Here is a 115,343-nt window from a genome sequence, read left to right on the forward strand (position 1 = left end):
AAGAGTTAGCATTAAGTGCTGGTGCGCTGTGGGAGTAGGGTTTGTTGGTACGTTAGTGATTTTACGGCCAGGCTTGAGTGTATTTGACACCTATTCGATTATTCCTCTATTAGCTGCCTTATGCTTTGCCGGATATCATGTGGTGACTCGTAAAGTAAGTGCTTTAGGAGATAGCTTTAACACTAATGTGTTATATATGGCGCTGATCGGTTGTTTGGTCACGACGCCGGTTGGTATTTCAGCATGGCGAGAGCCAGCACTCATGGAATGGGGCTGGTTAGCGATTATTTCAGCATTAAGTGTTGCGGCGCAGTTGTTGTTAGTGAAAGCGCTTGAATACGCTCCTGCATCTTTACTACAGCCGTTTAATTACAGTTTGTTGGTGTTTGCGACCTTAATCGGCCTGTTTGCATTTGGTGAGTTTCCCGACACTTGGACCGTTATCGGTGCGTCTGTCATTATTATGAGTGGTCTGTATTCTATTCGCGGACAGCGTAAATAATGTGAACGCCATTCTTCCCAGATAATGCTGCTCGGACCATGGAAAATATTTTTGTCATAATTATTTTCTTTTTCCCCTGATCTAAAGCAATCATTTATAGGATTTAATGGGTGCTCACTGTCATCCAGTGTTCACTTTCTTGTTAAAAGCGTATTTTAAAAACTAACTAGAGCAACACAATTGCTCGGTTTCATGAAAAATATGATAGACAAGGAAGCAACATGAGTTCGAACCCATTTAAAATTGTAGTCATTGGTGGTGGAAACGCTGGTTTAGAGTTGCTTGATCGACTCTTTAAAGCTGAGTTTGTTGAGATTTTAGGTGTGGCGGATACCAATCCTCAGGCACCGGGGATACTGTTAGCAAAAGAGCATAATATCCCTGTAACGACAAATATGAATGATTTGCTAGAAGACAGTTCTCAGATCGACATTTTGATTGATGTAACGGGTATCAAAGAAGTACGAGACTCTTTGCGTCATCACATGCAAGAAAGTGGTAATCATCATACCGTAATCATGCACGAACGTATTTCGGCGCTCTTGATATCTCTGTTTAATGGCATGATGGTACCAACCAAAGCTAGTGATGAATTTTACTAAGCTCAAGCAACTAAGTCCTAGCGTGAATTCTTATTTTACAGCTTGGTCTTATTTCTTACTGTAAATCAGTTAAATGCCGAAGATTTATGGAACCCTCGTCTCACATTTGAGGTTCAGGTGTTCCTCAACCATACTGAAAGTACACTCACCAACCGAATGTGACAGAGCAACACGCTCTGAACGAGGAGGGGTTGAAATGTACCGTAAAATAATGGTTCCAGTGGACTTAGGGCACATAGAAAGACTTGAAAAAGCGTTAAAAACCGCTGCAGATATGGCGAAAACTTACAATATACCGATTTGTTATGTAGGCGTTAATAGTTCAGCGCCTAGTAACGTAGCGCACAGCTCAAACGAGTTTGAGGAAATGATAAAAGTTTTTGCGAGGGAGCAAGCTGAAAAGTACATGTTGGATAATGTCACTGCTGTGGCGTATAGCATCCCGGATCCAACAGTAGATTTGGATGCAACTTTGATCAAAGCGGAGAAAGAGAATGGTGTTGATCTTGTAGTGATGGCATCACATGTGCCTGGCCTTTCAGATCATATCTTTGCCTCTAACGCGGGTTATGTTGCCAAGTATTCAAAAGTGTCTGTTTTAGTTGTTCGTTAGTTACAGTGTACGTTATACATTACAATAAATGCTTATTAAGGGCTTTGGTGGTTTTACCAAAGTCCTTTTTTATTGGAGCAAAAAGTTGACACGAAACTTTACTGCTTACTTGCATTTCTGTGACACCTTTTGAAACAAGATTTAGTTAGCATAAGTGATCATTATAATTTATGACTAAAGGTAGATAATGGCACGTATTATTGAGCAAGCATTGACTTTAGGTGTGATGGGGCTGGTTCTGTTAACCTCGGTATTTTCAGAGTTTAGTTATTGCATGGACGATCCTTTTGAATCAGAAAAGAGAAGTTTGGAATAAGAATTAATTGTGCAATATTTATGTATGTTGTGGGGGCGAATCTAATTATTTAATTTTGATCCGAATTCATTATCTCTTCGTAATACATAATCAAAATGTAATATTTTGTTGATTTATGTTTCTATATTGGTTATTTCTTGATCTCAATGCAGATTAACCAAACCTTTTTTATAGGTTGAAGAGGATCTTATGACGGATAGATATCGTGTTTTGTTGCCTGAGAAGTTTTCTTTTGAGCATTATGAATGGTTTCGTGGCATTTATAATGAGGCGATAATCGCTTGTAAGCCCGTTGAGCTCATCTGTAGCAAAGTGACTTTTTTAGACTCGGCTGCGCTGGGGATGATCGCGTCGTTTCATAAAGGGCTTAAAAGCGTGTCGAACAATGATTTGTTTGTTAGTTCACCTAGCATGTACTGTGATGAACTGTTTCAACTTGCCAATATGTACGGTCGTTACATACATTTACAGCCTGTTTCGTAGGCTGTAAATGTATGCGACTGAGTTCTACCAGCTTGCCTTTACAGAGAAATACAATATTTAACATGATGACCAGTGAAATTTGGCTTAATCAAGGAGAAAGTAACCTAGTATAGTCAGGCTGCCTGATGAAAGGGATATTTCGTCCCGTTTGCGGAGTTGTAGAACATGAAACCTAATAATCGAGAATCTCGACACTGTATTGCCTCGATCACAGAAGCGTTTCTGTCTTCTTCATTAGGTGCTCCCTTGTTTATTCTTGATCCAAGCCAGGATCTAGAAGTCGTTTTTACCAATCCCCCTGCTAGGCGTTACTTTGACTTATCAGACGATCCTTCGTGCCATTGGTTTATCGAAAAGTGGCCTAAGGGTATAAGTGCTCAATGGCGCCAAGCCTTTGTTGAGCAAGTTCGTCGTGAACAGAAGTCATACCAATTGATTCCCGAAGCTATTCAGAAGATCAAAGCGTCTTCCCAAGAAATGTGTTTTATATGGTTTGATGCGCAAGGGGCGTCATTTATCGCCGCGGTGATTTTAAATTCGGACACGCATGTTTTGGGGAATTTTGAGCCCAAGGCGATCCAAAATGCTTTAGAGCTAGGGGATTTCTATCATTCGATTCTGGATAGTTTACATGATTCAATAGGCCTATTTGAATTCGATGATCAAAACTCATTACGTGTGGTGTGGTTAAATGAGCGTGCCATGCGTTATGTGTCACCGAGAACCTCTGTGGAAGGGGAGCTGGTTTCGTGCTTGTTATTTGATTCCATTAAATCTAGCTGGCTTGGTTTAGAGAACACGTTAATAAATTCCACTGAGAGTGTTTCTTGTAGCTTCATGCTGGGACGTGAGGCAAGCGACAACGTTTTTGAGATCTATTTTTATCCAGTCCAGCTGCTGAATAAGAGCAAGAGAAAGCAGTTTATTGCGACTTGGTATAATGTCACCAAACTTTATCAAAAAGAGCGTGCCGAGACGCAGCAGCGACAAGACTTCTACAATTTAGTAGAAAACTCTCCTGATGTCATAGTTCGTTACGATGTGTCAGGTCGACGCACCTATGTCAATCGCAGCTTCGAGCTTTCAACTGGTTTGACGCGTGATAAAGCGATTGGTAAACGGCCATTGGAATATGCAGGGATTGGTGCCAGCGCCGCAAAAATACAAAGCAATGTCCTTAAGGCTGTGACAACCGGTATGCCAGTGACCGAGCGAGTTTTGATTGATGTAAAGGGCCGGGACAACGTCATACATGAGATTCGCTGCATCCCAGAATTTGATAAGCAAGGAACAACCACGGGAGTGTTGTTGGATGCGCGTGACTTTACCGATCAAGAACTAGCCATCCAACAAACCGAAAACAGTGAGCTTAAATTTCGGACATTGGTCGAAAACTCTCCTGATTTTATTAGCCGTTACGACTTAAATTGTCAGTTGTTATATGGCAACCCAGCTCATACCAAATTGTTCGCTTGTCCAATAGAGCAAATGCTTGGACAAACGCCCACACAATTGATCACTTATCTGCATCAACGTTTTGGTCACAGTGCACCGGAAAATGTCTCTATATTAGAAGATACAATCAAAGAAGTTATTTGCACGAAGCTAAGTGGTGAGTGTGAAATTTCTTCGCCAACAGCTCTAGGACAAGTGTTTAGTTATGTCTCAATAACGCCAGAGTTTAATCTTGAGGGGGAGTTAAGTTCTGTGCTCGTGGTCGGCCGAGATTTAACGGAGTTGAAAGCGTTTCAAGAAAAAGTGAACTATCTATCAAAGCATGATCCGCTAACAGGGTTGCCAAATCGAGTGGATTTGCTAGAAAAGGTTAGTTCGCAGTTAAGACAAACATCTTCAAGCTCGTATAAATTTGGTTTGCTGGTGATAGGCGTTGACCACTTTAAGAGCATTAATGACAGCTTCGGTTATGAGTATGGTGATAGTGTCCTAAAAGCGCTCGCTTTGAGACTGCAGACAGTGGTCCCTAAATCTTCATATCTAGCACGCATCGGTGCAGATGAGTTCGGCATTTTAGTGGCGAAAGTCATAGATCGTATAGGCTTTAGTTTCGAGGCGGCAAGAATCCGAGAAGCTTTATCCTTGCCGATTCGCGTCAATGGTCAGGAAATTGTTGTTTCGGTGAGTATTGGTGCGTGTATTTATCCTGATGACGCTCAGGAGATTGAAGATCTAGTGCGTTACGCAGACTCGGCATTATTTGCTGCGAAATCATCTCAGCGTGGCAGTATATGTTTCTACTCAAATGAGTTAACCGAGCGAGCTGTGGAACGCATGGAGATTCGAAGTTCACTACGATCTGCATTAAAAAATAGAGAGTTTTGCGTCTATCTCCAACCCAAAATTTGTCTTAATGATGGCAAAATGATGGGGGCTGAAGCATTGGTGCGCTGGCATCATCCAACTCGTGGATTACTAATGCCTGACCTGTTTATACCGATCGCTGAAGAGCTGAATTTAATCTCAGAAATTGACATGCAAGTGCTTGATGAACTCTGTCGCTACCTACATGTCTGGCAAGCGAAGTTGTTGCCCGAGCAAGGTTTTGCAGTCAACCTTTCTGCTCTTCAGTTTTATCGTGAAGATCTATTGAGCACAATTCAAGAGGTCATGCAGAGACGGCAATGTATACCAGATAACTTGGAATTAGAAATTACCGAAGGGGTGTTACTTGTTCACTGCGAGCATTTGTCGCAGAAAATTCATCATCTAAAGCACTTAGGTTTCACCTTAGTGTTGGATGATTTTGGCACGGGCTACTCGTCATTGAGTTATTTGTCTCGTTACCCAATTGATGTGTTAAAAATTGATCGCTCATTTATAAGAGACATGAATCATTCGTCAGCGAGCCAAGTTTTGGTAAAGACAATTGTCTCGATGGCGCAAAACCTTAACATGAAGGTGGTTGCAGAGGGTGTTGAGGAAACAAAACAAGCTGAGTTGCTGAGTAGCTATGGTGTTAAGTTGGCGCAGGGGTTTTTGTATTCCCGCCCCATTCCAATTGCGCAATTCGCGCAACAGTATGATCTCCCTACACCTAATTAACGAATACTATAAGGTAGCGCTATATGATGCTATTGGCGCTAAAACCTATTTAAACTGAACAATAAGTTAATATTATCATTTTGGTAAATTTCCAACATAACTGGCATAAAAGCCTTTTGTTACTTTGGTTCAGGGCAAAGTGGTGACGAAATGTTGTTACTTTAGTTAAAATTGATGGGTTTTTACATGTATGCCTATTTCCGACTGATTACGCCAGAAACTAGGCCGTTTTAGGAGTCTTCCCATGGCCACCCCGTCACAACACGATCTTCGTAAAGACTTTCGTGCTTTGCTTGAAAGTAATAACTGTTACTACACAGCATCAACATTTGATCCTATGTCTGCACGTATTGCAGAAGACCTTGGCTTTGAGGTGGGTATTCTTGGTGGCTCTGTTGCGTCCTTGCAGGTTCTGGCCGCGCCAGACTTTGCTTTGATTACGCTTAGCGAATTTGTTGAGCAGGCTACGCGCATTGGCCGTGTGGCACGCCTGCCAATCATTGCCGATGCCGATCATGGTTATGGTAATGCGCTTAATGTCATGCGTACTATTACCGAACTTGAACGAGCAGGTGTGGCAGCATTGACGATCGAAGACACCCTTTTGCCTGCGAAATATGGCCACAAATCGACGGATTTGATTCCGTTAGATGAAGCCATAGGTAAAATCGAAGCTGCCTTAGAAGCTCGTATTGACCCAACCATGTCGATCATCGCTCGTACTAATGCCGGTCAGTTAACAACCGAACAAACCATTGAACGTGCTAAAGCTTATGAAGCGGCGGGGGCCGATGGTATTTGCATGGTTGGAGTGAAAGACTTTGAGCACCTAGAAGCCATCAGCGCCCACGTGACAGTTCCTTTGATGCTAGTTGCTTATGGAAACCCTGAATTAAATGACCGTGAGCGTTTAGCGAAAAATGGTGTGCGTATTGTGGTAAACGGCCACGCTGCTTATTTTGCGGCGATCAAAGCGACATATGATTGTTTACGTGAACAGCGTGGTATTGCAGAAGGTAAGTTAAATGCCTCTGAATTATCTGAGCGTTATTCTACTTTAGAAGAAAGTCGCGAATGGGCTCGTAGATTTATGGATGTAAAAGAATAGGTTTAATAAAGTTTATATAAGCTTTCTGTCAGAAAAAAGCCGATTTAATCTTAAATAAAGAAGAAGTCGGCTTTTTATTATTAATAGTGCACGTCCCTGTGCAATGATCCATTATTAACTAGTTTATTAGTTAGTTGCAGCGTCCATTTTATCAGCCGCTTCATCTGCTCCATCCTGTACCGCATCTACGCCATCATCCCAAGCATCATTTACCGCGTCGGCACCATCTTTCATGGCATCAGTCGTTGAGTCGTACGCATCAGCAGCAGCTTCTTTGCCATTTTCTAGCATCTCTTCAGCGCTTTCTTGGCCTTGCTCTAGAAGATTAGAAGCTTTTTCTTTTCCTTGCTCAATACGGAAGTCGAAGCACTGGTCAGAAAATTTTTCACGAATTTGGCTGTCTTCAATCTTTTGAATATTGGTTTGAGTGCAGTTTTCTTCGCTTACATTGGGCATTTTTTCGCTGCAGGCCGTGGTTAAAGCAGCAACAGCTAATAAGCCAGCGATGTATTTTGGTTTGGTCATGTTCATAGTGCTTCCCTCAATTATATTGACTAATTATCTAATGTTTTTGATCTGTTAAATCAGAGTGTCCTTGAGCTCATAACTTAAAAGTAAAGTCTTTTTATTTTTAAGTTAGCCGATCAGAAACGTTGTACTCTTATATTTTCGATCCGTTGATGGTTGTTAATATTAATTTCGATGGGATTATTATCAATTCAAGTTTTTGTAAACATTATTTTTTCGGTACTTCTTTCATTTTGTTTCAACACTAGTAGGCAAATGTAAAGATGCACGAATGGCGGGGGATAGCGCTGAATATAGAGATGAAAAAGCCCTCATAAAAGGGCTTTCTTGGGTCACGTCTTTACACTCTACAAAGTGCGGCGAAATTGATCAACGGCGAGTTTATAGCAATGTAGGGCTAGCTCAGCGTCGTAGCGATCGCCTTCATCGCGCATAAAGGCATGTTGTGCATTGAGTTCATGCCATGTGAAATTGCGCTTAGTATCGATTAGTTGCTGGTAGATTTTCTGGCGGCCTTCAGTGGATACATGCGGGTCTTGTTTACCCCAAACCATGGTAATTTCGCCTTGGATATCACCAGTACGAGTAAAGCTATCATTGCCTTCAATACACGGTAGGGTATTTGAGTGAATATCCGTGGCGTATAAGCAGAAGCTTGATAGGATGCGAGGATTCAAGGCCGCACGAAAAGCCAGATGGCCACCGATACAGACGCCCATGGCGCCAAAGTGGCCGTTGCAGTAGGCTTGCTGTTCAAAAAATTCAATCATCGCCACTGTATCTGAGTCGTGGCTTTCTAAGGTTTTTGTGAATTTGTCGCTATTGCCTTTGTCTTTGCCGGCATCATCATAAGCCAGTACCGTACCGATGGGATTTAGTTCATGAAACACTTCCGGTACTACTACTGAGAAACCATGACCCGCGAGAATTCTTGCGCTACGCTCAATTGGCGCGGTGATCTGAAAAATTTCCGAATAGAAAATGATACATGGAAATTGGCCTTCGCCTTGTGGGCGGTAAACGTTACAACGCATGGTGCCTGTTGCCGTTGAAATATCGACGATTTCAGTTTGGGTAATCATAATATCTCTTTTAAAAACAATGGGGATCAAGCGCTCCATAATAGAGGATCCCCATTCAGATGAGTAGGCATTGCTGGCGCGCTGTACAGCCCAGTTAGTCTTCCGCTACGAGATAGCGGCGTCTAACTTGAAAGTGCTCTGCTAAACGCTGCCAGACTTTAGGCGGAGCGACCCAGATAGGATTCCCTTCAATCAATCCATTGCCTTGTTCGAAATCGTTGCTAAGAGCGCCGGCTTCTTGGCAAATGAGCAGGCCAGCGAGAGCATCCCAGCTGTTTAAATGAGCTTCGTAGTAACCATGAACCTGACCAGATGCCACATGACAGAGCATTAATGCCCCGGCTCCAAAGCGACGGTACTCGATGTTTTCTTGCTCGATTAGGTATTCGATGCTGTGCAGATAATCTGCTAAGGGGCGGCGATTGGATCGACCTAAACCTAACACCACTCGGTCGGGTAAGGGCTCCGTGATGTTTAGAGAATGTCCATTTAAACTCGCACCTTGTCCTTTTTGAGCGACAAATAATTCGTCTCGATCAGGAGCATAGATGATGCCTAATTGCACTTGCTCTGCCTCAACATACGCGACGGAAATACACCAATAATCCATGCCGAGGGTAAAGTTAGTGGTGCCGTCAATTGGGTCAATCACCCAAAGGCCCTGGATACCTGCTTCAATCCCTGTTTCTTCTCCTAGAAAGCCGCTTCTGGGGTATTCCATTTTTAGATAACTCTTTAGCGTCTGTTCGACGAAAATATCTGCTTGGGAAACAAAATCCTGCTCAGACTTCGTGGTTACAGCGAGGCCGTTGTCACGAATGGATTGCGCTTCCTTGCCTGCGTTGATGGCCATTTTGCAAAGCGCTGGCATATCAATGTGCTGAATCATAGACGACCTTATGGAAGTGAAAGAGAACTTTTACGTTCGATTAGTTGAACAGCGATAGGTAGGCTGCACGAGGGTTTATTTGGCAAATGAGTACGACTTTCTAAACAATCCAATGTGCTCTTGCAGAGTGCATCAATATTCTGGTCTAAGGTCGATAACTGGTAGCTCCATTGTTCTGTCTGGGGAGTATTATCAAAGCCAACCAGCTTAAAATTCTGCGGCGCATCGAAACCTTGTTGGCGCATACCATCGAGAAAACCACACGCCAGTTGTGCATTAGCACAGAAGATTCCTTGAGGAATGGGGGGCTGGTTTTCAAGCAACGTAAAAGCGGCTTGCTGCCCGCCTTCATAGCCATCACAAGGTGCTTCGATATTTGTCAGCCGATGATTTAGACCTTGTTCAAGCAAAGCCTGAGAAAAGGCTGCTCCACGTTGTAGTCCAGACCAAGTAGAGCCTTTGTAGTTTAGCCATCCGAAGCTTTTACAGCCTTGTGTTATTAAATGCTCGCACACCAATTGGGCGCCTTGTTGGTTATCGGAATAGACCGCGTCCACTTGGGGAATATCAAGTTGCCGATTAATACCCACCACTGGAATTTTAAACTCTACACATTCCTTCACCAGTGCTTGGGGAGGTTGCCCAGAGGTCACCACGACGCCTGATACACGAAACTGGCTAAAGCGGCGCATGGTATCGGCAAGATCTTGCTCGGTTTGAACTTCGGTAATCAAGGCTTGATAGCCGCGCGCTTGGATCTCACTAATTAACCCTTCCAATAGAGCACTGCGAAACGGATCGCTAATTCGAGCCACGACCACACCAATCAACTGACTGCGTTTGCGGTTTAAACCTTGCGCCAAGAAGTTCACCTGATAGCCCAATTCTTGGGCGGCTTTAATAACTTTGGCTTTGGTTTCAGGGGCGATACTGCCGTTCTCACTCAGGGCTCTAGACACGACAGCACGGGAAACCCCTGCATAATCGGCCACATCTTGAGCGGTTATATTTCTATGTTTGGCGACTTTATTCATTTGAGTTACCGCTGCACTGAACCTGCTCCATGATGGACTTCTCATTGTTCAAATCTATCTGCAGGCCGTCAAAGGATAAAAATAAGTTGCTCTGATGAGCGATGGTGTCAGCTAAGGCCGTCAGCGCCTCGTCATAACAGTGATACAAGCCCAGTGCTGGCAGATCCAGTTGCGCCGCCAAGGCCATACAACTTTGTAGGTCACCGTGGGAAGCATCTTCGGCAAGTGGGGTTGCCACGGCGCATTCTTGAAATGCGATCTCTGCATCTTGCATCAATGCGATGGTGGCGGATGTCGGTCGGCCATCACCACTGTAGAAAACAATGTGATCATCGACTTCGATGCGCAGCGCAAGATTACGCATTTCGTGCTGGGTGGCCGCACTGGCTAATTGCCAATTACGCCATGTCCAGCGTTCAGGAATGTCTAGCCATTCAATGGCAAAACAAATCTCTGTCACCGGGAAGGTCGCTAGAGCCGTGAGTTGCTGCAAAATAGGGCGATGCTCAGCTTGGCAATAAATCGTTAACGGCGCTTGGCGACCAAAGCTTTTCCAACGGTTCAGTAGAACCGGTAACCCCGCACAGTGGTCTGGATGAATGTGAGTGAAGTAAATGACTTCGATCTCATCAATGCCAAAGTTATGTTGCCACAGTGCTCGCGGCACAGTCGGGCCACAATCAATCAGCCAACGTTGCAGCTGTTGATCGCTGACCAGAATAGAAGATGTGTTACGCACCATTGAAAACGCACTGCCACTTCCTAAAACATCGATTCTCATAAGACTCCGACAAATTTTTTGTTTGCTTAATCAAATTGTCACACTGTCACGACAAAGTAGGTTCACATAATGTCGACTCAAGGTTGCATTTTTTTTACAACGCAATGAACACGTGTTCAATGAGTCAAAAAAAAATTCAAAGAATAGGTAAAAGCTAGATGGCACATTTAAGCATCCAACAATTGCAGGTCAGCTATGGGGATAAAACGGTGCTGCACAACATCGACCTGAACATTCAGCAAGGGGAGATGGTTGCACTATTGGGGCCATCTGGTTGTGGTAAAACCACCTTGTTAAATGCTTTATGTGGGTTTGTGCCTGTGGGTTCTGGTTCAATTTTTATGGCGGGTAAGGACATTACTAACCAGCCACCGGAGCAACGTAACATCACCATGGTGTTTCAAAGCTACGCGCTTTGGCCGCATATGACGGTCGCTCAGAATATTGCCTACGGTTTAAAAGTGCGCCGCGTGCCAAAGACTGAAATCGCTGAGCGCATCAAGGAAATGCTAGAGATCGTTAAGCTTTCAGGACTTGAGAATGAAAAAGTCACGCAACTGTCAGGCGGTCAACGTCAGCGTGTCGCGTTAGCAAGAGCCTTAGTGGTGAAGCCAGACATCTTAGTGTTGGATGAACCGCTGTCGAACTTAGATGCTAAGGTGCGCCTCAGTGTGCGTCATGAAATTAAAGCGTTGCAGCAACGCCTTGGTTTTACCTCGGTAATCGTGACCCATGACCAAGAAGAAGCTCTGGTTATGGCCGACCGAGTGGCGGTGCTTAATAATGGCCATATCGAACAAATCGGCACACCCGAAGAGATTTATCAGTCCCCGAAAACACCGTTTGTGGCGGATTTCATGGGCGCAGATAATCGCTTTGTGTACGCCCCTAAAATCACCGGTAAAGCATTCCGATTGTATCTGCCAAAAACGTCTCTGGAACTACATCACTTAATTTACTTTCGAAGTTCTGCGGCCTCTATTTGCAAGGACTTGGATAATCGCAATTTAGACGGTCTAACCCTAACCGGTACCGTCGAACAAAGTGCCTTTCTAGGGCAAAACTATCGCCATAACGTACGTCATGGTGAGCAGCTGATACAGGCTGATTCGCCTGACTGTTGGCCGCTTGATTCTGAAGTATCAGTTCACGTTCCACCCCATGCGCTGTATGTGTATCCACACATGGCGCGCTCTGCTTGATCAAATTTTTAGTCAAACTTACGAGGAAGAAAACATGTTTGCGAAAACTAAGATTGCTGTTTTAGCCGCTGTAGGATTAGCACAACTTTCTGGCGCAGCGTACGCAGAAACCGTGCTGAATGTGGCGACTGCTGGTAGCCAAAATATGGTGGATTACGTTAAAACCTACTTAGCACCAAAGTTTGAAGCCATGCACCCAGATGTGACGGTCAATGTGGTGGGGACAGGCCCTGGCGATGCAGGATCGCATAAAATCCTAGAAAAGCTTTCTGCTCAGCAGCAAAGCGGTATGGAAAACTGGGATTTGGATGTTGCGGTTGTACACCAGAAAATTGGTGGCGAGATGGTGGGGCAGGGACTCTTGGCGCCATACCGCCAAGACATTAACACGGGCAGCATGGTGACTCGTGACACGGCGGACAATGCCTTGGGTACGGACGTAAAAGGCTATGTGATGCCCATGTTTCACAGCCAAACCGCCATTGCTTACAACAGTGATTACATCAGCAATCCACCTTCATCTTATGATGAGCTAGTTCAATGGACGCAAAAACACCCAAAAGCCTTCGGTTACAACGGTATTAAAAATGGCATGTCGGGCGTTAGTTTTGTTGCAGGCTGGATGTATGCCTATGGCACGGATGCAGAGCGTCTTTCAAGCCTGCCCTATGACAAAGGTGTCGAAGCGAACTGGGATAAGGCTTTTGCAGCGCTTAAGTCGTTTAACCAAAACGTGACTTTTACTCCGGGTAACGCGGGTACGTTAGACATGCTTAACCGTGGCGAGATTTTTATGGGGCCAGTTTGGGTAGACATGTTCTACAGCTGGAAAGAGCAGGGCAAGATTCCACCGTCGTTGAAACTGGCATTGATTGCCCCAGGTATGCCAGGACAGCCGATGTACTATGTAACCCCGGCAAAAGCGGCTCAGCCTGAACTGGCGCGTGAGTTTATCGAGTTAGCCACGAGCCCAGCTGTGCAGGCGGAAGGCATTGTCAAACAGTTCAACTGGTACCCAGGTATCGATGCGAAACATGTGAAAAGTGAGCTAGATGAGGCCACTTGGAACAAGTTGTTTGCCGAGATTACGCCAGAAGATCTGGCCCAATACGGTAAAAGCTTCCCAATCGCTCCTTACTTTGATGACATCAAAGAAGGCTATGAGCGTCAGGTGTCTAACTAATAGTTTCTTGTCTTTCAAAAACAATCGTTTGCTACCCTTGCGTAGCAAACGATGCTTTAAATGAGTTCATCATGCGCGCTTCTACCCGCAACATTCTAATGATTGGCCCTGCCGCAGTAATGGTGTTGGCCTTATTTCTGTACCCACTTGGTTTTTCTATCGTCTCGGCCGTAACCCACGATGACTATTCGCTGACGTTGACTCACTTTATCAAAGTGTTTGAACTGTATTCCAAAGATATTCAGTTTACCGTGCTGATTGTCTTAAGTTCCGTGCTGATTTTGGCGCTGCTGTCAATTGCGATATCGGCCATGATCGTTCTCTCGCCGTTTAAGCGTTTAGTCGCGATTCTTAGCATGCTGTATCGCTTGCCGCTGTTTATTCCCTTCATCGTGGCGGCGCAGATGATGCGTACCTTTTTAGCGAAGAATGGTTTAATGAATAACACCATTGTCGCCGCAGGCTTATTGACGCCAATGGATACGGTTTCCTTTCTTGGCTGGACGGGTATCATTATTACCTTTGTGTGGAAGCAGCTGGCGTTTACCACCTTGCTGATCAGCGGTGCCATGGCGGCGTTGGATCAAAGTCAAATTCGTGCAGCACAAAACCTTGGCGCTTCACGCCTTCGCATCTTAATACAAATCATGATTCCGCAAGTGTTGCCCACCATTGGTGTGGCGTTGGTGTTATCCACGGTGACCATTATGTCGGTGCTATCGGTGCCATTAATGATTGGTACTGGCTCGCCAACCATGATTACGGCGGACATGGCTTTTCGCGTGAACTCTTACGGTGATTACCATGTCGCCAATGCCTTAGGCATGATTTCCTACCTGATTTGCGCAGCACTGGCGTGGTTTTATTTGCGCCAAACAATCAAGGAAAAAGGAGCAATGTCATGAGTCGAACAGTAACCATGGAACGTTCTTCGGTGAATGCTATAGGCAGGTTTAAGCTACGTTGGGGCTTCTGGGGACAGACTCTGTTCATTACTTTACTAGCCTTAGCCTTTTTTGGTCCGGTGGTGAACTTATTGCTTTGGACCGTGGCCGAAAGCTGGTTTTTCCCTCATGCGGTGCCAAATGAATGGGGGTTAAAATATTGGGGGCAGGTATTTAACCCCTATAGTGATGTATCAGGCTCTTTGTTTACCAGTGTCATGATTGCCTTAGCATCGGTGATGGTGTGTTTGTTGGTATCGATTCCCGCAGGCTATGCCATGTCGCGTCGTTCGATGCCTTGGCGACTGGCGTTTATGCTGTTATTTCTGTTGCCACAGGCCTTTCCGAATTTAACGGTGTACATGAACATGGCACGAATTTTTTACAGCTGGAATCTCAATGGCACCATCTTAGGGGTGATTCTAGTACATAGCGTGCATGGTTTAATGTATTCGGTGTGGATCAGTGTGGCGGCGTTTTCGGCGATTGATCCTATGTTGTCTCGTGCTTCTCGTAATCTAGGTGCTGGACCGATTTATACCTTTATCCATGTGGTGTTGCCGCAAGCGACGCCGGGGTTAATTGCAGCCAGTATTTTTGTATTTCTAGAATCATTGGATGAATTTACTGGTACTTTCTTCGTTGGTGCTCCGGAGGTAAGTACTTTGCCGTTGTTGTTATACAGCGCCAGTATGGAGGGTAACTATCAGATTTCATCCATTACCGCGTTGATTCTTTTAGTGCCCTCGATAGGATTTATGTTACTGATTAATCGTTTTATGCGTCCAGAAGTGCTATCGAAACTGGGGCAGTAATGGAACATCCTTAGTCTTTGGTGTTGTCTGACACTCTAGCACTTAAGCCATGCTTCATAATCTGTTTCTATACTTATAGACGTAATACTAAGACGTAGGGATTGAGAGAGGTGAAGCATGACAGGTTTGAAAGGATTGGGGTTGAGTGTGCTCGTGGTGGTACTGACGGCATGCGCATCAGGGTCGCATGTACTTACAGGAACGCCCCGTGATGCCATCGAACCCTCTCAAGTCAAAGTTTATTCTCAAGCTCCGAGTCAAGCCTATGACACCATTGCTAGTGTTCAAGCGTCTAGTTCTCAAGGGGTAAGCCAACAGGGCCGTATGGACTCCGCTGTGGAGGAGCTAAAAATCGAAGCAGCAAAGCTTGGGGCAAATGGTGTGATTATCAGTCATTACCCTAATAACAGTGGCGGTGTCTCAACGCAAATCTCGACGGGAATATTTGGCGGTTCCCGGGGGATTTCTACTGGTGTGGGCACGGGGTTTACCATTAATCCCGCGACGGTGAAGGGCACCGCGATATATGTACGTGATGGCTCGCATAGTTCCACTATCCAAGCGCCTCAAGTTCAATAATCTGTACGGCCAGTTGAGTTGCATCATCTTCGTCATGGGTGACTAAAATGGCTGGAATATTGGCTTTTTCAATGGCCTGTTTGACCAACTGGCGCATTTCCTGACGCAAGCTTTTATCCAGCTTACTAAAAGGTTCATCTAAAAGTAGTGCATTTGGCTTGGACAGTAGGGTGCGAAGCAAGGCAAGCCTGGCTTGTTGGCCGCCTGACAACTGTTCAGGGAGACGTTCTTCTAGGCCTTGCAGTCCCACTTCGGCCAAATGTAGTTTGGCCTGTCGATAGCGCTCCGTCTGAGATCCGCCTTTGGGCATGGCAAACATTAGATTTTCCGCGACGGTCATATGAGGAAACAGCAAGGGGTGCTGTTGCAACAATCCCAATTGACGTTGTTCTGGTGCTAACTGCATGAGTTGCAGGCCGTCTAAAGATGCTTGTCCCAAACCTTGCAGCCCGCTGCTAAGGGAGCCAGATAAGTAAGCCAATATACTGGATTTACCCACGCCACTTGGCCCCATTAAAGCAACAATTTCACCGTTATTTACCGAAGCAGAAACCGGTTTTATCAATGCCTGTCGCTTGTGTGCTATCTGCACAGAGGTTAGTTCGAGCAAAATTGTCTCCTTAATGCCAAACGCCCGGTGGTCCAGTAGCGCGGAATCATCGTGGCCAACATAAAACAAATCAAAGGCAAAATGGCTTGTGCCAATGCCAAAACACTGACTAACTTACGATCCCCAGAAGCCGCCCGCGCAACGGCTTCGGTGGTCAGCGTATTAATGCGACCTTCGCCCGCTAATAATGTCGGCAGATATTGTGCTACGCTGACCGAAAAAACGATCGCTAGTGAAGCTGCGATCGGGGCTTTTAACAGTGCCAATTTGATCAAAATAAAGTTGCGAAGTGGTGTGGCTCGTAAACGGTTAGCCTGCTGTAGATACGCTTCGTTAAAGGCTAGATAAGGTGCTTTCAGGGTTAAATACACATAGGGTAGGCTATACAGCACATGAAGCCCTAATACGCTGAACCAGTTGCCGTTCCAATTCAAAAACAGAAGCCCCACTTGAATACCAAACAGTAAGGTCACTTGTGGTAGTAAGACCCAGCTGAACAATATGATGACAGTGCCATCGCTACGTTGGTATTTGCGTTCATGCTCCAGTAATAACAGCGCCAAGATTAAGCCTATCAGGGCGCTACACAACGCCAAGCTGAAGGAAGCAGCGCTCAAGCTCACCAGTCTATCACCAGCGCGAGAGAGATTGTCCAATGTCCAGCTTGCGGGCCAAGTGTCTGGAAAGCGCCAGCGCTGAGCAAAGGCCCAAATAGGCAATACAACTAAGCTAAGTATGGTTAAACAAAGCGTAAAAGCAGCGCCTGTTGCTCCCGTAAGCGTCCAATAACGTAGCCATGATGATCTCCCGCCTGACATAGCATGCAGTTGTCGCCAATGATGGATCGCTCGGTACACAAGTAGCCAGACAAGGATACAAAGCAAAACCATTAACGCTAGCACTAATGCCGCTGCACTGGCTTGCCCCCGCAGTAGAAGCGTTGGATCGTTAAACCAGCGCAGTAAGGTCACTGCCAACGTGGATGGCGTGTTGGGACCAATAATGGTCGCCACATCCACCACCGTCATGTTAAATGCCAGCACCATAAAAATAGGCAGTCGCATTAGACGAAAGACTTGTGGCAAGAGTGTGAAGTGCCAAGCGGTAAGGCGCTCGTAGCCTAAGAGCCTAGCGGCTTGCAGAGTTTTATCAGGTTGTAGTTGCGTTAAAGCGGCTGCCATAGCAAACATTAAATAAGGCATTTCTTTGATGACCAAGGCGATGATCAAAGCTAAGCCATTGGGGTCTTGTACTGTTAACCAATTGGGCGGGCGCTCGAAACCTGTCAGCCAAGGGCTGATGATGCGAACTAACCAACCAGAGGGCGCTAGCAAGAACAGTGCGCCGATCGTGATGCTGGCGTGCGGAATCGATAAAATCGGTGTGATGGCCGCTTGTAACCGAGTAAACCAAGGTTTGTCAAACGATACCATGATAAGGCTGCTGGCAAACCAATAAGCAAATAATGTAGCGAGCAAACCGCTGCCAAGGCTCAGTCTAAGTCCTGACCAAAATTCTGACTGATGAAACAGTTGCTGCCAATGTTGACCATGAAAATCAAGTTGTCCAAGCGCTGGATCATAACCAAAGCTTGGTAGTACAACCCCTATAAGACCCAACAGCAATGGCATACTGATGCCAAGAATAATAAGCCAATATAGGGGGCGTTGAAGCATAGAAAGCATAACTGAGCTGGCGTCGCTTTATTGAGCGTAACGCTTACGCCACTCTGTTTCTAACGCTTCCATCCAAGAACTGTGCGGTTCTGGCAGTGTCGTGCCAAGTTCTTCAAGACTTAACGTAGCGATACCTTTTGGTAGCTCATCAAAAGCCGCTTGTTGCTCTGGTGCTAATTTACGGTAATCCAAAACGGTTAAATCACCCCAAACGGTTGGATTTTGTTTATATGATTGAGCTTCTGGGGAGAGTAAGTAGTTGGCGACTACCTGCGCCCCTGCAGCGGCACTGCTGTTATAAGGTATCGCAACGAAGTGAGTGTTGCCGATGGTGCCTTGACTAAAAACATAAGACCGTACGGTATCCGGTAAATTACCTTGAGCGATTTGCACCGAAGCGGCTGACACATCAAAACTTAGCGCCACATCAATTTCTCTATCGTCGAGTAAGCGCATCATCTCCTCACTGCTTGATGGGAAAACGGCCCCACGTCGCCATGCAACAGGGTGTAGTTCATCAAGGAAAGCCCACAATGGCGCGGTCACTGTCTCAAAATCTACATAGCTAACGGGTTTTAGCAGCACGTCAGGATTGGCAGCTAACTCGTGCAAGGCTTGTTTTAAAAACGTAGAGCCTAAAAATTGCGGCGGCTCGGGGTAGGTAATGCGCCCTGGATGTGCTTTAGCGTAGGACAATAGTTCTCGCATAGAGCGAGGAGGGTTGTCCAACGTATCTGTATCGTACATAAAGATCACTTGCGCCATGCCCCAGGGGGATTCCATGCCATCGACTGGAGTGCCAAAGTCCTGATTTAAACTCTGGCGTGCTTGCGGATTCACGTAAGCTTTGTAATTCGGCAAATCGTTAGCAAAGGGGCCAAATAGCAAGTCGTTTTCTTTCATAGCGCGGAAGTTTTCGCCATTGATCCAAATAAGATCGACTGAGCCATTCTCATCTTTGCCTGCGGTTTTCTCTGCCAATACACGACTAACGGTATTGGCAGTGTCTTGAATGCGAACGTGTTTTAAATGCACTTGGTAGTTTGTTTCAACTTGCTCGGCAACCCATTGAATATAAGAATTTATATTGTCTGCACCGCCCCAAGCATTCCAATATACCGTTTGCCCTTTCGCGTCTTCAACCAGCTGTTCCCAATCACTCAGTGCATCACTTGCCAAGACAAATGGGCTAAGGGTTAAGCTACTTGCCATCAGGCAAGAGGTCGATAAGCGCCACAATGATTTCATCCAAGACTCCTTTTTGATCATGATCATCCATTAGACGTAGGCTAAGGCCTTTTCTTACAAGGATTTATTTTTTATTCGACTGCGCTTTAGCGTACCATGACGCCATGCAAATTTTTGATCTGATTTTATAATACAGATACGTTAGAAAAGGATAGATGAGATCATGAGTTACCAGCTGTATTCTCACACTCTGCCTAGTGCAACACCGGGTACTCAGCGAATTTTAAAAGCTCACCACTTTGGCGAGGCGGGTGCCAGACCCAAGATTTATTTCCAAGCGGGCTTGCATGCTGACGAATGGCCGGGCTTTCTGGTGCTCAATACCTTAATTAAAAAACTCATCAAAGCTGACGAAGAGGGGTTGATTAAGGGCGAGATTATCATAGTACCGGTCTGTAATCCGATTGGTCTTGGGCAGAATTTTCATGGATACATTCCCGGAAGATTTGCGTTCTCGGATGGCGGTGGCAACTTTAATCGTAATTGGCCTCAATTAGGGGCAAAAGTTGAGCGTATTGTGAAAGACAAAATCACTGGCGATGTGGAAGAAAACGTACAGCTGGTGCGAGAGGCCATTCGTGAAGAATTAATGGCTTTGCCCGAACTTACTGAATTGCAGGGCATGCGCAAAACCTTATTAGCATTATCAATGGATGCCGATGAAGTGATCGATTTGCATTGCTCCGGTGAAGCCTGTATGCATGCCTATGTAGCGCAAGAGTTTGAAGAATATTTTACGCCGCTTCTGAGTTTGATGAAGAGCAAAGTTGCCCTGTCCGAACTCGATACAGGGGCATTGTCATTTGATGAGACCAATGTCAGCGTGTGGCGCCACTTAAAAGCGCACTATGCTCATTTAATGCCTTGGGGGTGTCGCTCATTGACCCTTGAGCTACGGGGTGAAAACGATATTTCCCATGAATTGGCAGAGCAAGATGCCAGTGCGCTAATGAAGTATCTGACATACCGCAAAGTGATAAAAGGTAAAGCTCCAAAAATTGATCCGAGCGAGGTCGCGTTTTTCCCATTAGATGCCATGGATTTAGTAAAAGCACCCGTTGCAGGCATTGCCTGTTTCCATAAAGAGTTAGGTGAGTCAGTAGAAGCGGGGGAAGTGATTGGTGAAGTGGTTGATGTGATGGCCGATGATGTTATGCAAAGTGCCTATCCCTTGATCGCTCGTGCGAACGGCGTGTTCTTTGCCCGCTTCCAGCGTCGCTTGGTGGCCTGTGGCGAAAACATTGCCAAGATTGCTGGTCATGAACATTTGGCGTTTCGTGAAATCGGCCATTTATTTGAAGATTAAAACGTCACAGATAGTAGGTGAACGTGTCTGAGTACTCTTATACCGCGGAGCAATCTGCCGTTATTCAACATGATGTTAGCCATCATGCCAAAGTCATTGCCGTCGCGGGTGCTGGGAAAAGTACCACGCTGATAGGCCGCATACAGTATTTACTAGAGCAGGGCGTGGCCGCCGAAAAAATCGGTGTGTTTATGTTCAATAAAAGTGCTCAAGAAGAATTCTCTGCTCGTCTAAGTAAGGCCATGAGTCAATCTGGCAGTGCGCGCATTCCCAATGTTATGACCTTCCACGCCTTCGGTATGCGCCTAGCGCGCCGTTTGGAGCAGCGAAACTTGCTGCCCACTGCCAAGCTGGTGACCGATGAATTCTCAATGATCAAGCTCATTCGCGAGGCTCGCAACCGGTTAATGCGTCAAAGTCTTGAGGTTGAGTTGCACGATGAGCGCGACTGGCTAGAAGACTTTTTGCTATTTGTGGATCAAGTTAAAGCCGCAAGTATCCCTGCATCAGAGGTGTTTGAAGCCGGTAATTGGTCGAAAGAATGTCGTCACTTTGTCGCCTTATATGAGCAATTAGAGAATCTGCGTAAGCAGTCTAATTTGCGTTTCTTTGCGGATCTTTTGGCCGACCCTTTTGCCTTGCTACAGCAATCGAATGCCGAGCAACACCATCTGATTCAAACCTTAGCGCCAGATTATGAATACCTACTGATTGATGAGTTCCAAGATATCAACCCTTGCCAGTATGAGTTACTCAAGGCTTTGTATCGGGAGCGTGCTCGTTGGATGATTGTTGGGGATGTGCAGCAATGTATCTATGAGTGGCGCGGCGCGGCGCCAGAGATCATGGCACAACAATTCGATCAGGATTTTGTCAACGTTAGTACCTATCCGCTGGCGTGCAGTTTTCGTTTTGGTCACAGCATCGGCATGATGGCAACTTGTGTTGTGTCGCAAAACCAAACGGAACAATTGGTGATTGGTCAGGGCGGTACGACGGAAGTAGATTTTGCCCGCTCAGATTTACCCGGTCGCGCTTTATTAGCTGAGCTAAAAAACTGGCATGAACAAGGTGGTGACTTAGAAAGCTGTGCGGTATTGGTGCGCTTGTACAGTGACATGGTGCCGGTGCAATTGGCATTGATGCATAAAGGCGTGCCTTACCAGTTACACGGCGATTCTCCGCTACTGGAAAACCGTCAAATTCGTATGTTAATGGCCTATTTATCGGTTATGGCTGGTGGCTTAAATGACACCAGCTTGTTTTACGATAAAGCCGATGTAGAGTATTTGGTGACGGTTCCCAATGTCACGAATGTTAGCGCTGATCGTATGCGTTTACTGACACAAGCGCGCCAAAGCCCTCATTTGATTCCTGAATTATTGGAACGTATGGCGGATCAAACTGAAGGTTGGAAGGCTAAGAAAATTGCCGATCGGGCGGACTGGCTTCGCAGTTTGACGATGTATAAGAACGATCCCGCTCAGGGGTTACTGCAAACCTTGGATAAGCTTGGTATTTATCGCTACTTTGAACACACCAGCAGCAAAGATATTCAGACCCAAGAAAAAATCGCCACTTGTGAAGCTTTTTTGAGTTATGTACGTGGCATGGCTAGCGATGCGGGAATGATTATTGCACAATTGGTCAAATTGAACGAGCAGGATCAACAGCATACCCATGGTGTGCATTTAATGACGATTCACAAATCAAAAGGGCTAGAATTTGATTTGGTGATGATGTCAGGGCTGCAAGAAGGTCGCTTTCCCTATTATGACGATGATCTAAGTAGCATTGATCGCCAAGCGGCAGCAGAGATGCAGGCCGAGCGGCGACTGTTTTATGTGGCCATGACCCGAGCACGCAAACGTTTGGTGTTTCTAGAAAGCCCCTCTGGCGAAGACGTTCGTCGTCTCAGTAAAGGTGGTTTATTGGCTGGGGCAGCGCGATCTGGTGCTATGAGTCGGTTTGTCTATGAGGCTCAGCCTGTGCCTGTTCAAAAGATGGGGCACCATTGGCACGATAAAGCCGTGTTAGAGCTCAGTGCAGACTTGGATGAGCCTCTTAAAAAGTATCTTGCAGAGCTGGGCGATGATGCGCCAAACGTGAGTTTTAAGCATGACGCTAAAGCGGTCAAAGGTGAGCTTAAAGCCGGTGACAAGGTGCGTCATGAACAATATGGTCAAGGGGTTGTGGTGCGCCAAGAGGCTACTGGAAATCGTATGATTTATGTCGATTTCGCTGAAGAAGGCCTAAAGCGTTTCAATCCAAAACATACGCGGTTAGTTCGGCTAGCCAATCGCAATAACGAAGCATAATCGGAGCTTAAATGGGTATTCCATTAATTGATTATTCAAAACTTACCAGTCCAGACAAAGCGGAGCGCGCCAAAGAAATACAATTTCTGGATACAGCATGTCGTGAAATCGGCTTCTTTTACTTGATTAATACGGATATCGATAAGGCGCTGATTAAGCGTATGATGACTGCCGCGAAGCGTTTTTTTGATGCGCCTCTTGAGGAAAAGCTCAAAATTGATATCAAGAACAGTATCAATCATCGCGGTTATGGGCCGGTAGGTGAAGAGCAGCTTGATGAGGTCAATAAAGCGGATTGGAAAGAAACCTTTGATATGGCCTTAGACCTGCCATCTGATCACCCATTGGCTGTTAAATACCCAAAAATGTACGGGCGTAATCAGAATCCTAGTGACCCTGTAGTGCTGGAAACTCTGCATGATTATTATGTGACAGCATTTGGTGTGGCGCAGCAGTTATTACGAGCCATGGCTGAAGCATTAGATTTAGAGGCGGATTTCTTTGGTCGATGCTTTAAAGACCATGTGACGGTACTGCGCATGATTCATTACCCCCCACGTCCGGCGGATAGTCATGATAATGGTGCAGGTGCTCATACGGACTACGGTTGTGTGACCTTGTTGTTACAAGACGATATTGGCGGCTTAGAAGTGAAACACCGCAATGGAGAGTGGTTGAAGGCTACGCCAATGGAAGGGGCGCTGGTGGTGAACATCGGAGATTTAATGCAACGCTGGACCAATGATGAGTACATCTCAACAGCACACCGTGTGCAAGCCTCAGCCGCTGGTGTCCATCGTTACTCGTTCCCATTCTTTGTTGAGCCAGATTATGAGACCACCGTGGCCTGTGTGCCAACCTGTCAGAGTGCGACTAAGCCTGCGAAATATCAGCCGATTTACAGTGGCGACTGGATTCAGTCCCGCTTTGATGCGACCTATGCTTACCGTGAGAAAGAGACCGCTTAATCACAATTAAAGCTTATATGTAACAAGGCGCCGACATGAAAATGAGCGGCGCCTTGTTGCATATTAAGGCTTTATTGTGCCAGATATCCGCCATCTACTGGGTAATAGGCTCCCGTGCAGAAAGAGGCCGCATCACTGGCAAGGAAAGCAACGAGGTTCGCCACTTCTTCTGGTCTGCCCATGCGTTTCATTGGGTGTTTTTGCGTCAATACATCCAACGTTTCTTGATCAAGAGAACCACCATCCACCATGTTAGTATGAATAAACGCTGGTCCTACTGAGTTAATACGAATACCATGCTCGGCGAACTCTATTGCGGCACTTTTCGTTAAGCCAACAACCGCGTGTTTCGCGGCTACGTATTCAGAGCTCATGGCAAAACCAACTTGGCCTAAAATAGATGCCATATTGATGATGCTGCCAGATTTTGAAGCTTTCATGTATTTTAATGCGGCACGTTGGCAGTAGAACACACCATCAAGGTTCACGCCTGTTACCTTGTGCCATTCGTCGTCACTTAGCTCGGACACATCCTTCATATTGGCACCGATACCGGCATTATTGACAAGAATATCTAAGCGACCAAACTCTTCGACAGTGACACGCATCGCGGCTTCCACGGAAGACGACTCGGTAACATCGACTTCAACCGTTAAGACCTGATCTTCAAACTCTGAAAGGTACTCTTGAGCTTTTTGCAGATCGTCATCGTTTAAATCCCAAATTGCGACTGCTGAACCAGAGCGAACCAGTACTTCGGCACAGGCTAAACCAATCCCCGCAGCGCCGCCTGTCACCACGGCAACTTTGCCAATTAGATCGAAGTTGACCATTGTTGTTCTCCTTAAATAAATGGGAATACTTAGTAAGCTAGTGCAAAATTATGCGCTTCGTGTGAAAAACTTTGTAGGGTTGATAAGTATCTGCAGCCGTATTGACAGATGCTTGAGGTGATTTGAATGGCTGATAAATTCTCAACGCTAGATCTCAAGGGAAAGCTGGTTGCTTTGGTAGTGATCAACACCAACTCTCACCATCTGGCCCGGTTCAACCAAATGCCATTCATGGCCTGATAAATCCAGAGGCTCAGAGCCAACCACGACATGCTCACCAAATTGCTTGTAATACAGGGAAGGAGCGTGATCATCGCTGGAAAAGCGAACTGCCCACATGTCGCGACCATTGGAAAGCATACTCGTGAAGCGTAGCGGCTCTTCAATATTCTTCTCGCGCATCAAATCCAGTATTTGCTGCAAGGTGGTGTTCACCGCTTTCACAGGATTCTCGTCGAGGCCATTGGCTACCATGAGTAAGAAAATAGCCTCAGAATCCGTGCTGCCACGACGATGGCTATACAGGTGTTCAGGAATCCAGCGATCAATTTGCCAGCGTACTTGTTCATACTGACCAATTTGACCGTTGTGCATAAACAACCAGTTTTTGTAGCCAAACGGGTGGCAGTTAGAACGAGCGGTCGAGGTGCCTGTCGAGGCGCGCACATGAGCAAAAAACAAGGGGCTTTTAATGTGTCGAGCAAGGCTTTTTAAATTGCAGTCACTCCAAGCCGGTAGGATCTCATGGTACTGTCCAGGCTCTTCGCGTTCGTCATACCAACCAAGACCAAAACCATCGGCATTAACAGTGACCTCTGATTTTCTGGCACTTAAGCTTTGATGAATTAAAGAATGATCTGGTTCAAACAGCCATTGTTCTAAATATACAGGGCTACCTTGGTAGGCCATCCAGCGACACATATAAACTCCGAAATGGGAAGCAGAGGGAGCAGGTGAAATGACACCTGCTCAAGTAGTTTCGTTTATTACACCTTAAAGTAAGCAATCTTGCCAGTGAGTTGTGATGCTAATGAGGCCAATTCGTCTGAGCGCTTACTAATGGCGTTGATCGAATCATTGGTGCGTTCTGCAATGGTGGTAATGGTGTCTACATTACGGCGGACTTCGGTTGTCACCGCAGCTTGCTCTTCTGCTGTAGCAGAGATGGAATCGTTCATTGCGCGGATTTGAGAAATCGAACTGCTGATGTTGGAGAGTGTAGCGCCTTCTTCGCGGACTTGATTAACCGCACTGTTTGAGCGCTCATGGCTTGCCTTCATAGCATCAACTGCTTGAGTGGTTCCCGCTTGTAACTGTTGAATCATCGTTTCAATCTGTTGAGTCGCATTTTGTGTGTTTTGTGCAAGATGACGTACTTCATCGGCTACAACAGCAAAGCCGCGTCCTTGCTCACCAGCTCGTGCTGCTTCGATTGCAGCGTTTAGCGCGAGAAGATTAGTTTGTTCCGCGATCCCTAAAATGACATTTAAGATGCTATTGATTTCGTCGGTGTTCTTCTTGAGGTCGGTGATGGTATTTGAAGAGGTACTGATCTCACCTGCCAGAGATTCGATCGTGGTGATCGTAGATTGAACAATGCGCATGCTTTCGGCTGCGGCATGCTCCGCAGCATGGGCGGCGTTGCTGGCCTCAGTGGTTGATTCGGATACATGGATTGCAGTGCTTTGAATCTCATGAATAGCATTAGAGATCTGACCTGTTTCAGTGCGCTGCTCACCCACCATTTGTGTCGATTCATCGGTGATGCGGTTCAAGTCGTGGGCGGCTTTTGTGAGGGCATTACTAGAGTGCGCTACATCTTGAATAATATCGCTTAATTTTTCGACTAATTGATCAAAGGCGTTTTCCAATGCGCCGATTTCGTCACTACGACGACTGCCTGATTCGCGGCGTGTCAATGTACCTGAAGCGATTTCTTCTGCGCGTTTCACCACATTACGAAGAGGACGAGCGATGCCGTTGATAATCATCAAGCTGGAAACTAAGCCTATGGCAATCAAAATGCCCGCAAGCCCCATACTTTGATATAAGCCTTGATCCAATTTGTCCGATTGTGAAGCGGCGACTTGTTCATTGTATTGATCGATAGTGCTGATGATTTCTTCCATACTGCTATTAATGGCCATCAGGGTTTCATCGGCACTGCGACGGGCTTTGTTAGCTTGCATAGTTTTAAGCTGGAGCCACCAGTTGTAGGTTTCAGTGCTGGCACCTAGGAACTCAACTTGTTGCGCTTCAAGGGTATTAATCTGCTCGCTTAATGTGTGTAACAAGTCATTGCTTGGAAGAGAGGAGAGGGACGTTTTAACCGCGTCCAAACTAGATTTTAAGTCCGAAGAATAGGTCTGGAAATTGTTTGCTGACTCTTTGATTTGCTCAACGCCATACCCGCCCATTGATTTGGCAATGGAAACTTGGAAAAAGCCCCGTTCAAATTCAACGGTTTGTTTCAGTAGCAATTGTCGTGCTTTCTCTAAGCTTTTGACCAGGCTTAATGTTTGAGAAGAAACCACCTGCAAATCATGGGCGACAGACTTGCTCGTTAAAGAGGAATTTACCGCCGTCGCCAAGATGGCGCAGGTAAATAACAGCACTAAAGAGAGTATTTTCGTTTTAACAGACAGGCTTTTCATAGAGTCACCTTTATAGTCATTTTTGATGTGATGTCGTTTTTGTGCATCACTGTTCCTTGGTAATGCCGTTATCTATCCATACTAGCAATATTAATTCCAGTTTTTCTTTTAAATTCAATGGGTTGTTGTTATTTTAATGGGTGCTATGTGTTGCTTTTTGGTGTTGGTTGGATGATATGCAACTATTTTGGCATCAAGTGGTTATAGGAATTGGCTGGCTGCATGACTGTCATTTAGCTTGGAAACGACGCGGCTAGGGTAGGGTTTTGTTAAATAGATCGGCGACTTGGTTTTATGCAGGAGAGTGCCCACTTTTGGAGATCTAAAGTGGGCAAAAAGAGGGCGTTTATTGCGGATCTGACTCGATCTTAACTTTTCCGTCTTTAACCTCAAAGAAGAAGCAGTCACGGCGATTGGTATGACAGGCGGGGCCTTGTTGATCGACTTGTAAGAGAATGGCGTCGCCATCACAGTCAAACGCCATAGAAACCAAACGTTGGCGATGGCCTGAGCTTTCGCCCTTACGCCAGTAAGTTTGACGCGAGCGGGACCAATAGCACACTTGGCCGGTTTCTAGGGATTCACGAATCGACTTTTCATTCATGTAGGCCAGCATCAGCACTTCTTTCGTATCATGCTGCTGCGCAATGGCTGCAATCAAGCCATCTTGGTCGGTTTTTAAATTAGCCAACACTTTGTCTAAATCCAACTCAGTGCCTTTAGGTGACATTTCAAATGCTTTTAAACTCATTTCTCAACCTTCATTTCTGAAATGGCACCTTTACCGATGCCTTCAAAGGCGTGCACTTCGATGGTGTCGCCGGTATTTTCTTTGGCTAGCTGCTCGGCAATGTGGGCTGACAGTGATTCTACGGTCGTATCACATGGCAACATGTACACTTGCGGGCTGCGAATCGTTAATTCAAACAGTCCTTGATTAGCGGCGTAGCTAAAATGATGGTAGCGCTGCCCCTGTTCTTCAATAATGCCAATTAAATCTTCTTGAGTGCCAAGGTAAATATCCTGCCAGCGAGTAGCCCAATCTTGTTCTAAAGTACGGTCACGCTCACCATTACGGTAAATTTCAATCACCGAGCGATGGCCATGGGCGATTCGTTGGCAATTGCCACCATGCTTTTTGAGGCCATGACTGTACTGGTAATTGGCCTCATCCGTTGCCTCAGGATGGAAACGCACCGACACTGCTTCTAGTTCTGCTGGCAATAGATTCAGAATCTGCTGTTCAACCCATTGGGCGGCATTTTCTGGTGTAATTTCCGCCACTGGTAACTGAGCAATGGCTTGGCTAGGGGCGTTACATTCGAAACGTTGGCCATTATCATGCTGAAATTTAAATGAGACGCGCTCGTTTTCCATTTCAACTAGGCGCGTATTTGGATGATGCGCAGGAATCGCTAAGGTGTGATCTAAATGGGCATCCAGCCATTGTTTAATCATCTTTTTCACAATGCTGAAATCGCACACCATGCTTTCATCGTTTAGCTTCCCTGTTAGCACGATATCGGCTTGCCAGCTTTCCCCCAATACCCCACGCACAGGGCAGAAGTAAGAAAGGTCGACATGGGTTAAGTTCTTAACAAACAGCTTCAACGATATATCCTCAAAAAGTGACAGGCGGCTATGGTACTAAAAGCACACAAGGATACCAACGTCCAACAACAAAAGGTGTCAAATAAAACACAAATCTATAAAGACTCGCTAAGTGACTGAAAAATATAACACATCTGTTGCACTTTCGATTCTGGTGCGTATAATGCTCGCCAAGGTCATCGGGACCTCCTCTATGGTGTCTCCGCTGGTCCCCTCGCAACGATAAACCGTTAACCTGGTCAGGTCCGGAAGGAAGCAGCCACAGCGGTAGACTCGTGTGCCGAGGTGAGGCTGGTGGAGATGCCACCTTAATTCAAAATTCCCTTTTCTATTTTTTTGTTATTCTTAACAACCATTTCGGCTCTATGATCCACTGTTTTCTTTGTTTCTATGGATTGTGAACAGTGCAAAGTCCTTTACCCATTCGTTTAAAAAATGCCCGTAAACTTGCCAATATGACTCAAGAGCAGCTTAGTACCAAGCTGGGTTTTGATCGTTCCCATGGCACAGCTCGTATTAGTCAGTATGAAACAGGCAAGCATGCGCCTGATTATTCTATGGCAAAGCGTATGGCGGATGTGCTTGGGGTTCCGGTTGCGTATTTGTTCTGCGATGATGAAGCCTTAGCTGATATGATTTTGGCGGCGGGGCAACTGATGTAGCTTTATCCATAAAAAGGATCGGAGCGTTGCGCCGTGGCAACACGATATATCGCGCTGCCACGGGATTCCGCGTTAAAGATCTGCGAAGGCATCACGCTTAAATACAATGTCATCGCGATTGATTTGGTGAATATCGCGATGGCCAATGAAGGCCATTGTCAGTTCGGCTTCTTCGTGGAAAATTTGCAGCATTTTAGAGACGCCTGATTTGCCCATGGCGCCTAGTCCATACACCATAGGTCGTCCTACCATGACGCCTTTGGCGCCTAACGCTTTAGCGCGGATAATATCTTGTCCACTGCGAATGCCGCCATCGAGCCAAACTTCTAGTTGATCACCAACCGCTGATACGATTTCGGGTAGGGTGCTGATGGTCGAGCGTGTTCCATCCAGTTGACGGCCTCCATGGTTTGAAACCACGATAGCATCAGCGCCCAGTTTGACACATTCTTTCGCGTCTTCGACTTCCATGATGCCTTTTAAGATTAATGGGCCTTGCCAAATATCGCGGAAGTAGCGAATGTCATCCCAGCTTAGCTTGGTGTCGAAAGAGCCTGCGGTCCATTTCATTAAGTCATTCATGTCTTCAACACCTGTCGCACAGCCTTGGATATTGCCAAATTGACGGTTCTGTGTTTTCAGCATGTCTAGTGCCCAGCGGGGACGACGGGCAATGTCGATAATGTTAGGGATCGTGAGGCGAGGTGGCGCCGTCATGCCGTTGCGGTGGTCCGCATGACGACGCCCAATCATTTGTAGGTCTAATGTAAGCACTAGAGCGGAGCAACCCGCGGCTTTAGCACGATCAATTAGCTTTTTGGTAAACTCGCGGTCTTTTTGCACATACAGTTGAAACCAAAAAGGTTTTTGAGTGTTCGCGGCGACAGTTTCGATGGAGCAAATGCTCATGGTTGAAAGGGTGAAGGGGATGCCGAATTCTTCCGCAGCTTGAGCAGCAAGAATTTCGCCATCCGCATGTTGCATGCCTAACAGTCCTACAGGCGCTAATGCCAAGGGCATTTTAACATCTTGCCCAACCAGCTGACTGCGTAATGAGCGAGGCTCTAGATCGCGAGCGACCCGTTGGCGAAACAGGATTTGGTTAAAATCGGACTTATTCAGAGTTAGCGTTTGTTGTGTCCAAGAACCTGATTCACAGTATCCTTGAAACATTTTAGGTACACGCTTGTGATATAGGCGTTGCAAGTCGCTAAGCTCACAAATAAGGCTCATTTAATACTCCTAGAAATGAATCCAAATGGGGCTTAGAAAAGTACCATAAGTGACTAATAAAACTAACTAATTTGCTCGTGTATAAGACTAAAGTACGTTGTTAAAGAGGCACTGAGAGTAAGAAGCCCTGGAAATGTTATCGTTAGATAATAAATGGCTATGATGAGAGTGTTAAAGGTGCAGGTGTTTAGGAGTTTTTTTTGGTTGTTTTTGGCTATCTATAAAGCTTGTATTCCATTCACATCGGATTCAAAAAGTTACCAATCGTACACAGCTCTCAACAAACATTGTGTAAAGCAAAGTTTAGAATATGGGAATAATGTGTCGCGATGGGAGCTTGAATGTGAGAAAAGTCGTTGCTTTTAAGGTGCTCCTAGTGGCGCTATTTTGCCTATTGCTTTTGGGTTTTAGCTATAGGATATATCAAGAGAACTATTCGAAACTTGCGTTTCAAATTAGAGAATCGCTCAGTTTAGAGGCCAAGGCGCATGCAGATGTTATTAACGCAAGGCTCGACGATTTAAAGGGAGATTTGTCGATTCTACGAGGTGCGCCTCCTATCCAAGGTATTCAGCGAGCGCTGTACAACAATAACCGTGACCCTCACGATTCAAGTACGACAGCTGTATGGCAAAGTCGGCTCAGGTCAGTTCTAGAATCCTATTTGCAGTCAAAGCCTAATATTTCAAAAGTACGATATGTCGCTATCCGCGATGGCTGGAATGAGCTGGTGAGTGTTGAAAGAGAGCAGTCTAGCCCATTTGTCCTGAGCTTAGAGATGCAGCAGCAGTTTGTTGAAAACATATCTGCTTCTGACTCGAATAGTGTGTTTGTCTCAAGGCTTATGAAAACCGTCAAAGGAAAGCGATCTAATCTCTTATTGCTAGGCGCCAAGGTTTTCGATTCCGATGGAGCGCTATTTGGCGTCCTATTAATAGACGTTGAAGTTGATGCCGTTCTTGCACAAATGGTCGCCTCGATTAGCCCTAGCTTGGGCTTATATGTCCTCAGCAGTCGAAGCGGCTTAATGTTTTCAGAAGTTGGTCTGCCGCAACAAAATAATAGTTGGTTCGACGATATAGTGGATCACATAACGAGTTCAATATTTATACGTGGGCGCGTTAGTGTCGTTCTTAATGACTCAGATTATTTGAGTATCGTGCTTATTAAAGATGATCATGATGCAAGATGCCATGCACTTATGGATGCTTTAACATTAGCGGTGGCCGTTTGTGCTGCGGCGTTGATTTCGATGCTCATCGTTATCCTTCAAAGGCGGAATAGTCAGCAGCAAGCTTCATTGATCATTAATGAGTCCAAAAATGCGGCCATCATTAAAAGTAGTCAAGACGCTATTATTGGGACAAACCGAGAAGGTGTGATTAATAGTTGGAATGCCAGTGCTGAAAAGATGTTCGGTTATCTGCCCCACGAGGCAATTGGCAAAAGAAGCATTGATTTAATGTGGTCGCCTAGACACTTAGAAGAAGAGGCTGACATTCACCAGAAACTCCTTAATGGGCAATTAATCAAGCCCTATGAAACGATACGTCGACACAAAAATGGTCAAGACATTACCGTCTTTCTTTCGGCATCGGTAATACGAAACGAACGTAATGTTGTGATTGGTATTTCTGAAATCATTCGCGATATGACGGAGTTAAAAGCCATTGCAAAGGAATTGAGTGAGCTGAATAAAACGTTGCAAATACAGGTTGAAGAGCGGACTCGTGAACTCAAACAATCCTATAGCCTACAAGAGGCCATCTTTACGACAGGCGAGAACTTGATCATTGCCACAGATACAAGTGGTGTTATTACCCATTTTAATCCTGCGGCGGAGAATCTATTAGGCTATTCAAAAGAAGAGGTTATTGGAAAATGTACGCCAATAATTTTCCATGACCAAGAAGAAATTGTTGTCCGTGCAAAAGAGCTCAGTAACGAGTTGAATATGCCTGTGTCAGGATTCGATGTCTTTGTTATTAAAACTCGCTTAGGTCTGAAAAATGATCATGAATGGACTTATATTACTCGACAAGGCGATCGAGTGCCAGTTTACCTTTCTGCATCAGCATTCTATAACGAACAAGGAGACATCACGGGTTATCTCGGGATGATCGCAAATATTTCAGACCTGATACATCAGCAGCAACAATTGGTCGCATTTAAAGATCAGTTAACCAAAGCTTCTGAGATCGCTCATCTTGGTATTTGGAGTTGGGGCCTTGCAGATAATTCAATCTATTGGAACCCCGAAATGTATGGCATTTACGATATGGACATCAGTGAACCTGTACAGCTTGAAAATTGGGTTGCTATGGTTGTCGAAGAAGATCGACAACGTGCATTAGATCACTTTCAGATGCTAATCGACTCTGGATCCGAAGCAGACATTATTTTCGATGTCATTACTGGGGCAGGCAACAGAAAAACAATTCATGCTACGGCGTCACTCGAAAAAAGTAGCTATCAAAATGGAAGGGTGACTGTTATTGGCATCAACCAAGATATCAGTCAGCGTATCAGCTATGAGAACGCTCTAAAAGAAGCGAAAAATGCAGCGGATTTGTCGAACCGTATTAAATCCGAGTTTGTTGCTAATATGAGTCATGAAATTCGCACGCCATTGAATGCTGTTATCGGAACCTTAGAGCTTATGCGACGCACTGAGCTCAATGAAATGCAAAAAGCTTATATAGAACGTTCTGATAAGGCAGCCAAATCTCTATTGGCGATTTTGAATGATATTTTGGACTTTTCGAAAATTGAAGCGGGGCGGTTAGAAGTGGACCCACAGCCGTTTTGCTTAATCGATTTTGTCGACGATTTAACGCAAATTTTAAAGGCTTATAAGGCTGGCAAAGACATCGAATTGATTGTTGATATTGATCCAGCCTTGCCAGCCGAGATGACTCTTGATTCGCTACGTCTTCAGCAAGTTATTTTGAACTTAGTTGGTAATGCATTGAAGTTTACCGCCCAAGGCGAGGTGGTGCTGAGATTTAAAGCGACTGATCATCAGCTGCTATTGATTGAAATAATTGATACTGGTATTGGTATTGAGCAAGCGAAGCAGGAGCATTTATTTAATGCTTTTACACAAGCGCAAGCATCCACAGTTCGTGAATACGGTGGTACAGGGCTCGGCTTAGTAATCAGCAAGCGTTTGGTTGAGCTGATGGAGGGCTCGATGACCTTCCATAGCGAATCGGGTAAAGGGACTGAATTTTATTTATCTATCCCTTTTCAAAGTGAAAGTCTGACATCATTGCATCTTCCCTCTATCTCTTCTAATTCAGCCGTGATTCTTGATTCCAATAGTGTATCGCGTGTGGCAACGCTCCATGCAGTCGAAATGCTTGGATGGGACGCTGTTTTAGCGGCAGATGTCGAAGCGTTTTGGGCCCAGCTACAACGTAAAGCTGATTTTGGCTGCTCCGTTGACATGATACTCATTGATCAGGCGTTTATGCATGGTTTGGATCTGTCCAAGATGTCTATTAATAAGCGTCTTGGCAAAGCACTTTTTAACGGAAAAATTGTTATTTTATCGAGAGAAGAGTATTCAGTTGATCACCTAGGATCTGATATCTTCAATGTGAGCAAGCCTATTACGGCAAAAAGTTTGGCGCAGTTGTGTGCTGAGAATTTTTCGAAGCAAGAAGAGACGGTTTCAGTGAAAGAGAATCAATTGCCCTTAAATGGATTGAAGCTATTGCTAGCAGAGGATAATCTCACCAATCAGCTAATCGCCAAAGAGTTGCTGAAGTCTGAAGGCGCTGAAGTTGTTATTGCGAACAATGGCCAAGAAGCGGTAGAACGGTTCCAGCGTGAGACATTTGATCTCGTTTTAATGGACATTCAAATGCCTGTTATGGATGGTTATGATGCGGCGAAAGCCATTCGCGTTCTTTCCGAAAGTATTCCTATCATTGCGATGACTGCCAACGCCCTAGCATCCGATCGTGCTTTGGCGGAAGCTGCTGGAATGAATGCTCATATAGGTAAGCCTTTTCAGGTTGAGCAACTCGTCGATATGATTTTGCAAAGTGTGCAGGACGATGCTCTACATGCTAAGCACTTGGTGCTTTCTGAACATCAATCTACATCCGGTCGGTTGCAGACGATAAATCAGACCCATGCCTTAACTCGAATGGGGGGCAACCATGGGCTGTATCGTACAATTTTAGAGGCTTTTGTGCGTGAGTCGCTTGAGTTGATGAATCAATTGCCCTGTCAATCGATGAAGCTTGATGGCGACCGAAGTGGTGTGATTAGGTCGGCTCATTCCTTGAAAGGGTCTGCGGGGGCAGTTGGGGCTGAGCAACTGGCGGATGCAGCCAAACAGCTTGAAAGTCAGCTTAAAAGCGGTGATTTAACGGGATACCAAGAAAGTAGGGGGCATATTGAAACACTGTATCAGGAAGCAATAGTTGTCATTAGGGCAATTTTAAATCAAAGTAAAACTGACGTTAGTGAGCATGGCTGTGGAAGTAACCTAGCCACTTGTGAATCCATGGATCAGCTAATTGAATTACTTGAGAGTTCAAATATGCGGGCCATGAGTGTGTACGAATCCATGTTAGCTCAAGCAGGGCCAGATACCATCGCGATGTTGGAAAAAGTGCAGAGCGCTATGCAAGCGCTGGATTTTAAGGCGGTGGCTAAAGAATTAAACAACTATGTGCAAGGGTTGAAGTAATGGAACGGTTTAACTTTGAGATGGCGGATGTGCTGGTGGTCGATGATCAAGCATCGAATATCCAGCTGATCTATCAGGTGTTACATAGTGACTACAATATATACATGGCCCGCTCTGGTGCTGAGGCGTTAGAGCTCATCAAGACCCAGAGGCCAGATATTATTTTGCTAGATGTATACATGCCAGAGCTGTCAGGTTTAGAGCTGTGCCGTATGCTAAAAGGCAATCCTATCTACTGCGATATTCCGATAATTTTCATTACCTCGTTTACCGAACCTGAACAGGAAGTGGAGTGTTGGGAAGCTGGTGGTGTGGATTTTGTTCAAAAGCCGATCAACCAGTTGACGCTATCAAAACGTGTTAAAGCACATTTGACCCTCAAGTTTCAAGCGGATGTTTTAAAGCGCTTAGTGAACCTAGATGGTCTGACAGGGATTTATAATCGTCGCTATTTTGATGAGCAGGGAGCCATATTTTTTTCAAATAGCCAGCAAACAAATGTAGGCTTCAGTGTCGTAATGTTTGATATCGATTATTTTAAAGATTTTAATGATCGCTATGGTCATCTGGTTGGAGATGATTGTTTGAAGAAAGTGTCCTTCTGTATTAATAGGTTGGTGAATGATGATCATAAATTGTTTGCTCGTTATGGCGGGGAAGAGTTTATTTTATTGATTTCAGAAGCCTCTTTACTGGATGTTAAATCCTTGATTGAGTCCATATGTAATGCTGTCGCAGCACTAAAAATCCCTCATGAATCTTCTAAATGCAGTGCTTATGTTACGGTAAGTGCTGGTGCGGTATATTGCGATAATCCAGAAATAGCAAGACTAAACGACTTGGTGGAGCAAAGTGATGTCCAGCTCTACCGAGCTAAAGATGCGGGTCGAAATCAGGTTTTCTTGAAAGAAATTTTAAATCCTTTCTGATGATTTAAAATCTAAGAATTACTTTTCATAAAGTGGTGGCTTAATTGCTCAAGGTTACTATTTAAATCTAGTTATTTATGATGGCCCATGTTAGTTTCGTAAAGCAATAGTCAATGGAATGACTTGCCCTCATATACGTATTTTCTAATACCTTCTCCATTGACTCGCCTTACGAAATAAAAATTTAGTGGCATGCTCATCCAGCACCTCGACTGAAGTTAGGATAGGGAGTTAATAATGGAATATTGGCATCGTTTAAGCTTACGTACACGCTTTTATCTAGTAGTTGCATTGATACTGCTGTCTCAGTTGTTAATTGTCATGACGGCACAAGCGATCTTATCTAGTCAGGATCGCTTAGAGCGTCTTGAGAATTATGAGCTTCCGCTCGCGTTACAAGGGATCGGCAGTGGTATTCAAGCTGAGCTTAATATCATGATTGCTGGCTCACAAGCCCTAGCAAATAACCCTACCATCAGTCAGTGGGTAAAGGATGGTATGCCTGAAGGCGGCTTTGAGTTAGTTTCAAAAACCATGGTGAAAACTCAGTCTTCTATTGGAGCGTTAGGCGTCTTCCTAGCTGCAAATGATGGTGAGCGCATGGTTTATTATCATTATGAAAATGGCCAACTGCATGGTCGTCCATTAGAGCAGTCTAATAAGGATGATAGCTGGTATTTTGACTATCTGAGCCGTCGTACAGAGTACGAATTGAACTTAGATTCAAATGATTTCAGTGGTGATGAGCTACGGATGTTTATCAACTATTCCAGTACTGAGCAGCTTGCTTCAGGACATCCATATGTTGTCGCTGGCGGAGTCATGGACTTGGCAATGGTGGCGAAATTGATACAGTCTTATCAGATTGGTAATAACGGTACTGTATTGATGGTTGGGGCAAATGGCCATGTGGATGTTAGCCCGCAAAATATTGGCCAAGATCTTAACTTAAGCCAAAACCCAGTCATTGCACCTTTAATTGCGAGTCCTAGCCAAAAAGTTAAAGTGGTCGAAGGGGATTGGCAAGGGCGTGAAAGCTACATCGCCTCCTATTGGATTCCTAGTTTACAGCGTTATATTGTCGCGACCGTGCCGACCAGTGATATCACAGCGGATATTCGAGAGAATCAGAAAGTTATCTTTGCCCTAGCATCGCTTTTGTTAATTATTGCTTTGGCTGTGCTGTATCCGGTTACAGGTGCTTTGATTCGCCCTGTGGTGCGTTTGCGTCAACAAATTAGCCGAGCATCAGAGACACTGGATTTGTCATTGAAGTTTAGTACTCGTGATCGAGCGGAAATTGGGGATCTTTGTCTACAATTAACGCATTTAATGGAGCGACTACGCTTAACGATGCATGAGGTGGCACAGGTATCTGATGAAACAGAAAGTTTGTCATCGCAGTTAGAGAGCGGGGCACAAAGTACAACGCAGTCTTTCCATGAACAGCAAGCGGCTCTGGCGCAGATTTCCGCGACGATGGAAGGGATTGCAGAGCAAGTGTCTTTGATTGCACACGCAGCAAAAGAAGCCGGAGAGCAGTCGAATGAGGGCCGTGATATTCTGGCGCAATCCGTTGAACATCTTCAAGTAAGTGTCAATGCAATTGAAAATCTACAACAAGAAATGAGTTCAAACCGTGAAGAGATGGGAGTGCTGCAGCATCATGGTGATGAGATTATTGTTGTGTTGGATGTTATTCGTGGTATCTCGGAGCAGACCAATTTATTGGCGTTGAATGCGGCGATTGAGGCGGCGCGTGCAGGAGAGCATGGACGTGGATTCTCTGTCGTGGCAGATGAAGTACGTCAGTTAGCACAGCGTACATCGGATTCAACCACTAATATTCAAGGTATGATTGATAGTTTACGTGGTGCAACTCAGCGAATGGCTGACCAAATGCAAAACAGCGTAAACAGCACAGAAAGTGGCTTATCAGGATTACGAGAAACGCGCAATAAGCTAGACGAAATGAGTGCTCAGTTGCGTTCAGTGTTTGATATGAATGCACAGATTGCCAAGAGTACTCAAGAGCAAGAGCTGTCTATTGGGGAAGTACATGAAGGGCTGCAGGCATTGTCACAGCAAGGAGAAAGTGCTTCCCAAATGGCTGACCAGTCAAGCTTTGCGACGCGTAATTTGCGTGAACGTATCGGTGCTTTGAAACAACAGATGAAGGTCTTTACCTTCTAATCGTAAAGCATAAAGAAAGCAGCAATAAAGCTGCTTTCTTTATGTTGGTTAGTCTTTAAATTCCGCAGCGATGGTTTTAAATTGACTCTCGGTCTGCAAGAAAGCATCGACTACTTTGGGATCAAAGTGCTTGCCTTTACCTTCTAGAATGATTTCTTTCGCTTTGTCGTGAGAAAAAGATGGTTTGTAAACACGTTCCGAAATGAGTGCTTCGTAGACATCTGCTAAAGCCATGATTCGACCCGAAATAGGAATCTCTTCGCCCTTTAAGCCTTGCGGGTAGCCAGAACCATCCCACTTTTCATGGTGACACTCAGCAATTTCGCGGGCATAGCGTAAGAAAGACGTTTGGTCTTTTCCGACTGCAGCCTGCGCGGCCATCAGCGCTTGTGCCCCGAGAGAAGCATGAGTCATCATGATTTTAAACTCGTCCGCGTCAAGTTTGCCTGGTTTTAAAAGAATGTCATCGGGAATCCCAACCTTGCCAATATCATGTAAGGGGGCAGAGCGGTACATAAGATCAATATTTTCGCTGTTCAGCTCGTCAAGATGAAAGCCGTTTTTCATTAGCTGTGTTGCTAAAGTTTTAACATAATATTGCGTTCTTCGAATATGGTTGCCTGTTTCGTTATCTCGTGTTTCTGCTAGGGAAGCCAAGGCATGTATAGTGATGTTTTGGGTAACAAAAACTTCTCTTGTACGTTCAGCAACTCTCTCTTCTAAAACCTTGTTGTATTGTTCTAAATGTGTTTGCGCATCACGCAGTTGTAATATGTTGCGAACTCGTGTGAGTACGATAGCAGGGGAAAACGGCTTGCTAATGTAATCAATGGCGCCAAGCTCTAAGCCTTTTTCTTCATCATGGAATTCGCTCATAGCAGAAACAAAGATTATCGGAATGTCTTTAGTTTCTGGGCGTTCTTTTAGTATGCTGCACAGCTCGTAGCCATCCATATCAGGCATCATGATATCAAGCAAAATAAGATCTGGCGTGACAACGTTTTCAATTCGTTCTATCGCTTGTTTGCCATTTTTAGCAACAATTACGCGATATTTATCCTTTAAAGTACCAGATAAAACAGTAATGTTGGCAGGTTCATCATCCACTACCAAAATAGTTTTTAGGCCCTGGTCGCTCATTTATGCTCCTTTAAGTTCAGCCTAAAGTGCGAATTGTCGTTCACAATGCTCACACTTCATTGCTTCTTATGCTATAGCAAATCAACAACTAGGTGTTAGCTACATTAGGTACAGTTTTCGTTAAGGAGTGTGCGAATAAATCAGCTCTTAACTTATTGTTTCAGTCTAGGGGAATACTTTATCTGCTTAACGACGCCAGCAAACCTTAAGCGTAAGCATTCATTAAGAAACCTGTAAGAAGATAGTCGTTAAATTTCTGTCTAAAGGGCTTTTTATGGACTTTGCTCGCCGTGCGCTGCAGCGCATTATTTTTACTGGATTATTTATTAGTTTGGGAGCAGGTGCGATTGCTTGGTTTATGGCAGTAGAGAATGCCGAGCGCGAATCAGTTGATCTTGCTATGGACGTTACGCGCGATACCATTATACATTTTGGTTTAATGGAAGCTAAGCCTGAGCGCATTACAGCGGTTGCGGAACAAGTCACACAAAGCCTAGTGTTAGATTGGTTTGATATCGTAGAGCTCTATGATGTTGAGGGGAGAAAGCTATCGGAGTCTCTGACTGAAAATGGTCGTAAAATTGAAGATGAATTGCCTCACCATGATAAGCCAGAATCTTTAGAGCCAGCCTACGAAAGCATTAAAACAGTTAATGACGGCTGGGTTCTTAGAATTTTCGTTCCCATTGAAACACAAAATCCTGATATCTGGGGCTATGTGGAAGGTGTCAGGGTTGTTCCAGACTGGCAAAAAGCCGATATCCGACATTATTCATTAATGGTTGCTCTGCTTTCAATGGGAGCGGTTTGGTTGTGTGCATTGGTCATTTATCCAACTATTGTTTACCTCAACCGTGAGCATATTCGTCAATCCAATGAAATTTTAAAGGGCAACATTGATATGATGCTGGCTTTAGGTAAGGCAATCGCTCTGCGTGACTCTGATACCGGAGCCCATAATTATCGAGTTGCATGGATGGCTGTCGAGATAGCAGAAAAAGTATCTTTAGATACGGATCAGATTAAGGCCTTGATTCTTGGGAGCTACCTCCATGATGTAGGGAAAATTGCTATCTCAGATACCATCATGCTCAAGCCAGGCCGACTTGATGAAAATGAAATGGCGATCATGAAGACGCATGTTGAGGAGGGCGTCAGAATGGTGGAAGGGATTAAATGGTTGGAGTCTGCTGCTCCAGTTATAGGTTCGCATCATGAAAAGTGGGATGGTTCCGGTTATCCGAAGCAATTGTCAGGCGAGACAATTCCACTTAATGCACGGATATTTGCCATTGCAGATGTGTTTGATGCGCTTTGCTCCGAGCGCCCTTACAAAAAACCGTTTAGCTATCAGGAAGCCCTGAATATCATAAAAGAAGGGCGGGGAAGTCACTTTGATCCATGTTTAGTTGATCTATTTGAGGGGCAAGCCAGACGCTTCTACGATCAACTAGTAGGGCTTGATGAAGTAAGCTGTCATAGGCTTATACAACATAAGATTGATCGCTACTTTTTTGGCCTAAGATAAAATATCGCACCATAATCTTGCTAGGTATTATTATTGTTGTTGAACTGCTAGGATCAAGGGAGTGAGACAGTAGGAGGGGTGATGTGCTATGAAAATCGTAATTTTAGATGATTATCAAGATGTTGTGCGAGATCTTCAGTGCTTCGATGTGTTAGCGAAGCATGAGGTAGTGGTCTTAAATCACACCTATGCGGAAGACGCCTTAGCGAGAAGGCTGCATGATGCCGACGCGATAGTATTAATACGTGAACGTACAGTGATCACGGAGTCTCTTCTTAAAAAACTTCCAAACCTAAAGCTCATTAGTCAGACCGGTAAGGTGAGCAATCATATTGACGTGGCATTATGTCAACGATATGGAGTGAAAGTACTGGAAGGTGTTGGCTCTCCAGTCGCCCCATCTGAGTTGACTTGGGCTTTGATTATGTCAGCTTCACGGCATATTCCTACTTACTCGAATAACATGCGTGCAGATCAGTGGCAGGATTCCGGTCAGTTAGGTTTAGGTCGTACCCTTAGAGGGCTGACAATAGGGATCTGGGGCTATGGCAAAATTGGTCAACAGATAGCCAAGTATGCCAAAGCATTTGATATGCATGTTCTGGTTTGGGGGAGTGAAAACTCACGCCAAAAGGCGCTTGAAGATGGGCTACGTGCAGCAGACAGCAAGCAGAACTTTTTCAGTCACTCTGATGTAATTAGTTTGCATCTTCGCCTGAATGACGCGACTCGAGCTTGTGTTAAAGCAGAAGATTTAGCCTTAATGAAAGAAGACGTTTTGTTTGTGAATACCAGTAGAGCCGAGTTAATTGAACCCTATGCTTTGTTCGAAGCGTTGCGCCATCATCCTCATCGACAAGCGGCTGTGGATGTATTTGATATAGAGCCTGCGTTGCTTGAAAACGAGCCTCTACTTACTCTTGATAATGTGACGGCGACACCACACATTGGCTATGTAGAAAAAAACAGTTATGAACTCTATTTCAGTGTTGCGTTTGAAAACATAGTGAAATGGGTGTCTGAATGATCAGTTGATATGATCTAAATGCGTTTGTTATTTTATAGGTATAAAAAGTAAAATTTATTTTCTATTTATCTATCTCTGTATTACATGTAATGCAGAGTTGGTTAAGTTCACAGAAATGCTCCGAATGGGGCATTTTTTGTTTTTCTTTGATCATACATGCGTATTTTTGAATAGCTCTCACTGAATTTTGATCGCGACAGTTTATATTACTCGCCATATTAATGGAGTAGCATATGAGTCTACATCGGCCTCATCATAAGGATCCGCTTTGGACGTTGTTCTTAATATTACTGCTCCCATCTTCTTTCTTATCCTACTGGGCTTTTTAGGTACACGGTTTCAATTCCTGCCTAAAGAGGCTCTGCCTGCTATGAGCCGGCTCGTGCTGTATTTCGCGCTGCCTTCGGTGATGGTGACGAAAATATCGTCTTTAGACTTAAGGGCGGTGGTTGATCTTTCTTATATGTTAGTTTACGCCTTAGGGGGAGTAATAGCCTTTGCGCTGACGATTGCGGTAACACGTATCTTTTTGAAAGAGAGCTGGGTTGTGTCAACTGTGAGTGGCATGGGGGCGATGATGCCAAACAGTTCTTTTATTGGCTTTCCAATCTTACTGCAATACTTAGACAATGCCCCAGCGCAAGCATTCGCTATGTCATTAGTGGTTGAAAATATCTTATTTCTACCAATCGCTTTGATTCTTATTGAGTCTGTTTATCACCATGAGCCAGGGGTAGGCAAAAAGGTTTTTGCTAATGTGGCAAAACGTATTGTTACTAACCCGATCATTTTGTCAGTATTTGCTGGTGTGTTGTTATCTCTACTTGGTATTCATTTGCCGAGTTTTGTCGATGGCTCATTGAGCCTTTTAGCGATGGCAGCGGCGCCTTGTGCCTTGATTGTGATTGGGGGTTCGCTGGTTGGTGTGACAGTCCAAGGAAGCAAAGTTCGAACTGCCTTGGTTGCGAGTATGAAACTGCTGGTATTTCCGTTGGTGGTATTTGCTTGTTTGCAGCTTTTCCCGCAAATGCCTAACGAACTTCGCATCGCGGTATTGCTCTTTGCCGCTATGCCAATGTTCAGCATTTATCCAATTATCTGTGGGGAATATGGTCAACGAAGCTTTTGTGCCAGTACTTTGATGGTGACAACAGTACTTTCCTTTGTGAGCATTAGCGCATTGCTTTATTTGCTTAATCTATAAAATGCGAGATCTAAAAGGATATTTTTTACTCAACTTCCTATGGAATGTCGTAAATCCTTAGTTTTGTCGTAAATGGAGAGATGTTAGGCGTAATTAGCAAGCTATTAGATATGATTAACGCCTATCATAAATCTCGACATCGCGTCATATATTTGCTCTGCCCGATATTGTATGCGAAGTCCTCTATGGAATGGTGATCTATCTTTATTGCCTTCAAACGGTTGCTTAGCTTTCATAAATGGGGGATTGCTAAGTTATCTCAGATCAAGTGCATCCTTTTGTGTATTTGATCTGTCGAAGGCGATTAACGTCACCCTTTAAGGGACGTATGCATGACTCTTCAACACCCTGCATACTTCCCTTTTTTTATACCCGTTATTTTTCTTGTCGATGTCACTCTGCTTTTTCCTTCAAACACGCTAAAGTTACCTTCTTCTGTCGATCTTATTTTTAAGAAGGGGTGCTAAATGGATCAAACTTACCGTGGTTCCTGTTTATGTGGAAACGTGGCATTTCAGTTAGAAGGCTCGTTTGCGAAATTCTATTTATGTCACTGCAGTCGCTGCCGTAAAACCTCTGGTTCAGCCCATTGTGCAAACTTATTTGCGCCGGGTGCCAAGCTCACTTGGCTAAAAGGGGAAAAGGAGGTGTCGTTCTATCACTTACCTGATACACGTTTCGCACGCTCCTTTTGCAAAACTTGCGGCTCAATGATGCCAACCGATGTTAACAGCGGACAGCTTGTGGTTGTGCCGGCAGGATGTTTAGACAGCGAGGTGGCGTTGAAGCCTCAAGCGCATATTTGCTGTGACAGTCGTGCCAATTGGGATGACGGCTTTGAGGACGTGGTTTGCTTTTCAGATATGCCAAGCTGATTGGTGTTCAAGTGGTATAGCATCAAATCGCTTTGATGCTCTCGCCACATTCGATTTGATAAGAAAGTTCAATGACTTGTTTTTGAAAGGGAGCGCCTTGCAACCCTTTTAGTAGTGCTTCAGCCGCTAATCGTCCCATTTCTTCTCGAGGGGTAATGACTGTCGCTAGCAGGGGTACCATAGCCCGGGCAATGTCATGGCCGTGAAAACCAGCAATGCCAATCTGTTCGGGCACTTTTAAGCCTTTCTTTTGACAAGCATATAATGCACCGATTGCTAGGTCATCATTGGTGCAAAAGATACCATCAATGTCTGGGTGTTGTGTTAATACCTCATCTAAGAACTGAGCACCTAAGGTAAAAGATGAAGCGCTATGTGTTTCTTTAATGATCGGATGTAGGTTGTTCGCTTGCATGGCTTGTTTATAGCCTTCAATTTTTTGCAGCGTCCGTTGGTCCATTCGGGCAGCGAAGTAGACAATATTGCGGTGGCCATGGTCTATCATGGTTTGAGTCATCTCTCGCGCCGCAGAGCAGTTATCAATCCCAATAATATGTAACGGACTGCTCGAGGTGGAATCCATAATTTCAATCACTGGAATCCCTGCATTTTCGAGCATTTTTTGTGCTTTTGGGGTGTGTTGACTCTCAGAGATAATCAAAGCATCAACGTTATAGGACAGTAGGGTAGCGATGCGCTGCTCTTCCAATTCTGGGCTGTAACCAAAGTGTGCCAGCATAGTTTGGTAGCCTTCTGGTTCCAAAACGGTTTCAATGCCGCGAATAACCTCGGCAAACACTTGGTTTGTTAATGAGGGCAGTAGGACGCCAATGGCGTGGCTTTTAGATTTCGAGAGAATGTCAGGAGCACGATTAGGGATGTAACCTAGCTCATCAAGTGCCGCTTGGATGCTATCTCGTAATGCACCAGACACTTGTTCTGGGTTACGAATAAAGCGACTGACGGTCATTTTTGTTACTCCGACAAGGTCAGCCACATCCTGTAAAGTAGGGCGCTTTTTCTTCATTATGATGGATCTTTTTTTCTATTGTTAACGGTAACATTACCACATGCCGCTTCCTGTGCGAATGTGATAATGTCGAAAAAAGCAAAGGATAAGAATAAGTTAGCTGAAATTTTAATACTTTGATGTAAACGCCAGCTACACATGATCAACGAGCTTCTAACGCAGCAACACTTTGCGCGAACACCTCGTCAAGTGATTGGGAAATATCCACGGCAATAACGTCTGCTTCGCCAATCGGCTCTTCTAGGGTAGCGAATTGACTTTCGAGCATGCTTTTTCCGTTGAAGTAATGTCCCGCACGTTTTTGATGGCGTTGCCAAATCGTATCGAAGTCCCCTTGCAGATAAACGATGGCTAAGTCTTCGACACCGTTGCGTAGGATGTCACGATAAATCGGTTTGAGGCTGGAGCATGCAACCACTGCAGTATCGTTCCCTTTTAAAATACCGTTTAACGTCTCTAGCCAACCAAAACGATCTTCATCAGTCAAAGGAATGCCTTGGCGCATTTTTTCTACGTTGGCATCACTGTGGTAATCATCCCCGTCGAAAAATGGGTAGCCATAATGCCCCGCTAATTTTTGGCCCATGGATGATTTACCACATCCAGATACGCCCATTACAATGATTTTTCTAATCATTTTTGTGTCTCCTGCAAAGTGCCAAACGGCACTTTGCGTTTTCCGTTTGTCCGTACCTGTTGACTTGGAGTTTATTTCCACCAAATTGCCAATTCAGGGAAAAAGATTACTAGAGCCAATACCGCGATTTGTATGCCAATAAATGGCAGTAGTGAGCTAAAGATCTCACCAAGGCTGATATCTTTTGGTGCCACAGATTTTAAGTAGAATGCGGCTGGACCGAATGGCGGTGAAAGGAAAGACACCTGCATGTTTAGACAGAACACAACACCGAACCACACTGGATCTAGACCAAGGTTAGTAATAATAGGTACGAAGATCGGCATGGTGAGTAGCGCAACGCCCACCCAATCCAAGAACATGCCAAGTACCAGAAGAATGACCATCATGATCAAGATGGTACCCATAACACTGCCGCCAGATAGGGCAAGGATGGTTTCCTCAACGAAGTCGATACCGCCCATTAGGTTATATACACCAACCAATGCCGTCGCACCGATACCAATCCAAATGATCATGCCACAAGTGCTCATAGTGGCTTTGGCACTTTCTTTAAGCATGTCAAAGTTCAGTTCGCCACGAATCCAAGCGCTGATTACGATACCGACTACACCTAGAGCAGACGCTTCGGTGACTGATGCCACACCGGTATAAATGCTGCCAAGCACCACGGCTACCGATAAAAAAGGAAAGAACAGCGCTTTGAAATAATTTGTTTCCTTGCCTTGAGCAAGCTCTTCATTGCTTGGTAAAGGCGCATATTCAGGATGCATGTGGCTCACAACGAGTACATAAATCATGTACGCCGCAGCCAAAATCAATGCTGGCAAAAACGCGGATTTGAATAGGTCACCGATTGACACACTGGCGGTGAGGCCGTAGATGATCAATACAATACTGGGTGGCAACATGGTACCTAACGCACCACCCGCACAGGTCGTACCGATTGCTAGTTTGCGGTTGTAACCAAGACGCAGCATTTGTGGTAAGGCAAGAATGCCCAGCAGAACGGTTTCACCACCGATCACCCCAGACATGGAGGCAAGAATAACAGCAACGACAAGTGTCTGTACGGCAACCCCGCCACGAACTTTACGGCCAACGACTTTCATGGCATCGAATAAATCTCGAGCAATGCCTGAGCGGTCCAGTAACGCGGCCATGAGCACGAACATGGGGACAGCTAGGAAAACGTAACCGCCAACAAAACTGTACAGACGACTGGTTACCAATGGCAAAGCGTCAACGCCAAACCAACCAATGGCAAACACTAAGGCGACTAGGCCTGTCACCATGGCCAACTGCATACCGGTCAGTAGCAGAAGGATCATGGAGACCAGCATTAATAGGCTGCCGTAGCCAATGCCTAAACTCGATAGATCAAACATTTTATGACTTCCTTAGATTCAGCACTTCTTGGATTAAGTGAAGCGCGAACTGCACGAACATCACGCACATGGTGACGAAAATAGTAATTTTTACGTAGGCAGGAAACGCTGGGTTCCACGCCGAGCCTGATGTTTCAAAGTGAATGTCACCAAAAGGCGTTAGCACAGCACTTAAGGTCATCTGGTAAGCGGCATAGGCGAGTAAGCCTGAAAAAATAAGCCCCATAATGTGATGGAATACATTAAGGTACTGACGTGTGCGTTCTGATACAGCGTCGTAAATCAGCACTACGCGCACGTGTTTGTTGGTCGCTAAGGCGTAAATTCCACCAAATACAAACAGACAACCGCCAATAAAAGACGCGGATTCATGTACCCAAATGGTGGGAGAGTTGAACACGTAACGCATCACTACTTCGTAAAAGGAAATGGCTACCGTGAACAGGAATAACAAGCTTAAAGCATTGCCGATACGGACAATGGCTTTGTCTAGCAGATTGCGAGGTTGCTCTGCCGCATCCTCTGAGTGTGGAATAGGGGTGTCTTTATTCATGGGGTAGGATCCAGTTTAAAACAGGAGCCAGTGAGCTTGTTCAACTACAAGCACGCAAGCTCCTGTTTTGATTTGGCGGTGGACTTCTTAGAGATTAAAGAAGGCCGTTTTCTTCTAGGTATGACGTAATAGAGTCATACACTTTTTGAGCGTTCGGCGATTGCTTGGCAAACTCCGCCCATTGTGTGCGAGCGATTTCACGGAATTTTTTACGCTCTTCTGCAGACCAATCATGAATCGTGATGTTTGGGTCTTGCTGTGCCACTTTCACGGCTTTTTGATCAGCGATACGCAGTTGTGTTGTGATGTCATTGGCAAAGTCACGCACTGAAGTGGTCATGATTTCTTGCAGATCTTCAGGCAGTTTTTCCCACTTTTTCATACTCATTGATACGTCGATCAAAGGAAGTGAGTGGAATCCAGGTTGTACTGGATGTGTTGCGATGTCGTTCATGCCCGCTTTTTGGTTCGTAGAGAACACCGTGTAATCAGCTGCATCGATAACGCCTTTGCTCAAACCTGTGAATACTTCAGAACCTGGTAGGTTAACCGGTGCCGCACCTGCTGCTGCGAAAACGCGCTGTACCAAGCCTTCTGGTGCACGTAGTTTTAAGCCCTTCAGATCTTCAACACCATCCAGAGGGACGCGTGATACGAATGACTCTACGCCTGTTGTAGAACCGCCGATGAATTTCACGCCGTAAGGTGCGTAAAGTTCGTTCATTAGTTCGTAACCGCCACCGTAGTTGATGTATTGAAGTAATTGAGTGGTATCTGACCAAGCTCCTACTGTGTTACCAATCAAGCCAAATGCAGCGTCCTTGCCTGAGAAGAATTCTGTAGCGGTGATTTGGCCATCAAGAATCCCCATCTTGATGCCATCAAGTGTTTCCGTGTGTTTGAAAACACTGCCTACTGGCAATAGGTTGATCTTGATACGACCACCCGACATACGCTCAACGCGTTCAGTCCATTCTTTTTGGATTTGGAAGTTTTTATCACCTGATGGGTCAGATGATTGGAACTTGAAAGTGTAGTCTGCAGAGAATGCTACAGTAGATAGGGCGCCTGCAACGGTAGCCGTGATTAGCGTTTTAGCGAATTTGCTCATGGTCTCTTCCCGCTATTTATTGTTTTAAAGGAATATGAAGTTATAGGTGACAAAGAAATGTTACCGGTAACTAGGTGGCAATGTTACCGATAACATAAAATGGGCGTCAATAGGTTTTGTGGAATATTTTACCGGTAACATGAAAATCTTAGGTCAATTTTCTAAGAAGTTTCGAGAAATGAAGGGCTTAGCAAAATGTTAATTTTGCCCTAGCGATGTTTGTTTTGGGGAGTTGAGTTGGCTGCAGGCAATAAGTATATGTTAGAGGGTACTAAAAATCTGTTTGAGCTCATTTAACAGCCATTTGACACCTGGGCCGATGGCACTACCTCGTTGCCAGACCAAGTCAATCGGTACTTGCCATGTGAGGTGGTCGAACGTGACATCCAGTCTCACAAGCTGCTTAGCTTCGATTGAGTTTGTTACGAGATATTCCGGTAGGTAGCCCCAGCCGACATTCTGCTGAATCAATGACAAGGCGTTTAAACTACTTGAACACCACCAGACATTAGGGGACATGCTGACCAACATTGGAGGTTCGGTCTTTTGACTACCGCGAATGGTCAATTGGCGGTGAGGAAATAGATCGGTTTCGTTGATATGTTTACGGTTGGCGAGAGCATGATTCGGATGACAGACCGGCACCATAGGCAGATGGCCGATATAAGCAAAGTCGACTTCCTTAATGGTAGCTGGCTCAGAAAACATAAGCCCTAGTTCGGCCTTACCATGTTGTACTAATGGCACGATATCTGGTGATGGACGATTCAAAATATCAAGTTGGGTATAAGGGAAGCGCTTTGCAAATTGTGCTAACAACTGATTAACCCTTGGCATCAACAATGCGTCGTCAATCACGATACAGAGTTCGCTTTCTTCTTGCTTATTGATCGATTTGGCGATCAGTTCAAATTCATCAGATTGTGCCAGCAGGGCTTTGGCGCTGCGATAGAGCCTTTCACCTGCTGGCGTCAGCACCGGTTTTCGAGTGCTACGATCAAATAACTCCACATTCAAGTCGATCTCAAGAGTACTGATGCCGTGGCTGACTGCGGACTGAACTTTGCCTAGGTGTCTGGCGCAGGCAGAAAAAGAGCCTAAGTCTGCCGAGAGGACTAACATGCGAATGTGCTCTAAGTTTTGCATATGAAATTATTCGATAGTTATTAACTTTTAATCATCTTATATATCGATAGTATTGGCGTCAATTGTGTCCAAGCTGGCTTGAATAGATGAGGTGTAGCATGAGTTGGTTATTTCTAATTTTGGCGGGATTGACGGAAATTGGTTGGCCTTTAGGGATGAAGTTGGCGCAAACATCAGCGATAAAATGGCCCGGGATACTCATGGCGGTGGTGTTTATGGTGCTGAGTGGTTATCTACTTTGGTTGGCACAAAAGGGCATTCCCATGGGCACCGCTTATGCCGTCTGGACGGGCATAGGCGCAGCAGGTACATTTTTAGTTGGGGTCGTGTTTTTTGGCGATGCGAGCTCTTTGATGCGTTATTTAGGCATTTTAATGATACTTTCAGGTGTGATCGTGCTGAAATTGGCTCATTAGCGCTCGTTTCTATACAGAATTTGGCATTCCCTTGGGACCTGTAATATAGTTTTTACTTAAGCAAGGTAACTTTGCATTGTTTACCTTGCTATTTTTTTGGAAACAAGGAGTGTGCTTTGCTGTCCCCAGAACAAAAGCTTGTCATCATTGAAACGGTTCGTGAGGTGAGCAAGCAAGAGATCTTGCCACGTTTTAGAGCCTTATCAGAAGACCTAATAGATACCAAATCAGGATTTGATGACTTGGTCACGATTGCTGATGTGGCAGCGGAAAAAGCGATGACGGAACGTTTTCGCAAGCAAATTCCAGCCGCTTTAATCGTGGGTGAAGAAGCGGTTGCCGCCAATCAGGCAGTGTTAGATAGTTTGGACAGTGAGTCTCTGGTGATTATTATTGATCCGATTGATGGCACTTGGAATTATGCTAACGGAGTGTCCAATTTTGGCGTCTTGATTGCGGCAGCTTATCAAGGAGAAACCGTCTTTGGTTTGCTTTACGATGTCATCAATGATGATTGGATCGAAGCCAGCAAAGGCGAGGGAGCTTGGTACGTTAAGCTAGGCAAAACACCTCGCAGACTCAAATTATCACAGGCTCCTGCAGACCAAAAATTAGTGGGTATTTATTCACCGTTTCTGTTTAAGGATATGGCGCAGCGTCAGCAAGCAGCGATGACGCAGGTAAATTATGCTCGCGTTATTTCGATGCGCTGTAGTTGTCACGAGTATCGTACGATGCTGGGCAATAGTATCGATTTCTTTATCAGCCCAAAGCCTAACTCTTGGGATCATGCAGCAGGCATTTTGGCGTTCCAAGAAGCTGGTGGTGTCGTCGCCATGCAGGATGGCTCCGAATACCGTCCCTCAATACGTACCGGTATGATTATCGCGGCGCGTAATCTAGATGTATTACGTCAGATTCAACAAGACTTTTCTTGGTATCAACCACTTTAAATATCCAGTCCAAAACAAGGTGCCTGCTGATCTATGTTAGTGACAAATTCTTTTAGCAGTGTTCTGACTCGTTGTTTGTCAGGACGCTCGCTATAATCTTGTAGCGACCACAAGGCAATGTCTCGACGGGGTGATTGATCCTCTTCAATATTCAGCATTTGTTCCGGTTTCACGGCACCAGACATTAACGCAAGACGAGCAGGCAGACGCACTAGCATTTCGCTGTTTTGCAATAAATGCATAACTGAATGAATGCCACCCGTGAACGCAATCTTGGCTGCGTTACTTAATAACTCATCATTTTGAGCATTCATAAAGCCTGCGCTGGCGCCTGCGATAAACCATTTGCAACGTTCTAATTCCGTCTTCTTAATTGATCTATTTAGGCCAATGAGAGGGGATTTTGCGCCGGCAAAAACCGCTGCACGATCACGAAACAGTACATCCCGAGCGAGCTCTCGTTGCGCAACCGTGACATGGGCAGGTCCCAGTAAAAAGTCCAGTTGCTCTCGCTTTAGTAATTCAATTTGCGTGGCAGCGGAGCCAGTTCGGAGATGGAATACAAATCGCGGCTCAGCTAAGAAGGCTTCCGTCGTTTGAGTAACGGTGGAGTATTCCCACAGTGGATCAATGCCGATAGAGAATTGGTTATGAAAACCACTGTGCCACTGGCGGATGATCTCATTTCCTTGCTCTGCTTCCGCCAAAATTTTCTCTCCCAATTGCCCTAAACGCTCGCCGATTTCGGTGGCAACCACCCCATAACGGGTGCGCTTTAAAAGAGGGGCTCCGACTTTCTGCTCTAGCTGTTGTATCGAGCGCGTCAAGGTGGGTTGAGTGATGAACAGCTGCTCAGCTGCTGCTGAGATGGAACCTTGTTTAATAATGATCGCTAGTTGTTTGAGATGGTTTGGATTCATATATGCAAATTCTTTGTTTATAGGTTTAAAAAGCAATTTTTATTTATATTCAATCTAAACTAGAGTGGATAAAAATAACAACAAGGAAATACAACTATGCAATTTCATCTAAACGGTTTCTTCCCTGGCGATCCTCGATTCGCAGACCCACAAGATCGTGTTGTAGCGCCCCCTTTAAAGCGCCCATTGCCAGAATACGTTGATGTGATGATTGTGGGCTGTGGTCCTGCAGGCTTGAACTTAGCGGCGCAATTGTCCAAGTTTGCGGATATCAAAACTTGCATCGTCGATTACAAAGATGATCGTCTCTTGGTCGGACAAGCGGATGGTATTGCTTGCCGCACCATGGAAATGTTCCAAGCGTATGGCTTTGCTGACCAAATTGCGCAAGAAGCCTACTGGGTAAACGAAACAGCATTTTGGAAACCCAGTGCGGACAACGGTGAGCACATTGCTCGCAGTAGCAAGATCCAAGATGTGGAAGATGATCTATCAGAATTCCCACACGTGATCATTAACCAAGCTCGTGTGCATGACCATTTCCTAGAGGTGATGCGTCAAAATCCAGCGAAAATCGAGCCTTACTATTCACGTAAGCTGGTTTCCGTTGAAGTGGATCAAGAGAGCAAAGACTACCCCGTGACCTTAACGTTTGAGCGTGTGGTGAATAACTCGCAATACATGATCGAACATGAAGTGGTACATGCGAAGTATGCGGTGGGTTGTGACGGCGCACGCAGCTCTGTTCGTCAATCAATTGGCCGTGAATTGGTGGGCGATTCGATCAACCAAGCTTGGGGTGTGATGGATGTTTTGGTGGAAACTGACTACCCAGACATTCGCCTGAAAAGTGCGATTCATTCCAATCATGAAGGCAACATGCTGATTATCCCGCGTGAGGGGGGGTACATGGTTCGTCTGTATATTGAATTGGATAAATTGGCACCAAACGAGCGCATTGACCGCAACAGCATCACCCCAGAATACTTGATCAAAGCGGCAAATCGCATCATGCAGCCGTATACTTTGAATGTGAAACAGGTGGCATGGTGGAGTGTCTACGAGATCGGTCAGCGTTTGACGACGGCCTTTGATGACTCAGAAGAAGGTCAATTACCGCGTGTGTTCTTGGCTGGGGATGCCTGTCATACCCACAGCCCTAAAGCAGGACAAGGCTTAAATACGTCGGTGAATGACACTTGGAACCTCGGTTGGAAATTAGCCCACGTCTTAACAGGTCGTGCTGCACCAGAGCTGTTGTTGACCTATTCACAAGAGCGTCAACATGTGGCACAGCAATTGATCGATTTTGATCGTGAGTTCTCGAAGATGTTTAGTGCTAAACCTAAATCTGTGACCAATCCTGATGGTATTGATCCCGCAGAGTTTCAACGCTACTTCCAACAGTTTGGCCGTTTCACTGCTGGGACCGCCATTCGTTATGAAGTAGAGGTGCTAGGCTTAGATGATCAACATCAAGCCCTAGCAGAAGGTGAAACCATCGGTATGCGTTTCCACTCGGCACCAGTGGTACGTGTCGCAGACGCTAAACCGATGCAGCTAGGGCATTGTGTAGAAGCAGATGCTCGTTGGCACTTATTTGTTTTTGCTGGCGAGCAAGATCTGGCAAACGGCTTAGCCGATCTAAATCAGCTTTGTGATTATCTCGTGCATGAACCTGCTTCGCCGATCGTACGCTATACCAGAGCTGGAGAGGATATTGATTCGATCATAGATGTGCGTGCAATCTTGCCGTGTGCACACCGAGATGTGGATTTAACGCAAGTACATTCATTGCTACAACCTCTTAAAGGGAAGCTTGGTCTTCGCGACTATGAGAAGTTGTTTGCCTTGAGTGCAGATCAAACGAAAGACATTTATACGTTGCGCGGTATTGATCGCAAAGATGGGTGTATAATTGTTGTTCGACCTGATCAGTACGTAGCCGATATTATGCCGTTAGATAATCTGACACGGCTGCAGACTTTTTTTGACAAGGTACTTCTGTAATAGGCCAGTTGTACTTGGCGAAGCGTCAGCATTAATAAATGCTGGCGCTTTTTTTTGCCCTCAATTTTGTTTTTTATGGGATATGTGGAAACAAGTGGTATGCTTATCGAACTAAGCAAAATGTTGATCTAGCTGACTGTGGCGACAATAGTTATTTCATCTTTGCCTGATCTGCCATCTTGATTATAGTGACGTATATGACTTTGCAGCATGTTCCTTTTTGCCCGACACCTATTGAATGGTTAGATGCTTTTACTGGCCCTTTTGAGATTTTCAATTCATTGGCTAAACTTCTGGAACATACAGGAGCCATATCTCATTGGGCAATGGTGCTAAAAAATGGCCAAGGTATTTATGTTGAAGAAGGGCATGTTAAGAAGATTTCTCAAACTTCGATTAAGTCATTAGAATGGTTTGAGTTGCCTCAAGCAGGCTATATGGGAGTCCCCCTTTATGTTGACTCAAATTTTATACATGATGCTTTGCCCGTCATAAATGCTTTATTTCCAATTCATCCATCAGTAGCGCCTCAAAATAAATTAGAAGACATAGCTGATCTCGTTGATCAATTGCCTTTCTTAATCTCAATACTTGATACGGAATTGCGCTATCAGTTTGTTAATGAAACCTATGAAGCGACTTATCAATTGTCACGCGATGAAGTAATAGGAAAACATGTTACTGAGGTGGCGGGACCTGAGCAGTTTGAAAAGGTTAAAGGCGCTTTGGCAAGACCTTGGCTGGAGAGCAAGTAGATGCGCATTTTCCAGCTGTTTTTAAAGGTCGTAATGGAATTTTCAATCAACAATACATTGCCTGTTCTTTTATTCCGAAGCGCAAACATGGCATCGTTGAGGGCGTTTATGTTTGTGTGCGTGATCAGACTCCCTTAAAGCGTATAACGACAGCCTTGCAGAAATTTCATGACATTACCTCGAATAGTCATATCAGCTTACACGATAAAATTAACAGAGTGTTGTCCTTAGGTTGCGAGATATTGAATTTGCCCATGGGGGTAGTTAGCAATATAGAGGGTGACCGATACGAGGTGCTGTATTGCCATTGTGAGGAAAATGCCTTCAAACCAGGTGATGTATTTGATCTTAATACTTGTTATTGCTATCACACGCTGAAGCGCGGTCAAGTCACAGGCTATTACCATGCTGGTGCCAGTGACATTTCTACGCATCCTTGTTATTTGATGCACAAGATCGAATCTTATCTTGGTGTCGCTATTTATCAGAATGATAAAGTCTTTGGCACAATAAATTTCTTTGGTCACGAGATACGTTCTGCAGATTTCAACGAGGATGAATACGAGTTAGTGAAACTGTTTGGTCAGTGGCTTGAAAGCGAATTGACAAAACAAGCGAATAAGAAAGCGATTTTAGAGGCTGAGCAACACTACCGCCTCATTATCGAGTCCGTTAGGGATGGCATTGTTGGAGCGGATCATGATGGCAATATCATTTTTGTAAACAAAGCAGCTGCGTCTTTGGTAGCGTATGAGCCCCATGACTTGATCGGCAAATCAGTTACTTGTCTTTTACGTTCAGAGCGCAATAACGAAGCAGAACAAAGCCATTATGAAAACTTGCTGCTTCATGCTGTGTGCAGGCAGTACAAAATTGCCAGTACCGATGCGAAATTTGCTCGTGCGGATGGTAGCTGCTTTCCAGTCCAATTCTCTTGTACCCCCTTAGTGGAGGGGCAGGAAAATGGCCTGTCTTGCGTGATTACCTTTCAAGATATTACGGACCAAAAAGAAACAGAGAATGCCTTACAAGAGCAAATGGAGATGTTTAAGTCTCTATTTATGGATGCTCCTGAGGCAATTGTCGTCGTGGATGAACATCGTCTTATTAGGATGGTCAATCCGATTGCACTGCAAATGTTTGGGTACTCAGAAAGTCAGTTAATTGGTAAGAGTCCTCGATTTTTATATGCGGACACGGACTCGTTTGATCAAGTGGGTCTAGCTTTTCTGCAAGAAAAACATCCTGAGCGCGAAGAGTACCGTATGGTATACCGTTGTGCGGACGGCTCAGAAATTATTACAGATAATGTGCGTAGTAAAATTACCAATGAAAATGGTGAATTGGGTGGTTTCATTATTCACGCTCGCGATATTTCTTCGCGGTTAGAGATTGAAGCAAACATCGCCAAAACACAACGGCGTTTGAGTATTGCGACTGAATCAGCACGTATCGGTGTTTGGGAGATGGATCTGCAGACTCAAGAGCTGGTTTGGGATCAACGTATGTTTGAGCTCTATCAGATGGATTATGTATCCGATAGCTTAGATTATTCAGTTTGGTCGAGCTTTGTTCATCCTGATGATAAAGAGCGTGTTCTAGCCACTGTCGCCTCAGCCATCAGGCTACAAACGGATCTTGACGTAGATTTCAGAATCGTCTTAAGGAATGGGGCAGAGCGACATATTAAAGCCTGTGCTCGAACAGCCTTGGATACAGATGGAAATTCTTTGTATTTGTTTGGTACGAATATGGATATTTCGGAACGCTACGAGACTGAGCTGGTATTAAAACATGCCCGAGAAGAGGCGATCAAAGCCAGCCAAGCGAAAAGTAATTTCCTTGCCACCATGTCCCACGAGATTCGCACGCCATTAAATGGCGTTTTGGGGATGACAGAGATCTTATCTAATTCAGATCTGACCAAAGAGCAGCGTAATCAGTTAAAGATCATTCAGAGCTCAGGTGAAAGCTTGCTTGAACTAATCAACGAAATTTTAGACTTCTCCAAAATTGAAGCGGGTCACTTATCCCTTGAAATCATCGATTTTGATTTAGAGGGGTTAGTTTATGATTTGTCGCGTTTGTTAGTGCATAAAGCCGAGTCAAAAAAAGTCGACCTGCTTGTTGAATATGGCCTTAGTGAGTTTTCAGCGGTTCAGGGGGATGCCTATCGCATACGTCAAATCTTACTTAACCTAGTCGGGAATGCCATTAAGTTTACCGAAGTAGGACAAGTTATCATTCGTGTCACTGGTGCTGTTTCGAAGACGGGCAATAATCTTGATATCACAATAAGCGTCATTGATTCGGGGGTTGGTATATCCGAAGAAGCCCAACGCAGACTCTTTCAGGTGTTTATGCAAGCGGATAACTCGACCACACGAAAATTTGGTGGTACCGGATTGGGGCTGGCGATTACCAAACAATTGGTTGACTTGATGGGCGGTGAGATCTCTCTCGAAAGTACGGTTGGTAAAGGGTCTGCATTTCATGTTTCGCTTTCTTTAGGCATTGCTGAGAAGCCTTCAAAGCGATTGTTAGCTGGCCCTCAGCAGGCCGAATTCTCAAAAGTGTTAGTGGTGGACGATAACGCAACTAATTTAGCGATACTGCAAAATCAGTTAGAACTGTGCCAGCTTAAAGCGGAGTTTTTTCAATCGCCTCATCAAGCCTTCGCTAGCGTTATCGATGCTGCAAAACAGAATGATCCATATGACTTATTGATTCTGGATTACCTAATGCCTGATTTGGATGGGTTAGCTTTTAGTAAGGGGGTGCATGATCTTGTTGCAGAAAGTTTACTTCCTAAAGTGTTGTTAATCTCTTCGGCAGGGGCTCTATCAAGTCGGGAGCTTAAAGACTCTGGCGTATCGAAATGCATTAATAAACCTGCGAGTGTTCACGAACTCAAAAGAGGCATTGATAGCTTACGTGGTCTTGAGGCCAGCTGTCATTATGTCGCTAGTGATGCAAAAACAGATGAGCAATCAGAGTTTAACAGTAAGCAGCTTCATTTAAATGCGGCTAAAATCCTTGTTGTTGAAGATATGAAAGCTAACTTGGCTGTAGTGAAAGGCATGTTGTCTCATTATGATGTTCAAGTGGAAGTGGCGGAAAATGGACTTGCAGCCATTGAAAAGTGGCAACAATTCAAGCCTGATCTAATCTTAATGGACCTACATATGCCAATTATGGATGGCATCACAGCCATTAAGCAGATTCGCTCTTTAGAGCAGTCGGGTGAACGCATTCCAATTATTGCGTTAACTGCGGATGTTCAGCCTGAGCGTATAGAAGAAGTAAAACGAATTGGTGGAGATGGCTATCTTTCGAAGCCTTTCAAAGGGGCGGAACTGGTTCGAACAATTTCTGCTTGGTTAACTTGCGGTGAAAAGAAGGAAGCTAATGGAAGTGACGTTATGAATTCATTAGAACGAGAGGAATCAAATATTTTGGAAGATGCATTGGACGAATCCGTATTGAAAAGTCTAGAAGAAATTCTAGGTGATCAAGTTCAAGAGATTGTTGTCGCCTTTTTGCAAGATGCGGATGGTGTTATGAGTGCGTTAGACGCTGCTGATGCGTCTAATGATATAGACGCCATGTACCGTCCTGCTCATAGCCTTAAATCTGTCAGTGCCAATGTGGGAGCGATGGCCTTGAGTGCTAAAGCTGCCGAGTTAGAGTCAGAAGCAAAAGCCGGTGTTGTAGATCAGCCGCATGTAAAAATAGAGGCAATTAAGGAAGAATTTGCTCGTGTTAAAACACATTTAAAAAGGATCGGGAGGCTTCCTTGAAGATACTGATTGCAGAGGATGCACCATCAGATCGTATGTTGTTAAGACTTCACTTAGAAAAGCTTGGGCACCAAGTAAGTGAAGTAAGTGACGGCGCAGAATTAGTGGAGTACTTTTTTGAGCATTCTGCTGAATATGACTTACTCGTTGTTGACCTCAATATGCCAAATAAGACGGGTGTTGAGGCAGTGAATCAAATTAGGGCATTCCAAGGGGGCTATGACGCGAATTGGGTGCCTATCATTATTTTGAGTGGCTCTGAATCTGATAGTGATATTCTGCGTTGTATCGAAGCGGGGGCCGATGCTTATTTAATCAAACCAATACAGCATAAAGTATTGGCTGCTAAGCTAATGGCGATGACGCGATTAGCAGATATGCGTAAGCGTTTAATAGCGATGAATGCAAGATTAGAAGCCCTCTCTACAACCGATTATCTTACGAATTTACCAAATCGACGGGCGTTTGAGAAAAATCTACAGGATGAAATGGCCAAGTCAGATCGCTATGAGCAAAGCTTATGTGTTGCTGTAATCGATATAGATCATTTTAAACAGATTAATGACACCTACGGACACGAAGGTGGTGATGTGGTGTTAAAGGAGCTATCTCGACGATTGGAGAAGGATAAACGAGCAGGGGATCAGTTTGGGCGAATCGGCGGAGAAGAGTTTGGCTTATGCTTGCCTTACACTGATCTTGAAAATGCTTTGATCGCATGTGAGCGATACCGCCAGCTGTTAACGCAAGAGCCATATCTTTATGGCGATCGCCGTATCAACTTAACGGTTAGTATTGGCCTGTGCGAATTTACATCTGAAAACAATCAATTAGAACTCATTAAGCAGGCTGACGCGGCTTTGTACAAGGCTAAGCGCACTGGTCGAGATCGTGTGGTTGTGATGGGAGTTGACAATAACTGATTCGCTTTTGCTCTAAAATTTTAAATGAAAAAGCCGAGCACTGTAATGCTCGGCTTTAATGCATCTGGGGTATCGATTTTGTCGAATCCCCCAGTTTTATACGAACGTCGCGGGGGTTAGGCTACGTTCGCTTGCTCTGATGCGATCACTTTCTGGTTTACCGTAGCTAGAACCGCTTGGATGGAAGCTGATACGATGTCGTTGTCGATCGCCACGCCGTTGTAACGTTCGCCGTCAATGTTCGCCTGAATGTAAGCAATTGCTTGAGAATCGCTACCTACTGTTAGCGCATGCTCTTGGTATTGAACGATATCTACGCGAACGTTGAAGTGAGCACTCAAAGCACTGGTGAATGCTGACAATGCGCCGTTACCTTCGCCATGCACTGAGATAACGCCATCTTTATGACTTAATTCTGCTGTCACTGTGTCACGGTCTTTTTTGCTTAGTTCGTAGTTGCCCAACGCGTAGGGTGCAGAAGAGGTCATAAAGTTCTCTTCAAACAAACGCTTCATGTCCGCAGCTTCGATTACACCGCCATCTTCTTCAGAGAGTTTTTGCACGATCGGGCTTAGCTCAACCTGCAACCAGCGTGGCAATGCCAAACCGTATTCTTGCTCAAGTGCAAAGGCAACACCGCCTTTACCTGATTGACTGTTAACTCGAATAACTTCTTGGTAGCTACGGCCGATGTCACGTGGATCAATTGGCAAGTAAGCCACATCCCAAGGTTTATCGTCCGTTTGATTCGCCAAGCACTTCTTGATTGCGTCTTGGTGAGAGCCTGAGAACGCGGTGAAGACCAATTCGCCAGCGTACGCGTGACGCGGGTGGACTGGCAATTGCGTGCACGACTGAACAACGCTAATTACGCGATCCATATCAGCAAAGTTCAATTCTGGGTCGATACCTTGGCTGTACATGTTCATAGCCATTGTTACGACACACATGTTACCAGTACGTTCACCGTTGCCTAGCAAGGTACCTTCGATACGATCTGCGCCAGCCATCATGCCTAGTTCCGCAGCGGCAACGCCACAGCCACGGTCATTGTGGGTATGCAAGCTAATGATGATGCTGTCGCGGTTTTTCACTTTGCGGCAGAAGTATTCAATTTGGTCAGCAAAACGGTTTGGAGTCGCGACTTCAACGGTTGCTGGCAGGTTGATAATGCATTTTTTTTCTGGTGTTGGTTGCCACACGTCGATGACAGCGTCACATACTTCTACGGCGAAATCGGTTTCAGTACCCGTGAAGCTCTCAGGAGAGTATTGGAATACCCACTCTGTTTCAGGATGCTTCGCAGCGTGATCTTTTACGCATTGGGCGCCGCGAACTGCGATGTCTTTGATGCCGTCTTTACCCAAGCGGAAAACTTGCTCGCGCTGAGTTTTAGACGTTGAGTTGTAAACGTGTACTACGGCTTTCTTAGCACCTTTCAACGATTCATAAGTACGTTCAATCAATTCTGGGCGTGCTTGCGTCAATACTTGGATGTAAACATCATTAGGCACTTGGTCTTCTTCAATCAACCAGCGAACAAAGTCAAAGTCCAACTGAGAAGCGGCAGGGAAGCCCACTTCAATTTCTTTGAAGCCTACATCTACTAGGAGTTTGAAAAATTCCTTCTTTTGTTCCACTGTCATTGGCTCAACCAGCGCTTGGTTGCCGTCACGTAGGTCAACACTTGCCCAAATTGGCGCTTTAGTGATTTCTTGGTCAGGCCAAGTGCGGTTTGCAATCGCAACAGGCTCGAACGGACGATATTTAGTGTGATCAAAAGAACTCATATTCTTTTCCTTCCATAAAGTAGTTAGGCGGGTAAGCCTTTGTAGAGTGCGATGCGGTTAGCATCTTTCAACACAAACAGTGTAACTAAATATTAGCGGAAAATGATTGCGTTTTAACCCCTGTTTTGCCATTGTTTTGGCATAAAATTGCTAAATTAATGGGAATGTTGAGTTGGAGTGCTTATGGAACTGAATTTGGATAGAATTGATGTTCGGATTTTGCAGGAATTACAGCAAGATTCTAGCTTAACCAATCAAGAACTGGCAGATCGGGTGGGCCTATCGCCATCACCGTGTCTTCGACGCGTAAAGGCACTTGAAGAGAGTGGCATTATAGATCGTAAAGTGACCTTATTAAAACGTTCTGAGCTGGGCTTGAAGCTTACAGCTTTTATCCAGATTAGTATGGACCGGCATACTCCAGACCGCTTTAGTGTGTTTGAAGAACAGGTGAACTCTTTTCCAGAAGTTCGCTCCTGTAATTTGGTAACGGGCCAGAACTGCGACTACTTAGTAGAAGTCGTGGTGGAGGATATGGAAAAGTATCACGACTTTTTGTTGGGGCAATTAACACGTATCCCCGGCGTAAGTGGTGTACAATCCAGCTTCCTTTTGCGGTCCGTAAAAGAAAATACATCTTTGCCTCTGGGTCACTTAATGTAGATTTCCTTACTCAGGGGTTGAAAACGCCTTATAATGCTCGCATATAGAGCATAATTTTTTGTAAGAGAGCAGTATCAATGGATCAATTAACGGTTAAACGTCGAGTAGTGATTCCAGTACGAGCTGGCGACGTCATGGCCGAGTTTATATCGTTCAATGGCGATGAAAGCGGTAAAGAGCACATTGCTATTTCCTTTGCGGGAACAACGACAGAGAAAAATGACACTCCGCTGGTACGACTACATTCTGAATGTCTGACGGGTGATGTATTCGGCTCGGGGCGTTGTGATTGCGGTGAACAATTAGATGAAGCAATCGATCGCATTAATGAAGAGGGCGGTTACATCTTATACTTGCGTCAAGAGGGACGCGGTATTGGTTTGTACGCCAAGCTCGATGCTTATGCTCTGCAGGATCAAGGCTACGACACTTATGAAGCTAATGAAATGCTGCATTTGCCTGATGATGGTCGAGATTTCGGTATTGCTGCACGTATGCTTAAGGCGTTGGGTGTTAATAAAGTGCGTTTGTTGACTAATAACCCTGATAAAGCAGAGCAACTAACTATTAATGGTATTGATGTAACTGAGTTGGTGCCAACGGCAGTGCACGTGAATCAGCACAACCGCCATTACCTAGAGGCCAAAGCGCGTCGTAAGAACCACACGTTAAAGTTCGATTAGTGTGATGGTTTAGAGGGTATGAAAAAAAGGGAGCAGATAGCTCCCTTTTTAGTGTCTTTTTATCTCTAAAATCAAGACTACTTCTTTTTCTTCGCTTTACCAGTAGTGGATTTTTTCTTAGCTACTGGCTTCTTCTTAGATTTTGATACGCTTGCTGCACGAATCTTAGTTTTAGGCTCAAGACCTTCGATTTTGCTGAAAGAGATTGGCGCCTGCATGTAGCGCTGTATCTTCTCCATCATTGGTAAGTCGTGCATATCGACTAATGAGTAACATTCACCAGGATTGCCTTCACGGGAAGCACGTCCTGCGCGGTGTACATAAGAATCTGCGCGACGAGGTAAGCGCAAGTTAATGACGGTATTAATTTCTGGTAAGTCGATACCACGAGCGGCGACGTCAGTTGCCACCAAAACCTGCAAACGACCTTTTTTCATTTGCTTCAAGTGGTCGTTACGATCACTTTGCTTCATTTCGCCATGCAAACCGTCGCAGCGTAGTCCCCATTTACGAATGCGTTGTACCCAGACATCCACGTGGTCTCGGTTGGACACAAAAACGGCCGCTTGTTGAACGCGCTCTTGGGTAAGCAAGTGTTTAAGGAGTGCTTCTTTGTGCGCGTCGTCATCGACTCGCAGTGCCACCTGTTTAATTTGGCTTGGTACGGTGCGAGGTGAGTCTGTTAATTGAATCGTCTCTGCATCTTCTCGCAATAAAGAGCGCGAGAAACGACTCATTTTTTCGCCATCAATGGTAGCGGAGAACATTAGCGTTTGATGTTCTTTTGGCAGTTGTTTGGCGAGATGTTTTACAGCGTCGATAAACCCCATATCCAGCATGCGGTCGGCTTCATCGATAACAAACATCGAGCAGTCACTAAAGTCTAGCCAGCCTTTTTCGTCTAGCTCAACAAGACGGCCTGGTGTGGCAACCAAAATATCGCATGGTTCGCTAAGTTGCTGTTGCTGCATACCGTAAGGTGTGCCGCCAACAATGACTTGTAGCTTGATTCGCGTATGAGCAATCAGTTGTTCAAATACTTGAAAAATTTGGCGTGCTAACTCTCGGCTTGGTGCGAGAATTAAAGCTTTAGGAGCTAGGCTAGATTCTTCTGCGCGGTCTAGAATGTGTTGTACTACTGGGGCTGCAAACGCCAATGTTTTGCCCGTACCGGTTGCTGCGCAAGCAAGGATGTCTTGAGCATCCATTGCAAGTGGAATGGCTTGTTCTTGGATAGGTGTAGGTTCGCTCAGCCCCATGTCTTCGATGGCTTGCGTGATGGTGAAATCCAGATCTAGTTCGGAAAAGGACATGTATGCTCTCAATTGAAACGTAAATTTGTAGGGCGATTGTACCACTGTGGGATTAATTCGGTGGATTTCTTTCATTTTATTTCGTGAATTCTTGATAGTCGTTAGACCGATTTCAGGTAATGAAATAAAATGGTGAAAATTTTAGAGGTTTTAACCATGCACTTAACGGAAGAGTTAGTGATTGCCCAGACTCAAAAATGGGTCAGTTCTTTTATCGTGGCAATGAATGTTTGCCCATTTGCTAAGCGTGAAGTGGATCGCGGCTCGGTGCGTTATGTTGTCGTCCGCTCACGCCAAGCATCAGTGGCACTTGAGGAGCTGATGGCTGAGATTAATTTCTTGGATCAAAATCCTGAAGTCGAGACAACACTAATGATCTTTCCGACCATGTTTCAAGACTTTGTCAGCTACTTGGACTTTGTGGATGATTCAGAAGAGCTGATGTATGAGCAAGAGTGTGAAGGTGTATATCAATTAGCGACTTTCCATCCTAAGTACTGCTTTTCCGGAACGGAAGAAGGCGATGTTAGTAACTACACCAATCGATCGCCTTATCCTATGCTGCACATTCTACGTGAGGCCAGTTTAGAAAAAGCGATCGACTATTATGGTGACACAGCTGGCATCCCTGAGCGCAATATAAAGCTAATGGAAGAGACTGGTCACGAAGCACTGGCTAAGCTCATGCAGCAGTGTATGGCGCAATCTTAATAGACAGTTTACTTTTACCTAGGTGCGTGTATAGTGCGCGACCTTAATGAATTCTTGGAGTCAATATGCCAACCAATATCGGACGCATGAACCGCTTACGCGTAGTTAAAGAAAAAGATTTCGGCGTCTATCTCGATGCAGATCAACTAGGTGAAATTCTATTGCCTAAACGTTATGTGCCTAAGGGCCTGCGCATCGGTGATGAGGTGGAGGTGTTTGTATACCTTGACTCTGAGGATGAGCTGATTGCAACGACGTTGGTACCTAAAGTTCAGGTAGGTGAGTTTGCAGCCTTGCGTGCGGTGTCTGTTAATCAGGTGGGTGCTTTTTTTGATTGGGGCTTAGCAAAAGATCTTCTGGTGCCTTTTGGTCAGCAAAAGAATCGTGTTGAAGAAGGGCAAACACATCTACTGTTTGTTTACCTAGATCAAATTACTAATCGCATTGTGGCAACCACTAAAGTAGATCGCCTGCTGAATCGTGATGAGCCGGATTACCGTTCTGGCGAGCAAGTGGATATCATCATTGGTGATCGCACGGACATAGGTTACAAATGTATTATTGAAAGCCGCCATTGGGGTGTATTGTTTTTCCAAGATGTTGTGGGGCGGGTTTTCAAAGGGGACAAACTTAAGGCATATATCAAGCGTGTTCGCGAAGATGGCAAGATTGACTTAAGTTTGCAGCCTACAGGCTACAAGAAAGTTACCGGCCTTCTAGAAGAGATTTTGGACTATATGGAGCAAAACGGTGGTGAAATGACTCTGACCGATAAAAGTGCGCCAGATACCATCTTTAAAACCTTCAAGGTGAGTAAAGCGACCTTTAAGAAAGCACTGGGTGCGCTTTATAAAGAGCAAAAAGTGATTTTGGGCAAAGACAAGACTGCCCTGAAGAAATAAACGCCTAATCGGTTTTTTAGGCGTTTATGAAAGTTAACTAAAAGCTCTTAGCACATGGCTAAGAGCTTTTTTTTGTGCTCTTCTAGATTCTCTTGATCATTTAATGCGGTGTAAAACGCATCTTGCAATGGCGTGGCGGTAGAGGGTGTCTCTCGATGGAAAAAGCCAGAAATGTATTCATTCTCTGTTCGGCGATGGTGTCTAACATCTTCATACATAGAAGAGCAGTTCATGGCGGTTAGCCGTGCCACATTGGCGATTCGCATACTCAGTTGCTCGCTGGTAATATCGCCAACGATGGTTTTGAATTTAAACGAATCTTCTTTCATGACGTTTGCTAGCTCTTCGATGGCAGCATCGAACAGTGGTTTAACAGGTGCTTCCAACACTTGACCGTTACGGATTGAGAAAATGGCCGTTAACGGGTTGATGACAGCATTGACGGCAAGTTTCTCAATTAATCTGCGTTCAATATTTTGGCACTGTACGTCAGGATAGGGGAATAATTCACCATATAAATTGGTGTCACTTTGATTTAATAAACCAAAGAATGAATCGCCGTTACCGGTTTTTTTAACTCGATCTGAATCCAGTTTAAGTGCACCTTCGCTAGTGATCCCAGCCCAAAGATTTTGCTGTTTCTTTAAATGCGGTATCAAGGCGTGTTGAGCACCTAGACCATTACAAAGGGTTGCAATTAAACCGCGTTTTTTGGTGTGCTTACGGACATCTAAATAAGCAGCAACTAAGTCAAATGCCTTAGTGCATAACAGTACCTTGGTGTATTTGCCTTCCAGTTGCTCTTTCGTAATGAACTCGACATCGTATTGAGTCTGTCGCTGAGATCCTTCTTCGTCCAAGTCTTCGACTGTGAGCATGCCATTTGGCACGTCGCTACGACAAAGTACTGTTACCGGTTGTTCTAACTGGCGCAATTTGCTTGCCCAAAGTAAACCGATTGCACCATTGCCGACAACTAACCACGCATCTTTTGTCATTTAAGCCTCGTATTAGAAGTTTTTTAACATTAAGCCTGCTATTATGCCGCCCCAAAGAGTAAATATCGAATGGAGGAGGCCTAAATGCCATCTTTTGACATCGTTTCCGAACTTAATTGGCACGAAGTGACTAACGCTGTAGACCAATCAAATCGCGAAGTTTCAACACGTTTTGACTTTAAAGGTGTTGACGCTAGCTTCACTGTAAAAGACAAACAGGCGGTTGTACTTGAGGCAAAAGCAGAAATGCAATTGCGTCAGATGATGGATATTCTAGGACAAAAATTGGTAAACCGCGGTATTGATTTGAAAACTTTGGATCGCGGGCCGATCGTAGAGGGTAACTTGCGCGCTACCCAAGAGATCAAGCTAAAAGAAGGTATTGATCAAGCGGAAGCGAAGAAGATCGTGAAAATGATCAAAGACAGCAAGATTAAGGTGCAAGCGCAGGTTCAAGGCGAACAGCTCCGTGTAACCGGTAAGAAACGAGATGACCTACAACAAGTGATGCAACTATTACGCGGTGCAGAGCTTGAGTTGCCCGTTCAGTTTAACAACTTCCGTGACTAAATATGATGCGATGTGAAAAGAGACACCTAGGGTGTCTCTTTTTGTATCAGCTTTTGCCCAATAATTGTCCAATGTTCCTGTTCCAGTAAGGCTTTTTGTCGTAGGTAAGCATCAGATCCTTCATTAAAACTGATACGGTGCTTGCTGTTTACAACGCGATGCCACGGAATGGTTGTTGCGATGGGGAGCTGTTTTAAAATCTGCCCGACTAGACGTGCGTAACGAGGGTTGCCCGCTTGCTTTGCAAGTTCGCCATAAGATATGACCGAGCCTGACGGCAAGTGTGCAAGAACAAATAGAACGCGATCTTTAAAGTCTTCGGTCACTTGATTCATTCAAAAACATCCCTAAATAATCACTGATACAATCTGACATTAAGAAGGTTACCATGCGATTTGCATTATTGCTTTTGATATTAATTCCTGTGGTTGAGCTGACAGTGTTGATCCAAGTTGGATCAAAAATTGGTAGCTTGACGACTATTGCTCTTGTCTTCCTTACTGCCATTGTGGGTCTAACGTTGATTCGCCGACAAGGCTTTGAAACAACTCGTAAAGCCCAAGAGAAAATGCGTCGGGGCGAACTGCCCGCGTCAGAAATGGCAGAGGGCTTTATGTTGGCATTTGCTGGTGTGTGTCTGTTGATTCCAGGCTTTGTTACCGATGCACTCGGTGCGCTGCTATTGATCACGCCATTACGTCGCAGTGTGGCGACCATGGTTTCGCTGGACTTCATGAAGAAGCGCATGAATATGCGTGCTCATTGGAGTTATCGTGATCGCAATGGAAATTCATCTCAAGGTGACATTATTGAAGGTGAGTACCGTCCTGAATCAGAAAAAAATGATCATATTGAGAAAAAATAGTTAGAACTTGCCCTTGAAATAAAATAGGGCAACCACATAAATGAACTCGATAACGAATCCCACCAGAAGAGTGGGGCTAATCCGGCCAGGGGATTCCTGGTATTGATTAACTTTGGAGATATAGATCAATGAATATTCGTCCTTTGCACGATCGCGTTGTTGTTCGCCGTAAAGAAGAAGAGACAACTACAGCGTCTGGTATTGTTCTACCAGGGTCTGCAACTGAGAAACCAACTCAGGGTGAAGTTTTGGCTGTGGGCACGGGTCGTATTCAATCTAATGGTGAAGTCCAAGAACTAGCTGTTAAGGTTGGTGATACTGTGTTGTTCGGTCAGTATTCAGGTCAAGCCGTTAAACTTAACGGTCAAGAGCTACTTATCATGAAAGAAGACGAAATTTACGGCGTAATCGAAGCCTAAGTCTTGTTCAGATTAATCAACGATTAGCAAATTAATAAAATTTAGGATTAGAGAAAATGGCTAAAGAAGTAAAATTCTCAGACAGCGCTCGCCAAAAAATGCTTAAAGGCGTTAACGTCCTTGCTGATGCTGTAAAAGTAACGCTAGGTCCAAAAGGTCGTAACGTAGTCATCGAAAAATCTTTCGGTGCGCCTCTAGTGACTAAAGACGGCGTAACAGTAGCGAAAGAAATCGAACTTGAAGACCGTTTTGAGAACATGGGTGCTCAAATGGTTAAAGAAGTTTCTTCACAAGCAAACGATGTTGCGGGTGATGGTACGACAACGGCAACGGTACTGGCTCAAGCGCTAGTAACAGAAGGCTTGAAAGCGGTTGCAGCGGGTCGTAACCCAATGGATCTAAAACGCGGTATTGATAAAGCAGCTGAAGCAGTTGTTGCTGAAATCGCTCGTTTATCTACTCCTTGTACGGATACTCGCGCGATTGAGCAAGTAGGTACAATCTCTGCTAACTCTGATGTTTCAGTAGGTAAAATCATCGCTGAAGCAATGGAGCGCGTAGGTAAAGAAGGCGTTATCACAGTAGAAGAAGGCTCTGGCTTCGAAGACGAGTTAGCTGTTGTAGAAGGTATGCAGTTTGACCGTGGTTACCTATCTCCATACTTCATCAACAATCAAGAAACAATGAGCGCGGAATTAGAAAACCCGTTCATCCTATTGGTTGACAAGAAAATCTCTAACATCCGTGATCTTCTACCAACACTAGAAGCAGCAGCGAAATCTTCGCGTCCTCTTCTAATTATCTCTGAAGACGTGGAAGGCGAAGCACTTGCAACACTAGTAGTTAACTCTATGCGTGGCGTTGTTAAAGTTGCTGCGGCGAAGGCGCCAGGTTTTGGTGACCGTCGTAAAGCAATGCTACAAGACATCGCAATCCTGACGGGTGCGCAAGTGATCTCTGAAGAAGTTGGCTTGTCTCTTGAAGGCGTAACAATCGACATGCTTGGTACTGCTAAGCGCGTTACACTAACGAAAGAAAACACAACAATCGTTGATGGCGCGGGTGATAACGCTTCTATCACTGCTCGTGTTGAACAGATTCGTGCTGAAATGGCAAACTCAACGTCTGATTACGACAAAGAGAAACTACAAGAGCGTGTTGCAAAACTTGCTGGTGGTGTTGGCGTAATTAAGATCGGTGCAGCAACTGAAGTAGCGATGAAAGAGAAGAAAGCTCGTGTAGACGACGCACTTCACGCAACTCGTGCAGCGGTTGAAGAAGGTGTTGTTGCAGGTGGTGGTGTTGCACTAGTTCGTGCACTGACTAAGCTTGGTGAGCTTCGTGGCGACAACGAAGATCAAAACGTTGGTATCACACTTGCGCTTCGTGCAATGGAAGCGCCAATGCGTCAGATCGTTTCTAACGCAGGTGACGAAGCTTCTGTAGTCGTAGACAAAGTTAAGCAAGGCGAAGGTAACTTCGGTTACAACGCTGCGACAGGTGTTTACGGCGACATGATCGAAATGGGTATCCTTGACCCAGCGAAAGTGACTCGTTCAGCTCTACAGGCTGCGGCATCGGTTGCTGGTCTAATGATTACCACTGAAGCTATGATTGCTGACCTGCCACAAGAAGGTGGCGCATCTATGCCTGATATGGGCGGCATGGGTGGAATGGGCGGCATGATGTGATCTCTTTGATCTCATCAAGTCACTGATTTTCAAAGTATTTATCAAAAAGCCTTGCTAGATTAGCAAGGCTTTTTTTATATTTCAATGTTTGTAAATGGTATTGAATCTCATTATTATTCGTGGTTTGTTTTATCGTTTAAATAAGGGATTTATGTGAGTGCAAGTGCGCCAGTTTTAAGTAGGTTAATGTTGTTGGAGATGATTCAGGCTGGGCGGTTTGGGGTGGAATATCAGCCCATCGTGAAGCTATCTAGCAATGAAGTGATTGGTTACGAGGCGTTATCGAGGTTTTATACTCATTTGGGGGAGTCTCTGCGCCCGGACTTAGTTTATGCCTCATTGCATGAAAACCCCATCACACTGTTTCAAGTTGAGTATGCGCAAAAAGAATTGCAGTTGGCCGAGCGTCCATCAGGACAATTGTTTGTTAATTTGGATCAAGACGCTTTTTTTGCTGTAGGTGCGGAAGCACACAATAATCCCTTTATCGAATTAATTCGCTGTCAAGATAATGTCGTTGTAGAGCTGATTGAAAATTCAGAAATCAACGATGCAATTATGAGTTTATCAATGATAGAAGCCTTTGATGCGCTAGGGATTGAAACAGCGTTGGATGATCTGTGCCATCCACATTCAATGATTTCTGTTTCGGTATTGCAGCTTGTGAAATGGGTTAAATTAGATCGATGCGTGCTTCGTATGGTGAAGAACCCAGTATTTATGGCGTTTGTTCGACAAATGATAGGGTTTGCACGGGCGACTAATAAGAAGATTGTGTTGGAAGGTATTGAAACGGAAGCTGATCTAGAGGTGGCCCGACAGTTAGAGGTGGACTATGTCCAAGGCTTTTTATATCGGCCGCAATTTATTAATAAGTTGCCATAATGTTGGCAAACTCTGATATCGGCCAAACCATTGATTCTAAAGCTATTGATAAATGATGACCTCTATTAGATACTTGGTCAGTACTTGTCGTCAGTTTTTAACAAGAAAGGGAAGCTTATGCTCAAAAAAACGCTGATTAGTTTGGCTGTCTCCAGCGCGTTGTACATGTCCCACGTAAACGCTTTGGAACTGGGCGAGCTGACTTCCCGATCGCAATTCGACGAGCCCTATCGTGGCCGTATTCAACTGACTGACGCTGAAGGTCTAGTGCCAAATGATATCTCTATCCGCCTCGGCTCGGAAAGTGAGTTTCGTCAAGCGGGGGTAATGCTCAGCAGCGTTTTATCTCAGCTGAGCTTTTTAGTAGTAAGAGAAAATGGTCAGTTAGCTGTTCAAGTTCAATCCCAACAGCCCTTGAAGGTAGATCAGTTAAACTTCGTGCTTGCTGCTCAGTGGCCAAATGGGCAAGTGGTTCGAGAGTATCGAGCGCCATTGAACCAATCAGCCCTAGTAGAAAAGGCACAGCCTGAAGTAGTTCAATCCGTTACTCCCCCATCCCCTGATAGCAGTAATCAAGTTTTTCGAGAGCAAGCACTCCAAGCCGATAAAATGGCGAGCCGAGGTGAGCTACGAGTTAATAAAGGCAACACGCTTTGGGCCATTGCAGGTTCAAACCGTACCAATAATCAGCTAACTATTTACCAGACAATGATGGCGATTCAGGCTCTTAACAAAGAGGCCTTTTATGCCAACAATATTAACTTATTGCGTGAAGGTGCTGTACTGCGTCTGCCGACTAAAGAGCAGATTGCGCTGTTTAATCGTGCTACATCGGAACAAGAGTTTGAACGCCAGCATGCGGCCTGGATGGCTTTGAAACAGGCTGGAAAAATCGATGATGTCGTGTCGCAAGAGCAAATGAATACCCAAGCTCAAAGTAATGCTAAGCCTGCGCCTAAAACTGCTACCGGTGATAAATTAATGTTGGCCTCAGGTCAAAATGTTCTCCCGGAGAAGAACGCGAGTTCCAATGAAGCGGATACTCAGCGTATTAGTCAATTAGAAAGTGAGCTATCTGCCACCAATGAATTGCTTGATAAAGAAACCCGAGAAAAAGCTGAGCTTAATGACAAACTAAGTGAGTTAAACGAGCAGCTTGCTACATTAGAGCGCTTGATTTCACTGAAAGATCAGCAAATGGCTGAACTTCAGCGGCAGTTTACTAGTGCTCAGCAGGCAATGCAGGAGCAGAAAAATACAGTTGACCAATTACTGGAAGCAGATCAATTGCGACGTGAGCAGCAAGCAGCTGAAGAAGAATCTTGGTCAAACAAAATCTTTGGTAATCCAATTGTGCTGTCAGTAACAGGCGTAGTGTTGCTGTTACTGGGTTTGTTGATCGGCATGCTGATAAAGCGATCAGGACGAAATAAAGCGGGTAAAGAAAAATCAGGCAGTGGGGCTGATGAATTTGATTTAGCACCAGTTGCTGCTGCCGCTGCGGTGCCAGCAGCTGCCGCTGTTGCAGCAGAGTCTTCTTTTGAATCAACTTCTTTTTCAGAAGAAGTAGAGGAGCCGATTGAAGAAGAGGATCCATTTGCTTTTGACTTTGAAGTGGACGTACCGGAAGAAGAGAGCTTTGATGGCTTTGATGCCTCCATTGCATCTAGTGAAGTGACTGCAGATGAAAGTGATGCATTTGCAGAATTTAATGTGCCTGAACTAGACGATGTCGCCGAAGAAAATAACTTCGAAGACGCTTTGGGGGCAGAGATGGATGAATTTGCTGATGACGAAAGCAGCGAAGAGTCAGATGATCCATTTGCAGAATTTGAGGTAGAAGACACTAACCTAGATGCATTTGATACCCCAATTGAAGAGGAAATGACGGTTGAGGATCCGGATGATCTATTGGATGCTTTCGGTGCTGACGCGTTTACTGAAGATACTTTGCCAGAAGACACTGGCTTTGATCTAGAGGAAACTCTGGGTGAGCTTGATGTGGTGGATGATGCGCCGGTAGAAAATGAGCCTGCTCAAGCAGAAGAAACTGCTGATTACTCAGAAGAAGAGTCTTTTGTTAATAGTCTACTGACTGATGCAGAGGATCAAGCTGATGTGGATGAGTCATCTGTGTTTGATGCTGAGCCTGATGCTGCATTGGCTGATAGCATTGATGAAGTGTTGGCAGAGGCTCTTGAAGAAGATGACTTTGGTGGTCTCGAAATTCCTGAATTTGGTGAAGATCAAGCTGCAGAAGACATGGAGGGTGCTGAAGACGATGATGAAGAGCCTATTGATTTCTTTGATGCCAGTGGTGATGAAGTTGCTACGAAATTAGATTTGGCTCGTGCCTATATGGATATGGGTGATGAAGAGGGCGCACGTGTTATACTTGAGGACGTTATCAATTCTGGCAATCAAAGCCAGGTTGCAGAAGCCAGTAGTATGATGGAGCGAATGTTCCCAAGTGAGTAAACAAAAAGTAGCCCTAGTCGTTGAATACGACGGGGCAGCCTATAAAGGGTGGCAAGCTCAAAAGTTTGATGTTGCCACTGTTCAAGAGTGTCTCGAAGTAGCCCTTTCCAAAATTGCCAATCATCCTGTCACGGTTATTTGTGCAGGACGTACTGATGCGGGTGTTCACGCCAGTGCTCAGGTAGTCCATTTTGAAACGGATTCACATCGTCCGTTACGTGCTTGGACGTTGGGGGTGAATACCCATCTTCCGCCAGATATTTCAGTAAAAGCCGCCGCATATGTAGCCGATGACTTTCATGCCCGTTTTAGTGCAGTGAGTCGCCGCTATCGTTATGTCATTTATCAGTCTGAGTATCGTCCTGCAGTGATGGGTAAAGGTGTGACCTGGACCTATAAAGAGCTAGATATTAAGGCTATGCAGGCTGCTTGTCAGTATTTCAAAGGTACACATGACTTCACCTCATTTCGTGCCGTCGGTTGCCAAGCCAAAAGCCCTGTCCGCACTATTTTAAATTTCTCTGTCGATCATTTTGGGCAGTACATTGTTTTGGATGTGCGTGCCAATGCCTTTTTACATCATATGATCCGTAATTTTGCCGGTGTATTAATGACCATTGGGGCTGGTGAGCAACCGGTGGAGTGGGCTAAACAAGTATTAGAGGCAAAAGATCGTGCGCAAGGTGGTATAACAGCGCCTCCTTTTGGTTTGTACTTCGTGGATGCTGAATATCCTAAAGAATTTGGTGTTCCTAAGCCTCCTTTAGGTCCTCATTTTTTACCTTTCAAAGAGGAGCCAGCCTATGAATTGCCGCGTTAAAATCTGTGGTATTACCAATCTTGATGATGCAATGCAGGCATCAAATGCTGGCGCTGATGCGTTAGGCTTTGTTTTTTATGAAAAAAGCCCAAGATATGTCACACCAAAGACTGCCAATGACATCATTGCTCAGTTGCCTCCATTTATCACCCCAGTAGCGTTATTTGTTGATGCCGATGACCAATTGGTTCAATCGGTCATTGCTGGGAGTCCACGTTGGGTGCTTCAATTTCATGGGGAAGAATCGCCAGAGCAGTGCCTCCAATATGGACAGCCATACTTTAAGGCGATTCGAATGAAGTCTGATGTTGATCTATTGTTAGAGGCTGAGCGATACGACACAGCGACGGCGATCTTGTTGGACGCTTACAAGCCAGGTGTACCTGGCGGTACAGGTGAAACCTTTGATTGGCATTTGATCCCAAGCAATTTACCTAAGCCGCTGATACTTGCTGGTGGTTTGACAGTCGAAAATATTCACCATGCTGTTGCCAGCGTTCAGCCTTATGCTGTGGACGTCAGTGGCGGTGTAGAAAAAGAAAAAGGGAAGAAAGATCCCTTGAAAGTGACTCAATTTATTAACGGAGCTAAGCGTGGATAAGTCTAAAATCTCCTTAAATTTGCCGGATGAACATGGGCGTTTTGGCCAGTTTGGCGGTGTCTTTGTTTCCGAAACGCTTATGTCAGCCCTAGAAGATCTAGCTGAAGTATATGAAACCCTATCAAAGGATCCAGCGTTTCAAGCGGCTTTTGATAAGGACTTGGTTCATTACGTTGGTCGTCCTTCTCCGCTTTATTTTGCAGAGCGACTCACGCAGAGCGTGGGTGGTGCAAAGATCTATCTAAAGCGTGAAGATCTAAACCATACAGGCGCGCACAAGATCAATAACACTATTGGTCAGGCGTTGCTTGCTAAGCATATGGGGAAGCCGAATATTATTGCTGAAACGGGTGCGGGTCAGCATGGTGTAGCATCTGCGACGGTTGCCGCTCGTCTTGGTTTGAAGTGTAAGGTGTTCATGGGCTCAGAAGATATTCGTCGCCAGAAGCTGAACGTATACCGCATGAAGCTTTTGGGGGCTGAGGTGATTCCAGTTGAGTCTGGTACGAAGACTCTTAAAGATGCATTGAACGAAGCTATGCGTTACTGGGTTAGTAATGTCGATGACACTTTCTACATTATTGGGACCGCTGCGGGTCCGCATCCATACCCTAAACTAGTGCGTGATTTCCAGGCTGTGATTGGTCGTGAAACCAAGGCGCAATGTTTGGAGCAAGAAGGTCGGCTGCCTGATGCAGTGGTGGCATGTGTTGGTGGTGGCTCAAACGCGATTGGTATGTTCTACCCATTTATTCAAGATGAAATTGTTGAAATGTACGGTGTGGAAGCGGGTGGCGACGGTATTGAAACAGGGCGTCATGCTGCACCGTTATCGGCTGGTCGCCCTGGGGTGTTGCACGGTAACCGTACTTATGTGATGGCCGACGATGATGGTCAAATTTTGGGTACGCATTCTATTTCTGCAGGTCTTGACTACCCGGGTGTTGGTCCAGAGCATTCTTGGTTGAAAGATATTGGTCGGGCTAACTATGTGGCGATCAATGATGATGAAGCCATGCACGGCTTCCGTGAGCTGACTCGTCTTGAGGGAATTATGCCGGCTTTGGAGTCAAGCCATGCAATTGCCTACGGAATGAAACTAGCCGCTACTATGGATAAAGATAAGATCGTTGTAATCAACGTATCGGGTCGTGGTGATAAAGACATCCACACGGTTGCAGAAATTGATGGTTTGGAGATGTAACCATGAGCCGTATACAACAATGTTTTGAGCAATTAAAAGCGGACAATAAAAAGGCGCTGATCCCATACATTACAGCAGGAGATCCAACACCAGCTTATACTGTTGAGTTGATGCATGCTTTGGTGGAATCTGGCGCAGATGTGCTTGAGATTGGTATGCCTTTTTCTGATCCGATGGCCGATGGCCCAGTCATCCAATTGGCTTGTGAGCGTGCCCTGGCGGCGGGTACCACAATCCGTAAGGTGCTTGAGATCGTGAAAGAGTTTCGTACATTAAATCAACAGACGCCTGTTGTTTTAATGGGCTATTTGAACCCAATAGAGTTCTTTGGTTACCAAGCATTCTCAGATGCCGCAAAAGAAGCCGGAGTTGATGGCATTTTATTAGTAGATTTGACTCCTGAAGAAGCAACAGATGTAGTAGAATGCTTCCGTAGCAATGATATTGATTTGATATATCTTTTGTCACCAACAACGACTGATGCGCGAGCTAAGAAAATTTGTGACTTAGCATCGGGTTACGTTTATTACGTTTCTGTAAAAGGTGTAACCGGTTCTGCGTCATTGGATGTAGACAGTGTGGCAACCCATGTTGAATCATTGCGAAAAATTACAGACCTACCGATTGGTGTTGGCTTCGGTATTCGTGATGCGCAAACAGCGCGCGCGGTGAGTCAATGTTCAGACGGTGTTATCGTCGGTAGTGTTTTGGTGAATGCCATCGCCCAAGAGAAGGGCAGTACACAAGATCAGGTTGCTGATGCATTACGCGCTATTTTGTCGCCGATGCGTTCGGAAATGGATAAATAAGCCGTAGGCGTCAGTTCGTTATTATTTTGGAGAGTTAAATGAGCAGTTGGCTAGATAAATTTGTTCCTTCGATTATGCGTAGTGAGCAGAAGCGCGCGCAGCAAGGTGGCGTACCAGAAGGTCTTTGGAAAAAATGTCCAAAGTGCGACAACGTGCTATATCGCCCAGAGCTTGAAAAAAACCTAGATGTTTGCCCTAAGTGTGAGCATCACATGCGTGTGACTGCACGCCGTCGTCTGGATATTTTCTTGGATAAAGAAGGTCGCGCTGAGATTGCTGCTCAGCTTGAGCCAGAAGACAAACTAAAGTTTAAAGATTCTAAGAAATACAAAGACCGTTTAGTATCAGCGCAAAAAGCTACCGGCGAAAAAGATGCGTTAGTTGCTATGGAAGGTACTCTTAATGGTATGCCTGTTGTTGCGGTAGCCTTTGAGTTCAACTTCCTTGGCGGTTCAATGGGTTCAATCGTAGGTGAGAAGTTTGTTCAGGCGGTTAACGTATGTCTTGAAAAACGCATTCCTCTGATCTGCTTTTCCGCTTCCGGCGGTGCGCGTATGCAAGAAGCGTTGATCTCTCTAATGCAGATGGCGAAAACCAGTGCCGCACTTGAGCGCATGAAGCAACAGGGTATTCCTTACATTTCTGCGATGACCGATCCTGTGTTTGGTGGTGTGTCAGCTTCTTTGGCAATGTTAGGCGATCTAAATGTGGCAGAGCCAAATGCTTTGATCGGCTTTGCTGGTCCGCGAGTTATTGAACAGACAGTACGCGAGAAGCTTCCTGAAGGTTTCCAGCGTTCTGAGTTTCTACTGGACAAGGGTGCGTTAGACATGATCATTCCACGTCATGAAATGCGTGACCGCCTGCATAACATTCTATCGATTTTGACTCACAAAGCAGCGTAATTGAATGTCCGCAAAATCTCTTTCAGAATGGCTCTCATATATTGAGAGCCAACACCCTTCAGAAATCGAACTAGGTCTTGAACGAGGCCTATCCGTTTTAGAAAAGCTTAATTTAGGCCGACCAAAAGTCAAAGTTATTACCGTAGCAGGTACTAATGGTAAAGGTTCTACCTGTACTATGCTGACCCGCTATTTAGTAGACGCTGGCTATAAAGTGGGAACCTACACCTCACCGCATTTTCTGCGCTTCAACGAACGTGTGTTGATCGATGGCGTAGAGTGTTCTGACGCACAGTTAGTAGAAGCCTTTGAGGTTATTGAAGAGGTTCGTGGTGACACACCGCTGACTTATTTTGAGTTTTCAACGTTGGCGGCGCTTTGGGTCTATGATCGCCTAGGGCTTGATTACTGGGTGCTTGAAGTAGGTCTAGGTGGTCGCTTGGACTCTGTTAACATGGTCGATACTGATTTAGCTGTAATCACGTCAATTGCACTGGATCATATGGATTGGCTAGGGGACTCGATCGAAGGCATTGGGCGTGAAAAAGCGGGCATTGCTCGTGCTGGTAAACCGGTAGTTAGTGGGGTAGTTAATCCTCCGCAATCAATCGCAGATGTCGCAGCGCAGACGGGTTCTCCTCTACTGCAAAAGAATGTTGATTTCAGCTTCACTTGCTATGACTCTTATTGGGATTGGCAAGGTCTTGAGCGATCTTTTGATGGATTACCGATACCCAAACTACCGATGGAAAATGCAGCGACGGTAATTGCTGCATTGTTACAACTGGATATTGAGGTGTCTCGAGAAAGCCTAGTATCTATGTTTGAAAAGGCGACCTTAATGGGACGCTTTCAGCAAGTTGCAACCACCCCAACATTATACATCGATGTAGCGCATAACCCAGAAGCGGCAGGGCAATTGAAGCAACAAGTGGCGCGCTTGAACACGCAGGCGATTGCTGTTTGTGGCATGCTGAAAGACAAAGACATTGGCAGTGTGATGTCGATCCTTAAAGACACTTTCTCTGAATGGCATTTTATCGATTTGCCGGGACCTCGTGGCGCTAAAGCTGCGGAGTTGGCAAAGTTCGTCAGTGAATCTCACTGCTATGACAATATCAGTGATGCGCTGGATGCAGCGAAGCAAGCAGCCTTAGCGCAATCTGCGACAGTCATTGTATTCGGTTCGTTTGTGACGGTGTCAGAATTTCTGTCAATTCAATAAGTGAAAGGTAAGGCTCATGTTGGATACTAAGTCGAAATATCGTTTGATTGGAGCGGGGTTGTTAATTGCTTCATCGGCTGTACTTTTGCCATTGGTTCTAGATGGTGAGCGTCCTGAAGAGCTTAATGTACAAATTTCTGTGCCTGAAAGACCGACTTTTCCTGAAGTGGCGATTGCTCCTGTTCAGCCAGTGGCGGAATTAGAAGAGCGCTCTTCAGTGCAGGAAGAGGAGCTGGATGTGAACAGCATTGAGTTGATCAATATTGAGTCTGAACAGCAGCCTAAGACGCAAGCTCCAACTCAGTCGCAGACGGTAGTTAAAGCACCTGAGCCGATTAAGACTGAGCCAACACCTAAACCAGTTGAAGTGAAGCGCGAGCTGGCTCCAGTTGGTGAGCGTTGGACATTACAGGTCGCGACTTTCGGTCAGCAAGACAATGCAACACGGACGCTGAAAAAGTTACAAGATGCAGGTTACCCTGCTTATGTAATGAGCTCTAATTCTCTCTATAAAGTGTTTGTTGGTCCTGAGCTAAAACGTGAAGCATCAGAACTGATGAAAGACAAAGTACTAAAAGAATTTAAGCTCAGTGGAATAGTTGTGAAATATTCACCTAATTCGTAATAGTTACTTGTTGAAAGCTTGGAATAAAGCGAGCTTTTGGTAAACTGCGCAGCATTAATTAAGAGGTAAGCGTGGAGCACATTCAATCGATTAGCACGTTAGATTGGGTCATTATTGCGGTGGTTGCGATTTCAACTCTTATTAGCTTGAAACGTGGTTTTGTAAAAGAAGTCATGTCTTTGGTTACTTGGGTGGTAGCATTTATCGTCGCCGTGAAGTTTACGGGACCTCTGCAAACGTTATTGATTGATCAGGTTCAAAACGATCAAATTCGTTATGTCGTTGCTTTTATTGCGCTCTTTATCGCGACTCTAGTTATTGGGGCGCTGATTAGTTTTACCCTCGGTTCATTGATTCAAGCAACCGGTTTAAGCAGTACTGATCGCGTTATTGGTATGTTATTTGGTTTTGTTCGAGGTGCTTTGGTTGTGGTGGCATTTGTCTCATTATTGAGCCTTAGCCCTGCAATTGAGAAAAGCGAGATGTGGAAGTCATCCCAGCTCGTACCGCAGCTCGTTATATTAAAAGATTGGGTACGTGACATGTTAGGCAAAGGAGGCGAGGCATTTGACTCGCCCCTTATAGAGCGTACTTTAAACAGTTAATCGCATTCTATGCGAAGTTATAAATAGACGGCGAAGTCGTTTCCCCAAATCACGAGGTATATATACATGTGTGGTATCGTTGGTGTCGTAGCCACGTCGATGGTTAACCAAACCATTTTTGACGCTCTCACGCTTCTTCAGCATCGCGGTCAGGACGCTGCTGGTATGGTTACAAGCCATAACGGATTATTATGCTTGCGCAAAGATAATGGTCCAGTGAGTGAAGTGTTTCGTACACGACACATGAAAAAACTGCACGGCAATATCGGTATTGGACACGCGCGTTACCCAACTGCGGGTACGTCTAGTTCTGCTGAAGCGCAGCCGTTTTATGTGAACTCCCCTTACGGTATTTCGTTGGCGCACAACGGCAACCTAACGAACACGGCTAAGCTTAAGCAAGAAGTGTTTGAATCGGATCTTCGTCATATTAACACCACCTCTGATTCAGAAGTGTTAGTGAATGTGTTAGCTCATGAGCTTCATGAAGAAGGGAAGTTAGTGCCAACACCAGACGATATCTTTAACGCGTTAGAGCGCGTTTATAAGCGTATCGAAGGTGGTTATGCGGTAGTAGCTTTGATTACAGGTTACGGCATTCTAGCATTCCGCGACCCAGACGGTATTCGCCCGCTTATTTACGGTTCTCGAGAAACCGAAAAAGGCATCGAATACATGGTAGCGTCTGAGAGTGTGGCCCTAGATGCTGCAGGCTTCAAGATTGAGCGTGATATTCGCCCAGGTGAAGCGCTTTTCTTTGATGTGAACCATAAGGTTCATCAGCGTCAATGTACTGAAGCGCGTCCGCCACGTCCATGTTTGTTCGAGTACGTATACTTTGCTCGTCCAGACACAGTGATTGATAACATCTCTGTTTACAAAGCACGTATCAACCAAGGTGATCGTTTGGCCGCTAAGATCAAACGTGAATGGCCAGATCACGATATTGATGTGGTTATTCCGATTCCTGATACGAGCCGTACTGCTGCATTGCAAATCGCTCAAGAGCTGAATATTCCGTTCCGTGAAGGTCTAGTGAAAAACCGTTACATTGGTCGTACCTTCATTATGCCGGGGCAGACAGTACGTAAGAAGTCAGTTCGTCAGAAGTTGAATCCAGTACCATTTGAGTTTAAAGATAAAAATGTACTGTTGGTGGATGACTCGATTGTACGTGGTACAACCAGCCAAGAAATTATCGAAATGGCTCGTGATGCGGGTGCGAAGAAAGTTTACCTTGCTTCTGCGGCGCCTGAAGTTCGTTACCCGAACGTATATGGTATCGATATGCCAGCCGCTACGGAATTGATCGCGCACAACCGTAATGTAGATGAGATTTGTGAATTGATCGGTGCAGATCGTTTGATTTTCCAAGATCTTGATGACTTAATTGCTGCATGTATCGATGAGAAACATTCTGATGTTCGTGAATTTGATACGTCAGTATTTGATGGTAAATACATCACTGGTAACATTAACCAAGCCTACCTTGATGGATTAGCTGAATCACGTAGCGATGCTAAGAAAGTTTCTGAAGAAGAAGCCGCAGATAGCGACCTAATGCACCCAATGTAATTCATTGGCTTAGTGCTAGTTTGTATTTGCAGATGCTAAGCCAGGTTTTACCTGGCTTAGTTGTTTTTAAAGAGTCAACTTGGAGTGACCCATGTCTGAATATAAAGATGCAACGCTCGCCATTCGAGCGGGTATTCGTCAAACCCAAGAGCAAGAGAACAGTGAAGCCATTTTTATGACCTCAAGCTTCGCTTACTCCAGCGCTGCAGAAGCGGCAGGTAAGTTTTGTGGTGAGCTAGACGGCAACGTTTACTCACGATTCACTAATCCAACGGTTGAGATGTTTGAGAAGCGTCTTGCTGCGTTGGAAAAAGGTGAAGCAGCAATTGCTACGTCCTCGGGTATGGCAGCATTGATGACACTGGGTTACTCACTTCTGAAAGCGGGCGACAAGGTTGTCTGTTCACGTAACATCTTTGGCTCAACAATTAAATTCTTTAATGCTTATATGGCAAAGTATAACGTTGAAATCGCCTATGTGGATGCAACGGATTACGAGGCATGGGAGCGCGAAATCGATAGTAATACGCGCCTATGTTACTTTGAAACGCCCTCTAACCCTTTGTATGAAGTGGTGGATGTTGCGAAAGTTGCAGAACTTGCTCATGCTAAAGGCGCGTTACTTTGTGTCGATACTGTTCTAGCAACACCTGCCTTACAGAATCCATTGACGCAAGGTGCTGACATTGTCATGCAATCGGCAACCAAGTTTATAGATGGTCAGGGGCGTTGTTTGGGTGGAGCTCTGATTTCCTCTAAAGAAATCGTGAGTCATTTTGTGGCCTTTATGCGTAGTGCCGGTCCCGCGATGAGTCCATTTAACGCATGGGTTTTGCTAAATGGTCTTGAAACGCTTAGTTTGCGAATGAAAGCGCATTCAGGCAACGCTCAGGCGCTAGCTGAATTCCTTGAGCAGCATCCTAAAGTATCGAAAGTGAACTACGGTGGTCTGCCTTCTCACAAGTACCATGAGCTTGCTAAAGCGCAACAGAAAGACTTTGGTGGCGTAATGTCATTTGAGTTAGAAGGCGGTCGTGAAGCGGCTTGGACGTTTATTGATAACGTTAAGTTAATGTCTATTACAGGCAATCTAGGTGACACCAAGACGCTTGTGACACATCCAGCCACAACCACTCATGGACGTTTAACGGACGAAGAGAAACAGGCTGCAGGGATTAAGGAAGGCTTAGTGCGCTTGTCTGTCGGACTAGAAGATATTGAAGACATTATTGCAGACGTTGAGCAGGCTTTGGCTAAGGTTTAATTAATCTTAATCTGTACATGTTTCATAAAGGCAGCTTGGGCTGCCTTTTTGTTTTTAATTCGGTTTTAATCTTCGTGCTGAGCTTCTGAGTCCAAGTCCAAGTGAAGTAATTCTTTTTCTTGCTCGATAAGTCTTTCATTAGCTGCTTTACGAAGCGCTTGCTTTTGGGTGGCCAAGACCAGAGTTTCGATAAACTCTCGCACTTTATCTTCCATCGCCGTAAATTGCCAACCCGAACGCTGCTCTAATTTATAGATAAGGCGCGCTTTGATTTTGCCAATTACTCTATCATCTTGATCAAGTATGAATCCGACTTGTTCGTCTAAGGAAGTAGGTAGGCTTGCGTTACTTTTCAAGGCCACGCCGTCCATGCTGATATCAAGACAGCCAAGCTTAAGCTCACCCTGATTAAACGATAGTTTATGGCCGACTGGTATCACCCTTACCGCATTGCGTCGCTCATTAGAGTGATAATCAAAGTTTGCATCTTCGGACATACTGCACTCCTGCAAAGAACACTAAGCTTAGTTCTTACTGATTGGCTTATCTTTATCACGTTGTAAGACAAATTCAACGCGTCGGTTCAAGGCGCGATGCTCTTCAGTGTCGTTTCTTACCAAAGGTATACTGTCGGCATAACCTGTTGCGGTCATGCGTTCAGGAGGGATGCCATTTTCCAAGAAGTAACGTAGGGTGGTGGTGGCGCGAATTGCGGAAAGCTCCCAGTTACTTGGGAAGCGCGAAGTATTAATCGGAATGTTATCTGTGTGTCCCTTTATGTTGATATCGTAATCTGGGTAGCGATTGAAAATACCTAATAATGTTTCATAAATAGGCTCGGCACTGTATAAAATCGTTGCTTCGCCCGATTCAAATAAAGAATGTCCATCAATGCGAATGGTAATTTTCTCGCCATCTTCAAACACTGCAACTTGACTCTCGAGCTGGTTGGCAACGAACTTGCTCATGACATCATTGGCAATTTCATTGACTTCTTCGCGTACCTCTTCATCGATTGGGTCTTTTGCGTATACCAGCTCTTGATTGGTCGCCATTTGTGGCTCCGCTGGTTTGATGGTCTCAGTGCCGCCACCAGAATATTTTAGTGGGTCTTGGCGTACTAGGGCGCCATTACTGTTCAATGCGATTTGAATAGACGAGAGGGCCGCCACAAGTGTGGTTTCAGTCATTCTTGAAAGGCTATAGAGCAGGATAAAAAATACTAGCAACAGCGACATTAGATCGGCAAAAGTAAATATCCAGCCAGCAGTCTCATCATCTTCTAAGAATGGGTCTATCATGATTAATCTCCACCACCGAGACCTACAGGCTTACGCTGATGAGCGGGAACATAAGAAGAAAGACGTTCATAAACCGCTAAGTAATTGTTGCTACCAAGTAAGCTCACCGTACCGTCGCGAATGATTTCTAGGGTTTGAATTTCTAGAATAGTACGAGCTTTTAATTTACCAGCAATGGGGTTGAAGATGACGGTGGCGAGTAATGATCCATAAAACGTGGTTAACAACGCCACTGCCATTGAGGGGCCAATGGTTTCTGGGTCATCTAGCTGAGCGAGCATTTGAATCAAACCAATTAATGTCCCCAACATGCCAAATGCTGGTGCATAAGTCCCCATTTTTTTGAAAACATCCTGAACCACATAGTGACGCATTTTTAACGAATCGATATCTGCCTGCAATGTCTTACGAATGTACTCTTCATCCGATGCATCGGAGGCCATGCCTAGCGCTCGTTTAAGAAAAGGAGAATCTGCATCAACGCGGCTAAGGGCTATCAGACCTTCTCGACGAGCGATCTTGGTTAATGAAAGCATGGTGGAAATCATGGCTTGCGGATCTTGCTTATCTTGAGCGAACACAATAAACATAGCTCTTAAGGCTGCCATGGTGTCTTTAAATTGGAATGTCACTAGCGTTGCTGCGATGGTGCCACCGATGACGATCATGATTCCAGGAATGTTGATAAAAATGCTGAAATCGCTGCTACCGTAAAAGATGGCGCCTACGATTAGTGCCAAACCAGAAATTATTCCTATAAATGATGCAAAATCCATCGATTAAACTACCTAATATCCGCAAAGTTTAAGGTGTCATTATGTAGAGCCAAAAAGCCCACGACAAGTGTTTAGCGTAAGTTTTTTGTATGGTTATTGTGCACACTTCATACTTTTTTTGTTTGTTTTACCCCTCTGTGGCCTAATACCAATAGGCAGGGGGTCAGAATTAACGTTAAGGGTGTGGCAAATGCTAAGCCACCAGCAATGGCGGTTGAGAGCTGCGTCCACCATTGCGACGAAGGCGCGCCAATGCTGAGCTGCTGATGAACAAAGTCTATATTGAGCTGAAATACCATGGGCATTAGTCCTAATATAGTGGTAATGGTCGTCAACATAACTGGGCGAAGGCGCTGTACTCCAGTTCGAATGGCCGCCTCTTTGACTTCCATCCCTTTGCGACGTAATCCATTAAACGTATCGATCAAAACGATGTTGTTGTTTACCACTACACCGGCCAACGCTATGGTGCCAACGCCACTCATAACAATGCCAAAGGGCTCGCCTTTTAATAGTAAACCGATAAAAACGCCCATTGTTGAAAAGATGACGGCACTCAAAATCAGTAAGCATTGAAAGAAGTTGTTAAACTGCGTCACCAAAATGATGGTCATAATAAAGAAGGCAACACCGAAGGCTTTCAACAGGAAACTGGCTGCTTTCTGTTGGTCTTCAGTATTACCACGAAACTCATATTGCAGGCTATCTGGCAGATCGGCTTGCTCGAGTTCTGCTCTTATCCCCTGAATAACTTGATCGACGACTAGACCATCTTGAACATCTGCAGAAATCTTAATCGCTAATTTACCATCTACTCGATGAATATAGCCCTGTTTAGGCGCAGCGTAGCGAGTCACAAAATTACTCACAGGTACGATGCCTTGACTGGTTGGGATATGCAGTTGGTCTAATTGATCTAGGGTTCGTTGATTGGTGGGGAAGCGAAGCATAATGTCGATTTTGTCATCCGCGCCTTCGGGTAAAAAGTCCCCAAGCTTAATGCCTGTAGTCACCAATTTGACGACATTGCCTAACATGTTGACATTAACATCGAATTTGCTGGCTTCTGCACGATCAATTTGTAAGCGCCACTCAATACCGTCTAAAGAGCGGTCGTCGTTGGCAGAAATGATGGCAGGGTGTTGTTGAAGGCGCTCTAATATTTGATCAGCAGCTTGATCAAGTACAGAGCTAAATTTTGAGCTCAATTGAAGCTCTATATCTGAACCTGATTGCGGCCCACCTTGCTCAACTTGTGTTGTGACTTTAATACCTCTGATTTGTTCTGTCTGCTCTCGGACTTCAGCAAGTACATCATTAGCTGAGGCACGTAGATTCCAATCAATAAATTCCATGGTGATGATGCCAATGGCATCAGGTGAAGCATTGTCTGGTGGTGTGGTGTAAGTTGTTGCAATGACGCTCTTAAATTCTTTGTGTTGTAAAATGAGTGCTTCTACTTGCTGTACATACTGATCTTTTTCTAGCAATGAATAATCACCACGTGCGCGAACCTCAAGGTTGGCCACTTCGGGTTCGACGGATGGGAAAAACTCTATACCTCTACCAAAGGCGACATAGATTGCGATCACCCCAAAAAGCATGAAAACGGCAACCAACAAAACACTCACTGGGCGCTCTACAAGACGCATTAACAAACGGCCATATTGACCAGTAAAGCCTTTTAATTGACTTAGATGACCATGCTCAGCGAGCTGCAGAGTTTGCAAAGCGGAAGCTGAGTAGCTTCCGGGTTTACCTATGATTGAGCCAAGTGTTGGCAATAAAATCAGTGCCATCAAAAGGGAGGCCGACAAGGTTGCAATGACGGTGATCGGCATATAGCGCATAAATTCGCCAACGATATCTGGCCAGAAGAGCAATGGCATGAAGACCGCCAGCGTGGTGGCGGTTGAGGCGATAATTGGCCAAGCCATACGTTGAGCGGCTGCGGAGTATGCAGTTCGTTTGTTGGCACCTTCGGCAAGCTTGCGGTCAGCGTATTCAGTGACCACGATTGCGCCGTCTACGAGCATGCCGACACTCAGAATTAATGCGAACAATACCACCATGTTAATGGTGAATCCTTGCAAGCTAAGAAACAGTATGCCCGTTAGAAAAGCACCTGGGATGGCTATACCTACTAACAATGCTGAGCGGATACCTAATGCCCAGACGATTACGATCATCACTAATAAGGTGGCTGCTAGAACGTTATTAAATAAGTCGTTCAACGAGGTTTCAATTTCCTCTGATTGATCTTGAGTAACGCTGAACTGTACGCCATCAGGCCATGAAGCCTGACTTTCACGAACAATCTCTTTAACAGAATTAATGGTATCAATAATATTGGCGCCGACTCGCTTTGAAACAGCAAGGGTGATGCTAGGCTGCCCATTTACGCGAGCAAAGTTGTTTGGGTCTTCAAAGGTAAGTTCACCATTAGCAATGTCTTTCACCCGAACAACTTGCTGACCAGATATCTTAACTGGCAGCTCCATGATGTCTTGTTCGGTTTTTAATAGGCCTGGTACCTTAATTGGAAATCGACCCGCGCCAGTATCTAAATTGCCTGCCGCTACCAGCTTATTATTGTTCGATAGAAGCGCTGCGACTTCTGAGAGATTTAAGCCATAGCTGTCCAGCTTTTGTTGGTCGATAATGATCTCTGCTTGTTGCTCTCGATCTCCATTAATCTTGGCCTCCAGCACACCTTCAACGGCTTCAATATCATCTTGTAAGCGATTGGCTACTCGGCTAAGAGTGGCGAAGTTTACGTCACCAAAAAGGTTAATGCGAACGACCGGAAAGGTAGATAGGTTAATTTCAGTAACCGTGGGCTCATCGGCATCGCTTGGGAGCTCGCTCTTAGCGCGATCAATTTTATCTTTGGTGTCAATAATAGCCTGATCAATATCAGTACCCGATTGAAACTCAAGGATAATCGAAGCATGTCCCTCGGATGCGGTAGAGCGAAGTTCCTTTAATCCTTCGACGCCCCGTAACTCTTGTTCAAGAGGATGTACCAACAGGCTATCCGCATCCTCAGGTGATATACCTTCAAGCGTCACTGACACATACGCCATCGGGATGGTGATGTCCGGGGTACTTTCTTTTGGGATTTCTATATAGGAAACCGTTCCGGATAAGATAATTAAAGCAAATAACAAGAGTACGGTACGAGATCGGGTCAGGGCCGCATCGATCACAGTTCTCATAGTTGTTTTCCTTGTATGATCTCAGCATCTACATGATCGCCAGCTTTTACAAATCCCTGTCCCGCTGTAATTACAAAGGCTCTATCCTCAAGTCCAGTGATCCAAACTTTATCTTGCTCGGCACGTACAATGGATACCTGATGTTGTTCAACCCTATCTCCATTAAGGATTTTGATAGACATTTGTCCACTATCATTAATGCTCAATAATGCCGGTGATACGGAGTGCGCTTTGACTTTTTCTAAGTGCAAGATAATCTCGGCGCTGAGGTTGCTGGGAATAAATTCTTGTGTGTCGTCCAATGTAATCTCAATGGGAATGGCGCGTGTTTGGCTATCCGCCATGCTGCTCATATAGCTAATTTTACCGTGCCATTTTAAGTCTTGAATAATCACATCTGCTGCAGAGTCTAGCTGAACGCTACGCGCATAATTCTGTGGCACTTGGGCCGCTATTTTCATCGGGGTGACATCAACCATCATGGCAACCTGATCTCCTACACTCAGCCATTGATTTGGTTGAATTGAAAACTCGTTCACGATGCCACTAAAGGGGGCTAGTACTTGGCTGTTTTCAAGATCAATTTCAAGGTCGGCAAGATCGGCTCTGGCACTTGCTAAGGCAGCTTCAGCGGTGGCAAGGCTAACCTTTGAGGTTAATCTTTGGTCGGTCAGACGTTTGACGCCTTCAAGCTCCAATGATCTTTGTTTGAGTAGCGCTCGTGCTTGGAGGATGTTTTTTTGTAAGCTTCGATCATCGATTTTAATTAATGTTTGATCGGCATTAACTCGGTCGCCTTTTTTTATCAATACATCGGTGACACGGCCAGCCAGTTGACTGTTAACAGTTAAAGTTGTGTTGGCGATTGTGTAGCCACTCAGGCGCAATGTCTGTGAAATCCATTGAGCATGTTGTTCTTTGGCGCTGACTTTAAAAAGGCTTTTAGTAGAGCTTTGCTCAGTATCAATGGTGCTAACCCTTGGTTTGCTTGAAGGCTCATCCGTTTGTGCTTGCACAATGCCGTGTTCACCGCTAAATAACCAAATTGTGGCTATGACTCCCATCCCGATTGCAATGATAGGGCCAAGTTTGTTACTGAAATCCATGTACTGCTCCAAAGCATTCGAGTGGTAGAGTTTGCGTAAATTATAAACACCTCACCCGCAAGACTGACACTCGTTTATTCGCTAAATTGATAACTTTATAACAATCGGCCAATTGAAAGCGGCGAAAATCCTGCTTCTTTTAAAGGAAATTTATTAAAAATCAACGTAAAAACGCGGCTGTTGTTAATTTTTTCGCCGGAACAGTGGTAACATTGCGCCATCAAATTGACCCTGTTTTTACGGAATACTATGAGTTTATTAACACTCGACCAAGTGAGCGTGGCTTTCGGCCATCATCCGTTGTTAAGTAAAGTCAGCTTTTCAGCTGAAGCTGGAGAGCGTGTTGCCATCATCGGCCGCAACGGCGCTGGCAAATCTACCTTTTTAAAAATCATTGCAGGTGAAGTCATTCCAGATGAGGGAGTGATACGCGTTGAAGGTGGTATGCGCGTTGCGCAATTGCCTCAAGAATTACCCGAAGCAAACAATAAAACCGTTCGTGAAGTTGTCAGTGAAGGGGGCGGTGATATTCATCTCTTGATGCAACGCTACAATGAATTGCTCGCGGACTATGATGAAGCTCATCATGACGAGTTGGCTCGGATTCAAAATGAATTGGACAAGCGTCAGGGCTGGGACTTAGATCAACGAGTGAATCATATGATTCAGCGTTTGGCGTTGCCAGCAGATAAACTTATGTCTGAATTGTCTGGTGGCTGGCGTCGTCGAGTAATTTTAGCGCAAGCGTTGCTGTCTAATCCTGATGTGTTGTTATTGGATGAGCCTACCAACCATTTGGACGTCCCTACCATCGAGTGGATGGAGAGCCAACTAAAGCAATTCCGTGGCTTGATTCTGTTTATTACACACGACCGTCGTTTCCTTGAAAACCTAGCCAACCGCATCATTGAATTGGATCGCGGTAACATGCTGTCATTCTCTGGCAACTTGACAGCCTTCTTAGATTACAAAGAAAAGTTGTTGGAAGAAGAAGAGCGAGCTAACGCTTTATTCGATAAAAAACTTGCCGAAGAAGAAGCTTGGATTCGCCAAGGTATTAAGGCTCGTCGTACCCGTAACGAAGGCCGTGTTCGTGCCTTAAAAGCACTGCGTGAAGAGCGTAAAGAGCGAGTTAACCGCCAAGGTACCGCGAAGATGGCGCTAGACAGTAAAGAAAAGTCTGGCAAGTTGGTGGCCGAGTTCACGCAAGTGGCGCATTCGTTCGGCGACAAAGTCATTCTTCAGCCAATGGATCTTGTGGTTGGTCGTGGTGATCGTATCGGTCTAATCGGTCCTAACGGTTGCGGCAAGAGTACCTTCTTAAAAATTCTTTTAGGTCAGCTAACGCCGAACCAAGGTACTGTTCGTCAAGGTACAAAACTTGAGATTGCTTACTTTGATCAGCTGCGTGACCAGTTAGATCCAGAGAAAACTGTGGCGGATAACGTTGGTGAAGGCAAAGACACCATCGAAATCAATGGTCAAAACCGTCACATTATCGGCTATCTACAGGACTTCTTGTTCCCGCCAGAGCGTGCTCGTACTCCGGTAAAAGCCCTATCTGGTGGTGAGCGTAACCGTGTTTTACTGGCCAAACTGTTCACGAAGTCTGCCAATCTATTGGTTTTAGACGAACCGACTAACGATCTAGATGTAGAGACGTTAGAGCTTCTAGAAGAGCTACTAATGAACTACGACGGTACTCTACTGCTAGTGAGCCACGACCGTGCGTTCCTAGACAACGTTGTCACCAGTACCATCGCTTTTGAGGGTAACGGTAAGGTGCAAGAATATGTTGGTGGCTACGAGGATTGGATTCGTCAAGGGGGCAAATTTCCGGATGAATCCACTGCTGAGGTTGAGAAACCAGTGAAGGCAGAAAAGAAATCCGAAGCACCAAAAAAAGCTGCGGAGCCAGCAAAGCCTAAGAGTAAATTAAGCTACAAACTTCAACGTGAGTTTGATTTGATGCCTGATTTGATCGCTGAGCTTGAAGAAACATTAGAAGAGCTTGGCAATATTACCGCCGCCGCAGATTTTTACACCGGTGATCAGGATAAAGTTCAGGCAACCTTAGCCAAGCTTGCTGAAACCGAACAAGCGCTCGAGAATGCGATGGAACGTTGGGTCGAGCTTGAAGAAATGCAAAACGGATAATCACTATGGCAGATGAAATTAAATCGATCGGCTTTGTATCGCGTTTTTTTGGCGCGTTTGGCCAGTTTTTCAAATACATGGGCAATGGTCAGTACGCAGCTCGCTGTTCAGCTGTGAGCAACGGACAAAAATTTGCTTCGGAAGTAGAGCCTGAGGTCATCACAAAAACGGTAGAAGTTGTGAAAGAAGTCGAGGTGCAAGCACCAAAACTTGATACCGTCAGTGAGGATGGTGCGCTTCAGCTTCTTCAATTGTTGCAACAAGAAGCACGTTTTATTGACTTCGTTAAAGAGAGTATTGAAGGCTACAGCGATGCAGACGTTGGTGCCGCAGCGCGTCAAATTCATGCGGGTTGTGCAAAAGTCGTAAACCAATACTTTACCGTAGATGTGGTTAATGCCGCGCCGGAAAATAGCCGTGTTGAAGTCGCTGCTGGCTACGATCCTAAAGCGATCAAGCTAGAGGGACGCGTACAAGGTGAAGGCCCTTACGCAGGCACTTTGATTCATCCAGGTTGGCAAGTGACCGCAACCAACCTACCAAAAGTTTCTAACACAGACAGCCTACATATTTTGGCGCCTGCGGAAGTAGAGGTTTAAGTGGCACAGTATTTTATTGGTATCGATCTGGGTACCACACACTCAGCAGTGTTTTATGCAGAACAGGGCGAAGATGCGAGCCTACAACAATTATTAATTCCACAATTGACAGCCGCTGGCCGTGTGGAAGAGTTGGCATTACTACCATCTTTTGCTTACTTTCCTCATGCAACGGAATTTTTAGAAAGTGACCGTCACTTACCTTGGGGTAAGGTCGATGTGATCGTGGGTACATTGGCACGTGAGCTCGGTGGTAAGTCACAAGGTCGAATGGCGCAGAGCGCGAAAAGCTGGTTGTGCCACACTCGTGTCAATGCCGATGAACAAGTATTACCCGTTGATGCAGTGGAAGAAGTTGAAAAAGTTTCTCCGGCACAAGTCACTGAGTGGTACATCGAACATCTGGTTAATGCGTGGAATCATAAATTCCCTGATGCGCCGATGGCGAACCAACAGGTGGTTATCACAGTACCGGCTTCCTTCGATCCAGCGGCTCGTGCCATCACAGAAAATGCTGCCAACAAGGCTGGCCTTCGCGCTCGTTTGATTGAAGAGCCATTGGCAGCCTTTTATGCTTGGTTGGCTGATCAGCCAAAATGGACCGACTCCCTAAACGTTGATGATCATATTTTGGTGGTTGACGTAGGCGGTGGTACGACAGACTTGTCATTGATCCAAGCGGTAGACCAAGAGGGCAGTCTTGGTCTGGAGCGTGTTGCCGTAGGTCGTCACATCCTTTTAGGTGGTGACAACATGGATATGACGCTGACTTATCATCTGGCGGGGCAGCTAGCACAGCAAGGCACACAGCTAGAGCCGTGGCAAATTACTGGCTTAACACAAGCTTGCCGTGAAGCCAAAGAACGCTTGCTAGGTAATCAAGATTTATCAGAAGCCACTGTTGTTGTGCCAAGTCGTGGACGTAGTTTGTTTAACAACAGCATTAAGGCAACGCTTACTCAAACAGATGTTCAGCAGCAATTGCTAGCGGGGTTCTTTCCGTCTGTAACACTTGGTGATCGTGCTCAATCAGCGCCGCGCTCAGGGTTTGCGGCGATCAACCTTGATTACGAAGCGGATCCAGCCATTACGCGTCATATCTCGGAGTTTCTTGCGACGGTTGAAGTTGTTCCTAATAAAGTCTTGTTAAACGGTGGTGTATTTAATGCCAAGCCGATTCGAGACCTACTAGAGCAACGGCTACAGGAAATGTTAGGTGAACATACCGAGCTGACCATGCTTACGCCTGCGCATCTTGATTATGCTGTTGCTAAAGGGGCAGCCTTCTATGAGAAAGTACAGCAAGAAGGCGGTGTTAAAGTTAAGAGCGGCCTTGCTGCGAATTACTACATTGGTGTAGCAAGCCCTATGCCTGCGATTCCTGGGATGGCGCCGCCAGTAGACGCACTGTGTGTGGCACCGTTTGGCTTAGAAGAAGGCTCGGACGAGCAAATACTGCCGAATGAGTTTTCTCTTGTGGTGGGTGAGACCGTGACATTCCGCTTTTTCCAATCACAGGGCGCTGAAGCGGATACATTGGGTAAAGTGATCCCTTCATTCTCTGTGCCCGCATTGAGTGAGCTAAGTCCGTTATCGATTGCGTTGGATGCAGGTCATTACCAAGAAGGTGACATGGTGCGCATCCGCCTGTCCGCGCGAGTAACAGAGTTAGGCTTGTTGTTACTGCAGGCTCACGATGTGAAATCAGACTTGGTATGGACTATCGAATTCCAAGTTAGGGAGTCTTAATGTCAAACGCTCGATATCGTATTGGTATTGATTTAGGCACGACAAATTGTGTGGTGTCTTACCTTGCGGCGGGCGAGAAAGAGCCCAAATTGTTGGAAATACCTCAGTTTATGGTCGATGGGTCTGTTCGCCCATCGACCCGTTTACCAAGTGCTGTGTATCTTCTGGCTAAAGATGAGATGGGTAAAATCGAGCCTGTCTTGCCTTGGCGTGGACAGGCAACGGATGTGATTGTGGGGCATGGTGCACTCGAGCTAGGACAGCGCCGTTCAGGTCAATTAGTTCAGAGCGCTAAGAGCTGGTTGAGTCACCGTCAAGTGGATCGCCGTGAAGCGATTTTACCTTGGGGTAGCGAAGCGACACGCAAAATCAGTCCGCTGCAAGCCAGTGTGTTTATCTTGGCGCACATTCGTGGCGCGTGGAATCATGCCTTTCCTAGTGCACCAATTGAAAAACAAGATGTAGCGCTGACATTGCCAGCATCTTTTGATGAAGAAGCGCGCGCATTAACCCTTGAGGCGGCACAACAAGCCGGTTTTGGCGAGCTTTATTTATTAGAAGAGCCTCAAGCGGCCTGTTACCACTTTATCCGTAATCAACAAAATCTTGATGTTTTAGCGCAAGGTAAGATGCTGTTGGTGGTGGATATCGGTGGGGGAACCACAGACTTTAGCTTGGTCCGTATTGATACGACAGGCCAAGGTAAGACTAGCCTTAAGCGTGTCGCGGTGGGCGATCATTTATTACTAGGTGGCGATAATCTAGACCAAGCCTTAGCTTATCAACTGGATCCAAGACAGATTTCATCATTATCTGCTTCGCGCTTAGCTGCTTTGGTTCAACAAACTCGTAAAGCAAAAGAAAGCTTGCTTGGCGCTGATGCTCCTGACTCTGTTACGTTGACGGTGCTTGGTGGTGGTAGTCGCTTAATTGGCGGATCGCAGAAATTTACCGTCGAGCGAGCGCAATTAGTCGAGCAAGTTGAAACTGGTTTTCTTCCCCTTGAATCCTTCAATGCTGTTGTACAAAAGAGTGACTATGCGGTTCATACGTTAGGATTACCTTACGAAAATGATGCCGCCTTTACGCGCCATTTGGCTGCGTTTCTGCGCTCGCATCACACTGAAATTGAATCAGCCACTGGGTCTTGTATGCCAGATGTGGTGTTGTTTAACGGCGGCTTGTTTAACAGTGACTTGTTGAAAGGGCGAGTTCTTGAACAGTTAAATCAATGGTCTGATAAGCCTTTGATTGTTTGTGATTCCTCTGAGCCAAATGATGCGGTAGCAAAAGGTGCCGCCCAGTATTTACGCTCGCTAGCAGGTGAATCAGAACGTATCGAAAGTGGTGTTGCGCACAGTTTGCTGTTGAAACTCGCAGACGGTCAATTTCTAGGGTTATTACCCAAGGGAACCCCCAAAGAAGAGCTTGTTAAGCTTTCACAGTCGTTCAAAGTGAGAATGGGTGAGCAAGTTCAGTTCCCTCTATATCGTTGTGATGATCATTTGAACTGTGAGATTGGTGAGCTAAAAGCAGATCAAGATGGCTTGCATTTCGTCTCCAATTTAGTCACTGAATTGGATGGCAAATTCGATGCTGATGTCGTTGATGTGGCATTAACGGCCACCATGACAGAAGTGGGTATTCTTAAAGTAGAACTGAGCTCCAACAGTTTCGATAATCATTGGGTCTTGCATTTTGGGGTTGCAAAAACGTCTGAAGAGCAATCAGATAATGATCAAGATGGCCCTTTGCATAGCAATATGGGGCAGGCAGAAGAGCATTTAGTTAAGTGCTTCTCCACTGCGGGCCAGAAAGAGTACCCAGATTTAGTAAAATCACTTAAACAGGATTTAGATCGTTTGCTTGGCGACCGTGATGAATGGAATCTGGCAACGTCTCGTCGATTGGCGGATAAACTTCTGGCTGTTAAAGGTGGACGAACCAAATCAGCGCAACATGAGCGTCAATGGTTGCAGCTTATCGGCTTTTGTTTGCGTCCTGGTTATGGTGCTTTGGGGGATGACGCTCGTATAGAGCAGACGATGAATGCGACTAAGCAAGGACCGAAGCATGATCAGGCTCCTGTTTGGGGGCAGCATTGGACCTTATACCGACGCATTGCTGGTGGGCTATCAGAAGTCGTACAAGAGAGTTTGTATAAGCAATTTGCGCAATATTATTCTCCGGCTGGGCAGCGCTCACGCGATAAGCAAAAGGCGTTAGCCACCAAATCCAGTGATGACATGATTCGTATGGTAGGGGCTTTAGAGCGATTACCGAAAGAGCGCAAGTTAGAAACCATTGACTGGCTGTCTAAGCGTTTGAAGAAATCATCAGAGCCTGATACGGCTTGGTGGTCAGTGGGTCGTTTGGCATCTCGACGTTTGCTTTTAGACGAAGAGCAAAACAAGCTTGATGAATCTTTGGCTATTAAGCTTGTGCAAGACAGTTTGAAAGAAGATTGGAAAAAACGTAAGCAAGCAGGTCTGGCCGCAGTATTGATGGTTCAGCCTAGTAAAGATGAAGATAGCAAGGAATTGAAAGGGTTGCGTAAAAAGGTCGTCGACAAGTTGAAGAAGGACAAATGTCCAGCCCAGTGGTTACAGCGTTTGGAGTCCGAAAGCACCGAATTTAGTGATATTGAACTGTCAAAACTGGTTGGCGAAACGTTACCTCTTGGTCTATCTTTAAATTAAGTCTGCTGTTAAGCAGAACTTATTCACCCAGAGTGAACCCAAAGGGGAAAGCAAGGCGCTTTCCCCTTTTTATTGTGTATTGGAGTATGAATTCAAGGAGTTGTAATGCAAAAGGTAACCAGTGCCGCGGCAATACTAGGTGGTAGTTTGTTGGTGGGGTTGTTAGGTCTAGGCTGGATAGTGAATAAGACGGCAAATGAACTAAAATCCTATGAGCGAAGTGTAACGGTTAAAGGGCTTGCTGAGAGTGAGGTCACAGCCAATGTGGCGATTTGGCCAATTCAATTCACGGTTGCCTCGAATAATTTAGAACAGCTTTATGCGGATGTTGAATCTAATACCCAGAAAATATCTGCTTTCCTAAAGCAAAACGGCATCCAAGAAGACGAGGTGACGCTCAGTCCACCCACTATTGTTGATAAATTAGCACAGCAATATGGTAGCAATGGGCGTGCAGAATTTCGTTATAATGCGAATCAACGTGTTACGGTTTATAGCAGTGATATTAATACGGTGCGCGTTGCTCAAACTAAATTGTCGGAGCTTGGTAAACAGGGGGTCGTATTGTCTGGCGATATGTATGATTCTCGTACGGAATATTTATATACAGAATTGAATACAATTAAGCCTCAAATGGTCGAGCAGGCCACACAAAATGCTCGAGAAGTGGCTGAAAAATTTGCGGCCGATTCGAATAGCCGCCTAGGTAAAATTAAGCAGGCATCGCAGGGACAATTTTCCATTTCAGATCGCGATCAGAATAACCCGCACATTAAAAATGTACGGGTTGTTTCAACAGTGACATATTATCTTGTTGATTAGATTTGGTGGCTATCAAGGTAGAGCAAGGGGTTGTTTAGCAACCAAAATCCCATTGCAGTCGCAATAGATATGGTCCCCGTTTTCAATCGTAATACCTGCGAAATTAAGGGTCTTGCCGACTTCGCCAAGCCCCTTTTTTTCGGTTGGCATAGGATGAGCGCAAAGTGCTTTTAAACCTAGATGTACTTTTGCTTGAGCGGCAACATCACGAATCGCCCCATGAATTACGACACCTTCCCAGCCATTTTCAGCCGCTTTCTCGGCTAGCATGTCTCCAAGCAAAGCTCGTCGGCGACTGCCTCCACCATCAACAACCAGTACCTTACCTTGTCCAGGTGTCTGCACCAGTTCTCGAACACGGCTATTATCTTCGAAGCAATAAACGGTAACGACTTCACCATGAAAATGATCGCGTCCGCCAAAGTCTTGGAAAATGGGCTCAGCAATTTGTACGTGGCTAGAATAGAGGTCACATAAATCAGGCAGGATGTCTTTCATAAGGGCGTCCAGAGTGATGAATAATGTTAATCACTCTAGAAGCATCTGACGCAGGGCGCTATAGCGCCTCGTTTATGTTTAATATTTAGAGATTATTCTACTTCTAAATCACTTAGATCCAGAAGATCGTGGCTTGCTGCAAGCTGTAGAAGGCTCATAATTTGTTCATCGGGGCTTAATAGATGCAGTGGTGTGCTGTCTCCTTGCTCTTCACGAGCGCGGTGCAGGTTGATGTCACGCTCACTGAACCATTGCTCGATGGAAAGTACTTCAAAGGCGGGATCTAAGCCTTTGGTGTCGTATAATGCTTCTACCAGTGTTTCAACGGTTTCTGCATCTACTGCGTAAAAGGTGTCGGTATCCAGTTCAGCAGCCCATTCATTAAGAATGTCCTGAGCTTCATAACCAAATTCGTAAAGTTGTTGCTCGTCTAGGTTTTGTAGATTGGGTTCAATTGAATGCTCGTGTAGCCAGTCGTCGTCTGGCGTTACCAAAACTTCTTTAACCTGTCCATCGTGTGTGGACCAGGTAAATAGCAATGGAAAGTGCGGTTCGTCGGTAGAGTTAGCGACAGCGCTTATGAATATGGGTAAACTTGCCATAATGAAATTTAACAGCCTAGCGTAAAGGAAGAATGAATGACTAGCCGACTCAAAATCAGCAGTTTCTTTGATGGCGGTAATATCGAAGTGATCGACGCCACAGAGCCGGATAATATTAGAGTAAATATACCTAAAGATACAAACTCTGATTTCTTCCAATGGTTCTATTTCCGTTTACAGGGCGGTATGGGTGAGCAATGTATCATTCGTTTTGAAAATGCTGCCGATGCAGCGTTTGCCGAAGGCTGGGATGGTTACCAAGCGGTGGCCTCTTATGATCGTGAGCATTGGTTCCGTGTACCAACGGAATACGTCGATGGCGTTTTAGTCGTGACTCATACACCTGAGCAGGACAGTGTTTACTACGCCTATTTTGCGCCGTACAGCTATGAACGTCATCTTGATATGTTGGCATGGTCAGCCAGCAATGAGGACTGTGTTACCCACCATATTGGTGAAACGGCAGAAGGTCGTGATATCACCATGCTTGAAATCAGCAAAACTCAAGGTTTAGCTAAGAATATCTGGATCATTGCACGTCAGCATCCAGGGGAAACCATGGCCGAATGGTTTATGGAAGGCTTGCTCGAGCGCCTATTTGATGAGTCCCATCCAGTGGCTCGTGCGTTGCTAGAGCAATGTCGCTTTTACATCGTGCCAAACATGAACCCCGATGGTGGCGTTCACGGTAATCTGCGAGTCAACAGCAAAGGGGTGAACCTAAATCGAGAATGGAAGCGCGCGACACAAGAGCGCAGTCCTGAGGTGTTGGCGGTACAGAAGAAAATGTCTGAAACCGGTGTTGATCTGTTTCTAGACATCCATGGCGATGAAACCCTGCCGGTGAACTTTGTTGATGGTTGTGAAGGTGTACCTAATTTCGATCAGCGTATGGCGGAAATGGAGGCTATCTTTGAAGAAATTTTTACCGCCGTCAGTCCAGATTTCCAAAACGAAATTGGTTACGAAAAAGTCCGTTACGGTGAAGAGACCCTCACAGTGGCATCGAAGTGGGTAGGTAATACCTACCGTTGTTTATCGCTTACACTGGAAATGCCCTTTAAAGACAATCAGAACCTTCCTGATGAAGTGGTAGGGTGGTCTCCAGAGCGTTCTAAGATCCTCGGTGCGGATGTGTTGTACCCGATTTACCACGTGGTCAACAGTGAGCATATGAAGGGCGATTAATCGCCTTTCTCTTCTCGAGTGCGGTCTGGTTGTGCGAGCATAAAAAAGCCGAGCTAGCAGCTCGGCTTTTTTGATTCTTACTGACGCTCGGATTAACCGCGGCGTAGGAAAATGGGGCGTGGATCCGCCACATCGCCTTGGTAAGCCACATTAAATGGTTTGTTTAGTGTTAAAGCAATCTCTAGGTTCACGTCTTCCGCGAACTCAAAGCTGTTGAAACCGCAGCGGATCAAGTAGCCTTGCTGGTCAGCCATAAAGCCACCTAACGCGCGGATTTCACCTTGGTAGTTCAAGCGTTCACGTAGTAGGCGAGCGTAGCTGAAGCCACGACCATCCATAAACGTTGGGAAGTTCACGCCGATAACATCGAATTGGCTTAAATCAACGCCAGCAAGCGGTTCAACGCCTTCACCTGCATCGATCCAGATACCTGCAACTTTGCCGATGCTGTCTTGGTTATCTAGCCATTTTTGCATTGGTACGATAGCGTTTTCAGTTGCTGTCGCGTCAGCGTCTTGTTGCCATACGTAAGTGTTTTCGACGATTTCGCCGTTTTTAATTAGCTTTGGCATATGCGGCCTCTTTAAACGGTGCCATCCCAATACGGCGGAATGTGTCAATAAAGCGTTCTTCGTCACTGCGAGCAGAAATGTACACACCGATGATCTTCTGGATCACATCAGCAATTTGCTCTTGTGCGAAAGATGGGCCAAGGATTTTGCCGATAGACGCATCGTGACCAGACGCACCACCAAGTGATACTTGGTAGAACTCTTCGCCTTTCTTATCAACACCTAGGATACCGATGTTACCCACGTGGTGGTGACCACAAGCGTTCATACAGCCAGAGATGTTTAGGTCAACTTCACCAATGTCGTATAGGAAATCTAGGTTGTCGAATGACTCTTGGATTTGCTCAGCGATTGGAATCGATTTCGCGTTAGCAAGACCGCAGTAGTCGCCACCAGGACAACAGATCATGTCTGTCAGTAGACCTAGAGTTGGGGTGGCAAAGCCGTTTTCTTTAGCTGCTTCCCAAAGTTCGATCAATTGATCCTGACGAACATCTGCCAGTACCAAGTTTTGCTCGTGACTTACACGTAGTTCGCCGAAGCTGTATTGGTCAGCAAGGTTAGCGGCTTTTTCCATTTGATCTGCCGTCGCATCACCTGGCGCTTGACCTGGTTTCTTAAGCGATAGCGTCACAATACGGTAGCCGGGCTTCTTGTGCTCAAATGTGTTGCGTTCATACCAGCGAGCGAAGCCATTGCTTTCAGCAAGTTTTGCCGTCAATTCAGCTGGCTGATCTTCTAGCACTTCGTATGCAGGCTCTGTGAAGAAGCTAGCTAGACGATCGAATTCACTCATAGGCACAGTGCTTTCTGTGCCGCGTAGGTGTTCCCATTCAGCGTCAACACGCTTACGGAATTCTTCAATACCTAGTGCTTTAACTAGGATCTTGATGCGTGCTTTGTACTTATTGTCACGACGACCTTGTTGGTTGTAAACGCGGATAATGGCGTCTAGGTACGTGAGTAGGTCAGCACGTGGGATGAATTCTGAAATCGTTTCACCCACCATTGGTGTACGGCCAAGGCCACCACCAACGATGACTTTGAAGCCGATTTCGCCAGCATCGTTCTTCTTAAGGTGAAGACCGATATCGTGTACCTGTGTTGCCGCACGGTCAGCAGACTCTGTCGCACATACAGCAATTTTGAATTTACGTGGTAGGAACGCAAATTCTGGGTGGAAGGTAGACCATTGGCGGATCAATTCACAGTATGGACGTGGGTCCGCTACTTCGTCAGAAATGACACCCGAGTACTGGTCTGTAGTCGTGTTACGAATACAGTTACCGCTGGTTTGTACAGCGTGCATTTGAACTTCAGCTAGTTCCGCTAGGATATCTGGCACATCCTCAAGTTTAGGCCAGTTCAACTGAAGGTTTTGGCGCGTACTAAAGTGACCGTAGCCGCGGTCGTAACGGCGTGAAATATCAGCAAGAGTACGTAGCTGAGTACTTGACACCATGCCATATGGGATCGCAACACGTAGCATTGGTGCGTAGCGTTGGATGTATAGGCCATTTTGTAAGCGTAAAGGAAGAAACTCTTCTTCTTTAAGCTCTTTATTCAGGTAGCGGCGAGTTTGGTCGCGAAATTGCGCAACACGCTCTTCCACTAGCTGCTGGTCAATTGCGTCGTATTGATACATAAAAGACTGAACCGTTGTTGTATAAATTCTTAGGTAGACTAAATCTACCAAAATTCCTTTATTCCTAAAATGAATATTTATCTATATCTTTAAAAATAAATCGACTAACAACATTGGCACAAATATCCAAATACGAAAAAATACCTTAGTTTTTTACTAGGTCTTCTGTTTTGCCTTGAGAGTGCGGTAACATACCCTCATAGACACATCACACGTTTATTAAGGGTGAGTATGAACATTACAATTACTGATAGTGCACAAGAATATTTGTCTGGCTTGCTAGATAAGCAAGGTGTAGAAGGCATGGCTGTGCGTATCTTCATCCAACAACCTGGCACGCCATATGCTGAAACATGCCTAGCTTACTGCCGTCCAGAAGAAGTGGTTGAATCTGATGAAGTGCTGGATCTGCCAAAACTCCGTGTCTACATGGAAGTGAACTCTGTACCTTTCCTAGATGAAGCTTTCGTAGATTACGCGACAGAAAAAATGGGTGGACAGCTAACGATCAAGGCTCCTAATGCGAAAATGCCTAAAGTGAGTGCTGACAGCCCAATCGAAGATCAAATTAACTACGTACTGTACTCTGATATCAACCCAGGTCTTGCCGCTCACGGTGGAGATGTGAAGTTGGTTGAAGTACTTGAAGGCGGTGTTGCGGTATTACAATTTGGTGGTGGTTGCCAAGGTTGTAGTGCAGTCGATCTAACTCTGAAAGAAGGTGTTGAGAAAACCCTAGTAGAGAAGGTTCCTGGTCTAACAGCGGTGAAAGATGCCACTGACCATACGGTTACCGATAACGCCTTTATGTAATTTTGCATTAAGCAAAAATGACATATTAAAAATGGAGCCGATTGGCTCCATTTTTATTGCTAACGTTTTCGCTTATGAGCGAGGGCGTTTTGGTAGTACGTCTCTTAGAGACTCTGCCATTTCTAGCAGTGTCTTCTCAGTTGTGTCCCAATCAATGCAGGCATCAGTGATCGATACGCCGTATTGCAAGTCGGCAGTGTTTGCTGGCACCTTTTGGTTGCCCCAACCGATATTACTTTCAATCATTAGGCCCATGATGGAATTATTGCCATCAAGGATTTGACGCGTTGCATCCAATGCCACTTCTGTCTGGCGCTCAGGTTTCTTAGCAGAGTTCTCGTGCGAGCAGTCCACCATGATGTTGTGCTTTAGGCCTGCTTTGGTTAGTTCCGCTTCGCTTGCAGCAATGTGTTCTGCACTGTAGTTAGGTAGACCGTTACCGCCACGTAAAACTAGATGGCCATACTCATTGCCCTTAGTATTTACGATGGTAACTTGGCCACCTTCATTGATGCCTAGGAATGAATGCGGGTGTGAAACAGATTGCATCGCATTTACCGCAACGGTCATAGAGCCATCAGTACCGTTTTTGAAGCCGACTGGGCCAGATAGGCCTGACGCCATCTCACGGTGAGTCTGGGATTCAGTTGTACGTGCACCGATTGCAGACCAGCTGATGAGATCTTGGTAGTACTGCGGTGAAATAGGATCTAGCGCTTCAGTAGCTAATGGCAAACCAAGTTCCGAAAGATCTACTAACAGCTTACGCGCAATGCGCATGCCTTTGTTAATATCGAAAGAGCCATCTAGGTTTGGATCATTGATCAAACCTTTCCAACCTACCGTGGTACGTGGCTTTTCAAAGTAAGCACGCATAACAATGTATAGAGAATCGCTCACTTTTTCAGAAAGTGTTTTCAGACGACGTGCGTAATCAAGCGCGGCTTCTGGATCATGAATAGAACAAGGGCCAATCACAATAGCCAGACGGTGATCTTTACCGTCCATGATATTCTTGATTACGTCACGTGAGCGTGCAATTTGCTCACGAATGTCATTGTTCAATGGAAGTTCTTGCTTCAACTCTTTTGGGGTTACTAAAGAACTGAAGGAAGCAATATTTAAATCCTCTAAGCGTGAATCACTCATCTCTCTAAATTCCTAATATAACTTTTCGTGCAATATGAATGCTTGTTTTTTTATGTATGAGCAACATTACATGGTTTTTTTAAAAGATTGAAGGGGCTTTAGAAAGAAAAATGCTAAAAAAATGGCTTTTCATATAGCAATGAAATAAAAAAAAAGGGCACTCAGTTTGAGTGCCCTTAGTGTCAGTGGCTGGATAATCGTCAAAAGAATAAATACTTCACGCCAAAGCTCGCGAGTGCCGTGGCGAGGACTGGTTGAAGTACTTTGTTCGGGACAAAAGATGCAACCTTAGTACCGATGTAAATGGCGGGAATAGAGCCAATTAGCAAGCCTGCCAAAAGGTGGTAATCAACGTTGCCTAGAAACACGTGGCCAAGACCCGCAACCAGTGTAAGCGGGACCGCATGAGCTAAGTCTGTACCAACAACATTACGTGCCTGCATTGCTGGAAAGAGGAGCATCATCATTGCAGTACCTAAAGCGCCAGCACCGACAGAAGTCAAAGTAACAAATACGCCGAGCACTAACCCACAGACAAAGATAGCATTTCTACCTTGTTTCTCTGAAAGGTTGGGCTTTAATAAGCCATGTAAACGCTTACGGAAAATGATCACAACCGCGGTGACAATCAACATTAAGCCTAACGTGCCCGTTAAAAGGTGTTGATAGTGTTCAGGGTGTTCAAAGTTGGATAATGCCCAGACGGTTACGAAAGAGGCAGGGAGGCTGCCTGCCGCCATAGCCCCCATAATGCGCCAGTTTACGTTGCCGCGTTTAGCATGCATGACCACGCCCGTACTTTTTGCAATGCCTGCATAAAGTAAGTCTGTGCCGATGGCGATATGCGCCGGAAAGCCAAACATTAGCAATAAAGGCGTCATTAATGAGCCACCGCCAACACCGGTGATACCGACCGCTAAACCAACACCTAAGCCAGCTATGATGTACCAAATAAAGTCCATTGTTTTTCATCTTTGTGAGATTAATGTTGGCAACCATAGAGCTTTTTTACTATTCTATAAAGTAATATTTTTTTATGTTTTTAACTCTTTTTAGAATAAGGATAACTGGCCCATGAAGTTACAGCAGCTAAGATATATCTGGGAAGTTGCCCGACATGACTTAAATGTCTCGGCGACAGCTCAAAGCCTCTACACTTCTCAGCCAGGTGTCAGTAAGCAGATTCGACTGTTAGAAGATGAGTTGGGAATTGAGGTATTTGCTCGTAGCGGTAAGCACTTAACGCATATTACACCGGCGGGTGAGCGTATCATTGCGTTAGCTGGTGAAATCTTAAATCAAACTCAAAACATCAAGAAAGTCGCAAAAGAATTTAGTGATGAGCGCAAAGGCTCTCTTGATATCGCAACGACACATACTCAAGCTCGTTATGCCTTGCCCAAGATTATTCATGACTTTATTGATGGTTATCCAGATGTAAGCTTGCATATGCATCAAGGTACGCCCATGCAAATTGCTGAAATGGCGAATGATGGCGTGGTGGATTTTGCTATCGCCACTGAAGCCTTAGAGATGTTCGGCAACCTTGTTATGCTGCCTTGTTATACGTGGAACCGCTCTGTCGTCGTTCCTAAGGAGCATCCTTTAGCTAAAGTGGAGAAACTAACGCTGCAAGAGCTAGCAAAGTATCCTATTGTGACTTATGTTTTTGGTTTTACTGGTCGTTCACAGTTAGACGATGCTTTCCAGTCCGCTGAGCTCGAACCAAATGTTGTGTTTACTGCCGCAGACTCGGATGTTATCAAGACTTATGTACGGTTAGGTTTAGGTGTCGGTATTGTTGCGACAATGGCTTATGATAAAGAAGCCGACAGCGATTTAGTGGCGCTGGATGCATCACACTTATTTGCTGATAGTACGACTAAAATTGGCATCCGATCGAATACCTTTATTCGCGGTTACATGTATAAATTCATTCAGTCCTTTGCACCGCATTTGACGCAGGATATTGTGATGCAAGCGATGGAGTCGTCTTCGCGACAAGAGGTTGAGGCATTATTTGAAGGTATAGAGCTGCCACGATACTAATATTAGACTGTGAAATTAGAAGGAGAGCTTAAGCTCTCCTTTTTTCATGGCAATCTAAATTGCCTGATTTTCTATAAAATCATTGGGCAGATTTTCAGTTAGATATTTCATGATGCCGATATCTGCACTTTGTTGCAGATCACGTACACCTTGGTTACCAAAAATACGGTTGAACTCAATCAAGTAGGGAATGGAGCCAACCATTGCAACATCAAAGCCACCGTGATCTATTCCTAGTGAGGTTGCGACATACTCAACTAGGTCCAGTGCTTCTTTGGGGATTAACGCAACTTCTACTTTGCCGCCTTGGCTGACATTATTGTAGAAGCCTTGTTCAGCTTGCAAACGCCAGTAACCGCCAACTACCTCGTTACCCACCCAAACGATGCGTAGGTCGCGATCAATCGGTAAATATTCTTGAGCGTAAATGATAGGAGATTTTTCGGTGTAATCTCGCCATTGCACAGGATTATCAATCAGAAACACACCATTGCCCATACTGCTTCGAGGAATCTTGGCCACGAAAGGGGTTGGCATCGTATCCCATATACGCTCAGCTTCATAAGGTGTGTTAGCGCAAATCTCAGTGTACGGATGATTCATCGGAATGATCGTCATAAATGTTCGCGTCATTTCAACCTTATCATGACCAATCATGTAGGAAGCCAAGCTTGGAAAAATACGTTTCTTAAGTCCATGGACTAATGCGTTGAGTTGCCAGTACTCAGGGAATAGTACCCAGTCAGCTTCACGAATAACATCCAAGTGCCCGAACATGTTTTCTGGCTTGATATAATGCACATTAGGTAAGTGAAGCGTTCTTAACGCATCAAAAGAAACGATTTTCATGGCCGTCAGCCTCAGTGATGAACACGGCGCGATAATAAGACCAGTTGCGAAATTCACAAAGCAATATTTGCATGATTTTTGGTCTACTTGATTGAAAAAACAAATATTCGAAAATTGAGATAAAGCGAACCTCTCATGGTTGGCTAAGTGGTGAGGGGGCAACTGTTCATTGGTGGAGAACTAATGTTACCAGACAATTAGAGGATACCCATGAGCTATAAGCAGTTAGTAGAATGATCTGTCAGTCATGAATAGATTATAGCTATGTGCAAAGAGACAGGTTTTACTGTAGAAAGTTGTATAAGCAATTGCGGCATAGTAGTAGACGATGCTAAAAAAGGACGCTTGATTCGTTAAGAGTCCACGAAATACACCCGAGACGTCTGTCAAGCTGTAGGCGTAATGCAGTTAGGTTCTCGCCGTTGCTTACATAAGATTACTGCAGATAATGGAACGGAGGGGCTGTGCAAATGAAAGTGCTGCTAAAAAACTCCAGGCATCATTATCTACTGCCTTTTATGCTTTGATAGTATCATGCCCATTTTGTGTGATAGGGAATAGATTTTTACTTATCTATCCGTTAGAATTTTATAGCTGAATAGCTTGGGTTTAAGGATGAATTCTTTTCATAAGATATCAACTGAACTAAGGGAAATAGTTTCTTATGGTTAGTTCTATCAATATTTTTTATCCTGTCAAATGCCTCTATTTTTCACTCTTATTGAAGATTTGATTTGTTAATTATAATGCATGATATTTTTAAATTGTATCTGTGCTTCTTGGTGGGTTAATTGAAAAATAAAAATTTATCTAATTATCGAGCTGATATTGATGGGTTACGTGCGTTTGCTGTTTTATCAGTTGTTTTATATCATGCTTTTCCTGATTTTTTAAAGGGAGGGTTTATTGGTGTAGACATATTTTTTGTGATTAGTGGTTTCCTAATTACGGGGCATATTTTTGAATCTTTGGATAAAGGTGACTTTAGTTTTACAGGGTTCTTTGTTCGCAGGATTCGAAGAATATTTCCAGCTCTTATATTAGTGATGGTTGCATCGTTATTATTTGGTTGGTTTGTTCTTTTGTCAGATGAGTATGCGCAATTAGGAAAACATGTAGCGAGTGGATCGGCTTTCATCCAAAATTTCACCTTATCTTTTGAAAGTGGTTACTTTGACAATCAATCCGAAAGTAAACCAATGCTGCATTTGTGGAGTTTGGCTGTAGAGGAACAATTTTATATTATTTGGCCTCTTATTATTTGGCTGGCATGGAAGCTGAGAGTTAATGTAATATTTGTCACGATTTTTGTTGCATTTATTTCATTTTATATGAATATGAGGTTTGTGGATACGAACCCAGTAGAAACTTTTTATTGGCCCGTAGGACGCTTTTGGGAACTATTGAGTGGTAGTGTTTTAGCATGGTTATTTCTATATAAAAGAGAACAGCTAACTGGAATAAGTCTTCATGTAAATAGTTTATTTGTGGGAAACACTTCTACAAAGAAAAACCCTACTCGTGTTTGGGTTACTGCTAATGCTGTATCAATTACAGGTATCGTACTTCTAATTGTTGGTGTGATAAGTATGGATAGAAGTATGCCATACCCATCATTTTGGGCTTTGATCCCCGTAGTTGGTGCTGTGCTTATCATTTTCACTGATTCCAATGCATGGATTAAGCGTGTACTTCTGGCAAACCCTATTGCAACTTGGTTTGGATTAATTAGTTATCCTCTTTATTTATGGCATTGGCCTATTTTATCTTTTTTACAAATCATAGAAGAACACACACCTCACAGAGATGCCAGGATCTTAGCGGTCGTATTATCTATTTTCTTGGCTTGGTTGACTTATAAGTTTATAGAGAAGCCTATTAGATTTGGTGTTCTTAAAAATAGAATCGGTGCTTTTTCGTTAACATTTTTAATGGTTTTTGTTGGGGTGGTCGGTTATTGTATAAGTATTTCAGACTTTAGAAGTTATGATCATGTGTTCTTTAAGAGAACTAGCCTTGAGAATAAGTTTGGGTCTTCATTGAAATGGTATGAAGGAAAAGATAATTGGCTGTTCTTAGGCAATGAGTATGATAATACTGTTGCTAAGTTAAAGCTTTCTGTTGTTCCTAGTGCTGATGAAATTAATGAAACTGTCAAGCCATTTGAAGAGTTGGCAGTAGTAGGATCTGAATATAATACAAAAATAGCATTAATTATTGGTCCTAATAAATCAAGTGTCCATGGCGAATACCTACCCGATGAGCTACTTCCGTCAGAAAAAAGATATATCTCTTTTTTTAAAAGCCGATTTCAGGAAGTTGAAAATTTAGTTGTATATGATCCTACAGATGATCTAATAAATAAAAAGTCTTCTGAAGGGCTTTTATACTGGAGGACTAATACTCACTGGAATCCTAAAGGCTGTTATATTGCATATAAGGGATTTACTGATTTGTTAGGTATCCCTAGTCCTGATGTGGATTTTGAGCCAGGTCCGTTACATAAGGGAGATTTGATCTATATTTCTAAACTCTATAATTTTCCTTTAAGTCTTGGTGATGGTTGGAATATAAAGTGGAATAGGGATATTAGTCTTAGTTCAACGTCAATAACTGATCAACCAGAAACATCGTTTGGTGTCTCTGAGGTTGTCACTAACCACTCGCCACTTTCTGAAAAAACGGTATGGGTGATAGGTGATTCATTTACAGCTGGGCTGCGGCCATACCTGAATGCTACATTCAAGGAGGTCCGATATATAGGGCATTGGGCCTATAATCTTGATACGTTGTCTTCTGTGCTTCAGAGAGCAGAAAATAAGCCGGATCTAGTACTCGTTGTTAGAGTTGAGAGAAGCTTTTAATTTTAGATGCTTAGCGGCTGCAAGGCCCCCGCCTTAAAAAGTGACTTGTTACTTAGTTCTAACCAACACCATACAACTGACTAGCTTCTTCCAAAACTGGTCAGTTGTATAAATATGCCGGAAATTCGCTGGGATTATCAGAAAGAGCAAACGCATGAACAATATTTGACCGCCTCGATTACTTTAAACAGATGCGTATCATCTCAACTGCAGGCTTTGAGCTTATCTTTATGGCGATTTCGAAACTATGATTATGAGCAAAGTGAAGCGGTACACGTTCATTGCGGCTTAATTTAAACTTAATTTCCTTGTATTAGATTGAAAGATTGTTGAGTGACTTGAGCACTTAGCAAGCTTTTACTTATATACTCAAAAAACTCTTCTTAGTTAATGCGTTAAGGTAGTCGTATCATGAGAATACTGTTAGTGGAAGATGATTTATCTCTTGGAGATGGTCTTTGTGTTGCTTTACGTCGAGAAGGTTTTACTGCTGATTGGCTGACAGATGGCGTTCAAGCATTACAGGCAGTGGCCCAAGAGCAATTTGATCTGGTCATACTTGATTTAGGGCTACCTAGAATGGATGGTATTACCGTATTGACCAAGCTTCGCGAAAAGTCGATTGATATCCCGGTATTGGTTCTGACAGCTCGTGATGGTATTGAGGATCGTGTGGGCGGCTTGGATGCGGGAGCTGACGATTACGTGGTGAAACCATTCGACTTAGTGGAAATTATCGCGCGTATCAGAGCCATCGTGCGGCGCTCAAAAGGACGTGCCATTTCGGTCATCAATCACGGAGAAATTGAGCTTCAACCAGACAGTATGCAAGTGAAATACAAAGACCAAGATGTACAATTGACGCGTCGTGAGTTCGCTTTGCTATCTGAGCTCATTTCACGTCCTGGTCATGTCTACACTCGAGATGCGCTGGTGCAATCTTTATACGGTTGGGGTGAAGAGGTTGAAAGCAACGCTTTAGAAGTACATGTTCACCACTTACGTAAAAAGTTCTACTCAGAGCTGATCCGAACCATTCGTGGTGTCGGTTACGTCATCGAAAAAATCGCAGGAGAATGACGTTTGCTGCAGTTCTTGCAAAAAAAACTACCGAATTCCATAAGGCAACGCACCCTGATTATGGTGATGTCGGTGTTTGCCTTTACCAGCATTTTGTTAGGTATTGTTGGTGTCATCGCGGCAAATCATGAAGTAGAAGAGTTGTTCGATGCGCGTCTCGCTCAGCAAGCTCGATTGCTATTGCACCTAACCAATGATGATATTGAGGCGGGTAAATCAACGCCAACCTTTGTTTACCCAAATACCGTAACCGCTTTGGATGAGTATCATCTATCCGAAGTCGGCCACCATTACGAAAGCAAAGTTTACTTTCGTATTTGGCGTAACGGTGAGGTTGTGGTGGCCTCGGAAGACTTAAGTATTGAACCTGAAGTTGATGATGGTAACGGCTTTGGTTATACCGACAGTGGTGCTTATGAGTGGCGTACCTTTGAGCTAACTGCGGTGACAGAAAGTGGCGGTGATTCACGTATTGTTGTGGCAGAGAGATCCGATGTGCGCGGTGAGATGGTAACCGAAATCGTATTGAATTCCGTTTTGCCAGAAGTGATTGGCTGGCCATTAATTGCAGTACTGGTATGGATGGCCGTTAGTGTCGGTCTAGAGCCTCTGAAGCAATTAACCAGTCGAATTAAACTCATTGAGCCATCTAAGTTGAAGCCTGTAAGTGTTCAAAACGTACCTCAAGAGCTGGCGCCTGTGCAGCAAGCTATCAATAGTTTACTGTTATCGATTGATCAATTGATGGCACGCGAGAAAAGATGGATTGCAGACGCAGCTCACGAGCTGCGAACACCATTGGCGGTGTTACGTTTACATGCTCAAAATGCGGAGTCTGCCGAAACAAATGAAGAGCGGCACCATGCTCTAAAACAATTACAAAGTGGTGTCGACCGAAGCACAAGAATTGTGGCTCAATTACTTTCTTACGCGCGCGTTGAGAGTCAGTTGCAAGCTGTAGAGCATACTCCAATCGACGTCATGAAAATTACACGCCGTATTGTTGCTGACCTTTTTCCTATGGTGTGGGAAAAGCAGATCACCATTGAGATCAATGAAGATCAAGAAAGGTTAATGCTACCGATAGAGGAAAATCATTTCGAAGTCATTTTGCAAAACCTGATATCAAATGCGGTTAAATTTACACCAGAGAAGGGTGCTATTTATATTGATTGGCATATTGAAAAAAATGGTGTGGCGTTTGAGTTTAAAGATACTGGTATCGGCATTGATGAAACGGAAATGGAGCGTCTGACTGAGCGATTCTATCGTGGGAGTGATCAATCAGGAGCAGGGTTAGGTTTATCAATCGTAGCAACTCTGGCCAAGTATTATGGGGCAAACTTATCATTTGCTAGTAACCAGCCCTCGGGGTTGATTGTGCGCATACGCTTTCCTCAATAAGAGTGCTTGATATATGTAACACCGCCTTAGGGCGGTGTTTTTGTTGTAAAAGAGGAGGTTGTTGTGCCGGAATGGATTTACATCTTGTTGTTAACGCTGATGGCTGGGCTTGCAATGCCACTAGGTGGTTGGTTAGCCACCATTGACTCAATACGTCCAAATTGGCTGGATGAGGAACTGCGCCACAGCATTACGGCTTTTGGTGGGGGCGCGTTACTGTCAGCGATTGCCTTGGTTTTGGTGCCGGAGGGAATTGAGCCATTTTCCATCATTATAAGTGCGATCTTATTTCTTGTCGGCGGGATGCTTTTTATGCTGATCGACATTTATTTATATAAGCACAAAAGTGCCGCGGGCCAGTTGGTGGCAATGTTGTCTGACTTTATACCAGAGTCTATTGCCCTTGGTGCGTCTTTAGCACTTGGCAAGGGGTCGTCACTACTTCTGGCAAGTTTAATTGCAATGCAAAATCTCCCCGAAGGCTTCAATGCATTTCGGGAGCTTAAAGAATCAGGTCGTTTAACTGATCGTAAAATTCTACTTCTGTTTAGCTTGCTGGCCTTAAGTGGGCCTGCTGCAGGCTTGGCGGCGTATTATTGGCTGGCGCATTTTGAGGCTTTCATATCTGGCGTGATGTTGGTAGCTGCGGGTGGAATTTTATATGCAGTATTTCAAGATATTGCTCCCCAAGTGAAGCTTGAAAGGCATTGGGCGCCACCGCTAGGTGCTGTGATGGGCTTTGTGTTGGGCTTGGTTGGTTTTATGATGAATCACTAAAACGATGCAAAAATAAAAATGTATACATTTTTGTTGATCTGTTAGGATTGGCTCATTAAAGGAGATATATAATGAATAAAATCTTATCGGATATGAGTTTAAGTGCCGTAGTGGCCGGTTTTGTTGCGGTACTTATTGGTTTTGCAAGCTCAGTTGCCATTGTATTTCAGGCCGCTGATGCGGCGGGGGCTGACGATGCGATGAAGGTGTCATGGATAATGGCACTTGGTCTTGGTATGGGGGCAACCTGCTTCTTTTTATCTTGGTGGTATAAAGCTCCTGTGATTACCGCTTGGTCAACTCCAGGCGCGGCATTGTTAGCGACGAGCCTGAATGAGGCCAGCTACGCGGAATCCATTGCAGTCTTTATGTTTGCCGGGGTGCTGGCGCTTGTCATCGGTGTTACTGGCTTATTTGACCGACTGATGCGTTGGATTCCTTTACCGATTGCATGCGCAATGTTAGTTGGCGTACTGTTCAATTTTGGTGTTGCCATTTTCACTTCTTTGGAAGCTAGCCCTTGGTTAGTGTTAACTATGCTGTTGGCTTATCTTTTCAGTAAGTTAATTTTACCGCGTTATGCCGTTATTATTGTTTTAATTGCAGGCTTGGTGATGGTCTTAATAGAGCCACAAACCAACTTTTCTTCGATTCCGCTTACTATTGGTACGCTACAATGGGTTACGCCTGAGTGGAATACCTCACTAATTTTAGGTGTTGGATTACCTTTATTTATTGTGACATTAACGTCTCAAAATATTCCAGGTGTTGCGGTGATGCGTGCCAGCCATTATCAGACGCCTGTATCGAATATCATTTCATGGACTGGCATCAGTACGGTGCTTTTAGCGCCATTCGGCGGTTTCGCGTTCAATCTTGCCGCGATTACGGCTGCTATTTGTAGTGGCGATGAATGTCATAAAGATCCTGCTAAACGTTATATTGCAGGCATGTCTGCTGGCGTCTTTTATATGCTGGCTGGCTTGGCGGGCGCATCGGTTGTTGGTTTGTTTGCAGTCTTTCCAAAGGCGATGATTGCTGCCTTAGCTGGGATTGCATTGCTTGGAACGATTGGTGCGAATCTAAAAGCTGCATTTGATAGCGATACTTACCGAGAGCCAGCGTTGATTACCTTCCTTACAACGGTATCTGGCGTTTCGTTTTTCGGAGTGGCCTCTGCGTTTTGGGGGATTTGTTTTGGTTCATTAGTGCTCATTATTCAGCGTATTAAGAAATGACAGAATTACTCGATCAATTGAAAGTTGACATTCTAAATGGACAATTAGAGCGAGGTTCACCGTTAAGGCAGCAAGATCTTTCTGAGCGCTATGGTGTCAGTAGAATACCGATTCGCGACGCTATTGCAGTGCTAAAAAATCAAGGATGGTTGGTCGCACATGGGAAAGCAGGAGTAATGGTGCCTGAATTAAACTGGTGCGAAGCAGAAGACTTATATCAAATGCGTGCACTTTTAGAATGTCAGATATTAGAATATGCTATACCGAACATTTCCCATGAAGTTATAGGTAAGGCGCGAGACATAAATCTGCAGTTGAATAGTCTCTCTTTGAGCTTGGTTGAGCGTGGTCAATTAAATTGGGAATTGCATGCTAGCTTGTATAAGGTAGCTAACAGACCCACTTTGTTTAATGTGGTAGCTATTCTCAACGAGCAAGTTCGCAGATATATGGGGTTTCAATATGGCCCTTTAAACTATCGCGATATCAGTCAAAACGAACACG

At 44.9% G+C, this 115,343-nt stretch carries 101 protein-coding genes and 1 other RNA gene (2 of these 102 running past the window's edge); 64 read left to right on the forward strand and 38 right to left on the reverse strand.

Going from position 1 to position 115,343, the window contains the following annotated elements; all coding sequences use genetic code 11:
- From ASC49_RS05830 to ASC49_RS05855, 7 genes are all read left to right on the forward strand, one after another.
- A protein-coding gene (locus ASC49_RS05830) for a DMT family transporter (protein WP_055462288.1) crosses the window boundary here: on the forward strand, positions 1-502 show its 3' portion. The gene continues 389 nt to the left of window position 1, outside the view; 502 of the gene's 891 nt are visible here — the last part of the coding sequence; the start codon falls outside the window, past its left edge; its stop codon occupies positions 500-502.
- 221 nt (positions 503-723) lie between these two features.
- A complete protein-coding gene (locus ASC49_RS05835; RefSeq protein ID WP_055462289.1) occupies positions 724-1,104 on the forward strand; it encodes a Gfo/Idh/MocA family oxidoreductase in 381 nt (126 codons plus the stop codon).
- Positions 1,105-1,300: 196 nt separating this feature from the next.
- Positions 1,301-1,717 (forward strand): universal stress protein, encoded by a 417-nt coding sequence (locus tag ASC49_RS05840; RefSeq protein WP_055462290.1) that lies wholly within the window; start codon positions 1,301-1,303, stop codon positions 1,715-1,717.
- Between the two features lie 187 nt (positions 1,718-1,904).
- Positions 1,905-2,033, forward strand: a complete 129-nt coding sequence (locus tag ASC49_RS20165) for a hypothetical protein (protein ID WP_281175772.1) — start codon at positions 1,905-1,907, stop codon at positions 2,031-2,033.
- A 189-nt stretch (positions 2,034-2,222) separates the two neighbouring features.
- Positions 2,223-2,516 (forward strand): STAS domain-containing protein, encoded by a 294-nt coding sequence (locus tag ASC49_RS05845; protein ID WP_055462291.1) that lies wholly within the window; start codon positions 2,223-2,225, stop codon positions 2,514-2,516.
- A 165-nt stretch (positions 2,517-2,681) separates the two neighbouring features.
- On the forward strand, positions 2,682-5,576 hold the full coding sequence (locus ASC49_RS05850) for a sensor domain-containing protein (protein WP_055462292.1): 2,895 nt from the start codon (positions 2,682-2,684) through the stop codon (positions 5,574-5,576).
- Between the two features lie 244 nt (positions 5,577-5,820).
- Positions 5,821-6,684 carry an isocitrate lyase/PEP mutase family protein gene (locus ASC49_RS05855; RefSeq protein ID WP_055462293.1) on the forward strand — a complete coding sequence of 288 codons (864 nt, stop codon included), beginning with the start codon at positions 5,821-5,823 and terminating at the stop codon, positions 6,682-6,684.
- Positions 6,685-6,810: 126 nt separating this feature from the next.
- Here the strand turns inward: ASC49_RS05855 and trbK are convergent, their stop codons facing one another.
- The 5 genes from trbK to ASC49_RS05880 all read right to left on the reverse strand — a co-directional run bounded on the left by trbK (position 6,811) and on the right by ASC49_RS05880 (position 10,998).
- Entirely contained in the window at positions 6,811-7,215 is a 405-nt protein-coding gene (trbK, locus tag ASC49_RS05860) for an entry exclusion lipoprotein TrbK (RefSeq protein ID WP_055462294.1), read from the reverse strand.
- A 344-nt stretch (positions 7,216-7,559) separates the two neighbouring features.
- Entirely contained in the window at positions 7,560-8,294 is a 735-nt protein-coding gene (locus ASC49_RS05865) for a dienelactone hydrolase family protein (RefSeq protein WP_055462532.1), read from the reverse strand.
- Between the two features lie 94 nt (positions 8,295-8,388).
- Positions 8,389-9,183, reverse strand: a complete 795-nt coding sequence (locus ASC49_RS05870) for an inositol monophosphatase family protein (RefSeq protein ID WP_055462295.1) — start codon at positions 9,181-9,183, stop codon at positions 8,389-8,391.
- A gap of 8 nt (positions 9,184-9,191) precedes the next feature.
- On the reverse strand, positions 9,192-10,217 hold the full coding sequence (locus ASC49_RS05875) for a LacI family DNA-binding transcriptional regulator (protein WP_055462296.1): 1,026 nt from the start codon (positions 10,215-10,217) through the stop codon (positions 9,192-9,194).
- Positions 10,210-10,998, reverse strand: a complete 789-nt coding sequence (locus tag ASC49_RS05880) for an MBL fold metallo-hydrolase (protein WP_055462297.1) — start codon at positions 10,996-10,998, stop codon at positions 10,210-10,212. The genes ASC49_RS05875 and ASC49_RS05880 overlap by 8 nt, the downstream gene beginning before the upstream one ends.
- Positions 10,999-11,156: 158 nt before the next feature.
- Here ASC49_RS05880 and ASC49_RS05885 point away from each other — a divergent pair, with 158 nt between their 5' ends.
- From ASC49_RS05885 to ASC49_RS05905, 5 genes are all read left to right on the forward strand, one after another.
- Positions 11,157-12,200: an ABC transporter ATP-binding protein gene (locus ASC49_RS05885; protein WP_055462298.1), complete on the forward strand. Its 1,044-nt coding sequence runs from the start codon at positions 11,157-11,159 to the stop codon at positions 12,198-12,200.
- Positions 12,201-12,234: 34 nt separating this feature from the next.
- Positions 12,235-13,383, forward strand: a complete 1,149-nt coding sequence (locus ASC49_RS05890; protein WP_055462299.1) for an ABC transporter substrate-binding protein — start codon at positions 12,235-12,237, stop codon at positions 13,381-13,383.
- 71 nt (positions 13,384-13,454) lie between these two features.
- Positions 13,455-14,288, forward strand: a complete 834-nt coding sequence (locus tag ASC49_RS05895; RefSeq protein ID WP_055462300.1) for an ABC transporter permease — start codon at positions 13,455-13,457, stop codon at positions 14,286-14,288.
- Positions 14,285-15,142, forward strand: coding sequence for an ABC transporter permease (locus ASC49_RS05900; protein WP_055462301.1), 858 nt, complete (start codon positions 14,285-14,287; stop codon positions 15,140-15,142). Before ASC49_RS05895 ends, ASC49_RS05900 begins: the two co-directional genes overlap by 4 nt.
- Positions 15,143-15,259: 117 nt before the next feature.
- Positions 15,260-15,721 carry a hypothetical protein gene (locus ASC49_RS05905; protein WP_055462302.1) on the forward strand — a complete coding sequence of 154 codons (462 nt, stop codon included), beginning with the start codon at positions 15,260-15,262 and terminating at the stop codon, positions 15,719-15,721.
- Here the strand turns inward: ASC49_RS05905 and ASC49_RS05910 are convergent.
- Genes ASC49_RS05910 through ASC49_RS05920 form a run of 3 tightly spaced genes read right to left on the reverse strand, consistent with a single transcriptional unit; the run spans position 15,696 to position 19,255 of the window.
- A complete protein-coding gene (locus tag ASC49_RS05910; protein ID WP_055462303.1) occupies positions 15,696-16,331 on the reverse strand; it encodes an ATP-binding cassette domain-containing protein in 636 nt (211 codons plus the stop codon). The genes ASC49_RS05905 and ASC49_RS05910 overlap by 26 nt on opposite strands.
- A complete protein-coding gene (locus ASC49_RS05915; protein ID WP_245624648.1) occupies positions 16,319-18,007 on the reverse strand; it encodes an ABC transporter permease in 1,689 nt (562 codons plus the stop codon). The genes ASC49_RS05910 and ASC49_RS05915 overlap by 13 nt, the downstream gene beginning before the upstream one ends.
- 27 nt (positions 18,008-18,034) lie before the next feature.
- The gene (locus ASC49_RS05920; protein WP_055462305.1) at positions 18,035-19,255 is read right to left on the reverse strand and encodes an ABC transporter substrate-binding protein; all 1,221 of its coding nucleotides are present in this window, start codon (positions 19,253-19,255) and stop codon (positions 18,035-18,037) included.
- A 163-nt stretch (positions 19,256-19,418) separates the two neighbouring features.
- On the opposite strand from ASC49_RS05920, the gene ASC49_RS05925 reads away from it, so the two are divergent.
- From ASC49_RS05925 to ASC49_RS05935, 3 genes are read left to right on the forward strand one after another with little or no spacing between them, the layout of a single operon-like run.
- Entirely contained in the window at positions 19,419-20,561 is a 1,143-nt protein-coding gene (locus tag ASC49_RS05925) for a succinylglutamate desuccinylase/aspartoacylase family protein (protein ID WP_055462306.1), read from the forward strand.
- A 23-nt stretch (positions 20,562-20,584) separates the two neighbouring features.
- Positions 20,585-22,879 (forward strand): ATP-dependent helicase, encoded by a 2,295-nt coding sequence (locus ASC49_RS05930; RefSeq protein ID WP_245624649.1) that lies wholly within the window; start codon positions 20,585-20,587, stop codon positions 22,877-22,879.
- Between the two features lie 11 nt (positions 22,880-22,890).
- Positions 22,891-23,847: an isopenicillin N synthase family dioxygenase gene (locus ASC49_RS05935; RefSeq protein WP_055462308.1), complete on the forward strand. Its 957-nt coding sequence runs from the start codon at positions 22,891-22,893 to the stop codon at positions 23,845-23,847.
- Positions 23,848-23,918: 71 nt separating this feature from the next.
- Here the strand turns inward: ASC49_RS05935 and ASC49_RS05940 are convergent, their stop codons facing one another.
- The 5 genes from ASC49_RS05940 to ASC49_RS05960 all read right to left on the reverse strand — a co-directional run bounded on the left by ASC49_RS05940 (position 23,919) and on the right by ASC49_RS05960 (position 28,945).
- Complete coding sequence (locus ASC49_RS05940; RefSeq protein ID WP_055462309.1) at positions 23,919-24,680, reverse strand: SDR family NAD(P)-dependent oxidoreductase; 762 nt, start codon at positions 24,678-24,680, stop codon at positions 23,919-23,921.
- Between the two features lie 147 nt (positions 24,681-24,827).
- Positions 24,828-25,601, reverse strand: a complete 774-nt coding sequence (locus ASC49_RS05945; RefSeq protein WP_055462310.1) for a class II glutamine amidotransferase — start codon at positions 25,599-25,601, stop codon at positions 24,828-24,830.
- 65 nt (positions 25,602-25,666) lie between these two features.
- Positions 25,667-27,334, reverse strand: a complete 1,668-nt coding sequence (locus tag ASC49_RS05950; protein WP_055462311.1) for a methyl-accepting chemotaxis protein — start codon at positions 27,332-27,334, stop codon at positions 25,667-25,669.
- A 346-nt stretch (positions 27,335-27,680) separates the two neighbouring features.
- Positions 27,681-28,085 carry a phosphoribosyl-AMP cyclohydrolase gene (gene hisI, locus ASC49_RS05955; RefSeq protein WP_055462312.1) on the reverse strand — a complete coding sequence of 135 codons (405 nt, stop codon included), beginning with the start codon at positions 28,083-28,085 and terminating at the stop codon, positions 27,681-27,683.
- Positions 28,082-28,945: a 6-carboxytetrahydropterin synthase gene (locus tag ASC49_RS05960; protein WP_055462313.1), complete on the reverse strand. Its 864-nt coding sequence runs from the start codon at positions 28,943-28,945 to the stop codon at positions 28,082-28,084. The genes hisI and ASC49_RS05960 overlap by 4 nt, the downstream gene beginning before the upstream one ends.
- A gap of 203 nt (positions 28,946-29,148) precedes the next feature.
- Here ASC49_RS05960 and ffs point away from each other — a divergent pair.
- Positions 29,149-29,245: signal recognition particle sRNA small type (ffs, locus tag ASC49_RS19575), an RNA gene on the forward strand.
- A gap of 104 nt (positions 29,246-29,349) precedes the next feature.
- The gene (locus tag ASC49_RS05965; RefSeq protein ID WP_055462314.1) at positions 29,350-29,607 is read left to right on the forward strand and encodes a helix-turn-helix domain-containing protein; all 258 of its coding nucleotides are present in this window, start codon (positions 29,350-29,352) and stop codon (positions 29,605-29,607) included.
- Between the two features lie 72 nt (positions 29,608-29,679).
- Here the strand turns inward: ASC49_RS05965 and ASC49_RS05970 are convergent, their stop codons facing one another.
- Entirely contained in the window at positions 29,680-30,840 is a 1,161-nt protein-coding gene (locus tag ASC49_RS05970) for an alpha-hydroxy acid oxidase (protein ID WP_055462315.1), read from the reverse strand.
- Between the two features lie 532 nt (positions 30,841-31,372).
- On the opposite strand from ASC49_RS05970, the gene ASC49_RS05975 reads away from it, so the two are divergent.
- The 3 genes from ASC49_RS05975 (at position 31,373) to ASC49_RS05985 (ending at position 38,667) form a co-directional block, all read left to right on the forward strand.
- Positions 31,373-35,545, forward strand: coding sequence for a PAS domain-containing hybrid sensor histidine kinase/response regulator (locus ASC49_RS05975; protein WP_162265196.1), 4,173 nt, complete (start codon positions 31,373-31,375; stop codon positions 35,543-35,545).
- Positions 35,545-36,474, forward strand: coding sequence for a diguanylate cyclase domain-containing protein (locus ASC49_RS05980; RefSeq protein WP_055462317.1), 930 nt, complete (start codon positions 35,545-35,547; stop codon positions 36,472-36,474). The genes ASC49_RS05975 and ASC49_RS05980 overlap by 1 nt, the downstream gene beginning before the upstream one ends.
- A gap of 237 nt (positions 36,475-36,711) precedes the next feature.
- Complete coding sequence (locus tag ASC49_RS05985) at positions 36,712-38,667, forward strand: methyl-accepting chemotaxis protein (RefSeq protein WP_055462318.1); 1,956 nt, start codon at positions 36,712-36,714, stop codon at positions 38,665-38,667.
- A 48-nt stretch (positions 38,668-38,715) separates the two neighbouring features.
- On the opposite strand, the gene ASC49_RS05990 is transcribed toward ASC49_RS05985, so the two are convergent.
- Positions 38,716-39,807 carry a response regulator gene (locus ASC49_RS05990; RefSeq protein ID WP_055462319.1) on the reverse strand — a complete coding sequence of 364 codons (1,092 nt, stop codon included), beginning with the start codon at positions 39,805-39,807 and terminating at the stop codon, positions 38,716-38,718.
- Positions 39,808-40,081: 274 nt separating this feature from the next.
- Between ASC49_RS05990 and ASC49_RS05995 the strand changes: the two genes are divergently transcribed.
- The 4 genes from ASC49_RS05995 (at position 40,082) to ASC49_RS06010 (ending at position 44,441) form a co-directional block, all read left to right on the forward strand.
- Positions 40,082-41,335, forward strand: coding sequence for an HD-GYP domain-containing protein (locus ASC49_RS05995; protein WP_055462320.1), 1,254 nt, complete (start codon positions 40,082-40,084; stop codon positions 41,333-41,335).
- Positions 41,336-41,423: 88 nt separating this feature from the next.
- Complete coding sequence (locus ASC49_RS06000) at positions 41,424-42,362, forward strand: D-2-hydroxyacid dehydrogenase family protein (protein ID WP_055462321.1); 939 nt, start codon at positions 41,424-41,426, stop codon at positions 42,360-42,362.
- 268 nt (positions 42,363-42,630) lie between these two features.
- Positions 42,631-43,566, forward strand: coding sequence for an AEC family transporter (locus tag ASC49_RS06005; protein ID WP_055462322.1), 936 nt, complete (start codon positions 42,631-42,633; stop codon positions 43,564-43,566).
- A 467-nt stretch (positions 43,567-44,033) separates the two neighbouring features.
- Positions 44,034-44,441: a GFA family protein gene (locus ASC49_RS06010; protein WP_055462323.1), complete on the forward strand. Its 408-nt coding sequence runs from the start codon at positions 44,034-44,036 to the stop codon at positions 44,439-44,441.
- A 22-nt stretch (positions 44,442-44,463) separates the two neighbouring features.
- Here ASC49_RS06010 and gntR read toward each other — a convergent pair whose 3' ends face one another.
- The 6 genes from gntR to ASC49_RS06040 form a co-directional block, all read right to left on the reverse strand.
- Complete coding sequence (gene gntR / locus ASC49_RS06015) at positions 44,464-45,468, reverse strand: gluconate operon transcriptional repressor GntR (RefSeq protein ID WP_055462324.1); 1,005 nt, start codon at positions 45,466-45,468, stop codon at positions 44,464-44,466.
- A 145-nt stretch (positions 45,469-45,613) separates the two neighbouring features.
- Positions 45,614-46,108 carry a gluconokinase gene (locus ASC49_RS06020; RefSeq protein WP_055462325.1) on the reverse strand — a complete coding sequence of 165 codons (495 nt, stop codon included), beginning with the start codon at positions 46,106-46,108 and terminating at the stop codon, positions 45,614-45,616.
- Between the two features lie 71 nt (positions 46,109-46,179).
- A complete protein-coding gene (locus tag ASC49_RS06025) occupies positions 46,180-47,496 on the reverse strand; it encodes a TRAP transporter large permease (RefSeq protein WP_055462326.1) in 1,317 nt (438 codons plus the stop codon).
- A 1-nt stretch (position 47,497) separates the two neighbouring features.
- Positions 47,498-48,049, reverse strand: a complete 552-nt coding sequence (locus ASC49_RS06030) for a TRAP transporter small permease subunit (RefSeq protein ID WP_055462327.1) — start codon at positions 48,047-48,049, stop codon at positions 47,498-47,500.
- Positions 48,050-48,143: 94 nt separating this feature from the next.
- Positions 48,144-49,160 (reverse strand): TRAP transporter substrate-binding protein, encoded by a 1,017-nt coding sequence (locus ASC49_RS06035; RefSeq protein ID WP_055462328.1) that lies wholly within the window; start codon positions 49,158-49,160, stop codon positions 48,144-48,146.
- Between the two features lie 261 nt (positions 49,161-49,421).
- The gene (locus ASC49_RS06040; RefSeq protein ID WP_055462329.1) at positions 49,422-50,306 is read right to left on the reverse strand and encodes a LysR family transcriptional regulator; all 885 of its coding nucleotides are present in this window, start codon (positions 50,304-50,306) and stop codon (positions 49,422-49,424) included.
- Positions 50,307-50,404: 98 nt separating this feature from the next.
- On the opposite strand from ASC49_RS06040, the gene ASC49_RS06045 reads away from it, so the two are divergent.
- Positions 50,405-50,722 (forward strand): DMT family transporter, encoded by a 318-nt coding sequence (locus ASC49_RS06045; RefSeq protein ID WP_055462330.1) that lies wholly within the window; start codon positions 50,405-50,407, stop codon positions 50,720-50,722.
- Positions 50,723-50,838: 116 nt separating this feature from the next.
- The gene (locus tag ASC49_RS06050) at positions 50,839-51,675 is read left to right on the forward strand and encodes an inositol monophosphatase family protein (RefSeq protein WP_055462331.1); all 837 of its coding nucleotides are present in this window, start codon (positions 50,839-50,841) and stop codon (positions 51,673-51,675) included.
- Here ASC49_RS06050 and ASC49_RS06055 read toward each other — a convergent pair.
- Entirely contained in the window at positions 51,672-52,595 is a 924-nt protein-coding gene (locus ASC49_RS06055; RefSeq protein ID WP_055462332.1) for a LysR family transcriptional regulator, read from the reverse strand. The two genes, ASC49_RS06050 and ASC49_RS06055, sit on opposite strands and share 4 nt — an antisense overlap.
- 96 nt (positions 52,596-52,691) lie before the next feature.
- Between ASC49_RS06055 and ASC49_RS06060 the strand changes: the two genes are divergently transcribed.
- The 4 genes from ASC49_RS06060 to ASC49_RS06075 all read left to right on the forward strand — a co-directional run bounded on the left by ASC49_RS06060 (position 52,692) and on the right by ASC49_RS06075 (position 60,083).
- A complete protein-coding gene (locus tag ASC49_RS06060; protein WP_055462333.1) occupies positions 52,692-54,605 on the forward strand; it encodes an FAD-dependent monooxygenase in 1,914 nt (637 codons plus the stop codon).
- 197 nt (positions 54,606-54,802) lie between these two features.
- Positions 54,803-55,360: a PAS domain-containing protein gene (locus tag ASC49_RS06065; RefSeq protein ID WP_055462334.1), complete on the forward strand. Its 558-nt coding sequence runs from the start codon at positions 54,803-54,805 to the stop codon at positions 55,358-55,360.
- Positions 55,342-59,160: a PAS domain S-box protein gene (locus ASC49_RS06070; protein WP_055462335.1), complete on the forward strand. Its 3,819-nt coding sequence runs from the start codon at positions 55,342-55,344 to the stop codon at positions 59,158-59,160. The genes ASC49_RS06065 and ASC49_RS06070 overlap by 19 nt, the downstream gene beginning before the upstream one ends.
- A complete protein-coding gene (locus ASC49_RS06075; protein ID WP_055462336.1) occupies positions 59,157-60,083 on the forward strand; it encodes a GGDEF domain-containing response regulator in 927 nt (308 codons plus the stop codon). The genes ASC49_RS06070 and ASC49_RS06075 overlap by 4 nt, the downstream gene beginning before the upstream one ends.
- 116 nt (positions 60,084-60,199) lie before the next feature.
- Here ASC49_RS06075 and leuA read toward each other — a convergent pair whose 3' ends face one another.
- Entirely contained in the window at positions 60,200-61,873 is a 1,674-nt protein-coding gene (gene leuA, locus ASC49_RS06080) for a 2-isopropylmalate synthase (RefSeq protein ID WP_055462337.1), read from the reverse strand.
- A 189-nt stretch (positions 61,874-62,062) separates the two neighbouring features.
- On the opposite strand from leuA, the gene ASC49_RS06085 reads away from it, so the two are divergent.
- Together ASC49_RS06085 and ribA are read left to right on the forward strand one after the other, a co-directional pair.
- Complete coding sequence (locus tag ASC49_RS06085; RefSeq protein WP_211262025.1) at positions 62,063-62,536, forward strand: Lrp/AsnC family transcriptional regulator; 474 nt, start codon at positions 62,063-62,065, stop codon at positions 62,534-62,536.
- 77 nt (positions 62,537-62,613) lie between these two features.
- The gene (gene ribA / locus ASC49_RS06090) at positions 62,614-63,219 is read left to right on the forward strand and encodes a GTP cyclohydrolase II (RefSeq protein WP_055462339.1); all 606 of its coding nucleotides are present in this window, start codon (positions 62,614-62,616) and stop codon (positions 63,217-63,219) included.
- Between the two features lie 77 nt (positions 63,220-63,296).
- Here the strand turns inward: ribA and ASC49_RS06095 are convergent, their stop codons facing one another.
- Entirely contained in the window at positions 63,297-64,532 is a 1,236-nt protein-coding gene (locus ASC49_RS06095) for a DEAD/DEAH box helicase (RefSeq protein WP_055462340.1), read from the reverse strand.
- 156 nt (positions 64,533-64,688) lie between these two features.
- Here ASC49_RS06095 and ASC49_RS06100 point away from each other — a divergent pair, with 156 nt between their 5' ends.
- Together ASC49_RS06100 and ASC49_RS06105 are read left to right on the forward strand one after the other, a co-directional pair.
- Entirely contained in the window at positions 64,689-65,243 is a 555-nt protein-coding gene (locus ASC49_RS06100; RefSeq protein ID WP_055462533.1) for a DUF1415 domain-containing protein, read from the forward strand.
- A 65-nt stretch (positions 65,244-65,308) separates the two neighbouring features.
- Entirely contained in the window at positions 65,309-66,145 is an 837-nt protein-coding gene (locus tag ASC49_RS06105; RefSeq protein WP_055462341.1) for a CvfB family protein, read from the forward strand.
- Positions 66,146-66,192: 47 nt separating this feature from the next.
- Here ASC49_RS06105 and ASC49_RS06110 read toward each other — a convergent pair whose 3' ends face one another.
- Entirely contained in the window at positions 66,193-67,143 is a 951-nt protein-coding gene (locus ASC49_RS06110) for a ketopantoate reductase family protein (protein ID WP_055462342.1), read from the reverse strand.
- 84 nt (positions 67,144-67,227) lie between these two features.
- On the opposite strand from ASC49_RS06110, the gene ASC49_RS06115 reads away from it, so the two are divergent.
- Positions 67,228-67,713: a YajQ family cyclic di-GMP-binding protein gene (locus tag ASC49_RS06115; protein WP_055462343.1), complete on the forward strand. Its 486-nt coding sequence runs from the start codon at positions 67,228-67,230 to the stop codon at positions 67,711-67,713.
- Positions 67,714-67,739: 26 nt separating this feature from the next.
- Here the strand turns inward: ASC49_RS06115 and ASC49_RS06120 are convergent, their stop codons facing one another.
- On the reverse strand, positions 67,740-68,048 hold the full coding sequence (locus tag ASC49_RS06120; protein ID WP_055462344.1) for an MGMT family protein: 309 nt from the start codon (positions 68,046-68,048) through the stop codon (positions 67,740-67,742).
- Positions 68,049-68,101: 53 nt separating this feature from the next.
- Here ASC49_RS06120 and ASC49_RS06125 point away from each other — a divergent pair, with 53 nt between their 5' ends.
- The 15 genes from ASC49_RS06125 to ASC49_RS06195 all read left to right on the forward strand — a co-directional run bounded on the left by ASC49_RS06125 (position 68,102) and on the right by ASC49_RS06195 (position 83,684).
- The gene (locus ASC49_RS06125; RefSeq protein ID WP_055462345.1) at positions 68,102-68,578 is read left to right on the forward strand and encodes an FxsA family protein; all 477 of its coding nucleotides are present in this window, start codon (positions 68,102-68,104) and stop codon (positions 68,576-68,578) included.
- A gap of 128 nt (positions 68,579-68,706) precedes the next feature.
- A complete protein-coding gene (locus tag ASC49_RS06130; RefSeq protein WP_055462346.1) occupies positions 68,707-68,997 on the forward strand; it encodes a co-chaperone GroES in 291 nt (96 codons plus the stop codon).
- Positions 68,998-69,053: 56 nt separating this feature from the next.
- Positions 69,054-70,688 (forward strand): chaperonin GroEL, encoded by a 1,635-nt coding sequence (gene groL / locus ASC49_RS06135; RefSeq protein WP_055462347.1) that lies wholly within the window; start codon positions 69,054-69,056, stop codon positions 70,686-70,688.
- Positions 70,689-70,841: 153 nt separating this feature from the next.
- Positions 70,842-71,573, forward strand: a complete 732-nt coding sequence (locus tag ASC49_RS06140; RefSeq protein ID WP_245624651.1) for an EAL domain-containing protein — start codon at positions 70,842-70,844, stop codon at positions 71,571-71,573.
- Between the two features lie 117 nt (positions 71,574-71,690).
- Positions 71,691-74,051 carry a FimV/HubP family polar landmark protein gene (locus ASC49_RS06145; protein WP_055462349.1) on the forward strand — a complete coding sequence of 787 codons (2,361 nt, stop codon included), beginning with the start codon at positions 71,691-71,693 and terminating at the stop codon, positions 74,049-74,051.
- A complete protein-coding gene (truA, locus tag ASC49_RS06150) occupies positions 74,044-74,871 on the forward strand; it encodes a tRNA pseudouridine(38-40) synthase TruA (protein WP_055462350.1) in 828 nt (275 codons plus the stop codon). Before ASC49_RS06145 ends, truA begins: the two co-directional genes overlap by 8 nt.
- A complete protein-coding gene (locus ASC49_RS06155) occupies positions 74,855-75,472 on the forward strand; it encodes a phosphoribosylanthranilate isomerase (protein ID WP_055462351.1) in 618 nt (205 codons plus the stop codon). The genes truA and ASC49_RS06155 overlap by 17 nt, the downstream gene beginning before the upstream one ends.
- The gene (trpB, locus tag ASC49_RS06160) at positions 75,465-76,676 is read left to right on the forward strand and encodes a tryptophan synthase subunit beta (protein ID WP_055462352.1); all 1,212 of its coding nucleotides are present in this window, start codon (positions 75,465-75,467) and stop codon (positions 76,674-76,676) included. The genes ASC49_RS06155 and trpB overlap by 8 nt, the downstream gene beginning before the upstream one ends.
- Positions 76,677-76,678: 2 nt before the next feature.
- Positions 76,679-77,485 carry a tryptophan synthase subunit alpha gene (trpA, locus tag ASC49_RS06165; RefSeq protein WP_055462353.1) on the forward strand — a complete coding sequence of 269 codons (807 nt, stop codon included), beginning with the start codon at positions 76,679-76,681 and terminating at the stop codon, positions 77,483-77,485.
- A 38-nt stretch (positions 77,486-77,523) separates the two neighbouring features.
- Positions 77,524-78,390, forward strand: a complete 867-nt coding sequence (gene accD, locus ASC49_RS06170) for an acetyl-CoA carboxylase, carboxyltransferase subunit beta (protein WP_055462354.1) — start codon at positions 77,524-77,526, stop codon at positions 78,388-78,390.
- Positions 78,391-78,394: 4 nt separating this feature from the next.
- On the forward strand, positions 78,395-79,615 hold the full coding sequence (folC, locus tag ASC49_RS06175) for a bifunctional tetrahydrofolate synthase/dihydrofolate synthase (RefSeq protein WP_055462355.1): 1,221 nt from the start codon (positions 78,395-78,397) through the stop codon (positions 79,613-79,615).
- A gap of 16 nt (positions 79,616-79,631) precedes the next feature.
- Entirely contained in the window at positions 79,632-80,240 is a 609-nt protein-coding gene (locus ASC49_RS06180; protein WP_055462356.1) for an SPOR domain-containing protein, read from the forward strand.
- A 71-nt stretch (positions 80,241-80,311) separates the two neighbouring features.
- Complete coding sequence (locus tag ASC49_RS06185; RefSeq protein ID WP_055462357.1) at positions 80,312-80,845, forward strand: CvpA family protein; 534 nt, start codon at positions 80,312-80,314, stop codon at positions 80,843-80,845.
- 66 nt (positions 80,846-80,911) lie between these two features.
- Positions 80,912-82,420, forward strand: a complete 1,509-nt coding sequence (gene purF, locus ASC49_RS06190; RefSeq protein ID WP_055462358.1) for an amidophosphoribosyltransferase — start codon at positions 80,912-80,914, stop codon at positions 82,418-82,420.
- Between the two features lie 91 nt (positions 82,421-82,511).
- On the forward strand, positions 82,512-83,684 hold the full coding sequence (locus ASC49_RS06195; RefSeq protein ID WP_055462359.1) for an O-succinylhomoserine sulfhydrylase: 1,173 nt from the start codon (positions 82,512-82,514) through the stop codon (positions 83,682-83,684).
- A gap of 65 nt (positions 83,685-83,749) precedes the next feature.
- Here ASC49_RS06195 and ASC49_RS06200 read toward each other — a convergent pair whose 3' ends face one another.
- The 5 genes from ASC49_RS06200 to ASC49_RS06220 form a co-directional block, all read right to left on the reverse strand.
- A complete protein-coding gene (locus ASC49_RS06200; protein ID WP_055462360.1) occupies positions 83,750-84,181 on the reverse strand; it encodes a PilZ domain-containing protein in 432 nt (143 codons plus the stop codon).
- A gap of 27 nt (positions 84,182-84,208) precedes the next feature.
- Positions 84,209-84,985 (reverse strand): OmpA/MotB family protein, encoded by a 777-nt coding sequence (locus ASC49_RS06205; protein ID WP_055462361.1) that lies wholly within the window; start codon positions 84,983-84,985, stop codon positions 84,209-84,211.
- Between the two features lie 2 nt (positions 84,986-84,987).
- On the reverse strand, positions 84,988-85,725 hold the full coding sequence (locus ASC49_RS06210) for a motility protein A (protein ID WP_342667526.1): 738 nt from the start codon (positions 85,723-85,725) through the stop codon (positions 84,988-84,990).
- Between the two features lie 143 nt (positions 85,726-85,868).
- Positions 85,869-88,979, reverse strand: coding sequence for an efflux RND transporter permease subunit (locus tag ASC49_RS06215; protein WP_055462363.1), 3,111 nt, complete (start codon positions 88,977-88,979; stop codon positions 85,869-85,871).
- Positions 88,976-90,085, reverse strand: coding sequence for an efflux RND transporter periplasmic adaptor subunit (locus ASC49_RS06220; RefSeq protein ID WP_055462364.1), 1,110 nt, complete (start codon positions 90,083-90,085; stop codon positions 88,976-88,978). Before ASC49_RS06220 ends, ASC49_RS06215 begins: the two co-directional genes overlap by 4 nt.
- A gap of 249 nt (positions 90,086-90,334) precedes the next feature.
- Here ASC49_RS06220 and ASC49_RS06225 point away from each other — a divergent pair, with 249 nt between their 5' ends.
- From ASC49_RS06225 to ASC49_RS06245, 5 genes are all read left to right on the forward strand, one after another.
- Positions 90,335-92,242: an ATP-binding cassette domain-containing protein gene (locus ASC49_RS06225; protein ID WP_055462365.1), complete on the forward strand. Its 1,908-nt coding sequence runs from the start codon at positions 90,335-90,337 to the stop codon at positions 92,240-92,242.
- A gap of 5 nt (positions 92,243-92,247) precedes the next feature.
- Positions 92,248-92,841, forward strand: coding sequence for a DUF2760 domain-containing protein (locus tag ASC49_RS06230; RefSeq protein WP_055462366.1), 594 nt, complete (start codon positions 92,248-92,250; stop codon positions 92,839-92,841).
- A complete protein-coding gene (locus ASC49_RS06235) occupies positions 92,842-94,590 on the forward strand; it encodes an Hsp70 family protein (RefSeq protein ID WP_055462367.1) in 1,749 nt (582 codons plus the stop codon).
- A complete protein-coding gene (locus ASC49_RS06240; RefSeq protein ID WP_055462368.1) occupies positions 94,590-97,289 on the forward strand; it encodes a hsp70 family protein in 2,700 nt (899 codons plus the stop codon). The genes ASC49_RS06235 and ASC49_RS06240 overlap by 1 nt, the downstream gene beginning before the upstream one ends.
- Before the next feature lie 105 nt (positions 97,290-97,394).
- Complete coding sequence (locus tag ASC49_RS06245) at positions 97,395-98,111, forward strand: SIMPL domain-containing protein (RefSeq protein WP_055462369.1); 717 nt, start codon at positions 97,395-97,397, stop codon at positions 98,109-98,111.
- A 12-nt stretch (positions 98,112-98,123) separates the two neighbouring features.
- Here ASC49_RS06245 and ASC49_RS06250 read toward each other — a convergent pair whose 3' ends face one another.
- Together ASC49_RS06250 and ASC49_RS06255 are read right to left on the reverse strand one after the other, a co-directional pair.
- Positions 98,124-98,609 (reverse strand): putative 4-hydroxy-4-methyl-2-oxoglutarate aldolase, encoded by a 486-nt coding sequence (locus tag ASC49_RS06250; protein ID WP_055462370.1) that lies wholly within the window; start codon positions 98,607-98,609, stop codon positions 98,124-98,126.
- Positions 98,610-98,701: 92 nt separating this feature from the next.
- Positions 98,702-99,211: a hypothetical protein gene (locus ASC49_RS06255; protein WP_055462371.1), complete on the reverse strand. Its 510-nt coding sequence runs from the start codon at positions 99,209-99,211 to the stop codon at positions 98,702-98,704.
- 36 nt (positions 99,212-99,247) lie between these two features.
- On the opposite strand from ASC49_RS06255, the gene ASC49_RS06260 reads away from it, so the two are divergent.
- On the forward strand, positions 99,248-100,399 hold the full coding sequence (locus ASC49_RS06260) for a M14 family metallopeptidase (protein WP_055462372.1): 1,152 nt from the start codon (positions 99,248-99,250) through the stop codon (positions 100,397-100,399).
- Positions 100,400-100,491: 92 nt separating this feature from the next.
- Here the strand turns inward: ASC49_RS06260 and ASC49_RS06265 are convergent, their stop codons facing one another.
- Both ASC49_RS06265 and ASC49_RS06270 read right to left on the reverse strand, forming a co-directional pair.
- Complete coding sequence (locus tag ASC49_RS06265; RefSeq protein WP_055462373.1) at positions 100,492-100,971, reverse strand: DUF934 domain-containing protein; 480 nt, start codon at positions 100,969-100,971, stop codon at positions 100,492-100,494.
- A complete protein-coding gene (locus ASC49_RS06270) occupies positions 100,955-102,616 on the reverse strand; it encodes a nitrite/sulfite reductase (protein ID WP_055462374.1) in 1,662 nt (553 codons plus the stop codon). The genes ASC49_RS06265 and ASC49_RS06270 overlap by 17 nt, the downstream gene beginning before the upstream one ends.
- 231 nt (positions 102,617-102,847) lie before the next feature.
- Between ASC49_RS06270 and nfuA the strand changes: the two genes are divergently transcribed.
- Positions 102,848-103,429, forward strand: a complete 582-nt coding sequence (gene nfuA, locus ASC49_RS06275) for a Fe-S biogenesis protein NfuA (RefSeq protein ID WP_055462375.1) — start codon at positions 102,848-102,850, stop codon at positions 103,427-103,429.
- Between the two features lie 72 nt (positions 103,430-103,501).
- On the opposite strand, the gene ASC49_RS06280 is transcribed toward nfuA, so the two are convergent.
- Together ASC49_RS06280 and ASC49_RS06285 are read right to left on the reverse strand one after the other, a co-directional pair.
- Positions 103,502-104,578: a 3-deoxy-7-phosphoheptulonate synthase gene (locus ASC49_RS06280; RefSeq protein ID WP_055462376.1), complete on the reverse strand. Its 1,077-nt coding sequence runs from the start codon at positions 104,576-104,578 to the stop codon at positions 103,502-103,504.
- Positions 104,579-104,778: 200 nt separating this feature from the next.
- A complete protein-coding gene (locus ASC49_RS06285; RefSeq protein WP_055462377.1) occupies positions 104,779-105,540 on the reverse strand; it encodes a sulfite exporter TauE/SafE family protein in 762 nt (253 codons plus the stop codon).
- Positions 105,541-105,652: 112 nt separating this feature from the next.
- On the opposite strand from ASC49_RS06285, the gene cysB reads away from it, so the two are divergent.
- Positions 105,653-106,627: an HTH-type transcriptional regulator CysB gene (gene cysB / locus ASC49_RS06290; RefSeq protein ID WP_055462378.1), complete on the forward strand. Its 975-nt coding sequence runs from the start codon at positions 105,653-105,655 to the stop codon at positions 106,625-106,627.
- A gap of 54 nt (positions 106,628-106,681) precedes the next feature.
- On the opposite strand, the gene ASC49_RS06295 is transcribed toward cysB, so the two are convergent.
- On the reverse strand, positions 106,682-107,476 hold the full coding sequence (locus tag ASC49_RS06295) for an ATP-grasp domain-containing protein (RefSeq protein WP_055462379.1): 795 nt from the start codon (positions 107,474-107,476) through the stop codon (positions 106,682-106,684).
- Positions 107,477-108,267: 791 nt separating this feature from the next.
- Here ASC49_RS06295 and ASC49_RS06300 point away from each other — a divergent pair.
- The 6 genes from ASC49_RS06300 to ASC49_RS06325 form a co-directional block, all read left to right on the forward strand.
- A complete protein-coding gene (locus tag ASC49_RS06300) occupies positions 108,268-110,340 on the forward strand; it encodes an acyltransferase family protein (protein ID WP_055462380.1) in 2,073 nt (690 codons plus the stop codon).
- 411 nt (positions 110,341-110,751) lie between these two features.
- Positions 110,752-111,420: a response regulator gene (locus ASC49_RS06305; protein WP_055462381.1), complete on the forward strand. Its 669-nt coding sequence runs from the start codon at positions 110,752-110,754 to the stop codon at positions 111,418-111,420.
- A 3-nt stretch (positions 111,421-111,423) separates the two neighbouring features.
- Positions 111,424-112,824 carry an ATP-binding protein gene (locus tag ASC49_RS06310; RefSeq protein ID WP_055462382.1) on the forward strand — a complete coding sequence of 467 codons (1,401 nt, stop codon included), beginning with the start codon at positions 111,424-111,426 and terminating at the stop codon, positions 112,822-112,824.
- Positions 112,825-112,887: 63 nt separating this feature from the next.
- Entirely contained in the window at positions 112,888-113,601 is a 714-nt protein-coding gene (locus ASC49_RS06315) for a ZIP family metal transporter (protein WP_245624652.1), read from the forward strand.
- Between the two features lie 71 nt (positions 113,602-113,672).
- The gene (locus tag ASC49_RS06320) at positions 113,673-114,839 is read left to right on the forward strand and encodes a benzoate/H(+) symporter BenE family transporter (RefSeq protein WP_055462383.1); all 1,167 of its coding nucleotides are present in this window, start codon (positions 113,673-113,675) and stop codon (positions 114,837-114,839) included.
- On the forward strand, positions 114,836-115,343 hold the 5' portion of the coding sequence (locus tag ASC49_RS06325) for a GntR family transcriptional regulator (protein WP_055462384.1). Its footprint extends 116 nt past the window's final position; 508 of the gene's 624 nt are visible here — the first part of the coding sequence; it begins with the start codon at positions 114,836-114,838; its stop codon lies beyond the right edge, outside the window. The genes ASC49_RS06320 and ASC49_RS06325 overlap by 4 nt, the downstream gene beginning before the upstream one ends.

The organism is Marinomonas fungiae (assembly GCF_001418205.1).
Lineage (GTDB): Bacteria > Pseudomonadota > Gammaproteobacteria > Pseudomonadales > Marinomonadaceae > Marinomonas > Marinomonas fungiae.

What these genes read in the sequence shown, in the direction of transcription:
- ASC49_RS06285 (WP_055462377.1), bottom strand. Translation starts at nt 105,540, where the DNA reads ATGGACTTTATTTGGTACATCATAGCTGGCTTAGGTGTTGGTTTAGCG.
- ASC49_RS06060 (WP_055462333.1), top strand. Translation starts at nt 52,692, where the DNA reads ATGCAATTTCATCTAAACGGTTTCTTCCCTGGCGATCCTCGATTCGCA.
- ASC49_RS06155 (WP_055462351.1), top strand. Translation starts at nt 74,855, where the DNA reads ATGAATTGCCGCGTTAAAATCTGTGGTATTACCAATCTTGATGATGCA.
- ASC49_RS06055 (WP_055462332.1), bottom strand. Translation starts at nt 52,595, where the DNA reads ATGAATCCAAACCATCTCAAACAACTAGCGATCATTATTAAACAAGGT.
- nfuA (WP_055462375.1), top strand. Translation starts at nt 102,848, where the DNA reads ATGAACATTACAATTACTGATAGTGCACAAGAATATTTGTCTGGCTTG.
- ASC49_RS05905 (WP_055462302.1), top strand. Translation starts at nt 15,260, where the DNA reads ATGACAGGTTTGAAAGGATTGGGGTTGAGTGTGCTCGTGGTGGTACTG.
- ASC49_RS05900 (WP_055462301.1), top strand. Translation starts at nt 14,285, where the DNA reads ATGAGTCGAACAGTAACCATGGAACGTTCTTCGGTGAATGCTATAGGC.
- ASC49_RS05970 (WP_055462315.1), bottom strand. Translation starts at nt 30,840, where the DNA reads ATGAGCCTTATTTGTGAGCTTAGCGACTTGCAACGCCTATATCACAAG.
- ASC49_RS05840 (WP_055462290.1), top strand. Translation starts at nt 1,301, where the DNA reads ATGTACCGTAAAATAATGGTTCCAGTGGACTTAGGGCACATAGAAAGA.
- ASC49_RS05835 (WP_055462289.1), top strand. Translation starts at nt 724, where the DNA reads ATGAGTTCGAACCCATTTAAAATTGTAGTCATTGGTGGTGGAAACGCT.
- ASC49_RS06245 (WP_055462369.1), top strand. Translation starts at nt 97,395, where the DNA reads ATGCAAAAGGTAACCAGTGCCGCGGCAATACTAGGTGGTAGTTTGTTG.
- ASC49_RS05925 (WP_055462306.1), top strand. Translation starts at nt 19,419, where the DNA reads ATGAGTTACCAGCTGTATTCTCACACTCTGCCTAGTGCAACACCGGGT.
- ASC49_RS06125 (WP_055462345.1), top strand. Translation starts at nt 68,102, where the DNA reads ATGCGATTTGCATTATTGCTTTTGATATTAATTCCTGTGGTTGAGCTG.
- ribA (WP_055462339.1), top strand. Translation starts at nt 62,614, where the DNA reads ATGGATCAATTAACGGTTAAACGTCGAGTAGTGATTCCAGTACGAGCT.
- hisI (WP_055462312.1), bottom strand. Translation starts at nt 28,085, where the DNA reads ATGAGTTTAAAAGCATTTGAAATGTCACCTAAAGGCACTGAGTTGGAT.
- ASC49_RS06260 (WP_055462372.1), top strand. Translation starts at nt 99,248, where the DNA reads ATGACTAGCCGACTCAAAATCAGCAGTTTCTTTGATGGCGGTAATATC.
- ASC49_RS06040 (WP_055462329.1), bottom strand. Translation starts at nt 50,306, where the DNA reads ATGCAAAACTTAGAGCACATTCGCATGTTAGTCCTCTCGGCAGACTTA.
- ASC49_RS06255 (WP_055462371.1), bottom strand. Translation starts at nt 99,211, where the DNA reads ATGGCAAGTTTACCCATATTCATAAGCGCTGTCGCTAACTCTACCGAC.
- ASC49_RS06240 (WP_055462368.1), top strand. Translation starts at nt 94,590, where the DNA reads ATGTCAAACGCTCGATATCGTATTGGTATTGATTTAGGCACGACAAAT.
- ASC49_RS06035 (WP_055462328.1), bottom strand. Translation starts at nt 49,160, where the DNA reads ATGAGCAAATTCGCTAAAACGCTAATCACGGCTACCGTTGCAGGCGCC.
- ASC49_RS05880 (WP_055462297.1), bottom strand. Translation starts at nt 10,998, where the DNA reads ATGAGAATCGATGTTTTAGGAAGTGGCAGTGCGTTTTCAATGGTGCGT.
- ASC49_RS06100 (WP_055462533.1), top strand. Translation starts at nt 64,689, where the DNA reads ATGCACTTAACGGAAGAGTTAGTGATTGCCCAGACTCAAAAATGGGTC.
- ASC49_RS06030 (WP_055462327.1), bottom strand. Translation starts at nt 48,049, where the DNA reads ATGAATAAAGACACCCCTATTCCACACTCAGAGGATGCGGCAGAGCAA.
- ASC49_RS05940 (WP_055462309.1), bottom strand. Translation starts at nt 24,680, where the DNA reads ATGGTCAACTTCGATCTAATTGGCAAAGTTGCCGTGGTGACAGGCGGC.
- ASC49_RS05865 (WP_055462532.1), bottom strand. Translation starts at nt 8,294, where the DNA reads ATGATTACCCAAACTGAAATCGTCGATATTTCAACGGCAACAGGCACC.
- accD (WP_055462354.1), top strand. Translation starts at nt 77,524, where the DNA reads ATGAGCAGTTGGCTAGATAAATTTGTTCCTTCGATTATGCGTAGTGAG.
- ASC49_RS05915 (WP_245624648.1), bottom strand. Translation starts at nt 18,007, where the DNA reads ATGCTTCAACGCCCCCTATATTGGCTTATTATTCTTGGCATCAGTATG.
- ASC49_RS06065 (WP_055462334.1), top strand. Translation starts at nt 54,803, where the DNA reads ATGACTTTGCAGCATGTTCCTTTTTGCCCGACACCTATTGAATGGTTA.
- ASC49_RS06120 (WP_055462344.1), bottom strand. Translation starts at nt 68,048, where the DNA reads ATGAATCAAGTGACCGAAGACTTTAAAGATCGCGTTCTATTTGTTCTT.
- ASC49_RS05855 (WP_055462293.1), top strand. Translation starts at nt 5,821, where the DNA reads ATGGCCACCCCGTCACAACACGATCTTCGTAAAGACTTTCGTGCTTTG.
- ASC49_RS06025 (WP_055462326.1), bottom strand. Translation starts at nt 47,496, where the DNA reads ATGTTTGATCTATCGAGTTTAGGCATTGGCTACGGCAGCCTATTAATG.
- ASC49_RS05920 (WP_055462305.1), bottom strand. Translation starts at nt 19,255, where the DNA reads ATGAAATCATTGTGGCGCTTATCGACCTCTTGCCTGATGGCAAGTAGC.
- ASC49_RS05945 (WP_055462310.1), bottom strand. Translation starts at nt 25,601, where the DNA reads ATGTGTCGCTGGATGGCCTACCAAGGTAGCCCTGTATATTTAGAACAA.
- ASC49_RS06320 (WP_055462383.1), top strand. Translation starts at nt 113,673, where the DNA reads ATGAATAAAATCTTATCGGATATGAGTTTAAGTGCCGTAGTGGCCGGT.
- ASC49_RS06130 (WP_055462346.1), top strand. Translation starts at nt 68,707, where the DNA reads ATGAATATTCGTCCTTTGCACGATCGCGTTGTTGTTCGCCGTAAAGAA.
- trbK (WP_055462294.1), bottom strand. Translation starts at nt 7,215, where the DNA reads ATGAACATGACCAAACCAAAATACATCGCTGGCTTATTAGCTGTTGCT.
- ASC49_RS06225 (WP_055462365.1), top strand. Translation starts at nt 90,335, where the DNA reads ATGAGTTTATTAACACTCGACCAAGTGAGCGTGGCTTTCGGCCATCAT.
- leuA (WP_055462337.1), bottom strand. Translation starts at nt 61,873, where the DNA reads ATGAGTTCTTTTGATCACACTAAATATCGTCCGTTCGAGCCTGTTGCG.
- ASC49_RS06105 (WP_055462341.1), top strand. Translation starts at nt 65,309, where the DNA reads ATGCCAACCAATATCGGACGCATGAACCGCTTACGCGTAGTTAAAGAA.
- folC (WP_055462355.1), top strand. Translation starts at nt 78,395, where the DNA reads ATGTCCGCAAAATCTCTTTCAGAATGGCTCTCATATATTGAGAGCCAA.
- ASC49_RS20165 (WP_281175772.1), top strand. Translation starts at nt 1,905, where the DNA reads ATGGCACGTATTATTGAGCAAGCATTGACTTTAGGTGTGATGGGGCTG.
- ASC49_RS05850 (WP_055462292.1), top strand. Translation starts at nt 2,682, where the DNA reads ATGAAACCTAATAATCGAGAATCTCGACACTGTATTGCCTCGATCACA.
- purF (WP_055462358.1), top strand. Translation starts at nt 80,912, where the DNA reads ATGTGTGGTATCGTTGGTGTCGTAGCCACGTCGATGGTTAACCAAACC.
- ASC49_RS06265 (WP_055462373.1), bottom strand. Translation starts at nt 100,971, where the DNA reads ATGCCAAAGCTAATTAAAAACGGCGAAATCGTCGAAAACACTTACGTA.
- ASC49_RS05990 (WP_055462319.1), bottom strand. Translation starts at nt 39,807, where the DNA reads ATGAGCGACCAGGGCCTAAAAACTATTTTGGTAGTGGATGATGAACCT.
- ASC49_RS06180 (WP_055462356.1), top strand. Translation starts at nt 79,632, where the DNA reads ATGTTGGATACTAAGTCGAAATATCGTTTGATTGGAGCGGGGTTGTTA.
- ASC49_RS06230 (WP_055462366.1), top strand. Translation starts at nt 92,248, where the DNA reads ATGGCAGATGAAATTAAATCGATCGGCTTTGTATCGCGTTTTTTTGGC.
- ASC49_RS06305 (WP_055462381.1), top strand. Translation starts at nt 110,752, where the DNA reads ATGAGAATACTGTTAGTGGAAGATGATTTATCTCTTGGAGATGGTCTT.
- ASC49_RS06095 (WP_055462340.1), bottom strand. Translation starts at nt 64,532, where the DNA reads ATGTCCTTTTCCGAACTAGATCTGGATTTCACCATCACGCAAGCCATC.
- ASC49_RS06200 (WP_055462360.1), bottom strand. Translation starts at nt 84,181, where the DNA reads ATGTCCGAAGATGCAAACTTTGATTATCACTCTAATGAGCGACGCAAT.
- ASC49_RS05895 (WP_055462300.1), top strand. Translation starts at nt 13,455, where the DNA reads ATGCGCGCTTCTACCCGCAACATTCTAATGATTGGCCCTGCCGCAGTA.
- ASC49_RS06270 (WP_055462374.1), bottom strand. Translation starts at nt 102,616, where the DNA reads ATGTATCAATACGACGCAATTGACCAGCAGCTAGTGGAAGAGCGTGTT.
- ASC49_RS06195 (WP_055462359.1), top strand. Translation starts at nt 82,512, where the DNA reads ATGTCTGAATATAAAGATGCAACGCTCGCCATTCGAGCGGGTATTCGT.
- ASC49_RS05935 (WP_055462308.1), top strand. Translation starts at nt 22,891, where the DNA reads ATGGGTATTCCATTAATTGATTATTCAAAACTTACCAGTCCAGACAAA.
- ASC49_RS06280 (WP_055462376.1), bottom strand. Translation starts at nt 104,578, where the DNA reads ATGAGTGATTCACGCTTAGAGGATTTAAATATTGCTTCCTTCAGTTCT.
- ASC49_RS05890 (WP_055462299.1), top strand. Translation starts at nt 12,235, where the DNA reads ATGTTTGCGAAAACTAAGATTGCTGTTTTAGCCGCTGTAGGATTAGCA.
- cysB (WP_055462378.1), top strand. Translation starts at nt 105,653, where the DNA reads ATGAAGTTACAGCAGCTAAGATATATCTGGGAAGTTGCCCGACATGAC.
- trpA (WP_055462353.1), top strand. Translation starts at nt 76,679, where the DNA reads ATGAGCCGTATACAACAATGTTTTGAGCAATTAAAAGCGGACAATAAA.
- ASC49_RS05950 (WP_055462311.1), bottom strand. Translation starts at nt 27,334, where the DNA reads ATGAAAAGCCTGTCTGTTAAAACGAAAATACTCTCTTTAGTGCTGTTA.
- ASC49_RS06215 (WP_055462363.1), bottom strand. Translation starts at nt 88,979, where the DNA reads ATGAGAACTGTGATCGATGCGGCCCTGACCCGATCTCGTACCGTACTC.
- ASC49_RS06000 (WP_055462321.1), top strand. Translation starts at nt 41,424, where the DNA reads ATGAAAATCGTAATTTTAGATGATTATCAAGATGTTGTGCGAGATCTT.
- ASC49_RS06115 (WP_055462343.1), top strand. Translation starts at nt 67,228, where the DNA reads ATGCCATCTTTTGACATCGTTTCCGAACTTAATTGGCACGAAGTGACT.
- gntR (WP_055462324.1), bottom strand. Translation starts at nt 45,468, where the DNA reads ATGAAGAAAAAGCGCCCTACTTTACAGGATGTGGCTGACCTTGTCGGA.
- ASC49_RS06020 (WP_055462325.1), bottom strand. Translation starts at nt 46,108, where the DNA reads ATGATTAGAAAAATCATTGTAATGGGCGTATCTGGATGTGGTAAATCA.
- groL (WP_055462347.1), top strand. Translation starts at nt 69,054, where the DNA reads ATGGCTAAAGAAGTAAAATTCTCAGACAGCGCTCGCCAAAAAATGCTT.
- ASC49_RS05885 (WP_055462298.1), top strand. Translation starts at nt 11,157, where the DNA reads ATGGCACATTTAAGCATCCAACAATTGCAGGTCAGCTATGGGGATAAA.
- ASC49_RS06110 (WP_055462342.1), bottom strand. Translation starts at nt 67,143, where the DNA reads ATGACAAAAGATGCGTGGTTAGTTGTCGGCAATGGTGCAATCGGTTTA.
- ASC49_RS05845 (WP_055462291.1), top strand. Translation starts at nt 2,223, where the DNA reads ATGACGGATAGATATCGTGTTTTGTTGCCTGAGAAGTTTTCTTTTGAG.
- ASC49_RS05995 (WP_055462320.1), top strand. Translation starts at nt 40,082, where the DNA reads ATGGACTTTGCTCGCCGTGCGCTGCAGCGCATTATTTTTACTGGATTA.
- ASC49_RS05870 (WP_055462295.1), bottom strand. Translation starts at nt 9,183, where the DNA reads ATGATTCAGCACATTGATATGCCAGCGCTTTGCAAAATGGCCATCAAC.
- ASC49_RS06295 (WP_055462379.1), bottom strand. Translation starts at nt 107,476, where the DNA reads ATGAAAATCGTTTCTTTTGATGCGTTAAGAACGCTTCACTTACCTAAT.
- ASC49_RS06250 (WP_055462370.1), bottom strand. Translation starts at nt 98,609, where the DNA reads ATGAAAGACATCCTGCCTGATTTATGTGACCTCTATTCTAGCCACGTA.
- ASC49_RS06010 (WP_055462323.1), top strand. Translation starts at nt 44,034, where the DNA reads ATGGATCAAACTTACCGTGGTTCCTGTTTATGTGGAAACGTGGCATTT.
- ASC49_RS06145 (WP_055462349.1), top strand. Translation starts at nt 71,691, where the DNA reads ATGCTCAAAAAAACGCTGATTAGTTTGGCTGTCTCCAGCGCGTTGTAC.
- ASC49_RS05980 (WP_055462317.1), top strand. Translation starts at nt 35,545, where the DNA reads ATGGAACGGTTTAACTTTGAGATGGCGGATGTGCTGGTGGTCGATGAT.
- ASC49_RS05875 (WP_055462296.1), bottom strand. Translation starts at nt 10,217, where the DNA reads ATGAATAAAGTCGCCAAACATAGAAATATAACCGCTCAAGATGTGGCC.
- ASC49_RS05985 (WP_055462318.1), top strand. Translation starts at nt 36,712, where the DNA reads ATGGAATATTGGCATCGTTTAAGCTTACGTACACGCTTTTATCTAGTA.
- ASC49_RS06220 (WP_055462364.1), bottom strand. Translation starts at nt 90,085, where the DNA reads ATGGATTTCAGTAACAAACTTGGCCCTATCATTGCAATCGGGATGGGA.
- ASC49_RS06045 (WP_055462330.1), top strand. Translation starts at nt 50,405, where the DNA reads ATGAGTTGGTTATTTCTAATTTTGGCGGGATTGACGGAAATTGGTTGG.
- ASC49_RS06205 (WP_055462361.1), bottom strand. Translation starts at nt 84,985, where the DNA reads ATGATAGACCCATTCTTAGAAGATGATGAGACTGCTGGCTGGATATTT.